The sequence below is a fragment of the Pseudochrobactrum saccharolyticum genome, assembly GCF_008801715.1.
Taxonomy (GTDB): Bacteria; Pseudomonadota; Alphaproteobacteria; order Rhizobiales; family Rhizobiaceae; genus Pseudochrobactrum; species Pseudochrobactrum saccharolyticum.
The window spans coordinates 55,054-167,589 of the sequence record NZ_VZPG01000003.1 but is presented as its reverse complement, the minus strand read 5'-3'; the positions used below and the strand labels follow the sequence as shown (position 1 = coordinate 167,589).

General features: G+C 50.4%; 125 protein-coding genes, 1 tRNA gene, 1 pseudogene and 2 riboswitches (1 of these 129 only partly in view). Of the genes and pseudogenes, 55 read left to right on the top strand and 72 right to left on the bottom strand.

What is annotated here, in order from left to right; genetic code table 11:
• On the bottom strand, positions 1-418 hold the 5' portion of the coding sequence (locus tag F7P81_RS10950; protein ID WP_116088440.1) for a tyrosine-type recombinase/integrase. 779 nt of this gene lie to the left of the window's left edge; the window shows 418 of its 1,197 coding nt (coding positions 1-418); its start codon is at positions 416-418; the stop codon falls past the left edge of the window.
• Positions 419-643: 225 nt separating this feature from the next.
• Here F7P81_RS10950 and F7P81_RS10945 point away from each other — a divergent pair, with 225 nt between their 5' ends.
• Genes F7P81_RS10945 through F7P81_RS17100 form a run of 3 tightly spaced genes read left to right on the top strand, consistent with a single transcriptional unit; the run spans position 644 to position 2,330 of the window.
• On the top strand, positions 644-1,918 hold the full coding sequence (locus tag F7P81_RS10945) for a Y-family DNA polymerase (RefSeq protein WP_151159530.1): 1,275 nt from the start codon (positions 644-646) through the stop codon (positions 1,916-1,918).
• A complete protein-coding gene (locus F7P81_RS10940) occupies positions 1,918-2,172 on the top strand; it encodes a hypothetical protein (RefSeq protein WP_075656814.1) in 255 nt (84 codons plus the stop codon). The genes F7P81_RS10945 and F7P81_RS10940 overlap by 1 nt, the downstream gene beginning before the upstream one ends.
• Positions 2,169-2,330: a hypothetical protein gene (locus F7P81_RS17100; protein ID WP_170265255.1), complete on the top strand. Its 162-nt coding sequence runs from the start codon at positions 2,169-2,171 to the stop codon at positions 2,328-2,330. Before F7P81_RS10940 ends, F7P81_RS17100 begins: the two co-directional genes overlap by 4 nt.
• 44 nt (positions 2,331-2,374) lie before the next feature.
• Here F7P81_RS17100 and F7P81_RS10935 read toward each other — a convergent pair whose 3' ends face one another.
• Positions 2,375-3,340, bottom strand: coding sequence for a DUF808 domain-containing protein (locus F7P81_RS10935; protein ID WP_151159529.1), 966 nt, complete (start codon positions 3,338-3,340; stop codon positions 2,375-2,377).
• A gap of 324 nt (positions 3,341-3,664) precedes the next feature.
• Between F7P81_RS10935 and F7P81_RS10930 the strand changes: the two genes are divergently transcribed.
• The 4 genes from F7P81_RS10930 to F7P81_RS10915 all read left to right on the top strand — a co-directional run bounded on the left by F7P81_RS10930 (position 3,665) and on the right by F7P81_RS10915 (position 6,202).
• The gene (locus F7P81_RS10930) at positions 3,665-3,889 is read left to right on the top strand and encodes a cold-shock protein (RefSeq protein ID WP_075656816.1); all 225 of its coding nucleotides are present in this window, start codon (positions 3,665-3,667) and stop codon (positions 3,887-3,889) included.
• A gap of 292 nt (positions 3,890-4,181) precedes the next feature.
• Entirely contained in the window at positions 4,182-5,408 is a 1,227-nt protein-coding gene (locus F7P81_RS10925; RefSeq protein ID WP_116088438.1) for an NAD(P)/FAD-dependent oxidoreductase, read from the top strand.
• 98 nt (positions 5,409-5,506) lie between these two features.
• Positions 5,507-5,818, top strand: a complete 312-nt coding sequence (locus tag F7P81_RS10920; RefSeq protein WP_151159528.1) for a plasmid stabilization protein — start codon at positions 5,507-5,509, stop codon at positions 5,816-5,818.
• Positions 5,819-5,977: 159 nt separating this feature from the next.
• On the top strand, positions 5,978-6,202 hold the full coding sequence (locus tag F7P81_RS10915) for a hypothetical protein (protein ID WP_022709368.1): 225 nt from the start codon (positions 5,978-5,980) through the stop codon (positions 6,200-6,202).
• 67 nt (positions 6,203-6,269) lie between these two features.
• Here the strand turns inward: F7P81_RS10915 and F7P81_RS10910 are convergent, their stop codons facing one another.
• From F7P81_RS10910 to F7P81_RS10900, 3 genes are all read right to left on the bottom strand, one after another.
• The gene (locus tag F7P81_RS10910; protein WP_022709367.1) at positions 6,270-6,743 is read right to left on the bottom strand and encodes a YciE/YciF ferroxidase family protein; all 474 of its coding nucleotides are present in this window, start codon (positions 6,741-6,743) and stop codon (positions 6,270-6,272) included.
• 160 nt (positions 6,744-6,903) lie between these two features.
• Complete coding sequence (locus tag F7P81_RS10905) at positions 6,904-7,482, bottom strand: general stress protein (protein WP_151159527.1); 579 nt, start codon at positions 7,480-7,482, stop codon at positions 6,904-6,906.
• A gap of 39 nt (positions 7,483-7,521) precedes the next feature.
• Complete coding sequence (locus F7P81_RS10900; protein WP_028233360.1) at positions 7,522-7,860, bottom strand: hypothetical protein; 339 nt, start codon at positions 7,858-7,860, stop codon at positions 7,522-7,524.
• 115 nt (positions 7,861-7,975) lie between these two features.
• On the opposite strand from F7P81_RS10900, the gene F7P81_RS10895 reads away from it, so the two are divergent.
• Both F7P81_RS10895 and F7P81_RS10890 read left to right on the top strand, forming a co-directional pair.
• Positions 7,976-8,350, top strand: a complete 375-nt coding sequence (locus tag F7P81_RS10895) for a low affinity iron permease family protein (RefSeq protein ID WP_151159526.1) — start codon at positions 7,976-7,978, stop codon at positions 8,348-8,350.
• A gap of 70 nt (positions 8,351-8,420) precedes the next feature.
• Positions 8,421-9,017: a PRC-barrel domain-containing protein gene (locus F7P81_RS10890; RefSeq protein WP_151159525.1), complete on the top strand. Its 597-nt coding sequence runs from the start codon at positions 8,421-8,423 to the stop codon at positions 9,015-9,017.
• 259 nt (positions 9,018-9,276) lie between these two features.
• On the opposite strand, the gene F7P81_RS10885 is transcribed toward F7P81_RS10890, so the two are convergent.
• Positions 9,277-10,245, bottom strand: a complete 969-nt coding sequence (locus F7P81_RS10885) for an SDR family oxidoreductase (protein WP_151159524.1) — start codon at positions 10,243-10,245, stop codon at positions 9,277-9,279.
• A gap of 363 nt (positions 10,246-10,608) precedes the next feature.
• On the opposite strand from F7P81_RS10885, the gene F7P81_RS10880 reads away from it, so the two are divergent.
• From F7P81_RS10880 to F7P81_RS10855, 6 genes are all read left to right on the top strand, one after another.
• Complete coding sequence (locus tag F7P81_RS10880; protein WP_151159523.1) at positions 10,609-10,812, top strand: CsbD family protein; 204 nt, start codon at positions 10,609-10,611, stop codon at positions 10,810-10,812.
• Positions 10,813-10,908: 96 nt separating this feature from the next.
• Positions 10,909-11,454: an SOS response-associated peptidase family protein gene (locus F7P81_RS10875; RefSeq protein WP_151159522.1), complete on the top strand. Its 546-nt coding sequence runs from the start codon at positions 10,909-10,911 to the stop codon at positions 11,452-11,454.
• A gap of 126 nt (positions 11,455-11,580) precedes the next feature.
• Positions 11,581-12,435 carry a trehalose-phosphatase gene (gene otsB, locus F7P81_RS10870; RefSeq protein ID WP_151159521.1) on the top strand — a complete coding sequence of 285 codons (855 nt, stop codon included), beginning with the start codon at positions 11,581-11,583 and terminating at the stop codon, positions 12,433-12,435.
• A 19-nt stretch (positions 12,436-12,454) separates the two neighbouring features.
• Positions 12,455-13,834 carry an alpha,alpha-trehalose-phosphate synthase (UDP-forming) gene (gene otsA, locus F7P81_RS10865; RefSeq protein WP_151159520.1) on the top strand — a complete coding sequence of 460 codons (1,380 nt, stop codon included), beginning with the start codon at positions 12,455-12,457 and terminating at the stop codon, positions 13,832-13,834.
• Positions 13,835-14,004: 170 nt separating this feature from the next.
• Entirely contained in the window at positions 14,005-14,193 is a 189-nt protein-coding gene (locus F7P81_RS10860) for a hypothetical protein (protein ID WP_022709810.1), read from the top strand.
• 62 nt (positions 14,194-14,255) lie between these two features.
• Entirely contained in the window at positions 14,256-14,465 is a 210-nt protein-coding gene (locus F7P81_RS10855) for a CsbD family protein (RefSeq protein WP_116088433.1), read from the top strand.
• Positions 14,466-14,559: 94 nt separating this feature from the next.
• On the opposite strand, the gene F7P81_RS10850 is transcribed toward F7P81_RS10855, so the two are convergent.
• The 3 genes from F7P81_RS10850 to F7P81_RS17095 all read right to left on the bottom strand — a co-directional run bounded on the left by F7P81_RS10850 (position 14,560) and on the right by F7P81_RS17095 (position 16,533).
• Positions 14,560-15,660: a PAS domain-containing sensor histidine kinase gene (locus F7P81_RS10850; protein ID WP_238481519.1), complete on the bottom strand. Its 1,101-nt coding sequence runs from the start codon at positions 15,658-15,660 to the stop codon at positions 14,560-14,562.
• A 116-nt stretch (positions 15,661-15,776) separates the two neighbouring features.
• Positions 15,777-16,328, bottom strand: a complete 552-nt coding sequence (locus F7P81_RS10845; RefSeq protein WP_116088542.1) for a sigma-70 family RNA polymerase sigma factor — start codon at positions 16,326-16,328, stop codon at positions 15,777-15,779.
• 34 nt (positions 16,329-16,362) lie between these two features.
• Complete coding sequence (locus tag F7P81_RS17095; RefSeq protein ID WP_170265253.1) at positions 16,363-16,533, bottom strand: NepR family anti-sigma factor; 171 nt, start codon at positions 16,531-16,533, stop codon at positions 16,363-16,365.
• Between the two features lie 257 nt (positions 16,534-16,790).
• On the opposite strand from F7P81_RS17095, the gene F7P81_RS10840 reads away from it, so the two are divergent.
• Positions 16,791-17,426 (top strand): SOS response-associated peptidase, encoded by a 636-nt coding sequence (locus F7P81_RS10840; protein ID WP_151159519.1) that lies wholly within the window; start codon positions 16,791-16,793, stop codon positions 17,424-17,426.
• 25 nt (positions 17,427-17,451) lie between these two features.
• Positions 17,452-17,619, top strand: a complete 168-nt coding sequence (locus F7P81_RS17090) for a hypothetical protein (protein ID WP_170265252.1) — start codon at positions 17,452-17,454, stop codon at positions 17,617-17,619.
• A gap of 24 nt (positions 17,620-17,643) precedes the next feature.
• Here the strand turns inward: F7P81_RS17090 and F7P81_RS10835 are convergent, their stop codons facing one another.
• From F7P81_RS10835 to F7P81_RS17085, 5 genes are all read right to left on the bottom strand, one after another.
• Complete coding sequence (locus F7P81_RS10835; protein ID WP_151159518.1) at positions 17,644-17,961, bottom strand: hypothetical protein; 318 nt, start codon at positions 17,959-17,961, stop codon at positions 17,644-17,646.
• Between the two features lie 102 nt (positions 17,962-18,063).
• On the bottom strand, positions 18,064-18,318 hold the full coding sequence (locus F7P81_RS10830) for a hypothetical protein (protein ID WP_083647139.1): 255 nt from the start codon (positions 18,316-18,318) through the stop codon (positions 18,064-18,066).
• Entirely contained in the window at positions 18,315-19,067 is a 753-nt protein-coding gene (locus F7P81_RS10825; RefSeq protein WP_075656828.1) for a glycoside hydrolase family 108 protein, read from the bottom strand. Before F7P81_RS10825 ends, F7P81_RS10830 begins: the two co-directional genes overlap by 4 nt.
• Positions 19,068-19,112: 45 nt before the next feature.
• The gene (locus tag F7P81_RS17225; protein ID WP_272491729.1) at positions 19,113-19,247 is read right to left on the bottom strand and encodes a hypothetical protein; all 135 of its coding nucleotides are present in this window, start codon (positions 19,245-19,247) and stop codon (positions 19,113-19,115) included.
• Positions 19,248-19,308: 61 nt separating this feature from the next.
• The gene (locus tag F7P81_RS17085; protein WP_170265251.1) at positions 19,309-19,485 is read right to left on the bottom strand and encodes a hypothetical protein; all 177 of its coding nucleotides are present in this window, start codon (positions 19,483-19,485) and stop codon (positions 19,309-19,311) included.
• Between the two features lie 133 nt (positions 19,486-19,618).
• Here F7P81_RS17085 and F7P81_RS10820 point away from each other — a divergent pair, with 133 nt between their 5' ends.
• Positions 19,619-19,921, top strand: a complete 303-nt coding sequence (locus F7P81_RS10820; RefSeq protein WP_075656829.1) for a DUF982 domain-containing protein — start codon at positions 19,619-19,621, stop codon at positions 19,919-19,921.
• 88 nt (positions 19,922-20,009) lie between these two features.
• Here F7P81_RS10820 and F7P81_RS10815 read toward each other — a convergent pair whose 3' ends face one another.
• From F7P81_RS10815 to F7P81_RS10665, 31 genes are all read right to left on the bottom strand, one after another.
• Positions 20,010-21,062 (bottom strand): phage late control D family protein, encoded by a 1,053-nt coding sequence (locus tag F7P81_RS10815; protein ID WP_151159517.1) that lies wholly within the window; start codon positions 21,060-21,062, stop codon positions 20,010-20,012.
• 3 nt (positions 21,063-21,065) lie between these two features.
• Positions 21,066-21,305: a tail protein X gene (locus F7P81_RS10810; protein WP_151159516.1), complete on the bottom strand. Its 240-nt coding sequence runs from the start codon at positions 21,303-21,305 to the stop codon at positions 21,066-21,068.
• Complete coding sequence (locus F7P81_RS10805) at positions 21,302-21,724, bottom strand: phage tail protein (RefSeq protein ID WP_116088426.1); 423 nt, start codon at positions 21,722-21,724, stop codon at positions 21,302-21,304. Before F7P81_RS10805 ends, F7P81_RS10810 begins: the two co-directional genes overlap by 4 nt.
• Positions 21,724-23,994: a phage tail tape measure protein gene (locus F7P81_RS10800; RefSeq protein WP_151159515.1), complete on the bottom strand. Its 2,271-nt coding sequence runs from the start codon at positions 23,992-23,994 to the stop codon at positions 21,724-21,726. The genes F7P81_RS10805 and F7P81_RS10800 overlap by 1 nt, the downstream gene beginning before the upstream one ends.
• 116 nt (positions 23,995-24,110) lie before the next feature.
• Positions 24,111-24,515, bottom strand: a complete 405-nt coding sequence (locus F7P81_RS10795; protein WP_151159514.1) for a phage tail assembly protein — start codon at positions 24,513-24,515, stop codon at positions 24,111-24,113.
• Between the two features lie 54 nt (positions 24,516-24,569).
• Complete coding sequence (locus F7P81_RS10790) at positions 24,570-25,106, bottom strand: phage major tail tube protein (RefSeq protein WP_151159513.1); 537 nt, start codon at positions 25,104-25,106, stop codon at positions 24,570-24,572.
• A 63-nt stretch (positions 25,107-25,169) separates the two neighbouring features.
• Positions 25,170-26,414: a phage tail sheath protein gene (locus F7P81_RS10785; protein ID WP_151159512.1), complete on the bottom strand. Its 1,245-nt coding sequence runs from the start codon at positions 26,412-26,414 to the stop codon at positions 25,170-25,172.
• Between the two features lie 134 nt (positions 26,415-26,548).
• Positions 26,549-26,992 carry a hypothetical protein gene (locus F7P81_RS10780; RefSeq protein ID WP_151159511.1) on the bottom strand — a complete coding sequence of 148 codons (444 nt, stop codon included), beginning with the start codon at positions 26,990-26,992 and terminating at the stop codon, positions 26,549-26,551.
• A 10-nt stretch (positions 26,993-27,002) separates the two neighbouring features.
• A complete protein-coding gene (locus tag F7P81_RS10775; RefSeq protein ID WP_151159510.1) occupies positions 27,003-28,451 on the bottom strand; it encodes a hypothetical protein in 1,449 nt (482 codons plus the stop codon).
• A gap of 3 nt (positions 28,452-28,454) precedes the next feature.
• The gene (locus F7P81_RS10770) at positions 28,455-31,745 is read right to left on the bottom strand and encodes a DUF4815 domain-containing protein (RefSeq protein WP_151159509.1); all 3,291 of its coding nucleotides are present in this window, start codon (positions 31,743-31,745) and stop codon (positions 28,455-28,457) included.
• 8 nt (positions 31,746-31,753) lie between these two features.
• A complete protein-coding gene (locus F7P81_RS10765) occupies positions 31,754-32,272 on the bottom strand; it encodes a hypothetical protein (protein WP_151159508.1) in 519 nt (172 codons plus the stop codon).
• Positions 32,272-33,075 carry a phage tail protein gene (locus F7P81_RS10760; RefSeq protein ID WP_151159507.1) on the bottom strand — a complete coding sequence of 268 codons (804 nt, stop codon included), beginning with the start codon at positions 33,073-33,075 and terminating at the stop codon, positions 32,272-32,274. The genes F7P81_RS10765 and F7P81_RS10760 overlap by 1 nt, the downstream gene beginning before the upstream one ends.
• The gene (locus tag F7P81_RS10755) at positions 33,075-33,920 is read right to left on the bottom strand and encodes a baseplate assembly protein (RefSeq protein ID WP_151159506.1); all 846 of its coding nucleotides are present in this window, start codon (positions 33,918-33,920) and stop codon (positions 33,075-33,077) included. Before F7P81_RS10755 ends, F7P81_RS10760 begins: the two co-directional genes overlap by 1 nt.
• Positions 33,917-34,324 (bottom strand): GPW/gp25 family protein, encoded by a 408-nt coding sequence (locus F7P81_RS10750; protein WP_151159505.1) that lies wholly within the window; start codon positions 34,322-34,324, stop codon positions 33,917-33,919. Before F7P81_RS10750 ends, F7P81_RS10755 begins: the two co-directional genes overlap by 4 nt.
• Entirely contained in the window at positions 34,282-34,539 is a 258-nt protein-coding gene (locus F7P81_RS10745) for a hypothetical protein (protein WP_151159504.1), read from the bottom strand. The genes F7P81_RS10750 and F7P81_RS10745 overlap by 43 nt, the downstream gene beginning before the upstream one ends.
• 10 nt (positions 34,540-34,549) lie before the next feature.
• Positions 34,550-34,813: a PAAR domain-containing protein gene (locus tag F7P81_RS17270; RefSeq protein ID WP_151159503.1), complete on the bottom strand. Its 264-nt coding sequence runs from the start codon at positions 34,811-34,813 to the stop codon at positions 34,550-34,552.
• Positions 34,814-34,816: 3 nt separating this feature from the next.
• The gene (locus F7P81_RS10735) at positions 34,817-35,305 is read right to left on the bottom strand and encodes a phage baseplate assembly protein V (RefSeq protein WP_151159502.1); all 489 of its coding nucleotides are present in this window, start codon (positions 35,303-35,305) and stop codon (positions 34,817-34,819) included.
• Positions 35,295-36,101, bottom strand: a complete 807-nt coding sequence (locus F7P81_RS10730; protein WP_151159501.1) for a hypothetical protein — start codon at positions 36,099-36,101, stop codon at positions 35,295-35,297. The genes F7P81_RS10735 and F7P81_RS10730 overlap by 11 nt, the downstream gene beginning before the upstream one ends.
• Positions 36,098-36,511 (bottom strand): hypothetical protein, encoded by a 414-nt coding sequence (locus F7P81_RS10725; RefSeq protein WP_151159500.1) that lies wholly within the window; start codon positions 36,509-36,511, stop codon positions 36,098-36,100. The genes F7P81_RS10730 and F7P81_RS10725 overlap by 4 nt, the downstream gene beginning before the upstream one ends.
• Before the next feature lie 5 nt (positions 36,512-36,516).
• A complete protein-coding gene (locus F7P81_RS10720) occupies positions 36,517-37,536 on the bottom strand; it encodes a major capsid protein (protein WP_151159499.1) in 1,020 nt (339 codons plus the stop codon).
• Positions 37,537-37,581: 45 nt separating this feature from the next.
• Positions 37,582-38,241 (bottom strand): head decoration protein, encoded by a 660-nt coding sequence (locus F7P81_RS10715; protein WP_151159498.1) that lies wholly within the window; start codon positions 38,239-38,241, stop codon positions 37,582-37,584.
• Between the two features lie 67 nt (positions 38,242-38,308).
• The gene (locus tag F7P81_RS10710; RefSeq protein ID WP_170265249.1) at positions 38,309-39,535 is read right to left on the bottom strand and encodes a S49 family peptidase; all 1,227 of its coding nucleotides are present in this window, start codon (positions 39,533-39,535) and stop codon (positions 38,309-38,311) included.
• A gap of 16 nt (positions 39,536-39,551) precedes the next feature.
• Positions 39,552-39,848, bottom strand: a complete 297-nt coding sequence (locus tag F7P81_RS10705) for a hypothetical protein (protein ID WP_151159496.1) — start codon at positions 39,846-39,848, stop codon at positions 39,552-39,554.
• Complete coding sequence (locus F7P81_RS10700; RefSeq protein WP_151159495.1) at positions 39,845-41,440, bottom strand: phage portal protein; 1,596 nt, start codon at positions 41,438-41,440, stop codon at positions 39,845-39,847. Before F7P81_RS10700 ends, F7P81_RS10705 begins: the two co-directional genes overlap by 4 nt.
• 2 nt (positions 41,441-41,442) lie before the next feature.
• Positions 41,443-43,464 carry a terminase gpA endonuclease subunit gene (locus F7P81_RS10695; protein ID WP_238481515.1) on the bottom strand — a complete coding sequence of 674 codons (2,022 nt, stop codon included), beginning with the start codon at positions 43,462-43,464 and terminating at the stop codon, positions 41,443-41,445.
• Positions 43,364-43,903: a terminase small subunit gene (locus tag F7P81_RS10690; RefSeq protein ID WP_151159494.1), complete on the bottom strand. Its 540-nt coding sequence runs from the start codon at positions 43,901-43,903 to the stop codon at positions 43,364-43,366. The genes F7P81_RS10695 and F7P81_RS10690 overlap by 101 nt, the downstream gene beginning before the upstream one ends.
• Before the next feature lie 238 nt (positions 43,904-44,141).
• On the bottom strand, positions 44,142-44,678 hold the full coding sequence (locus F7P81_RS10685; protein WP_151159493.1) for a hypothetical protein: 537 nt from the start codon (positions 44,676-44,678) through the stop codon (positions 44,142-44,144).
• 393 nt (positions 44,679-45,071) lie between these two features.
• Entirely contained in the window at positions 45,072-45,608 is a 537-nt protein-coding gene (locus tag F7P81_RS10680) for a lipocalin family protein (protein ID WP_151159492.1), read from the bottom strand.
• 84 nt (positions 45,609-45,692) lie between these two features.
• Positions 45,693-46,313: a hypothetical protein gene (locus F7P81_RS10675; protein WP_151159491.1), complete on the bottom strand. Its 621-nt coding sequence runs from the start codon at positions 46,311-46,313 to the stop codon at positions 45,693-45,695.
• Positions 46,285-46,701 carry a hypothetical protein gene (locus F7P81_RS10670; protein ID WP_151159490.1) on the bottom strand — a complete coding sequence of 139 codons (417 nt, stop codon included), beginning with the start codon at positions 46,699-46,701 and terminating at the stop codon, positions 46,285-46,287. The genes F7P81_RS10675 and F7P81_RS10670 overlap by 29 nt, the downstream gene beginning before the upstream one ends.
• A 9-nt stretch (positions 46,702-46,710) precedes the next feature.
• Entirely contained in the window at positions 46,711-48,153 is a 1,443-nt protein-coding gene (locus F7P81_RS10665) for a DnaB-like helicase C-terminal domain-containing protein (RefSeq protein ID WP_151159489.1), read from the bottom strand.
• A 68-nt stretch (positions 48,154-48,221) separates the two neighbouring features.
• Between F7P81_RS10665 and F7P81_RS10660 the strand changes: the two genes are divergently transcribed.
• A complete protein-coding gene (locus F7P81_RS10660) occupies positions 48,222-48,908 on the top strand; it encodes a hypothetical protein (protein WP_151159488.1) in 687 nt (228 codons plus the stop codon).
• A 5-nt stretch (positions 48,909-48,913) separates the two neighbouring features.
• On the opposite strand, the gene F7P81_RS10655 is transcribed toward F7P81_RS10660, so the two are convergent.
• The 5 genes from F7P81_RS10655 to F7P81_RS10635 all read right to left on the bottom strand — a co-directional run bounded on the left by F7P81_RS10655 (position 48,914) and on the right by F7P81_RS10635 (position 51,435).
• A complete protein-coding gene (locus F7P81_RS10655; RefSeq protein WP_151159487.1) occupies positions 48,914-49,579 on the bottom strand; it encodes a hypothetical protein in 666 nt (221 codons plus the stop codon).
• A complete protein-coding gene (locus F7P81_RS10650; protein ID WP_022711607.1) occupies positions 49,579-49,857 on the bottom strand; it encodes a hypothetical protein in 279 nt (92 codons plus the stop codon). The genes F7P81_RS10655 and F7P81_RS10650 overlap by 1 nt, the downstream gene beginning before the upstream one ends.
• A 107-nt stretch (positions 49,858-49,964) precedes the next feature.
• Complete coding sequence (locus F7P81_RS10645; RefSeq protein WP_151159486.1) at positions 49,965-50,495, bottom strand: hypothetical protein; 531 nt, start codon at positions 50,493-50,495, stop codon at positions 49,965-49,967.
• On the bottom strand, positions 50,492-50,878 hold the full coding sequence (locus tag F7P81_RS10640; RefSeq protein WP_151159485.1) for a hypothetical protein: 387 nt from the start codon (positions 50,876-50,878) through the stop codon (positions 50,492-50,494). The genes F7P81_RS10645 and F7P81_RS10640 overlap by 4 nt, the downstream gene beginning before the upstream one ends.
• A gap of 359 nt (positions 50,879-51,237) precedes the next feature.
• The gene (locus F7P81_RS10635) at positions 51,238-51,435 is read right to left on the bottom strand and encodes a transcriptional regulator (RefSeq protein WP_151159484.1); all 198 of its coding nucleotides are present in this window, start codon (positions 51,433-51,435) and stop codon (positions 51,238-51,240) included.
• A 25-nt stretch (positions 51,436-51,460) separates the two neighbouring features.
• Between F7P81_RS10635 and F7P81_RS10630 the strand changes: the two genes are divergently transcribed.
• Positions 51,461-52,330, top strand: a complete 870-nt coding sequence (locus tag F7P81_RS10630; RefSeq protein WP_246176100.1) for a S24 family peptidase — start codon at positions 51,461-51,463, stop codon at positions 52,328-52,330.
• A 17-nt stretch (positions 52,331-52,347) separates the two neighbouring features.
• Complete coding sequence (locus F7P81_RS10625; protein ID WP_151159483.1) at positions 52,348-53,271, top strand: DUF2806 domain-containing protein; 924 nt, start codon at positions 52,348-52,350, stop codon at positions 53,269-53,271.
• Here the strand turns inward: F7P81_RS10625 and F7P81_RS17080 are convergent.
• Positions 53,265-53,438, bottom strand: a complete 174-nt coding sequence (locus tag F7P81_RS17080; protein WP_170265248.1) for a hypothetical protein — start codon at positions 53,436-53,438, stop codon at positions 53,265-53,267. The two genes, F7P81_RS10625 and F7P81_RS17080, sit on opposite strands and share 7 nt — an antisense overlap.
• A 438-nt stretch (positions 53,439-53,876) precedes the next feature.
• Here F7P81_RS17080 and F7P81_RS10620 point away from each other — a divergent pair, with 438 nt between their 5' ends.
• From F7P81_RS10620 to F7P81_RS10605, 4 genes are read left to right on the top strand one after another with little or no spacing between them, the layout of a single operon-like run.
• Positions 53,877-54,224 carry a hypothetical protein gene (locus F7P81_RS10620; protein ID WP_151159482.1) on the top strand — a complete coding sequence of 116 codons (348 nt, stop codon included), beginning with the start codon at positions 53,877-53,879 and terminating at the stop codon, positions 54,222-54,224.
• A gap of 10 nt (positions 54,225-54,234) precedes the next feature.
• Positions 54,235-54,447: a hypothetical protein gene (locus tag F7P81_RS10615; RefSeq protein WP_022711604.1), complete on the top strand. Its 213-nt coding sequence runs from the start codon at positions 54,235-54,237 to the stop codon at positions 54,445-54,447.
• Entirely contained in the window at positions 54,447-55,577 is a 1,131-nt protein-coding gene (locus tag F7P81_RS10610) for a PD-(D/E)XK nuclease-like domain-containing protein (RefSeq protein ID WP_151159481.1), read from the top strand. The genes F7P81_RS10615 and F7P81_RS10610 overlap by 1 nt, the downstream gene beginning before the upstream one ends.
• Before the next feature lie 2 nt (positions 55,578-55,579).
• The gene (locus tag F7P81_RS10605) at positions 55,580-56,578 is read left to right on the top strand and encodes a recombinase RecT (RefSeq protein ID WP_151159480.1); all 999 of its coding nucleotides are present in this window, start codon (positions 55,580-55,582) and stop codon (positions 56,576-56,578) included.
• Positions 56,579-56,586: 8 nt separating this feature from the next.
• On the opposite strand, the gene F7P81_RS17075 is transcribed toward F7P81_RS10605, so the two are convergent.
• Positions 56,587-56,763: a hypothetical protein gene (locus tag F7P81_RS17075; protein WP_022711601.1), complete on the bottom strand. Its 177-nt coding sequence runs from the start codon at positions 56,761-56,763 to the stop codon at positions 56,587-56,589.
• Between the two features lie 68 nt (positions 56,764-56,831).
• On the opposite strand from F7P81_RS17075, the gene F7P81_RS10600 reads away from it, so the two are divergent.
• From F7P81_RS10600 to F7P81_RS10590, 3 genes are read left to right on the top strand one after another with little or no spacing between them, the layout of a single operon-like run.
• Positions 56,832-57,206: an HNH endonuclease gene (locus F7P81_RS10600; RefSeq protein ID WP_151159479.1), complete on the top strand. Its 375-nt coding sequence runs from the start codon at positions 56,832-56,834 to the stop codon at positions 57,204-57,206.
• The gene (locus F7P81_RS10595; RefSeq protein ID WP_151159478.1) at positions 57,203-57,652 is read left to right on the top strand and encodes a hypothetical protein; all 450 of its coding nucleotides are present in this window, start codon (positions 57,203-57,205) and stop codon (positions 57,650-57,652) included. Before F7P81_RS10600 ends, F7P81_RS10595 begins: the two co-directional genes overlap by 4 nt.
• A complete protein-coding gene (locus tag F7P81_RS10590) occupies positions 57,649-57,837 on the top strand; it encodes a helix-turn-helix transcriptional regulator (protein WP_084664835.1) in 189 nt (62 codons plus the stop codon). The genes F7P81_RS10595 and F7P81_RS10590 overlap by 4 nt, the downstream gene beginning before the upstream one ends.
• Positions 57,838-58,058: 221 nt before the next feature.
• On the opposite strand, the gene F7P81_RS10585 is transcribed toward F7P81_RS10590, so the two are convergent.
• Positions 58,059-58,134, bottom strand: a tRNA-Phe gene (locus F7P81_RS10585).
• Positions 58,135-58,598: 464 nt separating this feature from the next.
• A riboswitch (glycine riboswitch) is annotated at positions 58,599-58,684 on the top strand.
• A gap of 147 nt (positions 58,685-58,831) precedes the next feature.
• Here F7P81_RS10585 and gcvT point away from each other — a divergent pair.
• The 4 genes from gcvT to F7P81_RS10565 all read left to right on the top strand — a co-directional run bounded on the left by gcvT (position 58,832) and on the right by F7P81_RS10565 (position 64,777).
• Positions 58,832-59,947 carry a glycine cleavage system aminomethyltransferase GcvT gene (gene gcvT, locus F7P81_RS10580; RefSeq protein WP_151159477.1) on the top strand — a complete coding sequence of 372 codons (1,116 nt, stop codon included), beginning with the start codon at positions 58,832-58,834 and terminating at the stop codon, positions 59,945-59,947.
• A gap of 4 nt (positions 59,948-59,951) precedes the next feature.
• Positions 59,952-60,320 (top strand): glycine cleavage system protein GcvH, encoded by a 369-nt coding sequence (gcvH, locus tag F7P81_RS10575; RefSeq protein ID WP_075656842.1) that lies wholly within the window; start codon positions 59,952-59,954, stop codon positions 60,318-60,320.
• A gap of 3 nt (positions 60,321-60,323) precedes the next feature.
• Positions 60,324-63,128, top strand: a complete 2,805-nt coding sequence (gene gcvP, locus F7P81_RS10570; protein WP_151159476.1) for an aminomethyl-transferring glycine dehydrogenase — start codon at positions 60,324-60,326, stop codon at positions 63,126-63,128.
• 257 nt (positions 63,129-63,385) lie between these two features.
• A complete protein-coding gene (locus F7P81_RS10565; protein ID WP_151159475.1) occupies positions 63,386-64,777 on the top strand; it encodes an amino acid permease in 1,392 nt (463 codons plus the stop codon).
• 37 nt (positions 64,778-64,814) lie between these two features.
• Here the strand turns inward: F7P81_RS10565 and F7P81_RS10560 are convergent, their stop codons facing one another.
• Both F7P81_RS10560 and F7P81_RS10555 read right to left on the bottom strand, forming a co-directional pair.
• Positions 64,815-65,516 carry an LrgB family protein gene (locus tag F7P81_RS10560; RefSeq protein WP_151159474.1) on the bottom strand — a complete coding sequence of 234 codons (702 nt, stop codon included), beginning with the start codon at positions 65,514-65,516 and terminating at the stop codon, positions 64,815-64,817.
• An 8-nt stretch (positions 65,517-65,524) separates the two neighbouring features.
• A complete protein-coding gene (locus F7P81_RS10555) occupies positions 65,525-65,944 on the bottom strand; it encodes a CidA/LrgA family protein (RefSeq protein WP_151159473.1) in 420 nt (139 codons plus the stop codon).
• Between the two features lie 106 nt (positions 65,945-66,050).
• On the opposite strand from F7P81_RS10555, the gene F7P81_RS10550 reads away from it, so the two are divergent.
• The 7 genes from F7P81_RS10550 (at position 66,051) to F7P81_RS10520 (ending at position 75,385) form a co-directional block, all read left to right on the top strand.
• Entirely contained in the window at positions 66,051-66,932 is an 882-nt protein-coding gene (locus F7P81_RS10550; RefSeq protein ID WP_151159472.1) for a LysR family transcriptional regulator, read from the top strand.
• 194 nt (positions 66,933-67,126) lie between these two features.
• Positions 67,127-68,305 (top strand): acyl-CoA dehydrogenase, encoded by a 1,179-nt coding sequence (locus F7P81_RS10545; RefSeq protein WP_370637861.1) that lies wholly within the window; start codon positions 67,127-67,129, stop codon positions 68,303-68,305.
• 92 nt (positions 68,306-68,397) lie between these two features.
• Positions 68,398-69,543 (top strand): CaiB/BaiF CoA transferase family protein, encoded by a 1,146-nt coding sequence (locus F7P81_RS10540; protein WP_374828083.1) that lies wholly within the window; start codon positions 68,398-68,400, stop codon positions 69,541-69,543.
• 465 nt (positions 69,544-70,008) lie between these two features.
• Positions 70,009-71,601 carry a peptide ABC transporter substrate-binding protein gene (locus F7P81_RS10535; protein ID WP_151159470.1) on the top strand — a complete coding sequence of 531 codons (1,593 nt, stop codon included), beginning with the start codon at positions 70,009-70,011 and terminating at the stop codon, positions 71,599-71,601.
• Positions 71,602-71,711: 110 nt separating this feature from the next.
• Positions 71,712-72,635 carry an ABC transporter permease subunit gene (locus tag F7P81_RS10530; protein WP_022711586.1) on the top strand — a complete coding sequence of 308 codons (924 nt, stop codon included), beginning with the start codon at positions 71,712-71,714 and terminating at the stop codon, positions 72,633-72,635.
• A gap of 13 nt (positions 72,636-72,648) precedes the next feature.
• Entirely contained in the window at positions 72,649-73,779 is a 1,131-nt protein-coding gene (locus F7P81_RS10525; RefSeq protein WP_374828090.1) for an ABC transporter permease, read from the top strand.
• 1 nt (position 73,780) lies between these two features.
• Complete coding sequence (locus tag F7P81_RS10520; protein WP_151159468.1) at positions 73,781-75,385, top strand: ABC transporter ATP-binding protein; 1,605 nt, start codon at positions 73,781-73,783, stop codon at positions 75,383-75,385.
• 39 nt (positions 75,386-75,424) lie between these two features.
• On the opposite strand, the gene F7P81_RS10515 is transcribed toward F7P81_RS10520, so the two are convergent.
• Positions 75,425-76,816 (bottom strand): FAD-binding oxidoreductase, encoded by a 1,392-nt coding sequence (locus tag F7P81_RS10515; protein WP_151159467.1) that lies wholly within the window; start codon positions 76,814-76,816, stop codon positions 75,425-75,427.
• Between the two features lie 167 nt (positions 76,817-76,983).
• On the opposite strand from F7P81_RS10515, the gene F7P81_RS10510 reads away from it, so the two are divergent.
• Complete coding sequence (locus F7P81_RS10510) at positions 76,984-78,498, top strand: hypothetical protein (RefSeq protein WP_151159466.1); 1,515 nt, start codon at positions 76,984-76,986, stop codon at positions 78,496-78,498.
• Positions 78,499-78,551: 53 nt separating this feature from the next.
• Here F7P81_RS10510 and F7P81_RS10505 read toward each other — a convergent pair whose 3' ends face one another.
• Positions 78,552-82,049: an AAA family ATPase gene (locus F7P81_RS10505; protein WP_151159465.1), complete on the bottom strand. Its 3,498-nt coding sequence runs from the start codon at positions 82,047-82,049 to the stop codon at positions 78,552-78,554.
• Positions 82,049-83,350: a metallophosphoesterase family protein gene (locus F7P81_RS10500; RefSeq protein WP_151159464.1), complete on the bottom strand. Its 1,302-nt coding sequence runs from the start codon at positions 83,348-83,350 to the stop codon at positions 82,049-82,051. Before F7P81_RS10500 ends, F7P81_RS10505 begins: the two co-directional genes overlap by 1 nt.
• Positions 83,351-83,568: 218 nt before the next feature.
• Between F7P81_RS10500 and F7P81_RS10495 the strand changes: the two genes are divergently transcribed.
• The 5 genes from F7P81_RS10495 (at position 83,569) to F7P81_RS10475 (ending at position 86,849) form a co-directional block, all read left to right on the top strand.
• A complete protein-coding gene (locus F7P81_RS10495; protein ID WP_151159463.1) occupies positions 83,569-84,633 on the top strand; it encodes a Tim44 domain-containing protein in 1,065 nt (354 codons plus the stop codon).
• 140 nt (positions 84,634-84,773) lie between these two features.
• The gene (locus F7P81_RS10490; protein WP_151159462.1) at positions 84,774-85,652 is read left to right on the top strand and encodes an MBL fold metallo-hydrolase; all 879 of its coding nucleotides are present in this window, start codon (positions 84,774-84,776) and stop codon (positions 85,650-85,652) included.
• A 2-nt stretch (positions 85,653-85,654) separates the two neighbouring features.
• Entirely contained in the window at positions 85,655-85,996 is a 342-nt protein-coding gene (locus F7P81_RS10485; RefSeq protein ID WP_075656854.1) for an ArsR/SmtB family transcription factor, read from the top strand.
• Positions 85,997-86,000: 4 nt separating this feature from the next.
• The gene (locus tag F7P81_RS10480) at positions 86,001-86,426 is read left to right on the top strand and encodes a YeeE/YedE family protein (RefSeq protein ID WP_151159461.1); all 426 of its coding nucleotides are present in this window, start codon (positions 86,001-86,003) and stop codon (positions 86,424-86,426) included.
• A gap of 12 nt (positions 86,427-86,438) precedes the next feature.
• Positions 86,439-86,849 carry a DUF6691 family protein gene (locus F7P81_RS10475; protein ID WP_075656856.1) on the top strand — a complete coding sequence of 137 codons (411 nt, stop codon included), beginning with the start codon at positions 86,439-86,441 and terminating at the stop codon, positions 86,847-86,849.
• Positions 86,850-86,918: 69 nt separating this feature from the next.
• On the opposite strand, the gene thiD is transcribed toward F7P81_RS10475, so the two are convergent.
• The 10 genes and pseudogenes from thiD to F7P81_RS10430 all read right to left on the bottom strand — a co-directional run bounded on the left by thiD (position 86,919) and on the right by F7P81_RS10430 (position 96,487).
• On the bottom strand, positions 86,919-87,758 hold the full coding sequence (thiD, locus tag F7P81_RS10470) for a bifunctional hydroxymethylpyrimidine kinase/phosphomethylpyrimidine kinase (RefSeq protein WP_151159460.1): 840 nt from the start codon (positions 87,756-87,758) through the stop codon (positions 86,919-86,921).
• A gap of 3 nt (positions 87,759-87,761) precedes the next feature.
• On the bottom strand, positions 87,762-88,406 hold the full coding sequence (gene thiE, locus F7P81_RS10465) for a thiamine phosphate synthase (RefSeq protein WP_151159459.1): 645 nt from the start codon (positions 88,404-88,406) through the stop codon (positions 87,762-87,764).
• Positions 88,393-89,205, bottom strand: coding sequence for a hydroxyethylthiazole kinase (thiM, locus tag F7P81_RS10460; protein ID WP_246176099.1), 813 nt, complete (start codon positions 89,203-89,205; stop codon positions 88,393-88,395). The genes thiE and thiM overlap by 14 nt, the downstream gene beginning before the upstream one ends.
• A 63-nt stretch (positions 89,206-89,268) precedes the next feature.
• A riboswitch (TPP riboswitch) is annotated at positions 89,269-89,364 on the bottom strand.
• Positions 89,365-89,410: 46 nt separating this feature from the next.
• Positions 89,411-90,694 carry a glycerate kinase type-2 family protein gene (locus F7P81_RS17210; protein WP_246176115.1) on the bottom strand — a complete coding sequence of 428 codons (1,284 nt, stop codon included), beginning with the start codon at positions 90,692-90,694 and terminating at the stop codon, positions 89,411-89,413.
• Between the two features lie 180 nt (positions 90,695-90,874).
• A pseudogene (locus F7P81_RS17205) lies at positions 90,875-91,468 on the bottom strand (NAD(P)-dependent oxidoreductase); the annotation flags it as partial.
• 425 nt (positions 91,469-91,893) lie between these two features.
• Positions 91,894-92,484, bottom strand: a complete 591-nt coding sequence (locus F7P81_RS10450) for an RES family NAD+ phosphorylase (RefSeq protein WP_151159457.1) — start codon at positions 92,482-92,484, stop codon at positions 91,894-91,896.
• Complete coding sequence (locus tag F7P81_RS10445; RefSeq protein ID WP_151159456.1) at positions 92,481-93,044, bottom strand: hypothetical protein; 564 nt, start codon at positions 93,042-93,044, stop codon at positions 92,481-92,483. Before F7P81_RS10445 ends, F7P81_RS10450 begins: the two co-directional genes overlap by 4 nt.
• Before the next feature lie 83 nt (positions 93,045-93,127).
• Positions 93,128-94,369 carry an NAD(P)/FAD-dependent oxidoreductase gene (locus F7P81_RS10440; protein ID WP_151159455.1) on the bottom strand — a complete coding sequence of 414 codons (1,242 nt, stop codon included), beginning with the start codon at positions 94,367-94,369 and terminating at the stop codon, positions 93,128-93,130.
• A gap of 142 nt (positions 94,370-94,511) precedes the next feature.
• Entirely contained in the window at positions 94,512-95,273 is a 762-nt protein-coding gene (locus tag F7P81_RS10435) for an ABC transporter substrate-binding protein (protein WP_151159454.1), read from the bottom strand.
• Between the two features lie 140 nt (positions 95,274-95,413).
• Positions 95,414-96,487, bottom strand: coding sequence for a saccharopine dehydrogenase family protein (locus tag F7P81_RS10430; protein WP_022711567.1), 1,074 nt, complete (start codon positions 96,485-96,487; stop codon positions 95,414-95,416).
• A 214-nt stretch (positions 96,488-96,701) separates the two neighbouring features.
• Here F7P81_RS10430 and F7P81_RS10425 point away from each other — a divergent pair, with 214 nt between their 5' ends.
• From F7P81_RS10425 to F7P81_RS10410, 4 genes are all read left to right on the top strand, one after another.
• Positions 96,702-97,130, top strand: a complete 429-nt coding sequence (locus F7P81_RS10425; RefSeq protein WP_022711566.1) for an Lrp/AsnC family transcriptional regulator — start codon at positions 96,702-96,704, stop codon at positions 97,128-97,130.
• A 177-nt stretch (positions 97,131-97,307) separates the two neighbouring features.
• Complete coding sequence (locus tag F7P81_RS10420) at positions 97,308-98,555, top strand: hypothetical protein (protein WP_151159453.1); 1,248 nt, start codon at positions 97,308-97,310, stop codon at positions 98,553-98,555.
• On the top strand, positions 98,542-99,189 hold the full coding sequence (locus F7P81_RS10415; RefSeq protein WP_151159452.1) for a hypothetical protein: 648 nt from the start codon (positions 98,542-98,544) through the stop codon (positions 99,187-99,189). The genes F7P81_RS10420 and F7P81_RS10415 overlap by 14 nt, the downstream gene beginning before the upstream one ends.
• Positions 99,190-99,482: 293 nt before the next feature.
• Positions 99,483-99,629 carry a DUF1127 domain-containing protein gene (locus F7P81_RS10410; protein ID WP_075656864.1) on the top strand — a complete coding sequence of 49 codons (147 nt, stop codon included), beginning with the start codon at positions 99,483-99,485 and terminating at the stop codon, positions 99,627-99,629.
• A gap of 165 nt (positions 99,630-99,794) precedes the next feature.
• Here the strand turns inward: F7P81_RS10410 and F7P81_RS10405 are convergent, their stop codons facing one another.
• The 3 genes from F7P81_RS10405 to dsbD all read right to left on the bottom strand — a co-directional run bounded on the left by F7P81_RS10405 (position 99,795) and on the right by dsbD (position 102,877).
• Positions 99,795-100,232, bottom strand: a complete 438-nt coding sequence (locus F7P81_RS10405; protein ID WP_151159451.1) for a DsrE family protein — start codon at positions 100,230-100,232, stop codon at positions 99,795-99,797.
• Between the two features lie 79 nt (positions 100,233-100,311).
• Positions 100,312-100,944, bottom strand: coding sequence for a DsbA family protein (locus tag F7P81_RS10400; protein ID WP_151159450.1), 633 nt, complete (start codon positions 100,942-100,944; stop codon positions 100,312-100,314).
• Between the two features lie 43 nt (positions 100,945-100,987).
• Positions 100,988-102,877, bottom strand: a complete 1,890-nt coding sequence (gene dsbD, locus F7P81_RS10395; RefSeq protein ID WP_151159449.1) for a protein-disulfide reductase DsbD — start codon at positions 102,875-102,877, stop codon at positions 100,988-100,990.
• A gap of 350 nt (positions 102,878-103,227) precedes the next feature.
• Between dsbD and F7P81_RS10390 the strand changes: the two genes are divergently transcribed.
• From F7P81_RS10390 to F7P81_RS10375, 4 genes are all read left to right on the top strand, one after another.
• Positions 103,228-103,887 (top strand): response regulator, encoded by a 660-nt coding sequence (locus F7P81_RS10390; protein WP_022711559.1) that lies wholly within the window; start codon positions 103,228-103,230, stop codon positions 103,885-103,887.
• Positions 103,887-105,212 (top strand): sensor histidine kinase N-terminal domain-containing protein, encoded by a 1,326-nt coding sequence (locus F7P81_RS10385; RefSeq protein WP_151159448.1) that lies wholly within the window; start codon positions 103,887-103,889, stop codon positions 105,210-105,212. Before F7P81_RS10390 ends, F7P81_RS10385 begins: the two co-directional genes overlap by 1 nt.
• 130 nt (positions 105,213-105,342) lie before the next feature.
• Positions 105,343-106,590, top strand: a complete 1,248-nt coding sequence (locus F7P81_RS10380) for an O-antigen ligase family protein (RefSeq protein WP_151159447.1) — start codon at positions 105,343-105,345, stop codon at positions 106,588-106,590.
• A gap of 335 nt (positions 106,591-106,925) precedes the next feature.
• Positions 106,926-108,614: a thiamine pyrophosphate-binding protein gene (locus tag F7P81_RS10375; RefSeq protein WP_151159446.1), complete on the top strand. Its 1,689-nt coding sequence runs from the start codon at positions 106,926-106,928 to the stop codon at positions 108,612-108,614.
• A 105-nt stretch (positions 108,615-108,719) separates the two neighbouring features.
• On the opposite strand, the gene F7P81_RS10370 is transcribed toward F7P81_RS10375, so the two are convergent.
• Positions 108,720-110,756 carry an NADH:flavin oxidoreductase gene (locus F7P81_RS10370; RefSeq protein WP_151159445.1) on the bottom strand — a complete coding sequence of 679 codons (2,037 nt, stop codon included), beginning with the start codon at positions 110,754-110,756 and terminating at the stop codon, positions 108,720-108,722.
• A 152-nt stretch (positions 110,757-110,908) separates the two neighbouring features.
• Here F7P81_RS10370 and F7P81_RS10365 point away from each other — a divergent pair, with 152 nt between their 5' ends.
• Both F7P81_RS10365 and F7P81_RS10360 read left to right on the top strand, forming a co-directional pair.
• Positions 110,909-111,547: a TetR/AcrR family transcriptional regulator gene (locus F7P81_RS10365; protein WP_075656872.1), complete on the top strand. Its 639-nt coding sequence runs from the start codon at positions 110,909-110,911 to the stop codon at positions 111,545-111,547.
• 109 nt (positions 111,548-111,656) lie between these two features.
• A complete protein-coding gene (locus tag F7P81_RS10360) occupies positions 111,657-112,259 on the top strand; it encodes an IMPACT family protein (RefSeq protein ID WP_151159444.1) in 603 nt (200 codons plus the stop codon).
• The last annotated feature ends 277 nt before the right edge of the window (positions 112,260-112,536 follow it).

Sequence of the window (112,536 nt, the reverse complement as noted above, 5' to 3'; positions counted from 1 at the left end):
ACAACAATGAGCCGAGGCTCACCAATATCTTTCGAACCATTGCAGGAGAACGACCCTCATCACGCAATCTATCTTCGAATGCGCGTACCGCAGCGATATTTAATTTCGAAAGTTTGGTAGCGCCGATAAATGGAGAAATATGCAGATTTACATGCTGCGCATACTGATTAGCCGTAGAGCGCTCAAGCCCGCGCGCATCAACTGCAGACAGCCATAATTCGCCAGCCTTCTGAACAGTAACACTTTCAGATTCAGCAACGTGCGTACCATGACGAACCTCACCACGAACGGTCAAAAGGAAGTCATCGGCATCCTTTTTCCGAGTGAATTGCTTAAACCTCCGCTTGCCTTCACCGTCGCGGTACTCGGCAAGCCAGGCGTTCTTCCCGGATGGTAATGTTCGTTTTCGTAAAGCCATGGTTACACGCTATTTGACACGCAGAATGTATGCAACAGAAGGCGCCTATCAATTCGAATATGGGACGCTTAAACAGACGTTACTCCCGTAATTCACAACGTCTATTAGCTGTTTAGAATCTGTCTTGACTCTTCTTAAGATTGAGAACATTTGTAGAACAGAATTGAATTTTTAAAAACTTACCGACCTTTTGCGCACTCGTTTGCGCCACGGATTTGTTGTGCCATGCGTAAGCCAGAAACAATTGAACGTCTCTACCTCGACTTTGACGGCTTTTTTGCGAGTGTAGAACAGCAATGCGATAAGCGCCTGCGTGGTCGGCCTGTTGGCGTTGTGCCATTCGAAGGCACAGATCGTACGGCCGTAATCGCCTGTTCAAAAGAAGCGAAAGCCTATGGCGTCAAAAACGTCATGAAGATTAAGGATGCCAAAGCACTCTGTCCGGACCTGATTTTGGTCGGGCAGAAACCAGACCTGTATCGCCGCGCCCATAACGCCCTGCTCTGCGAGATTGAAACGGTTATCCCGATTGATACGGCTAAGAGCATTGATGAGTTAACCTGCATTTTGGATGAGCGCGGGCGGAGAGATCCGGAAGGCTTGGCACTTCAGATCAAGCAGAGAATTGGACAGAATATCGGGCCATACATCACAAGTTCAATCGGCTTCGCAGCCAACCGGCAGCTGGCAAAGATGGCCTGTAAAGCTGGTAAGGACGCCAGCAAGAAGGTTGGTCAGTATGGCAATGGTTTAGCAATCTGGCACCCGCATATGATGCCGGAGCCGCTGTTTAAGGTGAAGTTGGAAGATGTTCCGGGCGTTGGCCACAGCATGAAAATGCGGCTTGCTCATAGTCAAGTGATCACAACTGAGCAGCTCTACAATCTGCAGCCAAAACATATGCGCAAAATCTGGCGAAGTGTGAATGGTGAACGGCTGTGGATGGCGCTGCACGGCTACGACATTCAGGCCATGTCGCAGAAGCGTGGCATGTATGGCCATGCTCGTGTATTGCCGCCGGAGAGCCGTAGTATCAACGGAGCCTATGAGATTGCCCGTTTGCTCTTGGTCAAGGCTGGCAGGCGATTGCGGCGCGAGGAATACTATGCCAGCGGCTTGTGGCTCTGGATGGCAATTGATGGCGGCTCATGGTTCCGCACGATCAAAATGCCGACCGTGAATGATGAGCAAGCCATTATGACGGCGCATACAGCGCTTTGGGAATGCGCACGGAGAGAACTGCCGAGACGCACAACCATTTTCCGTGTCGGTGTTACCCTGATGGATTTGAGCGAGGCCAATGCCCGTCAGCTGGATATCTTCAACAATGATGATGCGATGCGGCAGAAATGGGAAAGAGCCAATGGCGCTATGGATGCGCTCAATTCCAAATATTCCAGCACGATTGTTCACATGGGTGAATGGAAGCCGCCAGCGGGTGGCCATGTCGGCGGTAAGATCAGTTATGTGCGCATCCCCTCTGCGGAGGACTTCTACTAATGGGCAACTGGAAAACAAACTACAGGGTCAGTGATTTATCTGACACTCAAAAGCTGGAAATGATCTGCAAGAAATGCAGCAGGCTTGTTTACATTAATAAGGCCACAATCTGCACAGCCAAAGGCCGTGAACAGCTCTACCTGGATGAGATTGAGAAACGCGCACGATGCAAGGCACGGGGCTGCAAAGGTCAGATGCGTATGGCCATGGTTCGGCTGGATGAGATGTCCGGCTTCACCGGAGGGCTGGCATGAGCGACGATATCAAATTCCGCACATCCAAAGGTATTTATATCCATTATTGCTTACATAAAGGGTGCAAGAACTGGGGAGCCTACGGCTTCAAAGGTCGCTTCGGCACAGAGTGGTTTTGTTTCGAGCATAAGGACGATGGATTATACATGCCGAAATGAACCAACGGTTCAATCCTGTATCTTAAACAAATTTATGGAAATGCTCATTGATTTGTTTTGTTCATCACTAAGTTCCAAGTCGGAAAGAATATTTTTCCGACAACAGGGATTAAAAGTGAACCAAGTATAAAGCCGAATATACCATCGGAAAATGCAGTCACTAACCAGTTAGCCACAGCAGCAAAGGCTTCTGAAACCTTGCTTGATGCTAATGTCGCCAGATACTCTATGAATCCATTCGGCTGATGCATCCCCAATTCATGCATTCCGTGAATGAAAATATTCCCACCGACCCAAAGCATCGCTGCGGTGCCGATTACGGTCAGTAGCCACAATAATTTGGGAACAGAACGAACCGTCCAATGACCAAAAGCACGCGTCCAAGACAATCTGCCTTTTTTGGCTAGAAGCACACCAAAGTCATCAAGTTTAACGATTACAGCGACGACTCCATACACAAGCAGTGTTACCATAAGACCAACCAAGCATAATGTTACTAACTCAATCCATAAAGATCGGGATTCAATCATTGAGAGAGCTAACGTCATAATCTCGGCAGATAATATGAAATCCGTCTTCACTGCGCCTGAGACACGACTTTCTTCAAGCGCTGTAGGATCCTGAACTTCATCAGTCTCACCGCCTTCGTGGGAATTTGAGGGAATTAGCTTATGCCAGATTTTTTCTGCGCCTTCGTAGCAAAGATACGCACCGCCAATCATTAGAAGCCCAGTCACTGCAACCGGAAAATAATAATCCAATGCTAATAAGCCCGGTATGAGAAAGGCCTTATTTCGCAAACTCCCCATAGCTATTCGTGCGATCATAGGAAGTTCGCGAGCCGCAGTTATTCCGACAACATAATTTGGCGTTACTGCAGCATCATCAATAATAACACCAAGGGTTTTTGTGCCGGCACGCGTTGCATTGGCAGCAATATCATCGACAGAAGCTGCAGCTACCTTCGCGATGGCAGCCACATCATCTAAAAGCGCCAGCAAACCACTCATATCATCATCTCCAATGGAATAAATAAGAGTAGTTCACCGATAAAAATAAACAAGATTAGGAGTAGTTGATAAAGAGGGATTTACCGGCGGCGTTAGCACATGATCGTTCCAGCAACTACCGAATCAACAAACAACCAAAAGTAGATTTTTATAAAATAAAAACCAAAGGTTGACACAGGACAGCTAAGTACCTATATTTTTGATATCGATATTTGCTTGTTTAGCTTTGCTTTTAGCGCACACTATGCGCCTCTGACGAACCTTCCTTCAAAAAATCGCTATCACTTTCACGGCGTTCATACGCTGTGGTTTTCTATTATTGCTATGAAAGGGTTCGTTATGGCCACTGGCACAGTTAAATGGTTTAATTCTACAAAAGGCTTCGGCTTCATTCAGCCTGATGAAGGCAGCGCAGATGTGTTCGTTCACATTTCAGCTGTTGAGCGTGCTGGCATGCGTGAACTCGCAGAAGGCCAGAAAATCGGTTACGACTTAGAGCGTGATAACCGTTCCGGCAAAATGTCAGCCACCAATCTTCAGGCTGTATAATTTGGTATAACTCGACTTTGACCACGGATGTACTGGCACAGTTGAAAACATTACCGCGAGAGGTCAGACATTTTGTCTGGCCTTTTTTATTGACCCATATTTTTCTTTATCGTCGATCAAAAACTTCAACGATAATCAGGATGAGTGAAATCGCCAGCATATCCTTAACACTCACAGAATGCCGAGCATTGGCAGTTCTGCGTATTCCATTTGTTCAAATCTCCTAAGGTTATGTTGAACCATTTCACTTTTGAAAAGTTAGCCTTGTGATTGACTCACAAAGGATCTGGATATGAAAAAGACGGGTGTAACAGTTGAGAAAAAACTCCGAGTATCGCTGCCTTACTGGCAGACTACACCCCATATATCTGTAAGAACGAGAAAAACAGCTTCAACACGTAACTTTGATATCATTATTGTTGGTGCGGGAATTAGCGGTGCATTGGTTGCCGAAGCACTAACCGGTCATAAGCGTAAAATTGCCATCATGGATAAAAGAACACCTGTGCATGGGAGTACTATGGCCAGTACTGCTATGTTGCAGCATGAAATTGATCTGCCTCTCCACAAAATGGTCCAGCACACCGGAACACTCCAGGCAGAAACAATATGGCAACGCTCTGTAAATGCCGTCAGCGATTTACATAAACTTATCAAAAAACATGGAATTCACTGTCAGATGCAGCACAAATCTGCGCTGTATTTGGCGGGTGATAAATACGGAAAACGTGCCCTACTGACAGAGACCAAAGCTCGTAACTCTGCCCAGATTGATGCCAGATATCTGGATCAAAAATCTCTAAAAACCGAATTCAATATCAACCGCACTGCAGGAATTGTAAGCACATACTCTGCATCTGCAAATCCGGCTCAAATGACAGCTGGCTTACTAAAGCTCGTTCAAAAACACGGAGCAGAAATCATACAAGATATTGAGATAACTGACTTTGTATCTTTAAATGACCAAGTGATACTGGCAACTTCTGCAGGCGAAATTTATTCAGCAAAGTTCGTAATCTTTTGTACTGGGTACGAATTTTTACAATCGCTAAAAAACAAAAATCATCAAATTATTTCGACCTGGGCTTTAGCAAGCCGGAAAAATATAAGATTACCGCATTGGCTGAATGATTTTTTAGTCTGGGAAGGTTCAGATCCATACTTATATTTCCGCACCGGTTATGACGGCCGCCTAATTGCTGGCGGTGAGGACACGGAAAGCCCGGAAGCATACAAAGATCCTCAATTATTAGCTGAGAAAACAAACACTATTGCGGAAAAAATCAGCACTCTTTTGAATATAAATATTGGGACGCCGGCATTTCGTTGGGCCGCTGCCTTTGGAGATACCAAACTTGGTATACCGATGATCGGTGAAGTGCCTGATCATAAAAACGTATTTGCAGTTATGGGATATGGAGGCAACGGCATAACTTTTAGCAAGATAGCTGCAGATATAATCTCCGCCAAATTAAAGGGACAATCAGATCCCGTCGAGAATTTATTCAAATTTCGTTGAGCCAAAGTTCCTAAATATGGAACATCTCCAATTCTATACCGTTGACCAACATATCAGTGTGAACCTGGTATTCACTCAAATGGTAGAAAGGAGCAATCATGCCCCGTGGCGATAAATCTAAGTATACAGACAAACAGAAGAGAAAAGCACAACACATCGCTGAAAGTTATGAGAAAAAAGGTATCCCTGAAGATGAAGCCGAAAGCCGCGCATGGGCAACCGTAAATAAAGATGATGGAGGCGGTAAAATGCCCGGCGGCTCTGGAAGAGGCAAGAAAACCGATCACCCCGCCTCGAAAGAAGGTGGCAAAAAGGGTGGTGAGGTAGCCGCATCAAGGAGGGCGAGCGAACGATCCGCTTCGGCAAAAAAAGCAGCTCAAACGCGTAAAAGGAATAAAGAGACTAAGTAATTTATAAGCGTATGCAAAACGCAAAATTTGCTTGGTTTTATATTTATTAGCCTTTTATGGTTTTTTATCCATCTGGTCATATCTCTTCACAAATCTTGATATGACAATTTCATCCGCTGCAATCAATCTATCTTGATGATTATGAGCGGGATAAGAAAAATGCCTTTTAAAAAAGCTGATATCGTTGGTGCCTATACACCAGAGCAATTACATATGCTGCAACAAGCCTATGATGAGGTTTGCAATATTCTTGGCCGGTGTCCTACATCCGATGAGAACAAGGATGTTTTGGCAAGAGCCGTGATAAATATTTATAAAAGCGGAGAAAAAGACCCGCAGAATATTGCAAAATTAATTTCCGAAATTGAAGAGTATCTATTCTAAAATTTATTCCAAACTATATGAGAACATCGAATAATTCCGATGTTCTCATATTTGCATATATCATTCGTTACGGCTTATTGATTGAGGAGATAGCCAAGTTAGTTAGTTTATTATTAGTGGCTTTTTCCTGATCCAAAATTTCACTAAGTAAGGTATGGGCTTCCTCATGACCTAATTGCTTGGCCCATTCCCGCAAGGACCCATAACGGGAAATCTCATAATGCTCGACAGCCTGACATGCTGCCAACAATCCGGCATTTAAGGCTGTTCCTGAAGCCTCTTTTATCAACCCATCAGTCTCTTTAATAAGACCTTCTATAGCATCGCACTTTTCGCCCTCCGCGGATTTACCGATAGACTTGAAAACCTTTTTCAAAGTCTCGATCTGACCTTTGGTTTCCTCCAAGTGCTTCTCTGCCGCTTCTTTGAGTTTAGCATCCTGTGCAGCCTTAGCTACATTAGGCAAAGCTTTAACTATTGCATTCTCTGCATAGTAAACATCTTTTAGGGTATGCAGAAAAATATCAGCTAGAGTTTTCATCTTGTCTCCTCCTGTTAATTGAGTACAACGATATGAAGAGATTTAAGTTCCGAGCATCAATTTAGCGATTCAGAAAAAAATATTTTTCTGAATAATCATACATTTAACTAAAATTTCTCGGAAAAAATTAAAGGCAGATTACTCTGCCTTTAATAATTATTTATCGATAACGTAATCTCTCCGCATCGATTTCATCCACACTATATGGTCGTGCATCCGGGTCAAAACGCTCCCAGCCCTCTTCAGTATATCTGCGACGGCGTTCTTCCAGATTGACCATGTTTGCACGCGTCAGAATTTGCTGCGCGATACCATATTTTTCATCTGCTACATGGGCACTTACCAAGGTACCACCTCGACGCACACCCTCTGCATACATTTGCGCATCGTCATCGGATACACCTGCTTCCGCCAGAGCTCCAACCAAACCGCCAGCAGCAGCACCAACTACCGCACCTCCAGCCGCGCCAGCGGCTGTCGCAGCCAACCAGCCCGCAGCAACCACTGGTCCAACACCCGGAATTGCCAACAGCCCCAGCCCCGCCAGCAAGCCACCCGCGCCACCTACTGCCGCACCAATACCTGCACCTACTCCAGCTCCTTCAGCGGCTCCGGATTCTTTGTTCGCGTCATGAGTGACGATGCTGATATCATCTGAAGGGATACCTGCTGCTTCCAAATCACGAACGGCCTGTTTGGCGGTTGAGTAGTCATCAAATAGCGCTGTAATATTTTTCATAATCTTCTCCCTTTTATATAAAGCAATTCGATTGTGATATTATGGATTGGCTGTTGTGACGTTACCCTGATAATCCATAAGAACATTCACACTCGCACCGGCTTTCTGAGCTGTTGCATGCCAAATGCCGTCAGTATCCAGATTTTGCATTTTGACTTCAGTAAATCCGGCAGATTCAATTTTTTCTTTTGCTTGATCTTCTGTGAAGCTGTTCTCACCTTTGACCGGTGCCGCAGGATTGGTTGAATCCGGCGTGACAATTGCTGGTGTCTTAGTAGTGTCAGTCTGCGTGCTTTGTGGATTAGCCCCTGATTGAGCAAACGCACTTGCAGTCATAAAAATACACGCAGATGTCAAAGTGATCAGTTTGAGTTTCATCATATAACCTCCTGTTGATATTTTATTAACGAGGAGGAAATCTGATTGTTCCAAAATTCAGTATCAATGAATGGATAACATAATGTAATAAATGAAAATAATATGGGAGATTGAAATGGGTAAATATTTCTCTGATCTAAGCGAGGAAGTATCCAAAATTACTGGGCACTATGGCTCATTTTTAATAGCGATTACATTTATAATTATATGGTCACTATCAGGTCCGTTCTTTAATTATTCTGATACATGGCAATTAATTGTAAACACAACTACAACAATAATAACTTTCTTAATGGTTTTTCTTATTCAAAACTCACAAAATAGAGACTCATGCGCTCTTCACACAAAGGTTGATGAGTTGATTGACGCGCTAAAAAATGCCGATGAAAGGGTCATTGGAATTGAGCATCTACCATTAGAGGAACTCAAAAACTTAAGAGATAAAATCGAACATCATGCAGCTCTAAAAAGCCAAGCTGAAAGAAACTGAAATTATATTTTGGAACTATTCCGCCGCTCGAATGTTAGCAAATTATAACATACGTGCAAAGGAGATATTTATGTTGAGAGCTAAACTTCTGGCAACGTCGTGTGCCTTGTTTATTGGTAGTGCGGCCTATGCTCAGACTAGCGACACCACGACCACGCCAACTGCGCCAATGGAGCAGCAGCTTCAAACCACCGTTAAAACGCAGAACATGTTCGGAAATCAACCTTCGGATACAGCTGCTGAAACCAATAAGGTTGGCTTTTTGGAAGCAAAGCCAGGGCAGCTTCTTGTCTCATCATTCATCGGACAATCCGTTTATGATAGCTCGGAAAATGGCGCACAGTCTGTCGGTAAATTGAATGACCTTATTACGAGTCCCGAAGGTCAGATTGAAGCTGCTGTAATCGGTGTTGGTGGTTTTTTGGGTGTAGGTGAAAAAGATGTAGCGGTAAGCCCAGATCAATTACAGCTTGCTATGCGTAGCGATGGTAAGAAATGGCTAGTCATTAAAACAACCAAAGAAGAGCTGAATGCTGCGCCGACTTTCGACCGTTCATCGCTTTTCCCAGAAGGTGTAGCTGATCCCGCAGCTACAAACAAAGAGAGCCCAACGGAAATGCCGGCATCCCCCGCTCCGGCTACTCCGCAAACCAATACCACGCCATAACGCACACATATTTATGATGACTGTCCGGGTTGGTACCGGGCAGTCATCAATGCATGAAGGAGCTATGCACTATGAAATATGGCTACCTGATTTTAATAGTGGTGCTGTTGATGCTTTTAGTATGGGTAGTAAACAAACCCAGCAAACCAACTGTAGGCACTCAGGAAGCGCCTCACTCATTACAAACGACTCCGGAGAATTAGCCGTTTATTTTATGAAGTTAAGGGCCTTGGCGCGTCAGCCCAAGGCCATTATTTTATCAATATCCACCTATTACAGGTAAAATCTCTCCCGTTATGTAGCTCGCTGTTTGCTCAGAAGCTAAAAACACATAAGCGGGTGCAAGTTCTTCCGGCTGCGCGGGTCTTTTCATTGGGGTGTCAGCACCAAACTCAGCAACATCAGCAGCCTCTTTATCGGCAGGATTGAGCGGGGTCCATACAGGCCCGGGAGCTACCGCATTCACCCGAATGCCGTCTGATAGCAAATTAGCGGCTAGTGCACGGGTAAAGGCGTGAATACCACCTTTGGTCATTGAATAATCAACGAGCTTCTTGCTTCCCCTCAATCCTGTGACGGAACCGGTATTAACAATCGCCGCTCCTTTTTTCAAAAAAGGCAATGCAGCTTTTGTCATATTATAATAACCATACAAGTTGGTCTGTATTGTCTCATCGAAATGCTCCGGCAACAAATCCTGAAAGCGGTTAGCATGTAATTGAAAAGCTGCGTTATTAACCAGGACATCAAGCCTGCCAAAGGTTTTTACAGCATCGGAAACAGCTTTTTCACAAAATTCCAGATCCCGCACATCTCCCTGAATTAAGAGGCATTCACGCCCCTCTTTCTCGATCATTTGCTTTGTAAGCTCGGCGTCTTTTTTCTCCTCGAGATATAAAACTACAATGGTTGCACCTTCACGCGCATATAAAACTGCCACGGCTCTCCCAATGCCGGAATCTCCACCTGTAATAAGTGCTACCTTATCCTGTAGTTTTCCTGATCCTGAGTAGTACGGCGCATCGTACATGGGCTCGGGTTTCAAAACTGCTTCAGACCCTGGCTTAGCTATATTTTGCTTCGGAAAAGGTGGAACCGGATATTCACGTGCACCAGTTTCAGACTCGTATGAATGTTTCGTTTTCTTATCGGAAACCTGCGCTTGCAGCTTCCTTTGTCGGGAGGCAGTAATTTTTGCTTTATTTGAGTTTTTTGAAGATTGTGACACGGCTCTCTCCCATAAAATAATTATGTGAACGATAGCCGGATGGGATAGAAACTCGTCTGCCATTTCGTTGGCCACAATGAGAAACCGAAAAAATCAAAGTGTTTTTCATTACCATCATGTTCGGTTGACACGGCCACCGCTCATAAAAGGAATGTTACAGGGCTATCTTGGTTCCGAAATTAATTTAAAGCGCCAATATTACAGACCAGCACCCTGTTTGTGGGCAGCAACTACATCAATTCGAAAACTCCAGCACTTAGTAGACGATGTTAAATATGTAAATTTTATCAGCTTTTATTGAACCATTCTCGTTGTGCTTCGTTAGTTCATTGTATCAAAACCATTAAACGAAGGAGAATCCTGATGGATTGGAACAGAGTTGAAGGGAATTGGAAGCAGATCAAAGGTAAGATCAAAGAGCAGTGGGGAAAGCTGACTGACGATGATCTGGATCAAGTAAACGGACGCCGTGAACAGCTTGAAGGAAAAATTCAAGAGCGGTACGGAATTGAAAAAGATCGTGTCAAAGAAGACATTGATGATTGGTACAACCGACAGACGTGGTAACCCGCAAAAGCTCCCGTCAGGGAGCTTTTTCATTTATGCCGCAGCTTTTGCTCCTGCATCGCAACATATCATCAAACATCTCTGAGAGGAGGAGTTATGTCTGATATTTATGCTACCCGGTTCACTCCTGCAGATTTAAAAATGTCTGTAGGCTTTTATATTGATCTGACAGACGGAAGGTCCTTTAACGAAGTTATTTATCCGGATTTTCCTGCCCCTGTTTTGCGTAATAATTTAGATGGTCCTGAACTCGGAATTAGTCGCTGGGGCATGCCCTCTCCCGACAAAGCCGTAAAACACAAAAATGATAAAGGGATCACACACATCCGGCACAGTAACGCAGCTCACTGGCAGGAATGGCAGACTGTTGCTCATCGCTGCCTGATACCGGCCATAGCCTTTGGCATACAAACACATAAGTCCACCCCTTTATCCGGCAATAATGCCCGATGGCTGTCACTACACACGACCGGAAACCTACTGTTCTTTGCCGGCATATGGACAGAATGGGTTGGCACCCGCGACCCGCAAGAGGGTGAGAAAAGCCATAGTTTTTTTTGCTTTTCTTACGACAGAGGCATCCTCTCTCAGAGATCAAGACACTCCCGTTTCGCTACCGGTTATACTGACCAACACAGATGAGCTGGATGTCTGGATGACGGCTCCTTGGGACACTGCCAAGCAGCTCCATCGTCCTTTGGATGAGCAAAAACTGATCTATTTATAAAATTGGTCGCTGTTTCTTTTTCAGTAAAGGTAACACAGACAATGAGTACTACCCTAACAAGGGAAAACATTGAATACAATCAAGGTTTAATCCCTGAGTTAAGCCATTTGAAAAATGATAAAGGCTCACTATCAAAGCATGCATTTTTCTTTGACTTAGACGGAACGCTGCTGGATATCGCCGCAGCACCGGATAAAATACAACTTCCGCAACAATTATATGACATTCTATCTCACTTGCACTGGCATCTTGACGGCGCATTAGCTCTCATAACAGGACGTCCGGTCAGCTTTGTTGATACAATATTTCCCTCCCATAGCTTTGAAATTGCAGGCCTGCATGGCGCTCAAATTCGTAACAGCGACGGGAGTATAAGAGGGCTTAAAATCGACGATAGTTTTCGCACAGCGAAACGCTATATCGAAGATACGCTTACTGATTATCCGGATATAAAAGTGGAAGATAAAGAAGTCGCTCTGGCGTTGCATTATCGAAGCAATCCCCGCCTGCAGAAAACGACCACGGATATAATCAATAAAGCAGCTTCAATAACAGACGAGAACTGGACTGTGCAACATGGAAAAATGGTTGCTGAATTACGGCCTGCCGGTTCTGACAAGGGTTCAGCTTTAGATCACTTCATGGCTAAACCGGCTTTCCAGTCTCGCATACCAATCGCTTTTGGTGATGATTTAACCGATGAAGCTATGTTTGCTGCAGCGCACAAATATTCAGGCGCATCTGTGAAAATCGGCGCATCACTCCAACAAAGTTGTGCAATGAGCCTTATATCGTCGCCTTCCGCGCTCAGAAACTGGCTCACCGAAGTCATTGCAGCACAAGGAACCCTGAGAGTTCCCGACCCCGCCATCAATCATCCTACAAATAAAGTATAAACAGTCAGGAGCCATTAAAATGGGAAAACTAATTATCATATCGAACCGGGTTTCTTTGCCGGATAAACATGGGAATGCGCCGGCCGGAGGTCTTGCTGTTGCTCTGCAAGCTGCACTGGAGGAAAAGGGCGGCCTCTGGATGGGCTGGTCCGGGAAGGTAATATCCGATAACCTACAGCAACCTCAGCTAAACATTCAAAAACACGATAATATTGAATATGCGCTGTTGGATTTAGCCAGCACCGATGTTGATGAGTATTATGCCGGTTTCGCTAACCGTATGCTATGGCCTCTGTGTCATTACCGGCTGGATCTCATTGATTATGAGCGAAAAGATATGGCTGGTTATTTCCGCGTCAATCGTCTTTTTGCTGAACAGTTACAATCACTTATTCAGCCTGATGATATTATTTGGGTTCACGACTACCATCTCATCCCTCTGGCTGCGGAACTACGCCGTTTAGGTGTTAAAAACAGGATCGGTTTTTTCCTCCATATCCCTTGGCCTTCGGCAGATATCGTCTTCACACTCCCTGTTCATGAAACCATTATGCGGGGGTTAGTGTCCTATGATTTGATTGGCTTTCAAACAGATTATGACCTTGAAAACTTCACCGGCTGCATCTCGCGGGAAAATATTGCTATTCCCTTAGGCGAAAACCGGTTCAAAACCGGCAGTCATGAATTTAAAGTCGGGAAATTCGGGATTGGTATTGAAACAGATAAATTCACTGACACTGCCCAACGGTCAGAAAAGAGTGCCCTCGTCCGGCGTATGCGCGAAAGCATGACAGGACGAGACCTCATTATCGGGGTCGACCGTCTTGATTATTCAAAGGGAATAACAAACCGAATAGAAGCATTTGAGCATTTCGTACAGAACAATCCCGAGTATAAAAGCAAAGTAACTTTTCTGCAGGTGACACCAAAGTCCCGTTCAGAAGTACCGGAATATGCTGAGATGCAAAGTATGGTGGCTGAATATGCCGGTCGCGTCAATGGCGCACTTGCTGCTGTAGATTGGACGCCTATCCGTTACATTACCCGCTCATTAAATCGCAATATTCTCGCAGGCCTGTATCGTCACGCAAAGGTCGGATTAGTAACACCGCTTCGGGATGGTATGAATTTGGTTGCGAAAGAATATGTTGCAGCACAAGATAAAAACGACCCTGGTGTATTAGTGCTTTCTCGATTTGCAGGCGCATCACGCGAACTGGACGGCGCTCTGCTGGTCAACCCTTACGACAAAGAGTCCGTTTCGCAGGCTATTCGTCATGCATTGAACATGTCCCAGAATGAACGACAATATCGTTATTCTTCTATGATTAAGCACCTGCAGGAAAATGATATCAATCATTGGTGTGCGAATTATCTTGGCGAATTGCGATGTGCATAGGCTGAGCCCTTCGTTATTTACATGTTCCACATATGCGTTCAACTTAGGCTATTGAAGCAATATTATACCACAGAACGCTTCAAAATAGCAGTTTCCGATTTTCTTTTTTGGGAACAGAACCCTCCTTCCGTTAGTTAACCAATCAAAGGTTCTAACCGAAGGAGTGTCCCATGAAAGAAATTCCACCGCAAAAAGCTCGGCAGGGTCAAAAAGGCCGGCCTGTTCTCATCGTCTTAATCTCAAGCATGATTATTGTTGCTTTGGTTTGGTTCGGCGCAGAAATTTATGGAAGCTATATTTCTGAAAGTGAGAGCATCATGGATTCAAATACAACCAATGAACATAGCATGCCCGATTAAAATTTCGGAAGGAGCCATATGCCTTGTTCAGCACATGTTACAAAAGAGCTTGGGAGAGATGAATGGACTGGAATGAAATCAAAGCGGACTGGCGGCGTTATAAAGTAAACATCCGTGAACAATGGGGCAACATAACATCTGAGGAACTAGACGAAATAGCTGGCGAACAGAATGCTTTGGAGCATAAAATACAACAGCGCTACAATCTAACACCTGAACAGGTAAGAGAGCAGATCAATGAATGGTATAGGAAATTATCCCGAAATACATAAAATCTCAAAAGTTATGATGTTCACACCTCATGAGATGTGAATACCAGATAACTGAGACCTGACTGAGATCATTCTCTTCTCCGTTAATGCCCGACTATCGTGTCAAACGGCTTCCAGAGCTGTATAGCCTACCTTCTTCTTGGATTTGTTGGAATGGCGCGGTAAAGACGGCATGCAAACCATCTTCATTATAATAAACATTTGAAGCGCCAATCCCCATAAGCCCCATTTTAATTAAACGTGAGCCAAAACCTTTTGTAGTCGGAACTTTGACTATCGGCCCATTTCGCTCACGCCACTCTAAAATTAATGTGGAAGTATCACCTTCATTGCTGACTCTCCAATTAACTAATATGGAGCCATCAGGGACTGATAAAGCACCGTATTTGATAGCATTCGTAGTCAGTTCATTTATTAGTAGTGAAGTTGACATTACACCTTTAGGACCGATCAGAATTTGAGGCCCTTCTAAAACTATTTTGCTTTTACTAGCTAAAGATTCAAAAACCGACGTGATAACTTGCTCAATTGTTCCATTAGAGGTGCCGCCCAAGCGTAAAATTTCATGTCCTTTTGCTAAAGCGTGAAGCCTTCGTGAAAACACTGGAACCGCCTCTTTTAAATCAGCTTTACGAAATGTTTGATTTACTAGCGCTTGAACCACACTGAATGTATTTTTAATTCTGTGGGATAATTCAGCATTAATGACGACGGCGTTCTGAACAGCTTCGACTTTTTCCGTCATTTCAATGACGGTATCAATCATGCCCAAAACACGCCCCGTTTCATCAATGATCGGGCTATAACAAAATGTAAAATAGCATTTTTCTGGATAACCGTGACGATTAATAACTAACGGGAAATCTTCGATAAATGTCGCCTTACCCTGATAGGCATCAAGTATCATTGGCTCAATATTTGGCCAAGCTTCACTCCATATATCTCTGAAAGATTGTCCCATGCAATTTTGCTTGGCACCAAGGATATTTCTGAATGCATCGTTATAGAGGGTTGTATACTCTTCACCCCAGACAATGGCTTTTGGGAAGCGTGATGCGAGCATAAGCTGGACAGTCGTCTTTAACTGCACTGGCCATTTTTCAGGATCACCGAGTGGTGTTTTCGACCAATCAAAAGCCCTTATTTCATCCGCTGATATTCCAACCTCAGATAAAAAGTATTGAACATTATTCAAAGGAATCACCAAAAGGCTTAAGAGGCAGTTGCATAACTTGCTTTTAAGCATCAACTGATACGAATGTCTCTTAAAAACACTGCAGGGCGACTTTAATATTATTTTTTAAGGAGTCCTTATACAAAACTCCTAAGAGCTACATGAGCGGACGATAAATCCGGGCCAAAATGTCCGAGGCTCTCGATCTCAAGTAACTCTTGTAATCGTGACCTTGCTCTTGAAACACGACTTTTTATGGTTCCGATTGCACAATCACAGATTTCAGCGGCCTCTTCATAAGAAAAACCTGATGCGCCTATTAAGATGATCGCCTCACGCTGATCGTCAGGGAGTAGATCAAGCGCTTTTCGAAAATCCTTTAAATCCAGTGAACCATATTGAGCGGGATGTATTGCCATGGCGTTACTATAAGTGCCTTCACTATCTTGCACTTCACGTCCACGCTTCCTCATCTGGCTATAAAACTCATTGCGCAGTATTGTGACAAGCCAAGCTTTAATGTTCGTGCCAACTTCAAAGGAATCTTGTTTTGCCCACGCCTTTAAAATTGTATCCTGTACCAAATCATCAGCCTTATCCGCATTTCTAATAAGAGATCTTGCAAAAGCGCGCAAATCCGGCAGCGACTCTATTAGGCTCTTTTTAAAACACGACGGATTGTCACTCATAGTTAAACATCTCCCAGCAATACCACTTAAATCTTTATTTAGATTTTTCTGCTTTATCCAATTCATTTAGTAACTTCATTAAGTTCTCAGGTATTTCCTCATCTCTTAGAGAGTTGTATAGTGACCGCAACTTTGTTCCTATGCCTTGATCTGGGCTGAAAGCTGCAGTCTCCCATATTTTTAGCTTTTTTGATTTATTTTCCATGATAGTTCTTTTCAATAATCTTTATGCACTCTGATTTTCCTGCGATTCTGTGATGACCATGCTTTGGTGTTCGTGTAAGTAAATGCATTCGCAAGCGTTGGGTTCCTGTTTTTTTAAAAATTACAGAACAATCAAATTATGCAAAACGAACCTCATCAGCGCGTTTCACAACCTTAATCTATCATTTGATGTGCCGTTGATATTCGCGATTTGAACCAAAAGTACGTTTCTGCGTTTCTAAAGAAGCGGAGGGTGAAATGTGCAATATCTATAATATTAAAATGCATAGTGCTCAGCTGAAGCAGGCCGTCGGGTCATATATTGATCTAACAAACGGCGCATCATTTGATGAAAATATCTACCCTGATTATCCGGCGCCAATATTGCGCAACAATCTGGATGGACCAGAGTTAGCATTAAGCAGATGGGGCATGCCAACCCCACAAATGTATGTCAAAGGCGCAGCTGACAAAGGTATTACCAATGTGCGCAATATCTCGTCACGTCATTGGCAGCAATGGCTGACCATTGCAAATCGGTGCCTTATTCCGGCGACATCATTCAGCGAGTATGCACAGGAGCCTGCCCCGAAGACAGGAAAGAAGCCGCTGCACTGGTTTGCAATTGATGAAACGGAACCACTGTTTTTCTTCGCAGGCATCTGGACAGAATGGATTGGTGTTAGAAAGCCATCAGAGGGCAAGCAAAATCACACCCTGTTTGCATTCCTGACCAGTGAACCGAATTCAGTCGTCGCCCCTATCCACCCAAAAGCTATGCCAGTCATTCTGACTGAGCTGGAAGAATTCAATATGTGGATGACAGCGCCATGGGAAATTGCAAAAGAGCTGCAAAGACCCTTGAGTGAATATAAGCTAAAAATACTCAATTAGGTGAATGATATTAAAGGAATAAATTATGACCGATGATAAAAATACTACACCTTTAACTGAAGATGAGGACGTCAAATTTTTAGCTGAAAATACTGACGTCTCCCCTTTACAAGCGAAAGAGCTCATTAAAAAATTTGGGCGAGATAGAAAAACGCTGCTGAAGGAAGCATTAAAATTCAAAGCAGAAGGTTAAACTTACGACCTGCTATACCTGTACCTATTGTTTTTTAATCCACCTGCTGATGAGCTCAAAAATAGCATCGCTTATCCACATTGCGCAGATGCCAACAAGAAATGCTCCAGCATGAATTGTCACATTGGTACCATCATCGGGCGGTAGTGGGAAATGAATAGCATTGAGATAGTGAACTAGCGGGCTGGTGAGATAGCCAGCCGCGAGGGCACCACATACAGGTGATGCTACAGCCTCACGAAAGGTATAGTTTTGGTGTGATAAAGCGCGAAGTACTCCGCCAGCGAACCCTGCAATAACAACCGACGCCTTAAGCCCATATGAAGTTAATGGATCCTCCATTACCAGCACCCCGCTTTCTTCCCATAGGCGTTGTGACCGGCAATGCTTTTGCCTGCATTCATGTCATTGCCCGGCAGATAAACCGCCGTTTCCGGTTTAAGGTTAATCTTCTGCCAGCCTGCGCAATTGCTCGCACTCGTCGCGCACCCCGCCAAGCTCACGGCAAAGGCTGTAGCTGTCCATGTTCCCAACTTCCTCATTAATCCCTGCCCTGTTCTGATTTGCTTGTGTGACGGCCTGTGCAACTTTGAGTGCTGCATCCTGCTTGCCGTCATGTTGTCCGAGCGCATAAAAAAAGAGGCCTGAAACTGCCCCTCCGATGACCGCACCTGTGATGTGTTGAAGACTGATCCTCATGCCGCCTGATCCTGCATGCGCTTAATAAGGAAATATGCACCTGTAGCGAACGCTCCAACCATGATGATTGCAAGCGCCCACTGGATCGGCCCCGATCCGGAAGCCATGCCGCCAAGACCGGATAAAAGACCGCCAATCGATGCCCACGCCTCTGGTTTTTTTAAGGTTTCTGTGAGAGATTGGTCTTTGGGGTTGGCCTTGGCTGAAGCAGTATACGCGTCAGTAATTGTCACTTTGCCTTTGACGAGCTGACGTGCTTGCGCTTCCACGCTCACCACCCGCTCGCGCCAGCCCCTACCGAACACCGGCCATGCTTTCAACGTCCGCATGAACCGAAGACGCTCAGCAGCATAAGCGCCGATCAGATCGCCCTTATAAGCTTTAACCGCAGCGACAGTCTGGCCGCCGACAATGCCGTCCGCAGTCACACCAACCACGCGCTGCAGCGATTTAACCGCCTGTGCGGGACCGCTGTTCACACCATAATCAAATGCCATAAAATCAATACCAACCGGAAGCAGATCGCCGCCGGATTGCACCCAATAAGAGCGCCGGTAAATCACGATAGCTTCTTCTTTGGTCAGTGTTTTCACTTCCGCAGGCGTAACACTTTGTACGCCGCGGTGTGCTGCCAACGTCCTATGTGTTATGCCGTACTTTGTAGCGCCGCCCGGGTCTTTCGGATTATTCACATATCCGCCCTCATGACCAAAGATCAAGTCAAGCGCGGTCGTTAAGGTCTCACGCATAGCGTTCCTTCCTAAAAGAAAAACCCCGCATAAGCGGGGTATGATTTATTCTTTTGATGTCAGTTGTTTTTTGTTGCGTCGCTTACGCATTTGCCATGTCAAAAAGACAATCATCACAACTGTTATTGTAGTTAATGCGACTGCACCATTATAGATAGAAATATACTCATAAACTTTCATAATCTGCCTCCTGTATTGTAAACTGGCGGAGGCTAGGAAAGTTCCGATCAGGTTTCTTATGTTATTTTTTATCCTTATCGCGCCAGCAATTTTTTCGCATTTGCCACATAGAAAACACCAACATAAAAACAGCGATCACTAATATTGAAATTAATAAATAATATACTGAGATATACTCTTGGCCATCCATTTTACTTCCTCCTATTAATACAACAGAGGCAAAGGAAGAATGTTCCATGGTCAACAGCCGCATTGAAACTGATTAAACCAAGGCAGGTATATCGCTCTATCAAGATCTGTCTTGAAAAAATGATTTCTATCACTAAATCGAAACCGTCATCCCAACTCTTCGTTCAGAATAGGAGGTTTCTGTGAGCGACCGTTTGTTTGACAAACCAGTTTACATTAAAAAAGGACGTTATCTAACATTAGAACTTACCAACGTTTACGATGCACTTATGTTCTTACATGAATGGCCCGAAGACGATCGCGACCTCATTTATGAAACTGCCTGGAAGGCATGTTGTGATGCCTATGACGGGGTAAAACCAGTAATAGCGGCACGAAACGCGATAAAGGGATTCGCCAGTAAACGTGACATACTAGATATACCTAATCCTCCAATTCCTTGGTCGGCTTCTGCACTTTCAAATAACGACCAATTACGAGTTTAGTTGTTCAGCATTAAGCCCGAAACGATGCATTCGGGCTTAATGTTATTGCTAGAGGCTGTAAGAATATTCTTTATTAAAGAGATATTGATTAGCCAGAGGTTTTCCGTTTATCCTTGCCGGCATCCCCACTAGGTTGCTTTAGATCAATACGCGTTATCCAACCTGTATTGCGGGAAAAATCATGTTGGACGGTTTCAGTTCGATATGTCCCATCGATACCTGGACGAGCGCCAGTAAGAACTACCGTTCCCTCTGGCTGTGCTTCCGAATTGCCGTCAATCGTGATCGACCCATCACCCTTGCCGCGCTCGCTGTCGGCCTTCCGGCTCTCGGAATTGCGCTTCGCCTCGTCCGCGTCTCCGGCCGGATACCGGCTCGTAAATTCGGCATTGGCTTTTTCGTCCTCGATCTCGACTTCCTCGGTTTTCCACGTCCCTGTTTTTTTATCGTACCATCGTGTTCTAGCCTTCGAGTAACGAGGGCGACCGGTCACGGGTGCGATATCCCACGAGATAAGATTTTCGCCGTAAACAGCCTGAACAACGGCAAGCTGCTGGCCTCCGGCCGAGCGCCCGCCGTTTCGTTTCGCGAGGATTGCAACGTCATTCGAAATCTTGAATGTCGCGCCGATCTCGTGGGCGACCCGCTCTCCGAAATGGATAAAGCTCTCGCCTTGCATCGCCCAATAAGGGCGGATGATAGATTTCAGTTCTTCATCGACGCGGACGTTTTCAATCCCGCCGAGCTTTGCTGCCTCCGAGAATACATCGCCGAGGTTCTTACCGTCCCAATGCTTTTGCTGTTGCTGCTTTGCCTTGCCCTGCGCGTCAAATCCCTTTCCGGAGATTGAGAGCACACGACCGGCAGAGCGGGAGCCGGAGGAGCGGACTTCATCGACGACGCCGCGAAAGACCACGGCGGCACCGGCGTCATTTGAGCCGAGGGAAACGCTCAGAATTGCCCCCTCGCTTGGCAAAAGGATCGCGCCCTCTCCATCATCAAGCTCAATCCGTATCGTGTCGCTCGACACCCCCGCCTTATCTGTAATGCTTAGATTTATCAGACGGGGGAGGAGCGCGCTTGAAATATCCTGCCCGTCAACCATGACGATACAGGTCGTCTTGCGAACCGTTGTATTCATGGATCAATCCCAAAGATGGACGACGTTTCGCTCTTTGTTTTTCAATTCAGGAGCGTCAATCGGGAAGCGAATAGAGGTTCCGACCGGAATAATCGGGCCGATATCGGCAAGGCCGGAGTTCATATCGAGGACGCGCTCGACAAAACCCATGCTTTGCCGCTTGAACCGACGCCAGACCAGCAGGGAAAGGGTAATTGCCTCACCCTTTACGACGACGGTTTCCGTGTTGCCGGTGTAAATCATCCGAGCATTCCTATCACTGTTGCAAAGAAGTCGGCATCCTGCGGCGCATCTGCGCGCCGCAGAGATATGTCAACGTCGATCACTTGCCCGACGCCCTTCGCATCGAGGTAGGAGCTTTCAGCCCCAACGCTCGTCACCACGAACCATCCGAGAGGAACACCGTCGCCACGCATGAGATATTGGGGCATACCGCTTCTGCGGATTGTATGAAGTTGCTCTAATGATCCAAGGCCACCGAGCTTGGCAGGGAATAATTTTACTGAGATCGTAAAATTCTCAGCCGCTTCTCCAACAAATTCGAGCGGCGGACGTCGACCCATTATTGGTTTTTCGACATATTCACCGCCGCTCTCGCTACTTGTTGCAGTCGGGTTGAACGGCCAGACCTCGAATTTTAAGGCTCCGAAATTCATAAGCATTATTCAACTCCTGTATCCGCATGGACGCCTGAAATTGCCGACATATCCATTTTTGGCCGTATGGTCGGGCTTATCGTGGTCGAGAGGATCGCTTGAAGTTCTCGCGCGAGAGCAACGGCTTTCGCCCTTGCCTCGGCCGCTTGAACATCAAAAGCCGCGTTGAACGCCCCCATTGTCTCGTTTGCTGCCGAAGCACCGCCCGCCGCGTCGCCTTGCGGCGTCATGTCATTAATTTGCTGGTCGAGCATTGTCCGCTCTGCCTGCAAATTCTCGCGCTCCATGTTTGGCATGTCGCGCATAGACGGGTGAGTATTCTTTTCGATCTGCGAGAGGCGAGTATCAATCGCGGCCTGTCGAGCCTGCCATTCGGCAAGATCATGGGCGCGACCTTCCTCAGGTGATACTTGCGGGGCGACGCGTTCGCTTGCGCCGATCTTTGACGGGTCGATGCCCGTCTTTTCTTTCATCCACGCATCAATTCCGCTCGTAAGCCCCCATAGATTGCCCTCTGGGTCTATAGCACCGAGTATTTCGTTAATCGTGTACGCTGTACCAACGACGCCTGCTCCCTTGATGACTTTACCAAAAAGAGAGGTTCCCTTTGTTGCTGCACCGGCAACCGTAGCGCTTGCCGCAGCCGTGCCCGCAGCGCCCGCTGCTGTCGCGCCCGTAACACCCATTGTTGCAGCGGCAACAGCAAGCGCTCCACGCCCGAACTTGGTGGCGAGCATCATCAGCGAGACAAGCGACAGGAAGAATGAGATCACGCCGCCGCCGATGATAGCAATCGGGCCGAGAGCGGCCATAATCATGATCGCATACGTCCCGAACTCTAGCAGTTTAGGATTGCTCTCAGATAGAGATTTTAACCCGTCTGCCGCCCACTTGATAGCCTCCGAGGCGGTCTTGAGAACGCCGCTTTCACCAAGCATTACGAACAGGTTTTCGATTGATGCAGTGAACGCCGCCCAATCTCCGACGATACCTTTCATCATGATTTTAGCCATGCGGTCGGTCGCGCCTTTAGCTCCATTCTCAACATCAGACAGAGCTTTATCGAGATCGCCAGCGAGGAGCGTAATCAAGCGCGAACCCTGCCGAGCGTCGAAGACGCGAGCGATATCGCCGAGGTCGGCACCCTTCTCGCGAAGGGTACGGATAAACCCGAAGAAATCGACCTCGGAGCCTGCGGCCGTCAAAGCCTCAGTAATCGTTTCGGCGAGCTTCGACTTATCCATAACGGAGCCGTCGCCGCCGATAACGTTCGTCAGCTTCTCGGTAAGTTTGCTCAATGATTTTTTGAGCGAAGGGTCATTGAGAACCTGCTCAATCTGCTTTGCGTATGAAGTCGCATCAATACCGTCCACAGCGAGCGAGGAGACAATATCTTGTGCGCTGATCTGACGTCCGCCTTTTACAAAGTCGTTGACGTTGATGTTCAAACGCTCAAGAGCGGCGAGCATTGGTTTTGTCGGGCGAACCATACGAACGAGAGCGGATCGCATTGCGACACCGGCCTCACTCGCACGGATACCATTTCGCGCCATAACCATTGACGCGGCGGATACTTCCTCAATGGACATACCCGCAGCCGCAGCCATAGGGCCGACATACTTGAAGGTTTCGCCCATCATGCGCACGTCGGTATTCGAGTTTGACGCGGCATAGGCGAGAGCGTCGTTTACGCGGGTCAGGCTTTCCGAAGCCTGCTCAACCGTCTTCATAGGCAGACGCATCGCTGTCAGGACGTTCGTAGCAATATCCGCGCTTTCTTTAATTTCAATGTCACCGGCCAGCGCGAGATTAAGCATTCCTTTCATGGAACCCATAATCTGTTCGTACTTAAAACCGGCGCGGCCGAGTTCAAAAGTGCCCTTCATGATCTCGGAGTTTGTCGCGGGGAAAAGCTCGTTTAGCTCTTTCGCGTAACTCTGGATCGATTTGCGCTGCACGTCGGTTACGTTGGTGACGGCCTGCAAGGCGTTCGACGTTTTCTCAAAGTCATAAACCGAGCGGGCACCGAAGAACGTGAGGAAACTAGCGGGCATAGAAAGCCCGCTAGTCATATTATTAAAGTTCCGGCGAAGGCGATCCGTAGCCTTACCAACGTCCGTCACCATCGTATTAATCGCGCCGCCGATAGCGAGACGGCGTGCGTTCGTGCTATCGACCGCCGTCCCGATCCCGCGGATCGAATTCGCGGCCGCACGCGCCGGAGCCGTAACGGCATCGATCAAGCGGACGGTAAGGATTGAGGTAAGGTTAGCCATTTAGATACGCCTCTGCGGAATTTTCGAAGCTGTTTCGAGCCAATCAACAAGTTCTTTGATCGGCAGATCGAGAAAGAAACTTAGGGGCGTGTTGGTGTTTGCAGCAGCAAGCGCGATTACGCGTCGCCAGTCTCCACTGTCCCACGCCCCGGAGCTTCCCCCGTGTTGAGTGCCTTCCCTGCAATGTCTTGCAGGTCTGTAACATCCAGCTCTGCGGCTGCCTCGCCAAGGCCAGCCAAGCGACTGGCAATATCAACCATTGCAGAGAAAACGGCGCTCGTCGGCGGGGTCATTTTCGCCGCGATAGCCTCAAGATCTGTTCCCGTTCCGGACAGCTTTGCAGCCGCTTCGGCGAGGACGTACTCTTGCGAGGCTTTCGCGTTAGACGAATAGAACTTCATCAGTTCCGCAACCTGATCGCCAATGGCAACCATGTCCCCGCCATTCGGACGACGGATCGTGACGGAGGAGATCGTCGCCCCGTTCACCGTAATAGGATACTTGAGATCGTGCTTATTCATTTTCTTGCCCTGAAAATGCCCGCCTTTGCGGCGGACTTATGGAGATATAAACGATTAACTGCCGTTGCTGATCCGAAGAATGTTGTTGAAATCCGGATCGGGATCGACACCACCTAGGCGGAGCGTGTTGGTGAAGAAATCCCAATAGAGTTCTTCGGAGCCATCAAAGAAAAGTTCATAGTGCAGAACTTCATTGATCGCGTATTCGTGCCCCATCGTTTCGCCGCGCGTAAACGCATCCGGCGCAACACGGGAAAGACGCCCTTCCATAATTGCTTTCGCTTCAAGAGCCTTGCCATTCTTTTTATTGCGAATAACACCATACGCGGTGAAGTTTTTCCGGATCGTGCTGCCGAGGCCGAACGAGCGCAGGAGCGGCATATCCCAACCCTTCAGCTTGAAGGTCGGTTCGAGCTTTTCAACGCCGACCCCAAATTCGACGGAAACTTTGCCGCCGCCCGGATTGTGATCAACAAGTGTTTCCTGCAAATCTGGAAGCTTTAATTCTTCCAGCGTCAAAAACTTTGAGTTCTGGGGATCGTGGTCGCCAACGAAAAGGTTCGCCGCTTCCATAATATAGATATTTGACATGACGATTTTTCCCTAAAAATCGAGAAACGTTAACGGTGGCGCTAGACCACCGCACGAACCTGATTAAGCGTCGAGGCTGGTGAGCAGGTCGTCGAGGAGCGCATCGAGCGCAGGGCGATAACGCGCTGACTGGATACCGAGATAGCGCAGGACTGGCGGCTCCTCCGCCTGAAAGGCGACGGTAAACCGGCCCAGGCGCAGTTGCTCAGGACTATTGGTGGCGCGCGTGAAATTCACACGGAAGCCGAGGAGATCGCCCGTTGCTTGGATATCGCGAAGCCCGCCTTTCATGGTGGCGAGAATGTCCTCAATTGTCCCACGGTCAATATTGCGACGGCCGAGGAAAAAGCGGAGGGTCTTGATAAACATCAGATGAATGTAATCGCGGCCTCGCACCTGATTATAGAACTGCCAAAGCGTATCTTCGGAACAAGTGTCCGTACCGACATAGAGGAACCCGCCGTCAGCAAGGGCGCCATCGGTGCTCTCGCCCCGTACGATAATGCCGATGTTTTTCGACAAAAGCTGTTGCCCTTCGGTCGCGCCGTCAAGGATCGAGAATTCAAGCGGACGGGACGGGCCGACAATACCGTAAACCGGCTGGTTCGCCCACGAATGGAACGGACGGCCCTGAAACTCATGGTCGCGGCGCACCGCAATACCAATGATTGCTGGGGATGCCGGGACGGTAACAACATCGCCGACGTCATCAATAACCTTAGCCGCAACATCGACAGGGATTATGCGCTTCGACTGGATTGTCGCACGCCATGCGCTCGCCGCAGTTTCGTCCGTTGCGGGACCGTCAACCACAGCCACAGCAAGCAGGCGGTCAAGCAAAGTCGGAAGGCCTGCAATAATCACATTTGCATCCGCCGAAGACGCAAGTTGAGATGTATATCCGGGCACGCAGATAAGACGAGGCGTAATGCCAAGCTCCGCACCTGCATTGAGCAGTGCATACATACCGGTGCGGGCGTTGATATCGCCAAGCAGGTTGACGATTGTTTCGTCCGGAGTAGCGCCCTCAGTTACGCGAACGCCGACAATTGTCGCCGCCGCCTGAAACTGACCAAGCTGCTGATTAATGAGCTTTACCGCATTGTAACCGGTGCCTGTTTTGCCCATCTTTGCGAGCTTTGCATCGTCAGACGAGTAAAAAAGAACCGGCTCATTAAGCGGAAACTCAGTCGCATCGGCGGCCGGTGCAGTAAACACAAGGCCGACAATCGACATATTCGTAACAATCGCCGGGCGCGGCTCGTTATCCATTTGGGTAATCGACAAGCCGAAGACTGGATCGCTCATTCCTCTTCTCCTGTTGAGGCGGGAACCCCGCCGAGCAATAAAAAAGGCGCGCCGAAGCGTGCCTTTCTGCTATGTTTGAATAATAAAAAACCGCCTCAAGGGCGGTGTGTTCAGTGACTTGTGATCATTGTTGGCTATGTCAGAGCCAAGCCTTGCCGCCACATTTCATCAATTTCCAGATCGCTGATATTGATGTCAGGGTCTGAGGCAAGAAACGGGAACATAGGATCCAATCGGGAAAACTGCGTTACACTGCGAAACTTATTCCGTACCGTCACTCTCTGGAGCAGGTCAGAAATATTGCGGTCAATCGCAGATTCGATTTTGTCACGCAGTCCTGGGCGGCTATCGATAATCGTATCGAAACGCCATTTTTCAAGTGGCGGCATCAGGGCGCGCTGCTCTTTGGGTGTCAGAGGTATTTCCGGCTCAACCGGATCAATCGTCCAGCTATTAGTGTCCGGATGATAGGTTGATTTCTCTGGTGGCCGTGCCGGAACAACAATGTCGTCTTCGTTCACCGGGGTGCCCGTAGCTGACGTATAAACACCGTCTGTCGGATTATAGAAAATTTTCATATCGTATCCCTTAGGCAACACGCAGAAACACTATGCGTTCGGAAGTTCGTCCCCAACCTGCGTTCACTCTAAACCGTCCCATAGTGGTGTAGGCCACTGTAAGGCTTGACCGAACGTGAGGATCATTTTTATCTACAGGAACACCCGCCTGATCCGCCCCGCCAATCATCTGCGCCCAAGTTTCCCATCCCCAATCATGTTGCCCCTCCAAATTGCGTGGGCGTCTTCGGTTATCTGTTGAGCCACCATCAGTTTTTGAAACGCAGAAGGCTAAGCATTTAGTCCAAGGCGCGACAGTTTCTCGCCATGGCCAATCCTCATTATTGAAGACGGCAAAGCCGATTTCGACCGAAGTGTTTCCCCAAGTTTTTTTATTGATGAAGTCAAAAAGAGAAGTGGTTCCCGTAAGGTTCCAAGCACTCCCAACGACGTTTCCATCTACACCTAAATAAGCCGCTCCAGCATTTAATGCCCCACCCGCACGAACCGATCCATTTGGAAAAACTTTTAAAAGATCACGTTCCCATGAACCCGTTGCGGGGTTCATCTTACTGAGTGACAGCGACCCGTCAGAAAGGAGGATAAATTCCTGAGTGCTTGCCACATCTCCGGAGAACCCAAACCCGAGGAGGTTTCGGTTTGCTGCACTATTACCATTCATGAGGGTTAGCGCGTTGCCAAAAGCGCGGCCGGTATAGTTTGGATTATGTTTATCCAACTTAGCCGCTACCTGAGCGGGAGTGGCGGCTCCAACATCGTCCGCAGTGAGGTTAATCACCGGGCCAGTTAAACCATTCACTGACAAAACCCCATCCGCTGGGGTCAGTATTTCCTGCCAGTTGGCTAAAACTGTAGCTGGCTCCAAACGTAGGATGAACGTCTTGTTCAAATCCGGACGGACAGCAATATCGCCACGTTCAGCAACCAAGGCCAGCATGGAGGCTTGCGAATTGACAACGAACGTCTCAGATATGGCCACCGGTGGTAGCTGAGATGAAGGAATTTTACCCCCAGCATCAAGAGTTGCCACACCGTTTGGAACACCTCGGTCAATGGTGCCGAGAGCATCAATATTTTGGCGTGCCCTTGATTTTTGGGCAAGGGTAAAAGCCTGAGCAGCATCAACACGCACTCTTAGTGCGAGGGCATCAGCCGTATTGTTAGCCAGTGACTGAATGCTTTGATCAATGACAGATTGCTGAGCGGTTTGTGACGCCTCAATTTCGCTCTTCACCTGATCTGTGGTGATGGCATCCGTAATGCCATAACCGCTTAGCGTGGTTGGTCTGTCAGTTATATCCGCAAAGGAATGCTTATGGCTTAGATAAGCATCCTCAAAGGCCTTGAACCGGCTGTCGATGGCTCCGAATGTGGACGCCACCTTCATCATCTCAACGATCTGTAACCCGTATGGGTTTGGGATATCCCAATGATAATTTGGCGTCTTCTCATTTGCCATATTTTACACCTTTGAAAGCAACATGCGCATGCTTTTGATTTCCGGCCGAGCCGCTGGCGTGCCGGTGATTACGACCTTTGTTTGCGCATCAAGGTTGTTTGCCGGATAGGAAGCGCGGATATAAGTTTGCTCAACCACACCGTCGCCCAAGGGCGTTGCACTGGATACATTGACCTGAACATAACTGTCCGGAACACCGATGCTGACCTGTGCGCCCGATCCTGCTGGCAGGAACGCATCGAATGTCACCAACACTTTATTGGTGTCCGTGGCATCAATAGCGCGGGTGTAATAGTCAGCCGTTGGCTGTAATTCCCCTTCCACAATCTGAACATCAGGGAACAGGAACGGGGTTACATGCTCTGATCCACGAAGTACGGCTTCCACCATAATATCTTCGTTCTGGATGTAATCCGCGAACTGGTGAATTTGTGATGGGGCAGAGGTGATGATCTCATTACGCGCTGAACGGGTCAGGCGGATAAGAACTTCAGCTTCCGGATCAGGAATTTCAACGCCGGCACGAACGATCATGTCTGACATTTTTAAAGTTTTGAAACTGCCGATAGGGATCACCCGCTCGACCGGATCAAACTTGCAGGCCAACATGTCAAACCAAAGGTCTGCCTCGTTGTGAACAGTCCATGTCGATGCATTGGAGGATGACAACAGCACGCCAACCGTGAACGGCTGACCGGTGATCACCTCGTCCGTGTCGATATCGATCTTGCCGATTTCCGCTGTATAGAGCGAATGCTCAGCATCATCTGTCAGGACAACAAATGCATATTCACGACCGGCTTCCAGATAAACCGGAAAACGGAAGCGCGCGACAAACTGTTCACCCTCAGTCAGATCAGTCGCAGGAACAAAAGCCTCGGCGAGTACAATAGAAGTCGGCATGCCCACTTCACATGTTCTGATCTGCACGAGAACAGCATTGGTATTTGATCCTTTCTTTGCACACCACAAACGGATCGCAGAGAGGCACCGTGCATTTACGAGGGTAAATGTCTGTGCCAGAGGATCGCGACCTTCACCACGGCCACCACCATCGCCACCCCGTTCGCTGACGTTATTGACGTTGGTGATGTTGTTAATCACCGTGTTGTTGATCACCGGCTGCGGCATGGTCTTGGATGAAGTCTCCAAGGCCGATGCAAGCCGGTATTCTTCAATGGTTATCTCGCCGCGGCCAACATAAGTGCAGGATGCGCGTGTATTCGCAGACCCTTCAAAGAATACCGTCTTTGAACCTGAGGGCACATTTGCAGGGATAGCGAATATCCCTGAAATAACACCATCTGCGTTTGCCGGAGCGTAGGCAGTAACCGGAAGTGCAATACCGTCGAACTCCAGAGCAGTCAGCTTTTCATTTTCAATGAATCCTTCCAGTCTGAAATTAACATCGCGCTGACGAACAAACTCTGCCTGCACGATACGCTCACCGATTTTCTCAACGCGCTGCTCCAGAGAAATTCCTGAGATATATTCACCCTCAGGGGCTTCAAAGGATTGCGTTTGCGGTGAAGTCCAGCCCGTCTGCCGATCCGTAAAAATATCGGTCGAAGGCTCGACGCTTGCACGACCGGGCATTCGTGTGAATGTCTGATACGGGTTGATCTTCTTTGAGCTGCTACGACGTGGCTGTGTGATGATCGGGTATTCCGTGTAAGCAAGACATCGGATGCCGACAAACGACGGGAACTCATGCAGCCGTGGTATAATCGGCATCGTCATTTTCCCACCGAACACCGCTGCTGTTTGCGGAATACCCTGATCCCGCATCGCATCATTACGGAGCGGATCAACAAACAGGCCGCGTTTTGCGCCGACATCACGGCCAGTGACGTCATTCTTGAGACGCTCCTGAGCAACCAGATCATAAAGATCAACGATTGCTGTGCGCATGTCCGTGATCTCATCATATGGCACGTTACGTACACCTGAGGCTTGAACAGCTGGCGGACGCCCCCAATCGTTATGGAGACGTGCCAGTTCGATCATGCTTTCCGGAATAACTGGCCGACGCGGACGGGATACAGCCGACACACCTTTGATATAGACTGGTGCGCCTGCCATATCGAGGCAGAGGGCATCAATGCGGGGCAGTTTGTAGGCATAGTCCAGCAGAACATTGGTACCGTTCGCCGCGCCCGTCACTGTGACTGTGTCACGGGTAACAGCGTCCGGCTGAATGTTTTCATTGTAACGGTATTTTACCGTGTAATTTGAACCGGGGGACGGCTCGGCGCCGTTCGGTGACCAGTCGATCTGGCCTTGCGACAGTATCCAGCTGGCCGGTGATGTATAAACAGTGCCACCCTGTTTGATTTCAAGAATGGCTGTGACTGACGGATGCTGCAGAGGATCAACCGCACCCGAGAAAGGGCCATGAAGAACCGTTTCCGTGGTTTCCTTTTCCACCACAACACGGCGGACACTTTCAATCGGTGTTTTGGAAACCTTGAAAATCTGCGTTCCGCCAGTCGCCGCTGTGAACGGATGCGGCTCGGCATCTACATTGCGCAGATCAGGCTCTTCAGTGACCTCAACCCGCATTGACTGCTGGCGTACGATCCGGCGACCGCTGACATAAGCCACACCTTCGGCAATGGATAGCACTTGCTTGCCTGCACCATTCAAACCTACAGCTGTCACATCAAAACCGGTATTCACAAAAGAGCCATTGCTCTCACGCGAATACTTTTCCAAACTTTTGTAGATTTCAGACTGATCAGTATTGGTTTCCACTGTCAGAATTTTACCGTCCCGCACCTGAAATACTGACTGCAAAGGGCGTGGGTCAGTTTCGAGCGAGTGACCCCACGTCAGAATGATCTCAACGCGTGCAGCACCTTCTTCCATAAAGGCTTCAGTACCGGGTACAGAGCCTTTCAAGCTGCTGTCTTCGATATCGGTTACAAGGTTTTCCTGTGACCGGACACCAATTACCAATTCACCGGTGTTGGGCAGTATGAAGACAGCCTCATCAACATCATGTACGAGACCACGCATATAGATCGGGCAAGCAGGAAGACGGACACGAATATGGTGTGAGTCCGGTTCATCCACAATTGGATATTGGCCGTCCATGATACGGCCGTCTTGAATGATGTAATCACCGACACGACGCACCTGATCCAGCGCGCGCGACTGCATTTCATTAATGTCAGTTGACTGAAGATAGATGCCCTGATGATCTCGCCCAAGATCTGGAAACGCAATAGCGTGCTGTCGCCGGCTACGGTCATGTCGATCACCATAGCCAGGGCGCTTGATAATGCTGTTCATGTCGCCTCTCAGACGGTTATGACGAATGTCAGGGATTGGCTGATAGACCCGTCACGCACAATAGGCTGAAAACGGTCGACCTGAATCATTGTGCCAATATTGGTGATCTCGGTGTTAGGCATAAACATTTGCCCCTCTGGCACACCGGCAGCGAAAGCGGTGCCTATCATGATGCCTGCTTCGCGAAGCGTTGTTCCTACAGCATCGGATAAATCCAACTGGAAACGCACGAATACATGCGCTGTGGGGTCAACGCTTTTGCTGTAAGCAGCACCGTCCGCCATAATAATGGTACCGGCCGGATCAGGCTTGACATAATATTTCTCACGCAGTCGGGTTACGCCCACCTGAGCAACCAAACCGGTTTGCGCAGACATCTCGGCATCTAACTGCATTTGTTCTTCGGCATTTGCCGGAGGAGGCAGGTTATCCCATGCCGCATCACCCTGACCAACGGCCAGAAACATGACACTGTCGTACAAAGCGCGTGCGAGAAACACACGTCCGTTTTGCGTAAATACAGGCATTATTGGCCTCTTTGAACTATAAGTGATGGTTTGCCGAATGGCTGATTATTGAACGGCGCATTGCGGAATGGAGTGGTCGCCTGATTGTTTAGATCAATATGGCGCGCTGATCCGCTGAGCAGTATTGCCCCTTGCTGTCTCATCGGCATTCCGAGAACTACCGGACGGATCATGCTGATATGCTGAGTGCGTTTAACTACGCCGCCGTCAAGCAGAGCAAATACAGGCTGACGCCTGTTTACTCGGAGTGACAGCACAGGCTCAGCATTCGAACGCTTGATACCGGACCAATTGTTCAAGCCTGCATCGCCATTCAGTCGGTGCTTATTGAGACGAAATGCCCGAACATCATAACCGGCAGTAAGACGCGCAAATTCTGATCGAAGCGGTTTCGATGCTTTGACAAGATGCGTGATTGGCGTAACAAAATCGGTATTACGCACCTCAAATGGTAAGTGAATCTGAAACCACCACCATTTGCTTGCTTTGGCGGGGAACTCTTCAATATCCCCGTCATGATTGATCCAGCCCAGCGCCTTGTGAATTGCAGCAGGTGTACCGATTAATCGCTGCCATTTGATCCCGTCACTAATCACAGTACGCAGGTCAGGAAGATATTCGGCAATTTCTGAGAGGCCGTATTCAGCGACAAGATAAGGTATCACCCTATCAATCGGGTGAAACTTCAACCCGCGCAACTCCACAATGCCGGGAGAAATTTCCGGAGAACGATCAAGTGCATCCGAAAATGACTTCTCTAAGAAAGTCATATTGCTCGGTAACAATGCGAATCGCTCTTTCATCAGTAATCGCGCCCCATGTAATTGAGTTTGATACTACCAATTGCAATCGCGGTACCGGCAGCAGCAACAAGCGGGACTGTCGGGGAAACCATTTCTATACGCTGTACGCCGGACAGATGAAGGCGTGCCTCGATCCAAGACGGGGTTAGATCAAAACCAATTGCAGTCTCAATACTCCAAGCCTTACGCAAAGCAGTTTCAAGCGGGGCTAGATCAGTTAACGGAGCCGACGGGAGTAACCAAACATTGGCTTCAATTTCCGTCGTACTTGTAACCGCTGCCTCAACAATTACTGTATCGTTGAGTGGGCGTACATCATCACTCATGACAATGTCCCGCACAGCGTCGAGCATTGCAGCATCCGGAATGCCGTCGTTTTCGTGCGAGAGAATTGCAACATGAATGATCGGCCAAAATTCTTCACGGAAAACAGCAACATCACGGATGCGCACGTCTGCCCGACGAGCTGCAGCCTTATACCAATTAGCTCCGCCTGCTGGTGATCGCGCCTGAATATTGAGAACGGTGCGGCTTCGCAACGCTTCATCACCCTCACCCCCCAATCGGACAACATCGTAAAATGCTGCAAGGTGCTCAAGGTCTGACCCTGTAGCAAACGCCAGCAGATTGGCCTTAGCCGCATCATTGATCCGCGCTCTTAGGAGTATTTCCCTGTAACTGCCAACTTGAAGTAACTTGTTAGCAAGTGAGCTTTCCAGAACGAGTGTCGGCTCAATAGTTGGGAATAAACGAATTAGTTCCTCTTGCATTTCAGCAAGACTTTGCTCGAATGAGATTGTTTCAATTACATCTGGCGATGAATAGCTATCAAGATTGATGGTCATATCAATACCAACCCTCGGCCAGCGGCGCCGCTTATTGTTAAATGTTTTGGACTGCCGGAAGTGAAGTTACCGATCAACGCCAAGGGGCGGTAATCGCCTTCAATACGAACGTGGAATTCACCGCTTCGGCTTACAGAAATTGGCGTGATTTTGGTAACCTTGTAACGTGGTTCCCATTGTTCAATTGCAGAAGTGACCGCAGCAAAAAAAGTAACGATTGTATCCGTTGTAAGATTTTCACCCATGAGCTTCGGTACTACAGAGCCATACCATTCACGCATGATACGTTCTCCAAAGAAGGTGGTAAGAAAGTCACCTATACATTGTTCAACGTGTTCCCAGCCGAAGATCAGCTCTCCAGTTACTCGGTTAAGGTCGACGCCGAGGGCTGCATTTTGTTCCATGCCGGTTTCTCCGAGGTTTCTCCCGCTTTACGCCGCTTGATCTTTTCCTCTTGACCCGCACCGACAGCAGTATCATCTGGCGCGAGAACGAGAGTTCCGAGCGCCAATTCGTAAGCCGCCTGATTGTCCGATAGCTCAATCCTGCCGCTGTCCGGCTTGCGCTGGCCTGCCACATAGCGACCGGCGCGTTCGGTAATGAGATAGGTCTTTTTCATAGCTGCCTCTCTATGGGATGCGAAAGAATGATCGCCCTGTCGTTACGTGCCCGCACGTTGCAAGGTGGCCTTCCCGACAAACGGGGATGCCGCCGACGCGGAACGAGGGCGTTCCCTCTGCCATGATAGGGCTGTCGTGCGGCGGGAAGCCGTGCCCCGCAACACTGTCGCCTTTGACCGCGACCGGCTGGCCGTTCACGCGAAACCACGGCACTTGCAAGCCGAGTTGCGTCCCTCCGGCAGCATCGACACCGACGAGCGCAATTCCCGGCATGATTTACCCCAGTGAAAAATCAAAGTCAGATGCAACGGCGCGAAGGCCGTTGCCCGATAGTTCAAAAGTCGTTCCGTCACACTCGATCAGGAGGCGCGGAACTTTGACGACAATTTCGTCACCGCGCACCGCAACGGTCGCAGAGCCGAAGGTCATGACATTTTCGTCGCCCTTATCACTCGGAGATTTGTTCGCGTCGCTCCACGTCATAGGCAGCGCCAGACCTTGGCGGAAATCGCCCGATCCGTTCAGCACCGTCATTTGCTGCCCCCTTGATGGGGGAGCGTGAACCTTCAAAGCGCCTGCTACTTGAGCATACGGGATCGGAGGAGAGAGAAACGGCTCGTCGTCCGTCCCCCCAATGCGGAGACGGACGGTTCCGCCTTGCGGGTCAACCTCGTGAACAGTGCCCTGCGAAACCATCCCGTCGAAACGACGCTCGATCTCAGACGTTCGCCGGAGAAGGTCGGCGAGGAATTGGTCAAGCCTCATTCTCCGGCACCTCAAGTTCACCTGCCCGTTGCTCGGCAATCGTAAAGCCATCGGTAAGGTCAACGGCAGCGAGCTGGACAATTTCGTCAATCTTCACCGGCTTGGTTCCCATGATAACGGCAACGTCGTCGGCAACTCCGAGGTGACCGCGAGCGATTTGCCACGGCAAATAATCGCCGCCCGTTATCTCGGCTTCGATCAGCTTTGCGACGCCCGCATAATCGGCGTCGGCCTTCATAGCAATTAAGACCTTATCCCACGCGCTGCCTACACAAGGGGATTCACCCGGCGTCGGTTCTTCAACGTGGTCAAGTGAATAAATATACTGCCGCGCGGCGTACCGAACGCCGTTTTCATCGTCCGCTCCGCGGCGGCTTGAAATCGAGTGAACGTTCGTAACCAGTGTGCGCCAAATGTCACCCCAATACCCGCCGTCTGCGGAAAGGGCTTTCGCAATCTGCCAGCCGATCAGGCCGACCGTCGCCTCAAGCCCTGCGTCGCTTGACGGGATAGTTATAACTTCCGTTGTGTCGCCGTTCTCAACTTCGACCGTTACCTTTTGCGTGACGGCAATTTCGATCACAAGCTCAAGCTTATGATTGCCCGCGCGCAAGCCCTTTCCCGTTATGTCGATATTGTCGTCGTCAGTGGTGACGATAATCACCGGTTTGCTCTCTTTGCTTGCAACGAGGTTGACCGGATTAATCTTGCTGTCGAAAACACGATCCTCGGCGAACGTCCGGCCTTGAAGGGCGCGGATTGTAGCGAAGCGAACGGCGAGGGCTGTGAGGCTCATCGGTTACCATCCAGAACAAGAGAGATGACGATATCGCCACGGTCGGAGCTTTCCGGCGCGCGGGATAACTTGTAAGGCGGCTCATTCGGCCGCTGTATCATTCGAACGCGATCACCCTCCCGAAGCTCATACGGGATCGCTGCGAACACTTCGGGGCACAGCCATATGGCCGCATCCCTCTGCGAAAAGCGTGCGGTCGTGTTGATCTTCGATCCTTGCCGGGATCCGTCGAGAATGTCCGTCTTCGGCGTGAGCGCGACGACAGCGTAAACTCTAACGATTATGCGGGACGGGTCGGAAAGCTCGTCGGAAAAGTCGCCCTGTTTAAGCGGCTCTATCTGTACGACCTCACCAAACTCGCGTTGCACCGCCTTGAAGGCGGTGCGTACTGCGAGACTGTTCAACCGCATGGCACTTACTTCTTGCCAAGCATAAGAACCTTAGGACGTGTGCAGTATTGCAGGGCGTTCATCTGGGTATCGAGATGAATACCCTTATCGTTCGGCATTTTATACTGCTTGGTATAAAGGCGCTGACCGATTGTGTTCACAGTGTCAATGTAATCGGCAGGTGCGAACGCGGTTTTGAACAGCCCCGGAACACCGGTCGGGAAGAAATTCGCTTTGTCGCTTTCGATGAAGGTTTTCCCATCGATTACGCCGCCGCGATAGTTTTCCCAGACAATGCCGCCAAATTCAAAGATACCATAGCTTGAGCGGTTCGGGCCGATATAGCCCTCGCGCAGAATTTGAGCTTCCGACCAGCCTTTGAAAGTTTCGCGGACCTCCGGATGCGAGAGCAGAGCATCAAAGAAATTGTCACCGACAAAGGCATGAATACCGTTAAACGGAACGCCGCCCAGAATGTCGGACATTTTGCGGACGACTGCCGCGCATTTCTTGCGGAGTTCACCGTCAACAGGATTTGAGGCACCGAGAGCGAAATCGATCTCGTTTCCCTGCGTAACGCCGAACTCGGTAAAGAGGTTGAGCGTTGAACCGTCGGCATAGGTGACGATACCCTTTACCGCGCCGAGGCGGGCATGTTCTTCGGTCACAGCGAAGTTGATGACGTGGGTCTGCTGGCGCTGGCCGACTTTCATCATGACGGTTTCAAGCTGGCGCTCGGTTCCAAAGGCGCGAACGCCCTGAACTTCTTCCGCATAAACCGCATCGTTGATTTCGAAATGCGGGATAATCAGGGAGCGCATATCGCGCTTCTCTTTGCCGATTGTCGTACCCGGCGCACCGCGCGGTGTCGGCGGTACGATGGTCAGAATATCGCCCTTCTTTTCAATGGCGATTGTCGTCGTATCGACGCCGCTGGCGGTGAAAAGACCCATTTCGCCAATGCGACCTGGCTTGTATTTCAGTTCGTTGATTGCGTCGGTCAGATTGGTAACCGAAAACGCATCGTTATTGAAAATGTCCAACATCTGCGAAATCTCCAAAATTATTAAGTTATGTCGAGACGTTGGGCGTCAGCGAACGAGAATGCCAACGGAGGCGAGATCGGCAGTTGCCGCTGCCTTCTGCTCGGCGGTTACGTCTTCAGGCCATGCGATGCACTGGCCGTTAACTTCGGCGTCACGGAAGATTGCAGCGATCTTAACGGTTTCACTCGCACCGGTAACGGCCGGATAAATCGCGATAGCAGCCGCCTTTTCGCTGCCGTCCTGACCGTCAGGATCATACGCGACCGCGTGGTAATCGCCGGGGGTTTCAACACCGACCGCGATTTTAAAGCTGTCACCGGCCACAAACGCCGCTGTCCCCGCAGTGATCGTGAACTTGATTTCTTTGTTGAACGCTGCACCGACCGTGGCGTTGCCGAGGCTTGCGCCTGACGGGCTTTCAATCGCGAAAACAGTCGCGGAGGTAGCGGTCGCCGTATAGGTGCCGTTCTTCGCTTTCGAAGATACCGCAGGAGAGGCCATAGCAAGGGTACCGTCGCCTGTATTGCCGGAAGCGGCAACAACGGAGGTCGTTACGCCGCCGGCCTGCGCGAGCAGAGCCAAGACCGTACCGGCTTCGATATTCTGGCTTGCGCCGATGGTTACGCCTTCACGGGAGCGCTGGCTGTTAGCCTCGCTCAAAATAAATTCTCCCGCGTGGCGCGGTTCGTTGAACACTTTAGACATTGTTCAAATTCTCCAATGAGAGGGTTCAATCGCTGCGGATCGCGTGCGCCCGAAGGCGCTCTGGCGATCACATGCTTGCGTTAAGTTTGTCTGTGACTTTGCCCCACGACGCTTTTGTCTTTTCGACAGGGGGCTGAGGCTGGTCGGTCTTCGGGTCGAACGTGACAAGACCGCTCGGAGCTTCGCTTGAGCGCTGACCTGTCGGCTGCGGCTGCTTCTGTTCGCTTTCCGGTGCCTGCTCGGTTGTCGAGGCAGACAGGCCAGCGAGAGCGCCTTTCACAACATCAGCCGACAAGTCGGTCGTAAATGCGAGGTGCATTGCCGAAGCTTCGCGCCCTTTTGCTTCCGGCAAATTCAAAATCGCCTGAATACGGGTACGTTCCGCCGTTGCACCGATCTTCTCGCCTTCCTTGCGCGCGGCATCAATCTCTTCATTATTCATTTTTGCAATCCTCTTGCTGTTTGGTGGCGTTGGGCCGCGCCCTGCCAGTTGTGCGACAACCGCCTCGAATGTGCCGATGCGATCTGCCATCCCAGCCGCGACGGCGGCCGATCCGATAAGCACGTCGCCGCCGCCAAACTTGGCGATCACGTCGTCGGGCTTCACGCGACGGCCTTGAGCGACCGTCGCGATAAATACGTCTGCGAGTGCATCAATCGTGTTTTGAATACGAGCTCTGCCCTCGTCACTCGAAAGGTCTGTCCTCTTGCTGGGCGATTGCGAGGAGATAAATTCGCGCCGACCCGCTTCCGCATCTTTCTTACTCGTGTCCTGAAAGGCAGCACGGACGCCGATAGAGCCAAGGATCGCTGTGTCGGCGATCACGATCTCCGTTGCCTGTGATGCAAGCCAGTAGCCGGCCGAAGCCGCAGACCCGCCGACATAAGCGACAATCGGCTTGATTGCTTTGCCTGCGCGGATTGCCTTCGCCAGTTCATCAACGCCGGTCACTTCACCGCCCGGCGTATCGAAATTGAGAACAATCGACCGGTACGACGGGTTATCGAGGGCGGCTTGCAGATCACGCGCCATAATGTCGTAAGAGGTCGCACCCGAAATCGACGTGAAGATATTCGCGCGGCGGAAAAGAGGGCCGCGCGCTTCGATGATTGCGACCGTGCCCCGCTCCTGCAGGCGCTCGGCCGTCGGTACGTGCTTCGACCGATACGCCTCAAGTGCTTCGATTGAGACATTGTGTTCCCGGGCAGCGACGGAGAGAACGAGTTCCAGCCCTTCGGCTGTGATCGCCCACGGCTCCGCAAGCGCCGCCTGTAAGGCACGCGTTTCAGGCATAGAATCTTCCTTTAGGTTAGTACCGGCGCGAGCCGCCTCGGATCGCAAAGCGCCGATTAACGGGCGGCAATCCTTGCAGTTTGCGGCACTCATCCTCGGCGTCCTGAAACTCTCGACGGAGGATCAAAAGGTTTCCTTGCAGGATGGACGTTTGTACCTCCTGCTCGTTATCGCCATGCCGGAAGCGGACGCGCTGCGCAGAGCCGCCCGCAAGCCGGTCATAGTAAGCGTCTTTCAACGCTCTCGCGCGTTCACATGGGTTATCCCAATTAACCGCAACCTCGTCAGGGTGACCGATTACGTCGTCCGTCATTTCGTTTCGTCCTCCGTAATCAGTTTGTCGCCTACAGGGTCAGGCGTCATTGTATCGCCCTCCGGTAGGTAGAGAGTGGCACGTTTCTTGGCTTCACGGGAGCGCTGTTCATAAACATCCTCCCAATCGACGCCGAGATCGTTGCAAATCATTTCGTCGGACATGACGCCCATACGTTTGTAAACCTCGTGAGCCTTTGCGGCTTTGAGGTCATCGGCCTGCGGTCGGGCAGGCCCGCGCCAGTCAGCCGAACAGGCTGCGGAGCGGTTCGCAATGAACCCCATCAAACCGTTAGGGAACGGGATATTCCCCGCCTCTATCTCCTCCTCAAGCCATGCCTCGTAAACGTGTTGAAGAAAGCGGCCGCAGATATTTTTACGGCGCGCGAGAACAAGAGGCCATTTCTCGGCAGTCGCCATGCGCACGGACGAGTAAGTCGCACCGGTGTAATCACCGGTCAGCGTTTCGACCGTCATGCCGAGGCAGGTCGCAATCTCACGGAGGAGGAACTTGCTGAAAGCCTCATAGGTATCGTTCGGATGCTCCGACCGGTTCATCGTCAGCTTCTCGCCGGGGAACAAGTGAGCAATGCGCCCGCCTGATCCGAGGTCAATTTTAGTCTGCTGATACCAAGCTTGTTTAAAGCCGAACAGCGTCTCGGCCTGTGAGCCTGCACTCGCGTCCTGTTCGTTTTGATCTTGCAAAGCGTTCAAGAGAGCTTCGGTCGGTGCCTCGCTTTCGATTGTCGCGGCAAAGACAGCCTGAATAAGCGCGGCCGTCAGCGTCGCGTCGGCAAGTTGATCATACTGGCGAAGAACGCGCAGAACAGGAGCAAGCGGCGTAATACCCCGAACCTGTCCCGGCGAGCCTTCGAAGACATGCACAACCTGCGGCCGCCCTGCGCCGTCGCGTGCTGCAATATCGATCTGCTCACGAAAAACACTGTCTCTTGTAAAGCGATACGAAAGCGGGAACCCGAAATCGTCTGTCCGAATACCCTGATACATTCGGGTCATGGCGTCCGTATCTTGAACAAGACGGTGCGGCAAAACGAGTTGAACCTTTGTTCGCGTTGTCGAAACGTCGCGTCGGATCGACGGGAGGAGACTAACAGCCTCGCCATAGGCGAAAGCGGTTTTGAGAACCATCCCTGTGAGCTGCCCCATCGAGTGCTTTCCGGCTGCGTCGCACTCAACCGGATTTTCAGACCAGAGTATCCAGCGGCGTTCGACTTTACTAATCCATTCCTCTGTTTGTTTTTCATCCCATCCGAGGACAGTATGATCCGGTGTCGGGTTGAGGCGCAGGCCGGTGCCGATGGTACTCGCAACAGCCTGATTAACCGCTCCGGCAATCCAGCCGGAATTTTGCAGTGCGTCGATCGCGCGGGCGGCAGCTTCGATATAGGCAGAAAGCACATCTTCGCGGGTATCTCGAAGAGCAGGACGCCACGCGAAGAGCGCAGCAGCCCCGCCGCTGCCAGGCGACCGGAAATACTGCGCGGAGTGCTGCGGGGAAGACGCCGGAAGGTTATGCCCCGCGCCTCCAACGGCATTTCGTAAGATATCAGAAGCGCGAGAGAGTAAACCCATTGTCACAACCCATTAAATCCAGCAGCAAGCCGGGCAATACGGTCGAATTTCGACTCTGCCTCCGCTTTTGGCGCGCCGTTTGCATCAGGAACTGAGATTTTTGGCTCAGTTTTGTCGTCGTCCTTTCGACGCGAACCGGGACTAATCCGATGCGCGTTTAGTTGGTAGCCAGCCGCCGCCGCCAATGCCTCGCAGTCAAGATAATGGTTCTCGCGGGAACGCTGAACCCAGACCGGAGCACCAGTCGGCGAGGTTGTTCGAGCTTCACTTACGATCTGTTGGCAGTAATCATCCGCCGTTTCCCCATGAAGATACCAAGCTCCGAGAGAGGCCTCGCCGTCTTCCCTGATATGCGGGTACCGCAGGCGCTCATGAACCCAACTTTTCCAGTGATCAGTATCGAGCAAGTGCAGGGTAAGACCGTATTTAGAGGTCTTACCGTCGGCCTTTACTTCGATCTTTGACTGAATAATCGGACGTGTTTGTGTCCTCCGCCCTTTCGTCGGGAATACGAACCGAGGGAAACGCCGTGCGAACGAGTAAACACGATGTTCAGGCACGGCAAATTTCTTGCCCGGGCGGAAACCACTATCCACGAACACAAGACGGATCTGCAGACCATCAATCGGCTGCGTAATGAGATCGGCCAGATCATCCCATACTTCTTGTTGAGAGGTATCTCCCCACAGGTCACCGCTATCGATCAGCCAAGAGGTGGCACGCGCGCCCCACGCTCGGATAACGAACGGGAGGCGGTTTTTCTGAACATCAATACCAGCCGTTAAGAACAGGGCTTGATCCGGAAGGGTTCGGGGAAGGTACGGTGCTTTAAGCTTTGCAACTTCCTGCCACTCTGGAACATCACCACCGCCCGGCGTATAAACCTCACCGAAACCGGCGTTGACAGCAGTCTGAACCTTGTCGGTTTCACCCGATGCGAGTGCTTTTAGATACGTTTCCGCCCTCTCTCCGAAAGAAACGAAAGGTGAAGCGAGGCCGGATACCCAGAACGATAGCGTCGTCGTATCGGGAGGATCGCCGAGTACGCTCCCGTCCACATTAACTGTTTGCCCCGGCGCAACATAAATGCCCTCGGCGTTCATGGCCTCTTTGTGGACTTCCTCGATAACGCACCCGTTACGAGGACATTCGATAAAGGCTTCGCGACGCGCCTGTGCGGGCGTCGCGGTTTTCGGCCATGATAAGCACTTGAACCGAGGAACAAACCATTCGCGACAATGCGGGCAGCGCCATGTCCAATGATGCCGCGTGCCCTCCTGCCAAAGTCGCCAGATCGGCGAGGTTACATCCTCAGGGGCAACAACCCCCCAAAATTCAAGGCCGCTTTCGTGATCCATCTCAGTTTCGACCATCCCCTGCGACGGCGTTGAAGTTATGCCAGTCATGAAGTCCGCATATGTAATACCGCGAGCTTCGACAAGACCGAGTGGGTCGCCTTGTCCTTTAATGTTCGAGAGCATTTCGTCGTATTCATCGACCAGTGCCAAACCGGCAGGGTCGGATTTAAGAGCCGTTGAAGAACCGGCATGAGCCAGGCGAACGGTAACACCCGCGACACGCTTCAAGGTCTTTTTCATACGCTTACCGCGCGCCAGCTTGCGCTTGAGTTTCGGAGCCTCGTCAAAAAGCCCCATCAGGCGCGGCTCAAACTGGTCAGTGAGGAATTCACGCGACGGACCCACGTAAAGAATAGGAACTGGCCGCGTATCACAGCGGTAACCGATTACGTCAAGGATCGTCTCGGTCTTGCCGCTCTGCGCACCGGTGACAAGGACGTTCCGGGTATAACGGTTATCATCAAACCCCCGCGCATAAGGGACAATGTAAGGTGTAAGTAAAGGGTCACGTTGACCCGGCTTTCCGGAGGTCGGTGGGTAAACTCGGTTATCCGCCCCCCATTTGTCAGGAGTCGTTTTCTCCGTCGGCTCCCAAAGGATCGCTGCCAGATCGTAAAGCCTCACCCGCTTCTCTGAACTTGCCTTGTGATCGAGCAAACGCCCCATTTAATCCCTTCTCAATCTCCGCGCGCAATTTCACATCGCGCGTTACCGCTGCGGGGATGCCGGTAAGTTCTGCGCGTAGTGTTGCAAAAACATTTGAGACGATGGCTTCAACGTCTTCCATATCGACGAGACGACCTTCCTCTTTCCCGATCCGGAGTTCGACCTCTCTTTGCCGTGCGGCCTTAAGGCCGCTGTCGGCCGCTACTTTAGACGACCTCCGTTCCTCGTCTTTAAGGGAGCGGACATAACCTTGAACTACAGCAACCAGTGGGTACTTTCCCTTTATTGCCTCGGGGATATAACCATTCGCCGATAGCTGACGAAGCCATTGAGATGTAATACCCAACAGTGAAGATGCCCCACTCGTTGATAGCATTTCTTCACCCGTAAGGTCGATGATTGCGGACGAGGTCGAAGTTGTTGTGGCCTTTTTTGCCATTTCGATTTTCCTCAAAATGCAAAGCAAACTCCGATTTTCCAAATTTGGAAAACGCTCATATTCAGGGGTGCAGCGTGACCGCACAGCTTGCCTATGGGGTAAGGTACCTTTTCTTTGCCCCTTGACGTTGCAATGCAGAGGCGCACAGAGCGGCGGAAGCAAACTAATGACTTTGATGAAGCTCGTTACACCTTGCTCGTCTGCGGCCCTCTATGTGACTTTCCCACTGGCGCATCGCCTACCACTTGAACAGGCGTATGAGCTCGTGCTCGACGCGCTTCATGGTAAACCCGTCGACTTGCTTCCACTTAGCTACGGTTGGATCTTTGGTGATCTCTCTCGCAATGTTGGGACCGAACAGCGGTTCGACTGGCCCGCGTTCTGGACTGGTACGTTTATAAACCTTGCCATCATAAGCAGGCACGATGAATGTGGATTTGAAAACTCGGCGCTGTTTCCAAGGCGCAGCGCTTACGCCTTTCTTACCTTGCTTTGCTGCAAAGAGGTTGAGGTTCATCTCATTACCAGTCGCTTCAAGGGAGTAAGAAAGTTTATTCGGGTTAGCCCGTTTTGTTTCAACGGCCTTATTAATTAAGCCGTATTTAATTCCTGTCTGGCTGACGAGGGAACGCTTGACCTGTGTCCGCGCCATGTCGCCGCCTCGGTTAAGAGCATTTGCAAATATACGTCTAGTTTTTCCCTCACCTGCGACGTTCAGGGCTTTGCCAAACTTTTCATAAATGTCGTCCTTTGTGATGACGATATCACCGGACATAGTTATTCACGCCTCTCATCTTTGGACAATAAAAAACCCCCGACAGGGGGGGTAAACTGTCAGGGTTCGTTTAATGCTGTCATAGCTCATAAAAACCGAGCATGATAATCATTATCATTCATTTCGATGCCGTCAATATAACCAGTTAAACTTATGATTTTACTCAATTATATTTAAATTTATTAGTATAAATTAAGGCAATAAAAAAGGCCGGGGCAACTCTGCACCGACCTTCCTACTCACCATTTAATTACCAGTGCCAGTACATCCGTGGTCAAAGGTTTAAATTGATGAAGACGTTTGTGAGCGCTGTGAGAAACGCGCTGCATAGCAACGTCTATGAAACCTACATAGATAGCGATTGTGTTCTAAACAAGGATACAAACGATTTTTTTAATTCTGCTGTACCCAGTTAAGTTTGTCAGGGGTAACTCCTACCTCTGATGCAACCTTAATTGCTCGCTCCTTCAACTCCTTAGGAACCTCTGCTGTGCGTGATAGAACCCAAAAATATTTTGGACTTGAACCAACAATAATTGCCCAACGATAATCTTCATCAAGCGCCACAATGTTATAGCCACCATAAAATGGGCCAAAGAACGAGACTTTAAGAGCGCCTTCATATTTATCGCGCACGAATTCAGCCGTTCCCGATGCATGCTTATATCTACCAGAATTTTCATCAAAACCGCTGTTAAGCACATTCACTGTGCCATCACCATTAAGCGTGTATTCAGCGGTTGTTTTAATCAGACCTTTTTCAAATCTGTTATCAACGCGCGCGACTTCAAACCACTTACCTAGATATCGATCAAGCTCGAAACCAGTAACCGGGGATACATTTTCGGGAATTTCAGGGTGAGTAGCTTTAAACAGCTTGTATCCTGCGAACAAACCCACTGCGGCCAATAATAGCTTTTTTGCGCTCATAACAAACTCCTGTCAGTTATAAAATGAACGCATCTAACTGGGTGTAGTTCCTTTAGCTGCAAACGAAAAACAAAAAGGCAGCCTTTAAGCTGCCTCTTGCATTTCCGGATTATGGCTTGGTTTTGCCCCTTCACTCATCCAATGCATGACTGTTGCCATCTTACCTAAATCTATACCTGATTTTGGCAGCATTGGCGACACCCTTGACCAGTCAGGACATTGTAAGGATTGGGTTTTTTTCCAAATGATCGCGGCTAAATCAATTATCTGAGCATCTAAGCGTCGCTCTGCAGTCCTACGAACACGACCCGTTTTTTCGCAGAATGACCGGAATGACCCCACCTTTTTCGGCGCCGCCATACACATGGCATACTGTGAAAGGATCAATCGGCGCTCGATATCGTGCACATACTCCGGCACCCAATAATATAACACTTCCTCAGCTCTGCTAATTGCCTTGCTGGATGGCACATATCTTATATTGCTTCCGTTGTTTCCATAACCCAAAGAATGCCCGCCGATAGTTTCATCCTGATATGTAGGCCAGAATGTCCGAACTGCAGATGGCCGGATCATACCAACATTCAAATGCAGCATCGTGTCTGCCGCTTCAATGATCCGTGCACGAACCACAAATGATAGCTCCATAATGAGTGCAGCGTTTTCATTCAGCTGATTAAAGGTCAAGGCGGATTTCTGGCTCATCAAGTATGACCTCCAATTGCTTGTAAATTAAAGTTCTCAATGTCGGCCGGACTGGCCAAGGCCGTCGCGCTACAGCTTCACCGCGCAAAACACCTAGTGGAATCTGATCAAAGGCATCAAGCGCGTCGCCGGCTCGTTCCGCCCAATCTGGGCGCTGGATAAGCACATCAGAGATTGCCCCGATGGTTTCCGACCATAGTTCATCACGGTTATTGTTGGTCTGCCGGATACACCGCAAAACAAAGATCAGGTGACCATCACCATAGCTGTTACGGATTTCATGCATTGTACCTCTGGCGTGGCTCTGTGCTGCAGCTCGGCGTCGGTAGATCGGCACCAGCTTAATACCCAGACCGTCCAGAAGTGTATCAAGTTTCCCTTTTGCCATACACCACCATCAGAACATTGCATCGAAAGAGGCTTGCGCGGTTTCTTCATGCGGAGAGCGAAACACTGTGTATTCCGCATCGAACAGAATTTGAGCATCCTGATTGGGTTCACCACGGCGGCGCTTATGGTTGATTACAGCTGCTTTGCCACGACTGGCATCATATTTCCGGACTAACTCGTCGCGGCGTTCCTGATGCGTCTCCTGCGGGATCAGCTCTTTGTAGAGAGGTTCTGGCCGGTAAAGAGAAAACCACACATCAAGGTTTTGCTTCACACCGCCACCGCCATAGGCATCACCCATCATCGGGCGGATATTCCCCTTAGCTTTCCACCGGCCTTTCCATTCTTCATTACGCTGGATCAAGATAACGATTGCCACATCAAGCGACTTTGCCAGTGCTTTAAGTCCACGGTACAAAGCATTCACACGCTCAGCGAACAATTCATTCGATTTGCCCGGAAGATTGATCATCTTGGCATGGTCGATAATCACAAGATCCAGACCGGCAGAGCGCTTCATTGCTTCCATCTTGATACGAATGTCAGACAGGGTGCAGTCTGAGAACGCAACGATATCAAACGGCAGATTCATGGACTTCAAAAGCTCAGCTTCAATGCTGCCCTGCTCTTTCGTGTTCAGAGAATAGGAATCCAACCGGCCGAGACTGATCCGACTTGCCTGTGCTGCGGCTTGCAATGCCGCCTCCTCATCCGTAATTTCAATGGAGAAGAAGGCGGACTTGAAGCCAGCTGTTGCCGCATGCCGGCACTGTTGCAGGCTAAAGCTGGTTTTGCCGCCACCACTATCAGACATGAAGCCAATCAGGTTGCCGCGGCGAATTTCACCGGCCACTTGTGTAATCTCAGGCAGGAACCACGGTATCAGCGTGTTCTGTTCAAGACTGGCCTTTGCAACCCGTTCAATAGCTTTCGGGAGCAACACGCCGTATTTCATGGAACCGGCGCGTTCATCGCCCTCACGGGAGATTTCAGTCAAGCGATCTGCCGCTCCTGCAATCAGTTTTGCAGGGCTGGTATCGATCGGCATAGATACTGTCTGATCAATCAATGACTGTGCCAGCATATAAATCTGGCGGCGTGACCAGACTTCAAGAATGCCCCGCCCCCAGTCATAGACACTCATATTGCCAACGGCCTCACCTGCAAGCCGCACAAGGTACTGGTACAGGTTCAGATCATCACTGATTTTCAATTCGGCATTGATATAAGGCTTGAGCGTCACCGGATTAGCAGTGCGCCCCTCGCTGATCATCTTTGCTGCTTTAGCGTAAACATCGGCATGGTATTCATTAGAGAAATGCTGAGGTTTCAGGAACTCACCAACGCGAAAATAAGATGAATTATCCAAAAAAATACTGCCCAGCAGATACTGCTCATGCTCAATGGCATCCGGCAACTTTGGTTCAATGTTTGACTGGTGATAGGTCATGCCACTGCCCTCGCCAAACCATTTGTGATTGTGCTACTCAATCCCGTATCATTAGCGGGGACGTGGAAATGTTTCGCGGCAAAGAAAGCATTTTTGTAACTATTATCTGTGCCGCGGGCATGGGAATGTTTGTAGCCCTTTGGCTGCTCGATTTTGCTGTCGTACGTATCGATGCATGCGAAGAAAGTGAAAGCCGCGGACTTTGCCTCCGCGGTTGGATAAGCGCTCTCAGCGGATGGGCGGCAGCAATAGGTGCTCTTATCGCTGCCGGACTGACTATTGCAAAATTGCGTGAACAAATTGCTGATCAAAAGCGACAAACAGACTTCATTATTGGTGATAGTTTGCCAATAATAGAGTGGGCACAAAATCAGGACCACTTCGCCATCAGGATTAAAAATTATAATCGCCACCGCGTTCAACTTGTCGAAATTGAGAACAAATCCGCATTTGTCATTGGCCTCTGGCTGCATGTATGCGATCCACAAGACTCCTTTCAAGCTCGGCCGTATAAGCAGAGCATTGGACTTAACGAAAAACTTGACGTGCGACGGATCATGAGCCCCATCATCATGGGAGGATATGAAGGAAATGGAGCAGCCATCCCAGTCATTAATATCCGAATGGATCCGGTTAAGGTTGCTCACATTAAACAGGCTCGAAACGAATTTGCTTGTCAAATCACAGTTCAGGTTCAAGACAACACTCAAACTAAACATAGTCTCGTTATTAAAGGTTCTGGAACTTCCATGTAGCCCTGTCATGCCGCTGCCCTCATATTGAGCATCTTAAATGTCTGCGTATTTGAGGCTGCAAAGGCGATGCCCACCGCTTCCGCAGCATCCGCAGTCTTCACATCAATGCGCAGCGCTCTCGCTCTCTCAATTGCTGGCGTTTTCCAATCGTTCTGCCACTTTCCGCCTTGAGGGTGGCGCTTTATTTTGATGAACTTTTTAGGCGGCTTAAATCCGCTACCGTAATAAGCTTTATGCCAAGTCTGCGGGGCAATCGTCTCAAAAGGAATGCGATACGCTGCCACGATAGCGATAACCGCTCCGGTATAGGTTGGTAGCAACATTTGGTTGGAATTCACTGTAGAGGTAGCAGCATCACCATCGATAAGGTCGTTGTTGTATTTCTCAAACTGCATGATGTTTGGGAGCGGACGCTCTATCGCTACATAATCAAGTGGCTTACGACGGCGGACTTTCGTAAAATATTTGCGGCCATCTTCATCAACACGCTCTTCATCAACATATTCATGGAGCTCAGCAATCAACTGCGTTGCCAGAGAGGCGGCCTTTTCATCAGATGATTTACCCTCCGCTTTTATAACACCAGTCTTTACAGTGGATAGCGATGCGTTCGTGTCTAACCATGCAAATCCGGTCTGCGTTGCCACATCAAGCCCAAGAATAAGCGCCATCACTTAGCCTCCACGATTGAAATAAGAGAATAGATTTCCGCGCCATCCTCAGATCGGGTAATCTTCAAACCCTCAGCTTTAAGCTGCTGGTTCACGCGGATCAGACTATTTTGGAACTGGACATAAGCGCCGACCGGCTGTGATTTCGGATTATCAAAACCGCAAGCATGCATGATGTTGCCACGGGCAATCCAACTGCCTGAATTTGCGCGCATGTAGACGCGCAGGCGATAATCACGAGTCTCATTATCTTGCTGTAAGGCTGGCGCGGTTGTCATGATTTACCCAATTATCCAGAGATATAATGGAGCTACGATCAGAGCAGCGGCCACGAAATAACAGGCCGCCGCCAACATGATCAGCTCAGCAACAGAAGGCTGCTCTTTCACGCCGCCGCCTGATCCGGAAAGTCCGGATCGGCATCTTCGTCAGATTCCGAATTGATTTTTTCCATGGCAGACTGGAGATTATCGCGCATAAATTTCTGCCCCTTGTCCCAACCACGCAGCCATGCCGCATCTTCATCAGAACCGGCATCGTATGGGCTTTTCGGGTCTTTGCCTGCAAGGCCAGCCAGTTCGCCCTCACCTTCTATCCGTTCGATTGCTGGTGCACGGTCACGCAGCAAATCCGACTGAAAGCCGGGAACAAGATTAAGCCATGTCAGGATAGTGCCCTGATTGAGATAGCGATCCGTCACTGTGGCTTTGTCGTCGGCATTCAGTGCTTTGATTGCAAAGTCTAGATCACCAAGAACAACGCCTTCGGACTGAGCAATTTTACCATCTTCTTTTTTGGCCTTGTTCACTTCTGCCAGTTTCGCATTGTGAACCATACGTTTACGCATGTGATTGAAGAATATTGCCTTTTCTTCATTCTCTGTCAGTTGGGAATTATGTCCTGTTTTTGATGTCATGCTTTTGCGTCCTTTTTTGCTTTAAAGAGTGCAGCCAAAGTCTCAGCCTCGCTCTCAATATCCTCCAGAGAAACATGCGGATTAATCGCTTTCTCGACTGCGATTTCATGCTGCAGCCGTCTCAGTTGTTCTTCACAAACATCGACATACGCCGCCCTGATACGAGCAAAGAGACCGGCATCAACCGTCTTTGCTCTGCCTATTCGGATGTTGTTCAGCGACCAGAAAGAAATCCCGTAACGGCTACCAATGCGCCGCATAGCGTTTTCTTGATCACCCCAACCTCTCGTTTCTTTTGCAACTATCTTCCGGACGTACCGGTTCGCTAAATCGGCGCTACACATAACTTCATGCACCTTCTGCTTACTTTCTGTGCACCACATGCTCGAAATCCCTTGCTACGTTGATCTCGGGAAACACCGGATTGTCCGGAAGTGTCAGAAAGGAACCGAATGAAATGAAAGCACCGTCAAAACGATTGATTCACACGTTGCCGGTGCAACTCGAACTACCGCTGTCAGGTGACACTACGCTCCGGACTTGCGGGATTTACTGGTGGGAAAAAGGAGACGGTAATCGCCTGAAACCCGCCAATTCTAATGACCCGTTCGCACTGGATGATAATTATTCAGACCAGTTTTGAGGGACTACTCTGTGGGGCTGGCGCGATGGGAGGAGTTGTCGCGCCAGCCCTTTTCCATGTCAGTTAAGCGGGGGAAGCAAATTAGACATGGAATCTGTGTTAAGCGGCTGCACAACCAAATATATCCGGCCGAAGATCATGACGGCTAACACCCGTAATTTTCTCGACTTCAATGGTTCTATCAGCGGGAACGCGCTTCCATTGCGAAACGGCCTGCGGAGTTATCCCACCAAGAGCCTTCGCTAATGCCGTTGAGCCGCCAGCCTTTTGTTTCGCAAATTCACAAATCTGTTCCATACATATATGAAAGCATTTCTTTCATATGATTGCAAGCATTTCTTTCGATGAAAGTTATTCTTTCGAAAGGCATAGTCTCCAGATGAAAGAAGAACACTTAGATTCCACCGCGATAGGTCAGCGCATCAAAGCTCTACGAAGTGAAAGTTTAGGACTTTCACAGGAAGCTTTTGCGCGCCTCTTAGGCGTAACAAGAGGCGCAGTTGGCAACTGGGAACTCGGCAAAGGTATCAAGTTCGAAAACATTCAAAAAATGGCAGTCATTCTCAATCAACCAGTAGAGTGGATTGCTACAGGACGCGGCCAATTGCCGAGCAATAGTTCCAAGGCAGAGCCTTCAGAGGACAAACCATCCAAGCCTCGCCTCGTCTCCAGCTTTGACCCAGATGATGATGTGCAGTCCGGTAACGGCTATACCCGTGAACACTGGAAACCGCACACCTCGGGCGCGATACCTGAGCTTGATGTAAAGCTCGGTGCTGGAAATGGTACGATTGGTGAAGTAATAAATCTGCCTGTTGGCGATAACAGTGTATCCGGCCACAAGGTGATCCGCGAATGGCTTATTCCGGTTGATTACCTACAGGATGAAATCAAAGCATCACCGCGCCACAGCACCATTATGGAAGTGATCGGCGATTCAATGCAGCCGACATATCTGCCTGGCGATCGTGTAATTGTTGATCTGTCACAGGATACGATGAGCGCGGATACCGTCTATGCGATTAGCTATGACGATGAGCCACCGCAGATCAAGCGATTACAAAAGGTACCGTTCAGCGACCCGAAACAGGTGAAAATCATTTCGGATAATCCAATCCTTGAAACCTTTTCAGTTGAGCTGGATAAACTGACGATAATTGGGCGCATTTGTGGACATATCGCACGGAAGTAACAAAGGATAACCGAGCAATGGCTAACGATCTCGAACCAACTGAAAACAAATGGTATCATGTCCTCGCTAATTTTGATTACTTAAAAATCCCAGGTGCGGTTCGAGCTATATCTCAACTTGTTACTGGCGCTGCCGATGTGGGTAGCGCTTTTCTTGATGCAGGCAAGGCCAAAGGGGAGCAGTTATCACAAAGCATCCGCGACACTACAGAAGCTCGGTCTAAAACACTCGCCGCATATACAGATGCTGCAGTAAAAGTGGGTATTAATGACCCGAAATTAATAGAGAGAACTTTAGATTATACCGCGATAAAAGGTATTCGAGAGCAGTCAAACCGAGAAAAGGTAGCGCAAGAAACCCTGCTACTTCTCGAAGATCAAACAGTCCCAGATAACACTCCTCCGCCAGAAGACGACTGGATGAATATTTTTGTCGATTATGCGAGCAAGGCGACCAGTGAAAGAATGCAAAAGCATTGGGCTGCTATACTCGCAGGAGAGATAAAAAAGCCCGGCAGTTTTTCGTTCTCCACATTACAAATCATGTCAATGATGGATACAAATTTTGCTAAGTTAATTGAAAAAATTAGCGGATGGGTAGTAGAGGGTACTTACATACCAAAATTACAAGCCAACAACAGAGGGGAACCATATGATGATTTATTCAGATTATCATCTCTTGGTATAATCTCCTCTGGGCATTCATATTTTTACGGCCTGTACCCAAACCTTGAAGTTTCACCAGTTGTAATTAAACCCAATAATACTGTTATTGTTGGGAAGATAGTCAAGGAATTGCACATTTCCTGCTGGCTACTAACCCCCTCTGGGAAAGAAGTATTTTCTTTGGCCACTAAAAAAAGAGACGATCAATTTATTCAAGACTTTATGGGAGAGGTAATTTCCAAGTCAGTGAGCGAAATTCAGATCATCAATCAATAGTCTCGCTCAACGGTACGCCTTAAAATTTTATTTATTTCCTCTGCTGCAATTACTAAGTCTAGCTCTTTAATTGCAGCAGCAGAGTATGCAATTTTCTCAACATTGCGACAAATCATATACAATCTATAAGCTCTATAAATTTTATAGGCAGTATCCATTAAACTCATTCGCTAGTTCCTTTTACATTAAAACACTTAAGCTATTGTTTTTCTTAGTTATGAAGGATGGTGAGGTAAGGGTTCGAGCTAAAGACCCCCCTACCCCCAGAAAGACAAAAGTCCTCCCAGAGGTAGGGGAATCTGTAGCATGTCCTGAAGGCCGGAGCCGGTAATGGGACAGATGCTAGAACGCCTCTCAGCAGTTCGTCCTCTGTTTCTGGCAGCACCGTAGGACTTTCGACCCCCGCGCTTGTGGCTGCACCAGCAAAGGAAATTGCACCCTCGTCGCCACTTTCATTGAAAGCATCAAAGGCATACCTCTCGTCCGAATTGAAAGCAATACTTTCTTTTCACTTGCATGAAAATGAAAGTTATGCTTTCATAACCCTATCAACAGCACGAAGAAGCCCACAGGCTGATCTGCTTTTCACGATGGGGTTTTATGAAATGAACAAGATTGCTCTGAATGCCGCCGAGCGCATCATGCTCAAAGTCCCGACATTCTCCGGTTACGAATATGCCGATCCCCGTCTGATCAATGGCGCAACCTATGCGGACGTTATCAAGGCGGCTGGTGACTACGATGCCATTGAGATTTACCGGTTCGACGAGCAGACAATGCGCGTGTCTGACATTACCGATGAAGTGTCTTTGCATTTCATTGGCGATGTTCTGGACAACCCACCGTTGTGGCTTCGCCATTCCGTCAGCTTCGGGAACATCGTTGCAGCTGAGCGCCGTTCAAACCGTGAATTTGCAGCCCATGAGCGCTCATTCGCTCAAGTAGCTCTGTGAGGTGGTGACTATGACCGCACCAATCATGGATCGCGTCTGGGACGCCTATTGGGATCAGGGCAACACCAAACTTGCACTGGAGCGCGTTGTCGAGGTTGTTCAGGAAGATTCCAAGCAGGCTCTGATTACCGCTCATGTCGAAATCGAACGCCTGACGCAGCTCTGCGCTGAACTTGAAGCCGAATTGCAAGCCGCAGATTCGCGCCGATTGGAGGCCGCGTGATGGATATCAAGATTGATTGTGACGAGTTTCAGTCGATTAGTGACCTGTCTGTCAAGGTCGTGCAGAAAGCCGCTGATAAAGCAGGCTTCATTGAGCATCCGGATGGAATTTACTTTGGCATGTCCGATGCCGTGTATCATACAGATAAAGCACTTGGTTCAACCGGTCTGAAAAAGCTTGTCGGCAATGCGCCTGACTTCTGGTGGGAAAGCTGGATGAATCCGGCACGTGAAGAAAACGACGATACGCCTGCTAAAATCTTCGGCCGGCAGTTGCACCTATGTGTTTTGGAAGGTCGAGATAAGTTTATTGCTAAATACGCACCAGAACCAATCTCTGACAATTATCAGGGCTGCTTGAAAACTGCCGATGATCTGCGCGATTTTCTATCTAAAAAAAAGGCATCCAAATCAGGCTCAAAAGCAGAGTTAATAGCTCGAGCCAAACAATTTCCTGACTGCCCTGCGATATTTGATGAAGTACTCATTCTCGCACAAAAATCCGGCAAAGAGCTTATCAAGTTTAAGGACTATGCAAAAATCCTTGCTGCATCGGCTTTCATCAAGGCGAACACAACACTGTCCAATGCCTTTGAAGGTGGTCAGCCCGAAGTGTCCGTATTCTGGACTGCTGACGGTGTACGGTTCAAAGCGCGGTTTGACTATCTCAAGCTGAATGCGATTACCGACCTGAAATCCATTGCCAATCGCACCGACAAGGAATTCACCAAAGCCTGCTGCGATGCTGTTGCGAGTTATGATTACATCATTTCCGCAGAGCATTACACCGAAGGCCGCCGCCAGCTTAAACGCCTACTGAATGAAGGTCGCGTGTTCGGCTCCTATGATCCGGAATGGCTGGCGAAGGTCGCGGCAAATGAGGTTTTCGCATTCGTCTTTGTCTTTTGGCAGAAAGACGGCGCTCCTATCTCGCACGGCATCAAGCTCTCCCCTGGCAATCCGCTGTTCAGTTATGCACGAAGCATGATCGCGCAGGCGGTCGATAATTACCGCACCTATCTGGCCGAATTCGGCACTGAAACAGCATGGGTGCCGTCCACTCCACTTGAAGAATTAGACGAAACTGACCTGCCGGTTTGGTACCAGCAGCGCCTTATGACGGGATCGTAATTATGAACCAGATCGTACCAGCACAAAAACGCTCCCTCGTGGATAGCATGGCATCCCGTTACGACATGGAGCCTACAGAGTTCGTTTCAGCTATCAAAGCAACGGTAATCAAAGGTGATTGCTCAAACGAGCAATTTGCAGCCTTCCTGATGGTCGCCAAGGAATACAAGCTCAATCCTCTCACCAAAGAGATTTATGCCTTTCCTGATCGCGGCGGCATTCAGCCTATCGTTTCGATTGACGGCTGGATGAACCTGATCAATTCGCACCCGCAATTCGACGGCATGGAGTTTCAGGACAGCAACGGCGATGATGGGAAACTGTACTCAGTTGAATGCCGCATTTACCGCAAAGACCGTGCACGACCGGTATCCGTAATCGAATACATGTCTGAATGCTTCCGCCAAACTGATCCGTGGAAGAAATGGCCTAACCGTATGCTTCGCCATAAAGCTGCAATTCAGGCTGCCCGTTATGCATTTGGCTTTTCGGGCATCATGGAGCCAGACGAATATGACCGGATGAAAGATGTATCCCCGCCGGTCAAAACAGTGATTGCAGACCCGCTGTCGGACGAACCAATCGCCACAGCAGAAACAGCTACTGTTGATGGTGAAATACTCAATGAAACAACAGAACAAGAAATACCGGCAGATACTCCCCTGTCCGATGCCGGTACAGAGGGTGGTGAGCAGTCCCCATCAGCCACCACCCTCGACAATTCCAGCGTAATTGATCATTTAACCGATCAGGACAAGGCTTCACTGCGGGAGCTGATTACTCGCTTAAAGGCCGCCGTCGGTGATGACCCGGCTGTAATCGGCATGACATGCAACGCTTTTCTAGCAGGCGGATATCCTCTTTCTGAGTATGCCAATCAGAAAGCGGGAACAATCGCCATGCACTTTAAAGCAGTGTGCAAGCAAGAAATGGAAGTTGCGGATGCGATCAAGCATGCCTGTGGCATCGCCCAGATTGATGAAACCGAGGTGATGCTATGAGCAAACACCTACTTCTTCGTCGGGGCATCAAGGGCATTCACCGCTTCTTTCAGTCGCTTCTCAACCTTTGGTCCTTTGGGAGGAATTTGCCCCTCCTTATTCAAAGTACTATTTGCAGGCTCTTCCACGGTCTCAATATTCAGAATCGTAGTTTTGTTCTTACCAGTAGTTTTTGGGTGTGTCATAAATTTGCTCCTTCTCAAAAACTCAACCCACAAAAGACAAATACGTTCCAATTTTTGTGGTGTTAAAAATGACGAAGCGCATAGAATTCACCCGCAAGATCAAAGGACTGATCAAAGCCCGTGCAGACGGCAAATGTGAAAATTGCTCGGCCAAACTAAAAGCCGGTGAAGGCGAAGTCGATCACATTTTACCTTGTGCTCTTGGTGGCGAGGCAACAGTTGCCAATGGTCGCCTGCTCTGCCGTGTCTGCCATCTTGAAAAGACGGCTGACGATATTCGGCGCATCAGAAAATCTGATCGGCAGCGTGACAAGGCCAGCGGCGCTCTACGAGCAAAGTCTGCACTGGCAGGCCGGAAGCAACCAAGGCCAGCACTCACAAAAATCGTTCAGAAGCGTCGCTCACTATACGAGCCAATCCAGCCACAGGAGCGCATGCAATGACAGATAGTTTAATGTTTACTGCTGCCCATCAGCTCCCGATCAAGCTTATTAAGCAAATCAACCATACCGTCGGCGGCGTCTCTATCAAGACCAACCTGCAGAGAGCCATCTACCATGGTTATGAATCCGGTAGCTCTATCAATAATAGCCCAAGTACCATTCACATCTTGCTTCATATCATATCGGCTTTCAGACACAGGAAGCACCTCAAAAATAAGAATCCTACAGCGCAATCATTATCAGATTCGGCTATTGGGGGGCACAGCCGTATGACAAGGGATGAGCTGATTGTTCAGATAGGGCTATTGAAGGCTGAAGACAAACAAGAGCAATCCAAAATTGCAACCCCTGAACCCAATATCATCCGGCTAAGGCGGGAAATCCGAGAGTTGAAGCGCCAAGTTTTCAACGCCACACCACTCGTACCGGAAGGAGGGAAGGATTGACTGAAAATCTATCAAACGACATTTTAATTGGCGCAAAGTCGATTAGTAAGTTCAGCGGCTTTCCTGAGCGAACAATTTATCATCTATGTGCGAAGGGCTCATTCCCCCACTTTAAAGCCGGTGACTTACTCTGCGCGCGAAAATCCACAATTATTAACTGGATTGCTCAACAAGAAGCAGTGTGATTCATGTCAACCAAAATAGCTGACCCGACAAAATAACAAAGCCGCCATGATAGGCGGCTTTAACGCTTCAATATGTTGCATCCGTGTTGCATGGAGTAATTTGTAACATGTTGAAAACCCTAGAAATGCGCGTTTTGGCATGTAACACAATGCAACACGTAAACAGTACGATCATCGTTATTGTTATTGCTATAATTATTTGATTTTGTTGGATTTTTAAGTGGTGCCCGGAGACGGATTTGAACCGCCGACACGCGGATTTTCAATCCGCTGCTCTACCAACTGAGCTATCCGGGCATCCCTGCAAGCCTGTCTGGCCAGCGTGACGGTGTTGGTGTCCGTCTGATGTGAGCGCTTTATAGCATTAAATTTTTGCCTGTCCAGCACCCTGAACAGAAATTATGCAGCGAACCGGCAATTATTTTCAAAAAGCCCGATTTTCCTTGATTTTTAAAGGATATTTTCTTTTGAAAACTCCCGCACTCAACTCAAAATCACACAAATCCGCTGCTTGGCAGATGAAAAACAGATGTGAATCACCCGAATCCACCTGTTGAAAATTCTCGCCCGTTGTTTTGACAGTGCAGAAAATTCCATACGTCTTATATTGTGCATTCTGTGTCGCTGCCAAAACCGCGTTTTCAAAAGACGCGACATTCAATCACTGCGCAAAGAGCCGCATTATAATAATTCCAGATGACTTCACCAGCCAGCTGCGATAAAAGGCACGCATGTCGAGGAGAGGATCATATCCTGATTCCTGTTTGTCTGCGGGAGAGTGCCGGTAACGGCCACCGAAGGGGAAATCGCCCGAAATCTCTCAGGTACCAAGAACCGCAGAAAAGCAAGGCAACTCTGGAAAGTCGGGGGAAACCCCGCGCCGAAGGTGTAAGTAAGCCTCAACAGGCTTGCGAGTCTCTCAGGCTTCCGACAGAGGGGTACATCATGGCTTTCCGCTTTTGCGGAAGGCGGACGTGTGTCTCTGGAGTGAAAAATGGGCGATACATCTTCTTTAAAAACGCTTCCGCTGGAAGAATTACATATTGCATCCGGTGCCCGTTTCGGCGGCTTTGCCGGTTGGAACATGCCGCTGACTTATCCGCTTGGCGTGATGAAAGAGCATGTTCATACACGTGAACAGGCTGGTCTGTTCGACATCTCACATATGAAACTCATTGAAGTTTCAGGCAGCGATGCTGCCGCTTTGTTTGCAAAGCTGTGCCCGATTGATGTCACCAAACTCAATGAAGGCCAGTCGAAATATACATTCCTGATGAATAATGACGCAGGCATCATTGATGACCTGATCGTAACCCGTCTGGGTGACGAACGTTTCATGATTGTTGCCAATGCCGGTAATGCCGATATTGATATTGCGCATTTCCAGAAAGCAGCAAGCGCGCTGAACTGCACTGTTACGCCGCTTGACCGCGTATTGCTGGCCATTCAGGGCCCGCAGGCCGCTGATGTTATGAAAAGCCTCGCATCTGATCTTGGTTTCAGCGTTAACGAGCTGAAATTCATGCATGGTTTTGAGCCTAAGCAGGGCTGGTTCGTTACCCGCTCCGGTTATACCGGTGAAGACGGTTTTGAAATTGCCGCACCGCTCAGCGATGCACAGGCACTGGCGAAATCTCTGCTGGGCGATTCCCGCGTTGCATGGATCGGCCTTGCCGCCCGCGACAGCCTGCGTCTCGAAGCCGGTCTCTGCCTGCATGGTCAGGACATCACTGAAACCATTGATCCGGTTTCTGCCGGTCTGACATGGGCAATCACCAAAGCTGTGCGCGAAACCGCCGCCTTCCCTGCCGCCGCTAAAGTTCTGGAACTGATTGCTAACGGCCCTGAAAAGCGCCGCGTTGGCATCAAGCCTGAAGGCCGTCAGCCGGTTCGCGCCGGTACCAAACTGTTTGATGAAGCCGGCAGCGAAGTCGGTGAAATCACCTCCGGCGGCTTCGGCCCTTCAGCCGGTTTCCCTGTTGCCATGGGTTATGTCAGAGCCGATCTGAAAGAACCGGGCACACGTCTTTTTGCGGAAGTCCGCGGCAATAAAGTGCCTGTAGACGTCCATACACTTCCATTTACCCAACCTCGCTATCACAAAGGATAATCGCATGCCTAAAATCTTTTTTACCGAAGATCATGAATGGCTCAGCGTTGAAGGCGACATTGCAACTGTCGGCATCACCAACCACGCTCAGGAACAGCTCGGCGACCTCGTTTTCGTAGAACTGCCTGAAGTTGAACGCGTTGTGGAAAAAGGCGAAGCCATTGTTGTGGTTGAGTCTGTGAAAGCTGCGTCCGATGTGTATGCACCGCTTAACGGTGAAGTCATTGAAATCAACGAAGAACTCAATGGCAATCCAGCGCTCGTCAACAGCGCGGCAGAAGGCGAAGGCTGGCTGTGGAAGATGAAAATCTCCGATGCAGGTCAGCTCGAAGGTCTGCTCGACGCTGCCGGTTATCAGGCACTGGTTGGCTAAATCATGGCATCATCATCTCTTCCGTTTGTAGAGCGCCATATCGGCCCTCGCGCCAGTGAACAGCAGGAAATGCTGTCGGCGCTTGGTCTGCCGTCGCTGGACGCCCTCATCAGTCAGGCAGTGCCGCAGTCAATTCGTCTTGACCGCGCACTCAACCTGCCTGCTCCGCTTGATGAAGCCGCAGCTCTGAGTGAACTGTCCGGCATTATGGGGCGCAACGTAGTTGCCAAAAGCTTCTACGGTGCGGGCTATCACGGCACCCATGTGCCGCCGGTCATTCAGCGTAACCTGTTCGAAAATCCGGCATGGTACACAGCCTATACACCGTATCAGGCTGAAATCAGTCAGGGTCGCCTTGAGCTACTGTTCAACTTCCAGACACTGGTGACAGAACTGACCGGCCTGCCGGTTGCCTGTGCATCGCTGCTGGATGAAGCAACTGCTGTTGCTGAAGCTGTCGGCATTGCCTATCGCCATCACCGTGAAAAACGTCCGAAAATGGTGATTGCCGGTGAATTGCACCCGCAGACACTGGATGTTCTGAACACCCGTGCGGAACCGCATGGCATGATCATTGAAGTTGGCGGCGAAGTGGATACCACAACCGCTGCGGTGATCATCCCTTGGCCGGATACACGCGGCGTTTACGGTGATTTCACCCGTATTATCGCCAGCGCCAAACAGACCGGTGCTCTGGTTGTGGCCGTTGCCGATCCTCTGGCGCTGACCATCACGCAGTCTCCGGGCTCATGGGGTGCCGATATTGCTGTCGGTTCAATGCAACGCTACGGCGTGCCAATGGGCAATGGTGGTCCTCACGCTGCTTATCTCGGCGTGAAAGAAAACCTCACCCGTATCATTCCGGGCCGTATTGTCGGTCAGTCGCTCGATGCGCATGGCCGTCCGGCCTATCGTCTGGCACTGCAGACCCGCGAACAGCATATTCGCCGCGATAAAGCGACATCGAATATCTGTACCGCTCAGGCACTGCTGGCCAATATGGCTGCATCTTATGCAATTTGGCACGGCCCGAAAGGCCTGCAGGCTATTGCTGATGCCGTTCATGCGATCACTGCCCGCTTTGCAGCCTCACTGAAAGCTGCCGGTTTTGAACTGGCCGGTGAACAGCTGTTTGATACAGTGACTGTAACTGTTAAAGGCAAAGCTCAGGATTATGCAGACAAGGCTCTGGCAGGCGACCGCCTGATCCGCGTCATTGATGCTGATACTGTGTCTGTCACTTTCGATGAAACCTCGCTGGAAGATGATTATCTGGTTCTGGTTGCATTGTTTGGTGCAAAGCCTGTTGAAAAAGCAACCCGTCTGTTGCCTGATGCGCCGCGTGACGAACATTTCCTGACACAGGCTGCATTCCACAGCTATCGTTCAGAAACCGAAATGATGCGTTTCCTGCGCAAGCTGGCAGACAAAGATCTGGCGCTTGACCGTGCGATGATCCCGCTCGGCTCCTGCACCATGAAGCTGAATGCTGCTGCTGAAATGATGCCGGTCTCATGGCCGACCGTCGGTGGTCTGCATCCTTTTGCACCACAGGCGCATCTGGAAGGCTACAAGGTTCTGACCGACAATCTCGAAGCATGGCTTTGCGAAGTGACCGGTTTTGACGCTGTATCTCTGCAGCCGAATGCCGGTAGTCAGGGCGAATATGCTGGTCTTCTGGCAATCCGCCGCTATCACCGCGCCAATGGCGATGAGAACCGCAATATCTGCCTTATCCCGTCTTCCGCACACGGTACCAATCCGGCCAGTGCGCAGATGGCAGGCATGAAAGTGGTTGTCGTTAACTGTCTTGAAGACGGTGACATTGATGTGGCCGATCTGAAAGCCAAGGCAGAACAGTATCGCGATACACTGTCGGCGCTGATGATCACCTATCCGTCCACACACGGTGTGTTTGAAGAAACCATCCGTGAAATCTGCACAATCATTCACGCGAATGGTGGTCAGGTTTACTTCGACGGTGCGAACCTCAATGCACTCGTTGGTCTGGCACGTCCGGCCGATATCGGTGCTGACGTTTGCCACATGAACCTGCATAAAACTTTCTGCATTCCGCATGGCGGCGGCGGCCCGGGCATCGGCCCGATCGGCGTTGGCGCACATCTGGCACCATTCCTGCCAGGTCACGTGAACGCAGGCAGCGACAATGCGGTTTCCGCTGCACCATTCGGCAGTGCGTCTATCCTCGTTATCACATGGATGTATATCCGTATGATGGGCGGCGCCGGTTTGAAAAATGCAACGGAAGTGGCCATTCTCAATGCCAACTACATTGCTGAGCGCCTGAAGGATCATTATCCGATCCTTTATACCGGTGCGAACAATCGCGTTGCGCATGAGTGCATCGTTGACACCCGCGTGTTGAAAGACAAAGCCGGTGTGACCGTTGAAGATGTTGCCAAGCGTCTGATCGATTACGGTTTCCACGCCCCGACCATGTCATGGCCGGTTGCCGGTACGCTGATGGTTGAACCGACCGAATCCGAATCCAAGGCTGAAGTGGATCGTCTTTGCGACGCTATGATCTCCATCGCCAAGGAAGCGGCTAAGGTCGAAGCCGGTGAGTGGCCGCAGGATGACAATCCGCTGGCCAATGCACCGCACACCGTTGCAGACACCATGCTCGACGACTGGAAACATCCGTATTCCCGTAAGGAAGCAGCCTTCCCTGCGAAAAATATGGATCCGGCTTCCAAATATTGGGCTCCGGTATCGCGCATCGACAACGTAGGCGGCGACCGCAATCTGGTTTGCTCCTGCCCGCCGATGGATGCTTATACAGACTAAAACAATCAGAAAGGCCCTGATGAAAATCAGGGCTTTTTCTTTTGTCCGACAAACCACGGCACCGCCTTATGCGACATTAGTCTAACCTCATGCAAATTTTACTTCCCCTCTTAAAGCGGGGGGAGTAAGCGCTCAGGGTGTTTGCCGGTGCTGTGGAATCATCCTGCACCGACGAAGCATGCAGAAAACTAACCAGTGTATTTTCTTGGATTTCAGGAGGGAAAATCCGCTGGCAGATGAATTGTGAGGCATACTGAATGGATACTGCATCGGGGCACCCGCATTCCCAAGAGGAAGAGCCGCATCTTGCCCGTAATCTCAAAAACCGCCATTTGCAGCTGATCGCCATCGGCGGTGCTATTGGTACCGGCCTTTTCATGGGCTCGGGCAAAACAATTTCGCTCGCAGGCCCGTCAATCCTGCTGGTCTATGCGATTATCGGCTTCATGCTGTTTTTCGTAATGCGCGCTTTGGGCGAGCTGTTACTGTCCAATCTGAATTACCGTTCCTTCGCCGACTTTGCCGGTGATTATCTCGGATCATGGGCGCAGTTTTTTACCGGCTGGACCTATTGGCTGTGCTGGATTGTTACCGGTATTGCCGATGTGGTCGCCGTTGCCGGTTATATGTCATTCTGGTTCCCTGAGCTGGCCTTGTGGATTCCCGCACTCGGCCTGATCGTCGTACTGGTTGCACTGAATTTGCCGAATGTACGCAATTTCGGTGAAATCGAATTCTGGTTCGCGCTGATTAAGATTGTTGCCATTGTTGCGCTGATTATTACCGGCGTTGTCATGCTCAGTTCCGGCTATGTGTCACCAAACGGTACTGCGGCTTCCATTACCCATTTGTGGGATCAGGGCGGCTTCTTCCCGAATGGCTTCTTCGGTTTTGTTGCCGGTTTCCAGATCGCGGTTTTCGCTTTTGTCGGTATTGAGCTTGTTGGTACCGCCGCTGCTGAAACCGAAAATCCGGAGCGCAATCTGCCAAAGGCGATCAACTCGATCCCTGTGCGTATTGTGCTGTTCTATCTCGGTTCGCTCTTTGTAATTATGACTGTGATGCCTTGGAACCAAGTTGACCCGTCGAGCAGTCCGTTTGTCGCCATGTTCTCGCTCGCAGGCCTCGGCATTGCCGCGCATGTGGTGAATTTCGTGGTACTGACCTCTGCAGCTTCCAGCGCCAATTCCGGTATTTACTCGACATCGCGTATGATTTTTGGTCTGGCAAGCTATGCTCTGGCACCAAAAACACTGGGCAAGCTGAACCACCGTCATGTGCCGGTCAATGCGCTGTTCTTCTCCTGCACATTCCTGCTCGCAGGTGTTGTGCTGCTTTACGCAGGACAGAGCATTATTGAAGCTTTCACCATTGTGACCACGATTTCAGCACTGCTGTTTATCTTTGTCTGGTCGATCATTCTAGCATCTTATGTGCAATATCGCCGTAAGCGCCCTGATCTCCATGCGAAATCAAACTTCAAGATGCCGGGCGGTTATGCAGCCATCATTATGGTGTTTGCGTTTTTTGCCTTCATTCTCTGGGCTTTGGCGCAGCAGGCTGACACGGCACAGGCACTGCTGATTACACCGGTATGGTTTGTCCTGCTCGGCGTGATTTATTTCTTCATGCGTAAGAAAAGCGCATAAAGACTGAAAAGGCCACTCGTCAGAGTGGCCTTTTTTATTACAACAAAATCCAGCGTATCAGCGGTGCGGCAAAGACATTGACCAGACCGACCAGCACCATCACCAGACCGGCGATCGTGCCTTCTTCCTTACCCAGTTGCTGGGCTTTGGCCACACCTGCACCATGCGCGCCCATGCCGAACAGAGCACCCCGGGCAAGGCCGGATTTCAATGGCAGAAAACGCAGGATTGTATCGCCGAGTGCTGCACCGATGACGCCGGTCACCACCACAAACAAAGCCGTCAGATTAGGGATACCGCCAATATCTTCCGACAAAGCCATGGCAAAAGGCGAAGTCACAGAACGCGGGATCAGACTGAGCCGCAGACTGCCATCAAGACTGAGCAGCGAAGCCAGCCCCCATGCCGAGAGAATGGCAACAGAACTGCCGACCAGCACACCAAACAACAGAACCGGCCAATATTGCCGGATGACTGCCCGTTGTTCATAAATCGGCACCGCAAAAGCAACGGTTGCAGGGCCGAGCAACATCACCAGCCAGTGTGTTGCGCTATTATATTCCGCATAGCTGGTGCGCATCAGCAGCACCGCCGCAATCAGCAAAACCGGTGCGGCAATGAGCGGTGAAAACCATACACGCGGCCAGCGACGGTAAAGCTTTTTCGCCAGCAGATAGAACAGGATCGTTGCCGCAGACCACAGCACCATCATTCCGAGTGCGGGGGTGAGATAGTCCATGATCCCGCTCATGATGAATGTCTCATCTTTTGCAAATAGCGGCTCAGACGCAAACCCGCTTCAACCGCCAATGCGGTGGAGATCATAACAATGACCGTGCCCAGCAAAATAACCGCGAGAATTTTCAGACCCAGCAGACCGAAAAACTCATGGTGATCGAGTACGGCAAGAACTGCAGGGATAAAGAACAGCAGCATTTCTGCCAGATACCATTGCGCACCACGGCGCACGGTCAGCAGGTTCATACCGCCGGTCATCAAAAGTATGAATAACAGGAACAAGCCGATGACACTGCCCGGCACAGGCAGATGCGTTATTCTGGCGATACCCTCCCCCAAAGCCCAGAAACCGGCGATCAAAGCGATCTGGCCGATCCGGCTGTTTTGTACCCAATGGCGGACTCCTCCCGACATTTGAGCTGGAGACATTTTATGGCACTCTTTTCATGCAAATTAATTTTCCCCTTTATACGCCAACCCAATTCATGATAAAAATGAATTGATTGAATAGAAATAAGTCCCAGATGGAATAGTAATGGAACTGCGTACATTACGGATATTCGCCGAGGTTGTCCGCCAAGGCGGTTTCACACAGGCTGCCAAGACTGTTTTCCTCACGCAATCAGCTGTCAGCAAAGCCGTGCGTCAGCTTGAAGACGAACTTGGCGTGACCCTGCTCGACCGTAACGGTCATAAATCAGTGATGACCGATGCAGGAGAAGTAGTATTCCAACGCGCTCTGCGTATACTGGCAGAACAGGATGATCTGAAAACCGAACTGGCAGAATTACAGGGGCTGACCAAGGGCATGCTGCGGCTCGGATTACCGCCAATCGGCAGTGACGCGCTGTTCGCACCGATGTTTGCGATTTACCGTCGTCTTTATCCCGGTATTGATATTCATCTTGTTGAACATGGCAGTAAAAAACTCGAAGATATGGTGCGCGACGGCGAAGTGGATCTTGGTGCCTCCCTCTTGCCTGCGCCTGATGAATTTGACTGGCAGAATGTCCGCAAAGAGCCGATTGATGTGCTGATCCCCGCTTCGCACCCGCTGGCCGATCAGCCCATTATTGCCTTGAAACAATTACAGGATATGCCGTTTATCCTGTTTGACAGTGCCTTTGCACTCAATCCGATTATTCTGAATGCCTGTCGCAGTCAGGGCTTCACGCCGTCCATTGCCGCACGCTCCAGCCAGATTAATTTCATCATCGAGCTGGTTTATGCAGGGCTTGGTATCGGCTTTCTCCCGCGTCTGATTGCCGAACAACGGGTGCGCGACGGTGTCCGCCATATTACCCTCACCGAGCCGGATCTTTCATGGGACATGGCGTGGGTCTGGCGGCGCGGCGCTTATCTGCCTCATGCGGCGCGTGCATGGCTGGAACTGGCAGCGCGTTTTCAGCACGGATAAGGGCTGACAGGCATTATTGTCAGGAAATTCAGGCTCGTTTCTCCCGAACAGCCTGATAAAACCGCACATATCCAAGCTGGGCATTGCCGAGTTGATGCGCAGAATTCATGACTAAAGTGCAAATAAGGGTTTGCAGTTTTGGGGTAGTCGTCTGAGAATGAGCCAAATTTTTCGGGAGATAGTAAATGAGTGACATGACAAAATTTTCATGGAGCGATCCGTTCCTGCTCGATGATCAGTTGTCTGATGATGAACGCATGATCCGCGATTCCGCTGCGGCTTTTGCCAAGAGCGAACTGCTGCCGCGCATTGAAGAAGCCTATCTTGAAGAAGCTGTGCAGCCTGAACTGTTCCGTCTGATGGGTCAGGCCGGTCTGCTCGGTGTGACATTGCCGGAAAAATACGGCGCGGCGGAAGCCAATTATGTTTCCTATGGTCTTGTTGCCCGTGAAGTAGAGCGCATTGACTCCGGCTATCGTTCGATGATGAGCGTGCAGTCCTCACTCGTGATCTACCCGATTTTTGCCTATGGTTCGGAAGAGCAGAAAGACAAATATCTGCCGGGTCTGGTGTCCGGCGAGCTGATCGGCTGCTTTGGCCTGACCGAGCCTGATGCCGGTTCTGATCCTGCAGGCATGAAAACCCGCGCGGAAAAAACCGCGACCGGCTACAAGCTGCACGGCTCGAAAATGTGGATTTCCAACTCCCCGATCGCCGATGTGTTCGTCGTCTGGGCGAAATCCGTTGCCCATGACAATCAGATCCGCGGTTTTGTGCTTGAAAAAGGCATGAAAGGTCTGAGCGCGCCGAAAATCGGCGGCAAGCTTTCCCTGCGTGCTTCCGTCACCGGTGAAATCGTGATGGACGGCGTGGAAGTCGGCGAAGATGCGCTGCTGCCAAATGTTTCCGGTCTTAAAGGTCCGTTCGGCTGCCTCAACCGCGCCCGCTATGGTATTTCCTGGGGTGTTCTCGGTGCGGCAGAAGATTGCTGGCACCGTGCGCTGCAATATGGCCTGGATCGCAAGCAGTTTAACCGCCCGCTGGCGCAGACACAGCTTTTCCAGAAAAAGCTGGCTGACATGCAGACAGAAATCACGCTCGGCCTTCAGGGCTCGCTGCGCGTTGGCCGTCTGATGGATGACCATAAATTTGCACCGGAAATGATTTCGCTGATGAAGCGCAACAATTGCGGTAAAGCGCTCGACATCGCCCGTCAGGCTCGCGACATGCATGGCGGCAACGGTATTCAGATCGAATATCACGTGATGCGTCATTCGCAGAATCTGGAAACAGTGAATACCTATGAAGGTACCCATGACGTTCACGCGCTGATCCTCGGCCGTGCGCAGACCGGTCTTCAGGCATTCTTTTAATAACTGATAATCGCCCGCTTCCCTCCGTATGGCGCTGATTTTTCAGCGGCATAGCTGATGGAAGCGGGTTTTTCATATCCGGAGCAAATCTGATGCAGGCGCCGTTGGAAGGCATTAAAGTCGTTGAACTGGCACGTATTCTTGCAGGGCCGTGGATCGGTCAGACATTGGCGGATCTCGGTGCCGATGTCATTAAAGTAGAAAGCCCTGAGGGTGATGATACCCGCAAATGGGGTCCGCCTTATATTGACGACGGTGCGGAACAGTCAGCCGCCTATTATCATGCCTGCAATCGCGGTAAACGCTCGATCACCTGCGATTTTCGTGAAGATGCAGGGCGTGAAACCGTTCTCAAACTCATCAAAGATGCCGATATTGTCATCGAGAATTTCAAACTCGGCGGCCTAAAAAAATACGGCCTTGATTATGAAACCCTGAAGGAAATCAATTCGCGTCTGATCTATTGCTCCGTCACCGGTTTCGGTCATGACGGGCCTTATGCAGCGCGTGCCGGTTATGATTTCATGATTCAGGGCATGAGCGGCATTATGGATATTACCGGCGACCCGAAAGGCGAGCCGCAGAAAATCGGCGTGGCATTGGTCGATATTATCACCGGTCTTTACGGTGTCATCGGTATTCAGTCAGCGCTGCTGCATCGTCAGGTAACAGGTCTCGGTCAGCATATTGATATGTCGCTGTTTGATTGCATGACCGGCGTTCTCGCCAATCAGGCAATGAATTTCCTCGCTTCCGGCATAGCGCCGAAACGTCTCGGCAATGCGCATCCGAATATTGCGCCTTATCAGACATTGCCGGTGAAAGACGGCTATTTCATCATCGCCTGCGGTAATGACGGCCAATTCGCCAAACTGGCAGGTTTGCTGGAGCTGTCGGAACTGGCTGAGGATGAGAAATTCCGCACCAATGCGGCTCGCGTACAAAACCGTGATGAACTGACAGCTCAGCTTGAAGCAAAAACATCTGTATGGTTGCGCGATGATCTGTTGGCCGCACTGGAAAATCTCGCTGTACCAGCAGGGCCGATCAATACCATTGCCGATGTGTTCAGTGATCCGCAATTCATCGCCCGTCAGATGCGGGTGGATAATCAGGGGGTTCCGGGACTGCGCACGCCGCTGAAATTCTCCAATGCAGAGCTGAAAACCGGCCTGCGTTCCCCGCGTTTAGGTGAGCATACAGAGGAAATTCTGGCAGAATTGAACGCTCAAAAATAGTCAAAAACAGTATTTCAGAAGGCCGCTTTCAGCGGCCTTTTTATTGGCTGATCGTATGATAAATCAGATGCCGACATATTGCTGTTACAAAACTGACTCGTGATTTGGCTGATTTGCCTTCAGAATGAAGGTCTTGCCCGCTAAAATGGCGGGGTTTTTATCCACATAAAGGCAATTTTTTTTCATCAGCCATATTTATTGTATTTTACTTAAATTATCAGTGTTGATAAAATATTTTATCCCATTGAATAATATGATTTTCTGGCAATTTGTTTTAGTTTCGTTCTTTGTAATAAAATTTTAGAATTAGCCAATAATATTGCTAGAAATAACAAAGTTTCTCTTTTGTTTTAAAATAATCTCCTTCGACTAAAGGCGCACGGCTGAGAACTTAAAATAGATGTTTGACTCTGCCTGAAAAACTCATACTAGAATCCGTCTCAGTACTTTAACAGGGAGGGTTATATGTATCGTAAAATTTTGCTCGCAGGTGTCTGCGCACTCACACTGACCGGCGCTTTTGCCGGTGTGGCATCTGCCGAAGTCGTTCTGAACCGTGGTAACGACACAGATCCGGCAACATTGGATCATCACCGCACATCCACCGTTTCCGAAGGCCGCATCATGGCCGATCTCTATGACGGTCTTGTCCGTCAGAGCGCCAAAGGCGAAGCTGTTGCTGCCACCGCCAAGTCCTGGGATATTTCCGAAGACGGTCTGGTTTACACATTCCACCTGCGTGACGATGCCAAATGGTCGAATGGCGATCCGGTAACTGCCGGTGATTTCCTGTTCACATTCCGCCGCATTATGGATCCTAAAACTGCTGCCGGTTATGCCAGCATGCTGTTCCCGATTAAAAACGCTGAAGATGTGGTTGGTGGTAAGAAACCACTTGAAGATCTGGGCGTTGAAGCGGTCGATGATCTGACCCTCAAAATTACGCTGAAAGGCCCGACACCGTATTTCCTTGAGCTGCTGACCCATCAGACCGGTCTGCCGATGAACAAGAAAAGCGTTGAAGAAAACGGTGATAAATTCACAACGCCGGGCAAAATGGTCACCAATGGTGCTTATCAGCTGGTCAGCTTTACACCAAACGACAAAATCGTCATGAAGAAGAATCCGAACTTCTATGACGCCGATCAGGTCAAGATCGATGTTGTGAACTGGATTCCTTTCGAAGACCGCGCCAGCTGCATGCGTCGCTTTGAAGCCAAAGAAGTGCAGGTCTGCTCCGACGTTCCGTCCGAACAGATGGACTATGTGAAGAGCAAACTGGCTAAAGAATTCCGTATTGCCCCTTATCTCGGCTCCTATTATCTGCCGGTTAAAGGTAAAGTTGCCGACAGTAAACTGAAAGACCCGCGTGTTCGTGAAGCCATCTCCATGGCGATTGACCGTGAATTCATGGCAGAACAGGTCTGGCAGGGCACAATGCTTCCGGCCTATTCCGTGGTTCCTCCGGGCATTGCCAATTATGTTGAAGGCGGTGTGAAGGCTGAATATGCCGACAAAGACATGCTGGAACGTGAAGATAAAGCTAAAGAGCTTTTGAAAGAAGCCGGTGTTGAGCCGGGCAGCTTGTCAATCGAACTGCTCTATAACACATCCGAGAACCACAAGAACACAATGGCCGCGATTGCGGATATGCTGAGCAATATCGGCATCAAAGCCACGCTCAATGAAACCGAAGGCGCTACCTATTTCAACTTCCTGCGTGAAGATGGTCCTTTTGACATCGCCCGCGCAGGCTGGATCGGCGATTATAATGATCCGCAGAACTTCCTGTTCCTGACCCAGAGTGACGTCAGCTTTAACTATTCCAAGTGGAAGAACAAAGACTACGATGCTCTAATGGCTAAAGCTGAAGCCACAACAGATCTTAAAGCCCGCGCGGAAATTCTTGCCGATGCGGAACGTCTGTTGCTCAAAGAAACAGCCGTTATTCCGGTGCTGTATTATTCATCACGCGCTCTGGTCTCCGAAAATATCGAAGGCTGGTATGACAATCTGATGGATGCACATGCAACCCGCTGGCTGTCGCTCAAACAGTAAGTATTTTTACTGGCAGGCTGCATATTCACCTATGCAGCCTGTTGCATATCAAACTATTTTAATTTTGCCGCAGCCATTATTTTTATGAAGGCTGCAGTCAGGAAAATTATATGTTGAGCTATACGCTGCGGCGGCTGGCCAGCGCGATCCCGACGATATTTATTATCATCACGCTGACCTTCTTCATGATCCGGCTTGTTCCGGGCGGCCCGTTTGATCTTGAGCGCCCGATTGATCCGCTGATCCTCGAAAACCTGAAAAAAGCCTATAATATGGATGCGCCTTTATGGCAGCAATATCTGATTTATTTAGGCAATCTGCTTCAGGGTGATCTGGGCCCGAGCTTTGCCCGCCGTGACTTTACGGTCAATGATCTGTTCGCTTCCGGCCTGCCGGTTTCCATCATGCTCGGTGGTCTGGCTCTCACACTTGCAGCCATTCTCGGCACATTGCTCGGCGCGCTTGCCGCCTTGCGCCAGAATTCATGGCTGGATTATACCATTGTTGCCGTTGCAACATTCGGCATCACCACCCCCAATTTCGTTGTCGCACCGCTGCTCAGCCTGTTCTTCGGCGTTATTCTCGGCTGGGTGCCTGCCGGTGGCTGGTCTTCCGCCAATTTCACCTATTGGATTTTGCCGATCACCACACTGGCGCTACCGCAAGTGGCGGTGATTGCCCGCTTAGTGCGCGGCTCAACCATTGAAGCCCTGCGTGCCAACCATGTGCGCACCGCCCGTGCCTATGGTCTGCCTGCCCGCATTGTCGTCGGCGTTCATGCATTGCGTGCCGCTCTTCTGCCTGCTGTCTCCTATCTGGGGCCGACAGCTGCAGCTTTGCTCACCGGTTCGGTCGTTGTGGAAACCATTTTCGGTATTCCGGGTATCGGTCGCTATTTCGTACAAGGCGCATTGGGGCGCGACTATACATTGGTGATGGGCACTGTTGTCGTCATCTCGGTCTTTGTCGTGCTGTTCAACCTCGTTGTTGACCTGATCTATGCTTATCTTGATCCGCGGGTGCGCTATGACTGATATCTCAACAAATATGCCGTCTCACGGCGCACCGGAAGGCAACACAGCTGTTGCCGGCCGTTCCCTCTGGCAGGATGCATGGATCAGACTTCGCCGTAACCACGCCGCTGTTGCCAGTGCCGTTGTGCTGATTTTCCTGTCGCTCGTCGGTATTTTCGGGCCGATGGTCAGCCCGCATCCATATGAAAAAATCTATCCGCAATTTGTGCGCGTGGCACCAAGCCTTGAAGCCTATCCGCGTGCGGATACGATTATTCCCGGCCTTGAGCGGGAAATGGCACGTGCACGCCTGAAAGGCGGAGAACCGGAGCTTGCCGGTTCGAAACTCACTATTGACGTGACCTCAAGTGCAGGACGTGAACTGGATCAGCGCGTTCTGCGTTATTTTGAGCGTTCCGATCTGTTCAGCAATCCGAGCCTTGAACTGGCAGCCGACAAGCTGAGCGGCAAGCTCTCGCTGGATGTGGCACGTAATTACTTCTTCTTCGGCACCGATAATCTCGGCCGCGATATGATGACCCGTACCTTTATCGGTGTACGTATCTCATTGGCAATCGGTCTGCTGGCTTCCGTTATGGCGCTTGTTCTCGGCGTCAGTTATGGAGCTATTTCCGGTTATCTCGGCGGTCGTGCTGACAATATCATGATGCGTATTGTCGATATTCTCTATTCTCTGCCCTTCATCTTCTTCGTCATTCTGATGCTGGTGTTTTTCGGGCGGTCGATTATCATCATCTTCATTGCCATCGGTGCAACGGAATGGCTGGATATGGCACGAATTGTGCGCGGTCAGACCCTGAGCCTCAAACGGCAGGAATTTGTGCAGGCGGCAGAAGCGCTCGGTGCAACACGACGCGGTATTATTACCCGTCATATTATTCCGAACGCGCTGGGGCCGGTGATTGTTTTCGTTACCCTGCTGGTACCGAAAGCCATTCTGCTTGAAAGCTTGCTGTCCTTCCTCGGTCTTGGTGTTCAGGACCCGATGACATCGCTCGGCCTGCTGATCTCTGAAGGGGCGCAGAATATGCGCGGCGCTTCATGGCAGCTGATTTTCCCTGCGGTCACCCTGACACTCATTCTCTTTGCGCTGAACTTCCTGGGCGACGGCCTGCGTGACAGCCTTGATCCGAAGGACCGTTAAGATGACAGCAGAAACAGTCTTATCTGTACGCGACCTGCGCGTAACATTTGAAACCAATGACGGGCCGGTTCATGCGGTACGCGGTATCAGCCTTGATGTGAAATCCGGCGAGACCGTCGCAATCGTCGGTGAATCCGGTTCCGGCAAAAGCCAGACAACCATGGCGATCATGGGGTTGCTATCGTCGAATGGTAAAGCGACCGGTCAGGCGCTTTATCGCGGTCAGGATCTGGTCGGCATGTCCGACAAAGAGCTGAATAAAATCCGTGGTGCCAAAATCACCATGATTTTTCAGGAACCGATGACCTCGCTTGATCCGCTTTATAAAATCGGCGACCAGCTGGCCGAGCCTTTGCGTTTCCATCGCGGGATGAGCAAAGCGCAGGCACGTCCGCGCATTCTGGAATTGCTGAAACTGGTCGGCATTCCCGAACCGGAACGTCGTATCGACAGCTATCCTTATGAATTATCCGGCGGTCAGCGCCAACGTGTGATGATCGCGATGGCATTGGCGAATGATCCGGATATTCTGATAGCCGATGAGCCGACAACGGCGCTGGATGTGACCATTCAGGCGCAAATTCTGGAGCTGCTGGCCGATTTGCAGAAGCGCCTCGGCATGGCCATCGTTTTCATTACCCATGATCTGGGTATTGTGAAACGTTTTGCCGATCAGGTTTGTGTCATGCGCTCCGGTGAAGTGGTTGAAAGCGGTGCAACGGAGAAAATTTTCTCTTCTCCTGAGCATGCCTATACCAAGATGCTGCTGGATGCAGAGCCGGAAGGCACCAAAGCCGCACCACCCGCAACTGCACCTTTGCTGATTGAGGCAGATGATGTGTCTGTCACTTTCAATCTGGCAAAAGGCTGGTTGAAACCGCAGACGGTTCTGCGCGCGGTGGATGGTATTTCGCTCAACCTCAAACAGGGGCAGACCATCGGCATTGTGGGGGAATCCGGTTCGGGTAAATCTACGCTTGGCCGTGCTATTCTGCGCCTGCTGAAATCAGACGGGCGTATTGCCTATCTCGGCAAAGAGCTACCGACAGACCCGCAGGAAATGCGCCCGAAACGGCGCGAATTACAGCTGGTATTTCAGGATCCGTTCGGCTCGCTCAGCCCGCGTATGACTGTCGGGCGGATCATCACCGAAGGGCTGCTGATCCATGAGCCGGAACTGTCCGCCAAAGAGCGGGATATCCGTGCCGGTGAAGCACTGAAAGAGGTTGGTCTTGAGCCTTCAATGCGCAACCGCTATCCGCATGAATTTTCCGGCGGCCAGCGTCAGCGTATTGCGATTGCCCGTACCATGATCCTGAAACCGAAAGTCATTGTGCTGGATGAACCGACCAGTGCGCTTGACCGCTCGGTGCAAAAACAGGTGGTAACGTTGCTGCGTGATTTGCAGGAAAAATACGGCCTGTCCTATCTGTTCATCAGCCATGATCTGGCAGTGGTGCGTGCGCTTTCCGATTATATTCTGGTAATGAAAACCGGAAAGGTTGTCGAAGAAGGCCAGACCGAGCAGATTTTCGATGCACCGCGCGAGGATTATACCAAAGCACTGATGCAGGCTTCCATGAGCGAAAAACGCTTCGGAGCGTAAAGATCAAAAGGCCGGAATTTATGTTCCGGCCTTTTATTTTTAATCCAGCACTTTACCGGGATTAAGAATATTATGCGGATCAAGCGCCGCTTTCAGTGTTTTCAGAGTCTGCAATTCGGCAGCGCTGCGGCTGTAATGAAGCCACGGTTTTTTATGCAGGCCGATACCATGTTCCGCTGAAACCGAGCCTTTAAATGTGCGGATAATGTCATAGACAATATCTTCAACCGCACGGTCATCTTCGGTAAAATCCGTGTATTTCGTAATATCAATATGGAAATTACAATCACCGACATGGCCGAAAAACAGGCTGGTCATGCCCGGATAGCGGTTCTGCAATGCTGCCTGAATAGCATCTACCGCTGCACCAATCTGTGTTTGCGGGACTGACACGTCAAAACCGATGCACGGGCCTTCATGGGTCATGATTTCCGCAATGGCATCGCGCATTGTCCAGAATTCTTCGGCCTCACGATGGGATTGAGCAATGGCAGCATCGGCAATCCAACCCTCTTCCAAGGCATGTTCCAGAACCGACTGGAACAAATCCGCTTCCGCATCCGGTTCAGCGCCCTGCATATCCATCAACACATAAAGCGGATAGCTGCCATCAAGCGGTGCGCGGGCATATTTCGCAGCCATGTTGTAATATTCGCCCCACATGGCTTCAAAAGCACTGACGCGGCCGGAAAGACGCTTTTGCGCATAATTCAGCAAATTCAGGGCATTCTCAAAATTCTCAAGCGCAACGACTGCGGCATTGGCACCGCCAATCCCCGGACGCAGACGCAGCACGGCACGGGTCACAACGCCCATTGTGCCTTCCGCACCGATAAACAGATGCTTCATATCCAGCGCCGCATTGTTTTTCGGCATTTCATTCATCATGCTGAGAATTGTGCCGTCTGCCAGCACCGCTTCCAGACCCAGCACCAGATCACGGGTCATGCCATAGCGGATCACACGATTGCCGCCCGCATTGGTGGAAATATTGCCGCCGATCTGGCAGGAACCGCGCGCGCCCAGATCCAGCGCAAAATTCATGCCTGCATTGCGCGCTGCATCCTGAATATTCTGCAAAATGGCACCGGCCTCGACAATCATCGTTCCGGCCTGCGCATTGATGGTCTCAATGCGGTTCATATTGCGCAGCGACAGAAGCACACAATCCTGTACCGGCACCGCGCCGCCGGCAAGGCCGGTCAGTCCGCCCTGCGGTACAACAGCGACACGGTATTCATTGCAGAGCTTGAGAATTTCAGAAACAGTTTGTGTATCCCGAGGCAGAACCAGAGCCAGCGGTGTGCCGCCTTGTTCATCGCTCCAGTCACTCAGATGCGAAATATCAAGATCAGAACCGGTTTGAATGTCTTTACCGAGAAGTCCGGATAGTTTTTCCAGCAGTAACTGCCGGACAGAAGCGCTTTGCATTTCATTCCCCTTGATTTGTGAGATTATGTTTATTGGAATTGGTTCTGAATTGTTATAGGGATTTACAAAATTATTACGCTTCAGGTCGTTCTGTTTTTTAATAAGTTCGGCAGCAATCATCCTGCGGTCAAAATTAATATTGTCCGTTCTTTTTACTGAGGTTTCTCATGCCATTGAATATGTCCCGCTCTGTTTTTGCCAAAACTTTCGTTCTGACTGCTGTGATCGCGCCGCTTTGGGCTGGCACTGCACTGGCATGGACAGGTGATGATGTTGCAAAGCGTCTGCAGGCTCTGCTCAAAGAACAGATGGTGGAACTGACATTCTCCAAAGCAGAAACCGACGGCAAAAATGTCATTCTGCATGATGCAAAAGCACAGATTGCTATGCCTAAAACTTCGACTGACGAAACAGAAGAAGTGGAAAAGGACGAGAAAGACAACGCCCCTGTTAATCTCGGCAAGATTACGCTGAGCAATATTACCGAGGGCGAAGGCGATGTTTATCTCGTTGAAAAAGCCGCATTTGATGATGTTAAAATCGTTGAAGACAACAGCGTTTTCACCACCTCAGATATCCGCTTCAACAATGTCAAACTGACCAAGGACCCGAAAGTCGATCTGCTCGGCCGTATGCAATATGCCGAGAGCTTTCATCTCGGTGCCATCAGTGTCACGGTCGAAGGCAAGCCGGTTTTTGAACTGAACGGCGTACATTTCGCACAGGAACCTTTCAGCAAAGAAAAAGCCAGCAATTATAGCTGGGGCATTGAGGCGCTGAAGGTTGATCTTGAAGAAGCGAACCGCATTGATCAGGAAAAGAAGAAAAAAGAAGCCGCTGAGTTTCAGAAATCTGTAGAAGAAGCCACGAAGGCGGCAGAAGAAGCTGCGCAGGAAGCAGCAGATGCCGCAAAAGCGACCACCGAAAGTGCTGCACCGGCAACCGATGATGCCGCCCCTGCTGACAAGGCTGATGCTGCGGTTGCAGCCGATGCGAATACAGATATTGCCACAAACAATACTGACGAGACGGTTGAAGACAGCGGCGACGCGGAAGAACTAGCAGAAGATACCAGTGACCTGGACATGGACGCAATCCGTGCGCTCGGACTGGAAAAACTTCACCTGACCATGGATGGCAAAGGCACCTGGTCACCTTATAGCGGCGAATATACTGTCGATCAGATGACCATTAGCGGTCAGAATATCGGTACTTATAATTATAAGCTCGCAATGGGCGGTTATAATCTAAAATTCATCAAAGCTGTGCAGGATCTGCTGACCAGTGTGATGGAAGACGGCGGCGACAATACTTCCATGCAGATTGCAGCTGTGGGCATGTTGCAGAACCTGTCCATCAGCAATATGGAATTGCGTTACGATGATGCTAATTTCTTCGGCAAAGTGCTGGACTATCAAGCAAAAGAACGCGGTATTACCCGTGAAGCTCTCGTGCAGGAAATGAAAGACCAGCTGCAGATCGGCGTTGCTTATTTTGAAAATGAGCCGCTCGTTGTTGAGGCCGCTCAGGCCATGGGCGAATATCTGGATGCGCCGAAATCAATCAGCTTTAAAATCCAGCCGGAAAATCCGGTGACCTTCGGTATTCTGACTGCGGTTGGTATGGCTGAGCCGAAAAAACTCTGGTCAGTGCTGGGCGTCAAAGTCGAAGCCAATAAATAAAAGCAAAAAGCCTGCATCTCCGGATGCAGGCTTTTTTATATCTTCATTTTGTATCAGAGCTGATGCAGACGCACATCCGGATACACATCCTGCGCAATGTCACATAAATGCTGGTGATGGGTCAGATAAATCACCTGCCCCTGACCGGCCATTTGTGTGAACAGCCGGAAAGTTTCCCGCGCACGATCATCGTCAAATGTTTCCATAATATCATCGGCGATAAACGGCATCGGACGGCGCGACACAAATTCATAATAACCGGCGATACGCAAAGCCAGATAAAGCTGAAACCGTGTGCCCTTAGACAATTGATCCGCCGTTTTTGAACTGCCATCAGCAGCCACTGCAATCAGAATTTCACTGTCCTTATCGGTCTGTGTTGTCAGCTGGAGATAACTGCCCTGACTGATCGCGGCAAAGGCCTCTGATGCCTGCGCCATCATGGATGAGCGATGCTGATCGCGATAAAGGCGCAAAGCCTGCTCCGCCGCGCTGATACCAAAACGCAGACGCAAATATTGTTTCGATTTCTCTTCAATCTCCAGCAATAAGGTACGGCGCTGTTCATCCAGCTTTGCAGCACTGTCATCACCGGCCTGTGCCTCACACAAAAGCTGCTCAGCCTGCATTTTCAGGCGATATTGTTCCTGTTTATGCCGGTCCTGTGCCTCATCCTGTTCACGCAGACCCAGCAATTGTTCTTTGAGCTCAGCACTGTCGGCTTGCGCCAGTACGTCTTCAGCTTCTGCCGGATTTGCCAGTTTCAGCAAATGGATAATCGTTTGCTCTTCATCCGTCAGCACTTGCTCCAGCTGCGTTTTTTTAGCACCGGCCTGAATTTTAAAACCGGCATCTTCCAGCGTATCCGCCTGCAATTGCGTGAGCATTGCCTGCTTTCTGGCATTCAGCTCACTGGCTTTCTGGTTCAATTGCAGCCTGTGCTGTTCCGCTTCCGCCAGACGACCTTGCAGCTCTTGCAGTTTTTTGTGTTCTTCTTCTGCTTTACGAATGCGCTGTGCGCTATGCAGAGCCAGCTCGGCGACCGGGATCCCTACGCCCGCTGAAGTCTGCACAGGCAGACCAAGACGCTTCGCCAAAGCTTCCGTCTCACGGCGATAGGCTGCCTGATCGTCGTGCATCGCATGGATACGCTGCGCCAGATCATGACTGCGCTCAAGTGCCGGAGCCAGTTCTGCCATCAGGTTCAGAATTTCGCGCACCTCATCCAGCGCCGGAACTGCATCCGCCTGCCCCAGCCATGTGGCCTGACAAGTGCTTGCCCAGTCTTTCTGCCACTGCGCATCCTGTGTCTGAATCTCGTCGGCATCTTTATGACGACGGTGCAATTCCTGCTCCCGCTCCGCCAGTTCAGCTTGCAAACCGGCATAAAGCTGAAAACTCTCATGCAGCACCGTTGCCTGCGTTTGAAGTGCACGCAAATCAGTTTCCGCAACAGCCACGCCGACCTGTTGTAGTGCCGTAGTCAGATCAGTTTCCGCTTGCCTGATCTGTACCAGCTTTTCATCACGTGACCGGCAGGCGCGCAACCAAAGCTGACGTTTTTGTAGTAAAGCTTCACGCTTCTCCATCCAACGCAATAAACTGCCCGCTGTTAGGTTCTCTTTGCAGACCGGTACAAGCTGTTGCTGCCATATAGCGAGACGCGCTTCCACCGCCTGCAATTCCGCCTGCGCCGCGGCACCGGAATTTTGAAGATGGAGGTTCTGTGCCTCAAGCACAGCAAGCCGTTCCCGCAATTGCATGGCGCGGGCAAATTCCGCCGCTTGTGTCAGCCTGTTATGCACGGCCTGATCGTCTTGCGTCAGATATTGCTCAAACGCATCTGCACTTTCACTGCTCAGGCTTTTACGATGCTGCTGCCATGCGGCATTGCGATTTTGGCGCAGCTCTGCTGCCTGTTCCTGCGTAATCACCAGACTATTTTGCTGTACTGCTTGTAATTGCGCGCGCAATTGCACCATTTCATCGATGTTTTGAGCCTGATTATCCTGTGCCTGTTGCCAGCGGTTGTGCAGAACCTGCATCTCCCGCCCTGCGGCTTCCACTTCCGCCACATCCGGCACCGCCAAGGCGGCAAGTAGTTTCAGATCAGTCTCAAAATCATGTTGACGATAAGGCAGTGCCTGCCAGATTTCATGCAGTTGCGCTTCTTCTTCCCGTGCAGCCTGATCGGCCAGTCGCAAAGAATTGCTCAAATCCTCACTGCGCAAACGGTTCAGCATATCATGCAGGTAGCGCATTGATGCAGGATCGCAATGTGCCTGCGTGATGCCGCTTTGCTTCAACTTATCCTGCGCAAGTTTCAGCCGCTCTTCCGCAGCAGCCAATTCCTTGCCAGTCATTTGCAAAGCTGCCGTAATACCGGAGCGCTGCTCAATCAGGCTGCGCAATGCCGTTTCTGTCTGAATATTGATAAGCAATGCGCGGGGATCAGTTTTGATATCCCGTCCCAGACGGATCAGCAACGCCTCAATTTTATGTTGCTCAGCATGTAACGCAGCTTCCCGCTCCGGCAGATCCTTTTCTGCTGTCACAAATCGTGCCTGTAATGCCTGTAACTGTCCGGCAGTGCCGGCGAGGTTCAGCGCATTTTCATCAGGATGGATTTCCGCAATTTCCCGTTCCAGCCGCGCTATCTCTGCTGCCTGATTTTCAACACGAACGCGCAGTTCCGCATCATCGATCATCAATCGTGGCTGCTCATCGGCAAAACCGGCAGGCACCGCCGGAATATCTGCAAAAGCAGTCAGTTCTTCACGCAGGCGATGCAGCCGGTGATAATGCGGCAGCGCATTGAGCATAGCCTCAATCTCTGCAATGCGGCCTCTTATCTGCCCATGCGCAGTCAGCGCCTGCTGATATTCCGCCTCGGCCTGCCGGAAACTGTCACTCAATTTGCCATAGCTTTGTGCCGAGCTTTTCGCATCCAGCTCGGCCTTCGCGGTTTCAAGCTCTTTCAATTGTGCATTGAGATCAACCAGCCCGCCTGTACGCGCACCGGAACGATAGAACTGATCAGCGCGGCTGCGCAGCAAATTGAGATTCTGGCTGATGCCCGCAAGACCGGCACTGGCCGAAAACAGCAATTCACCAAGATTACCCTTGCTGGCAAGGATCGCATCACCGCCTTCTTCCAATGTGTCATCGTCCAGCGAGAACATCATGCGATAGGCATTACGATCAATATCGCCTAATTCGTCGGAAATCAGTGTTTCCGGCAAAACGCGGCCAGCCGGATCACTCAGACTGTTATTGCGCGCTTTGGTGCGCACAAGTTCCTGCGTTGCGCCCTGCAATTGCAGGGAAGCGCCGATTTTCATCGCTGAATATGAATGCAGAAAATCATAGCGGCTCTTATGTTCAATACCGAAGAGCAGATCGAGCAGCGCCGAAAATGTGGTTGATTTTCCCGCTTCATTCGGCCCGTAAATAATATGCAAATCAGGTTTGCCCTGATCTGCCGCACCAAAATCCAGCACATGATCGGTAAAGCGGCCATAGCGGGTGAGATCCAGACGATTAATCCGCATTATGCCTGTTCCTCTGCCTGTGCGTCCGCACTCAATTCTGCCAGCACATCCTCACTGCCTTTTTGCAATAAATCAGCAATCAGAGCCTGTGCCTGTGCTTCATCGCCGCCGAAAACATTGCGCATCTCAGCTGGCAATCTTCTCACCAGAGCATCCATCTGCTCTGCAAGACCGCTTTGGAAATGTTTAGAGGCGGCCAGCTCATCGGCAATCAATCTGCCCAGTTCCAGCAGCGGATCAACGGTCAGAGCACCTTCGCTTTTCTGTATTTTGCGTGGCGGAGTGCATTCAAGCTCGAGCTTTTCAATCCAGCAGTCGCCAATTTGCGCTGCCCTGTCCTCGGCCTCAGTCAGCAGCAGATCATGGTCACGGCGCATCTGCCATGCCAGAAGTGTCGTGCCAGTCAGATGCAGACGGGCGACGAGCTGTTCGCTTGCAGTCGCTTCGCGCTTAGCTTCCAGCGCCTCATGCACTACCGCAATCACAGCACGCCAATCCTCGCAAGCCGAGACATCAACACTCACCCGTTCAAATTGCGCGATTGATGTCAGCCGCTCTTCTGTCTGCACAGTGCCATCATCAGTCACCGTCACAAGCGTTACGGATTTCGCACCGGCCTCATTAATATCACGTCCTTGCGGATTACCCGCCATTACTACCGTGCTGTTATAATGACTAGTCGGTGCATAGACCGTGCGCTTATGAATATGACCAAGCGCCCAATAATGAAAACCATGCGATTGCAGATCATTAACGCTGACCGGCGCATAAAGATCATGCCCTTCGGCACCATTGAGGCTGGTATGCATCAGCCCGATATTCACCGCTCCGCTAACCGGCAATCCGTAATGAGGCAACAGGCTGTCCGGCGCATGGGGTTTGGCAAAACTCAAACCGTGAATAACCACCGGCTGAGAATGATCCGGCGCTGAAACAGTTATCGCGCGGGCTTTGCGGTCAAAAATCTGCACCCGCTCCGGCAGGGTCAGCTCTTTGGTAATTTTCGACAGCGCATCGTGATTGCCGCGAATGATGAAAACATCAATCCCCGCCTGATCCAGACGGCGCAGCTGTTCTGCCAGAAAACGTGCAGTTTTCATCGAAGTCTGGTCGCCGTCATAAAGATCACCGGCAATCAGCAGTGCATTCACGCGTTCACTCAACGCCAGATCGATAATGCGTTCAAAAGCACGTCGGGTCGCATTGCCGATCAGCACCGCGAGTTCCTGATTGCGCAAAGCCAGTGAGCGCAGCGGTGAATCCAGATGGATATCCGCCGCGTGAATAAAGCGATAGGTCAAATCAGCTCCTGAAAAGTCAGGTTAAAGTCTTTGCGATGACTATGCGACGGGCCGGTTACAAAAATCAATGCAGCGCCGCATTTTAAAAGTGCATAGCTGCCTATGTTCACCTGACTGAATAAATTCTTGTAAATCATAGGATTTTCTTATGGCAAACACTTACAATTGAAAAATCCCGTTCCTATATGCAGCCAAAGCACTTTTTTCAGGAGACACATATGTTGCGTGCCACCTCACGTTTAAGTCAGTTCACAGTCGCATTGGGACTGGCGCTCGTTGTATCGCTTTCGGCGATGGATATTGCCGATGCCAGACGTGCGGGTGGTGGCAGCAGCTTCGGCAGCCGCGGCAGCAAGACCTATCAGGCACCTGCACCAACGCAGACTGCACCAAATACTGCTGCGCCGATTGAACGTTCCATGACTCCGAATACCGGTGCGCAGACCCGCCCTGCACAGGGTGCGGCGGCTGCCAATGCAGCAAAGCCTGGTTTCTTCAATAATTTCGGCCGCTCCATGCTGGGCGGCCTGCTGGTCGGCGGTCTGATCGGTATGCTGCTGGGCAATGGTCTGGGCGGTATGGCCGGTTTCCTCGGCCTGATCCTGCAGGTTGCCCTGTTCGCAGGTCTGGCCATGCTGGCCATGCGCTTCTTCGCCAACCGCAATAAACCTGCAACAGCTGCTGCCGGTGCCGGTAATGCTGCTGGAGCAAATCGTGTTAATCCGATGCAGAATCTGGGTGCGCAGTTTGGTAAGCGCGATGACAACACACATGCACGGTCTTCAACCTCTGTGCCATCAGCCGGATTTGGCGCCAATACAAGTTCGGGTGCAGCTGCAAGCATGATGCAGCCTGCTGTAGAAGAAAAGCCTCTGACTGTTTCACAGGAAGATCTGGAGCATTTTGAAAAAATGCTGACCGAAGTCCAGACTGCCTATGGTCAGGAAAATTACGGCACACTGCGTCAGCTGACAACACCGGAAGCCATGTCTTATCTGGCGGAAGAACTTGGCGAGAACGCTACCAACGGCCTGCGCAACCATGTCAGCGATGTGAAATTGCTGCAGGGTGATGTGTCGGAAGGCTGGAGCGAAGAAGGCAAGGATTACGCCACCGTTGCCATTCGTTATGAAAGCATCGACTATCTTGCAGACCGCAATACCGGCGAACTGGCTGAAGGCGAAAGCATGGAGATTTCGGAAAGCACTGAAGTCTGGACATTTGTCCGTCCTGCCAATGGCCGCATAGAAGAGTGGAAACTTTCCGCAATTCAGGCTGCATAAGGCCAGATTTATAAACTAAAAAAAGCCGCTCTGAACTTCAGGGCGGCTTTTTTATTACCTTTAAATATTTAGATTTTAATGATTGCATTTTTTTGCAATCAAATATATTTAATGAAATAGATAATGAAAGCAGGTAAAAAATGCAGAAACCAGACATTGCCGCATTTTACGATCAGCGTACCGGCTCGGTTCAATATGTTGTTGCCGATCCTGAAACACTGGACTGCGTGATTATTGATCCCGTGCTGGAATATGATGAGAAATCCGGCCAGACTGCCACCAATCATGCTGATGAGATGCTGGACTATATTGCACGCCGCAGCTACCGGCTGGTGCGTATTCTCGACACGCATCCCCATGCCGATCACCTTTCTGCCGCCCATTACCTGCACACCCGCACCGGCGCACCGACTGCTATCGGCGCTGAAGTCAGACAAGTGCAGAAAATCTGGTGCGAAATCTATAACTGGCCGGATCTGGCCTGTGACGGTTCGCAATGGGATCATCTGTTTGAAGATGGCGAGACATTTAAAGTCGGCAATCTCGATGCCCGTGTGATCCATTCCCCCGGCCATACTCTGGCTTCGGTCACTTATGTGATCGGCGATGCCGCTTTCATCCATGATACATTGTTCATGCCCGATGGCGGTACAGCGCGTGCCGATTTCCCCGGCGGCAATGCCACAGCATTGTGGAACAGCATTCAGACCATTCTGCAATTACCAGAAGATACGCGCCTGTTTACCGGTCATGATTACCGGCCGAACGGCCGCGAAGCCCGTTGGGAATCCCGCATTGGTGAACAATTGCAGGATAATATTCATCTCAGCCGCTACCGTGATGAGGCGAGTTTCGTGACCGCCCGTCAGGCACGGGATGCAACTTTGCCGATCCCCAAACTGATGCTCCATGCCTTGCAGGTGAATATTCGCGGCGGACGTTTGCCGGAGCCTGAAGATAACGGACAGCGCTATATCAAAATCCCGCTCGGGCGTTTTGACGGCGCGCCGTGGGAGTGAACATGTCTGATATTATACCAACTGAAGTCACAGCACCTGACGCCAATGAGCTGCGTGCACGGGTGACCGAGGCTTCCGCCTTTCTGAAAAAAATGTCCAATCCTGATCGTTTGCAGGTGACCTGCGCTTTGGTTGAGGGTGAACTGTCTGTGCGCCAGCTTGAAGATATGCTCGGCATCCGCCAGCCCGGCCTGTCGCAGCAGCTGGCAGAATTGCGCGCTGCCGGACTGATCAGCGCCCGTAAAGAAGGCAAAGCCGTGTTCTATTCTCTGGCCGATGAGCGGGTGAAAATCTTCATCGCCACCATGCACCAGTTGTTTTGTGCACCGGATATAAGGACATAACATCATGGAAAATTTTACCCCATGGCCTGCTCTTGGCGGCGGATTGCTGATCGGGCTTTCTGCGGTCTTGCTGATGTTGTTTGAAGGCCGGATTGCCGGTATCAGCGGTATTGTCAGCAGGCTTTTCCCGCCCTATAGCGACAATCGTTTTTTATCCCGTGCCGGTTTTGTGCTGGGATTACTGGCCGCACCTTTTCTCTATCTGCTTTTCACCCGTGCACTGCCAACAATCACAGTCTCATCCGATCCGGTCTTGATGATGAGCGCCGGTCTGCTGGTTGGTTTTGGCGCGGTCTTGGGCAGCGGTTGCACCTCCGGCCACGGTGTATGCGGTATTTCCCGTCTCTCGCCCCGCTCCCTGCTGGCGACAACATTGTTTATGGCAGCCGGTTTCATCACCGTCTTCATCATGCGCCATCTCGTCAGTTAAAGGAGGTCGATCATGTCATTTCTGATTAATCTTGTTATCGGTCTGATCTTCGGGCTGGGGCTGGTGATTTCCGGTCTGGCCAATCCTGAGAAAGTGCTGAATTTTCTCGATATTACCGGTAATTGGGATCCGTCACTGGCTCTGGTGATGGGTGCGGCAGTAGTCACAACTTTCATCGGCTATCGCGTGGTTTTTGCCCGTCAGAAACCGCTCTGCGCCGTAGATTTTGATGTGCCTGCAAATCGTAAAGCCGACAAATCCCTGATGACAGGGGCAATCCTGTTCGGCATCGGCTGGGGGCTTGGCGGTATTTGTCCGGGGCCTGCGATTACCACGGTGGGCTTAGCCGCAACCGGTACATTGATCTTTGTACCGGCGATGGTCATCGGCATGCTGATAGCCCGTAAAGTGAAGGCTTCCTGATTTCTCAGGAAACCTTCAGTCGTCAGCTATTTTAAAGTGTCAGAGCGACCTTTGTGAGCCAAATATGGCTCACGGCGCTCTGATTTGATCAATCGAATGGAACACAGGACCGTGGCCGACTGATCGGCCATTTCCGTCTTTCATGCCGACTTCAAGCTGATGCGCAGCACCAATCGCCCGCAACAGATAGGCTTTGGCCTCGCGCACTGCATCCGGCAATATATTGCCTTTCGCCAGTTCCGCCGCCAAAGCGCTGGAGAGCGTGCAGCCAGTGCCGTGGGTATCCGGCGTTTCAATTCGCGCGGCCACAAACCATTCTGTATGTGTGTTGCTCAGCAAAAGATCAGGGCAGAATTCACCTGCCATATGCCCGCCCTTCATCAGCACGGCTTTGCAACCTTTAGCCAGCAAAGCACGACCTTGGCGTTCCATGTCCTCACGGTTTTCCGCGACCGGTTGTCCGAGCAATGCTGCCGCTTCCGGCAGGTTCGGTGTCAGCAAAGTTGCCAGCGGTAGCAATTTCTGCCTCAGACTTTCCACCGCCTGCGGGTCGAGCAATGCTGCGCCGCCTTTGGCAATCATCACCGGATCGAGCACAATCTGCAAATCCGGTTGTTTGACAAGCTGCTCCTGCAAAACTTGCGCCACGCGGTCAGAAATTTGCGCATTGACGATCATGCCGATCTTAACCGCATCGACCCGCACATCACTGAAAATCATCGTCAATTGCTGGGCGACAAAATCTGCCGGTACGGGAAAAACACCGGAAACGCCTTGCGTGTTTTGCGCGGTCAGTGCTGTCAACGCCGCCATGCCGTAAGTACCACGGGCAGCAAAGGTTTTCAGATCAGCCTGAATACCGGCACCGCCGGACGGATCGGAACCGGCGAGAGAAAGAACATTTTTCATGACTTAGCCCTTTGCTCCACGGAAATGAGCAATCGCCGCATTGAAGGCACGGGCTTCTTGCTCAGGACTCTCCTGACCGCAAATTGCAGACACCACAGCCAGACCATCAATACCGGTCGCCAGCACATCCTCCACATGCGGCAGTTTAATGCCTCCGATTGCCACAGCTGGCAGGCCGTTTTGCGAGTAAACCCGTTTCAACCCGTCAAAATCGATGGAAGGCGCGCAGTTCTTTTTGGTAGCGGTCGGGAAAACTGGGCCGATGCCGAGATAATCCACCACAGCACTATCCGCTTTGGTGGCCATTTCAGCGGTCTGCACCGACAGACCAAGGATCATATCCGCCCCGATCTTTGCCCGCACCTGTTCCGGTGAGCCGTCATGCTGACCGATATGCAAACCATCGGCACCAACAGCAATGGCAACGTCAATATTATCATTGATAATCAGCTTGGCATTGGTGCCTTCAAGCGCCGCTTTCAATGCTTTGGCAGTTTCAAGCATCTCCTGCTGGCTGGCGTCTTTATCGCGCAACTGCACCATTGTGGCACCGCCGCGCACTGCTGCGATTGCGGTTTTCACCATACCCAAACTGCCGCAAAGCTCGCGGTCGAGAACGAGATAGAGCGACAGATCAAACTGTTTCATAGAATTGTACCTTTGCCTGAGACTGGAATTGTGCGGGAGAGAGCGCATATAGCGCATCGATAAAATCTATCTGGAAGCTGGCAGGGCCTTTTGCCTGCAAGGCCGCCTGCTCTCCGGCCACAGCATACATAGCCAGAGCTGCGGCAGAGGCCTCGAGAGCAGAGGTCCTATGCGCGGCGACAAAAGCACCGGTCAGGCAGGTGAGTGCACAGCCCAAAGCTGTGACTTGCGGCATCAGTGGCGAGCCGCCGTCAATGCGCAGAGTTGTCTGACCATCGGTCACAAGATCATAAGCGCCGGTCACTGCGACCGTACATTGATGCTCCCGCGCCATTTTTTGAGCCGCATGATGCGCAGCGCCAGCATCATCGCCGCTGTCTGCACCCTGTCCGCGCGCGGAAAAGCCCGCAAGCGTCAGAATTTCCGATGCATTACCGCGAATAATTGTTGGTTTCAGTGCCAGCAGTTTTTGAGCAGCATCGCGGCGGAAAGTTGAGGCAAAATGCGCAACGGGGTCAAAAACCCACGGAATATTATGCGCATTGGCAGCCGTGATTGCAGCAATCATCCCTTGCACCCAGAGCGGCGAGAGTGTGCCGATATTGATTGTGACCGCGCCGCATAATTTTGCAAACTCCCCCGCTTCTTCCTGCGCATGCAGCATAGCCGGAGATGCACCGGCAGCCAGAACCACATTGGCAGCCGTATTCATCGCCACAAAATTTGTGATGCATTGTATGAGGGGTTTGCGTTGTCGCATGGTTTCCAGCATCACGCCGAAATCCGGTAGATCTTTCATATCAGCCCTCCGCAACGGTGAGGGTCTGACGCGGGGTGCCGTTATCGTCGCTGTTGCGAAAAGCCGCCCTTTGATCTGACTCCCTCCGCCGGCATTATCCGGTTCAGGTTCAAAGGGTACTTCTCAGCCGGTATGATCCGGGCGCCCCTGTCTCTCATCGTCATTATGGCAGAGCCGGATGCGGCTGTCCACCGATTGAGCAAGCTCAGCTGATTAATATGGCACGGAAATCATTGACATTTGTGCCGGTCGGCCCCGTCACAAACAGATCACTGCTTGCATTGAACGCACTCCAGCTGTCATGGCCTGCGAGAAACTGTTTCGCATCAAGACCAAGCTCCGTCATGCGCTGAATTGTGTTGCCGTCAACAAAAGCACCGGCATTATTCTCCGAACCGTCAATGCCGTCCGTATCCGCAGCTAAAGCGTGAATATTAGCGTGGCCAGCAATATTCAGCGCCAGTGCCAGCATAAATTCACTGTTGCGCCCGCCTTTGCCTGCCTTTGAACCGGAGCCAAGCGTTACCGTTGTTTCACCGCCGGAAAGCAGAAGAAGCGGCTGGCCGGAGGTGCGGTTGCGCGCCTGATATTGAACCATTGCCCCATGCATCAGCGCAATGTCTTTCGCCTCACCTTCAATCGCATCCGAGAGAATGAGCGTTTCAACGCCCTGCTCCTCAGCCAGTTTTGCAGCCGCCTTCAGGGATTGCGCGGCGCTGGCGATAATATGATGACTGTGACGCGCAAACACGGCATTATCAGGCTGCGGCGCATCGGCTGCACCACTTTGCAAATGCACTATCACCTTTTCCGGCAGTTGCATCTTGTAATGTTCAATATATTTCAGCGCATCATGACGCGTTGCACGGTCGGCAATTGTCGGCCCTGAAGCGATCAGCGCCGGATCATCACCCGGAATGTCCGAGACAATCAGGCTGACCATACGGGCAGATCCTGCCAAGGTAGCAAGCCTGCCACCTTTGATCGTAGAGACATGCTTACGGATAGCATTCATCACGCTGATCGGCGCACCACTGGCAAGCAAAGCGGCATTGACCGCCTGCTCATCGGCCAGTGTCAGCCCCTCCGGTGGCGCTGGCAGTAAAGCCGAGCCGCCGCCGCAGATCAATGCCACCACCAGATCGTCTTCATGCAAGTCTTTCAACGCAGCTTTCAACTGTTTTGCTGCTTCCAGTCCGGCTGCATCCGGCACCGGATGCGCAGCTTCCAGCACTTTGATAAACCGGCATTCCGCGCCATAGCCATAACGGGTAACGACCACACCCTGTGGCGCAGGGTTACCGGCCTCAAGCCATAAAGTCTCAAAAGCCTGCGCCATTTGTGCGGCGCCCTTACCGGCACCGATCACAACCGTTTTGCCCTTTGGTACTGGCGGCAAATAGGGTTTGAGACAATGCAGCGGATCAGCCGCCTTAACTGCTGTTTCAAACAGGGATTTGAGAAATTTCCGCTCCTGCCCCTGTTTCAGTTTAATCTGTGTCCGTCCGATGCCCTGCGGCAACTGACTGCCACCGTCACTGTAACCGGCAGGGATCGCGCCAACTGCATTGATGACACGGCGCTCGGTAATCGCTGCAAAAATCTGATCAACGGCCTGTTTTGCCCCCGTCAGACGTGACGGATGATCAGTATCTGCCGCCGCATGAGGCAGCAACAACATGGCTTTCGGATATTTTTTAGCTAATGGCACATAAGGCGCTAATGGTCCTGACAGAGTACCATCTTTTTCAAACAGGTCGGCATCCACTGCAACATTGCGGATATGACCGCTCTGCATCAGCGGTTCAAGCCCTGCAACATCCACCAGCTCGCCGCGATCGTAATTGATGACCATCGCGCCTTGTGCCATTACCGACAGAACATCATGACCGACAAGCCCCTGATTGCTGTAGCGCCCTGTCTCCTTGTTCAGCGCACCAAGCCCCAGATGCACACTCAATACATCAGCATTTTGTGCGGCCTCTTGCGGTGTCGCCGCATAAGTATAACCTTGGCTTTCAATCCATGAGCGATGATGTTCCCGCGCATAGATCACCACATCCATAGCAAAGGCTTTGGCCAATTTTGCCACTTCCATGCCGATATTACCGCTGCCGAGAATGGCAAATTTACGCCCTTCAAGACCAGTGCTTGGAAAACGCGCCAGATCGCGGCCGGTATCAAATTTTCCTTCCAGCACCTGCGCATAAAGTGTTTCCGTATCGAGATCGGGACGAAACTGTAACAGCGCTTTCAGCACCATCTGCGCGGTGATACGGCTATTAATACCCGGTGTATTCATCAAAGGCGCTGTGCCGGAAGCCCATGATTGCGATTGCATATTACCGGTGCCTGCACCGATGCGCACCCCGCCCTCGACGAACTGGCATTGCTGCGGAATACGAGTGGCGGCTGCGATCACCGCATCATATTGCCCCTGCCCAGCAACGGCGTTGAGGTCATCTTCCGAGCTTAGATCAGGACAATAGAAGAAATGGAGCTTACCGGCTGTGAGTGCCGAGACTGCATTCAAACCCTGATCATGAAAGACCCCGCCTTTTTCTTCAATATAATGGCGGATTTCATGCCATTGATGCTTCCCTTGCGCATCAAGACGCAACTCCAGATGATCCGTGATCAGGATTTTGGCAGTTTTGTCCGGCATGATTTCAGTTCCCTTATAATTATTCAGTACGGGGCAATACCCAGATTATAGTGATTGGCAATTTGCCAGAACCAATCTGCATCAAGATCAGTCTGTCGCTCGGCAATACTGATATGCTCAGCACAATGATCGAACAGCGCATAACAAAGCTGCTCGTCATCATGGCGGGCATAATAGGCAATCCCGTCAAAATTTTCCGGATGATTATGCAGTGCTTGTGACCAGTTTTGCGCGGTATCATATGGCAAACCGCTATGCAGAACCTCTGCCGTTGCACCAACTACAGCAAGTCCGCGCCCTGCAAGTTTGGCCAGCTTTAACGGAACCGTCAGCTCCAGCACCACATGCGCTTTCTTCTGTAAAAGCATTAAATCAATCAGGCTGCGACCGGGTTCACGTAAGAATGTTTCAGCAAAAGCGCCTTCCCGTGCAGCGGCTGTATAAAGCACACCATAGGACGCATCCGGTGCATTCAGCCTGCCCATATCGGAGCGGTCGAAATAGACGGGTTCAAAAGCAGCTGTATAAAAACGATATAATTTGCTTCCCGCAGCCAGAGTGATCAGCTCAGGCTGTCGGGAAGCCAGATTGTGTGGTGGTTGCGGCCCGCTCACGCGCCTTGCAGACCATTGAGCCGTGCTGCTTCCAGCACCGCATCTGTTTCACCGCGATGCAGCAGCTCAATCGGCTTTTTGCCGTTGAGACGTTCATCCGGCCTGCTCAGAAAATTCAGCAAAAACCACGGATTAGCGCTGCCAAGTGCCTGACGCACAGCTTTCAGTCCGGCAACAATACTGCCGTCATTAAGAAACTGGATCGTCGGATAGGCACGGCGGTTGCCAGGCCCCGGAACTGCGAGCAATGAACCATCCTGCACGCGTTTATCCACGGCCTGACGGGAAATACCCTGCAATAACAGGCGCACCTGCTCCAGCGTATAGGCGCCACCTGCCTCGCGCAGATCCTGCTGGGCGATTTCAACACCACGCAGCAAAGCCAGAGCGCGTGCATCCGGCTGATAGGCCTCTTTGGCAACAGCCGTTGCAGCAGTTTTATGGACAGGCTGACGTTTAGCAATGGCACGCGCATTTGTATTGCCGCGCGGCTTTGCCTTTGCTGCAGGGGACTGCCGTGCTTTCTCAGCCTTCGGTGTATTCTGCGTTGTCTGTACCATTTTCATCTCCTGAACTTAAAGATGATACTGCACAGACTGGTTGTCAAGCTTGCTATTATTGTCGAAGTTGACAAAGTTGCATCTTACATGAAGCGACTTGCAGAATATGGCTCTGCCGGAATGAATGGTTTCTCTCCCGTCATCAGCTCTGCCAGCAACCGGCCGGATGCAGGCCCCAGCGTCAAACCATGATGAGCATGACCAAAATTCATCCACAAGCCCGGCTTGTTTGGCACCTGACCGATAACCGGACGCATATCCGGCATACAAGGGCGCAGACCCAGCCATGGCTGTGCCTCAACCGGTTTGCCCAATGACGGCAATACTTTACGCGCACGTTTTTCTGCCCGATCGAGCAGGATACGATTGGCCGGTGCATCCGGCGCTGCAAATTCAATGCCGGTTGTCAGACGCATGCCCTGACGCATCGGTGCCAGCACATAGCCACCTTCCACTTCGACCACAGGATGATTGAGTACTGCACCATCATCAAGCGAGAAATGCAGATGCGTGCCGCGTTTGACTGCCATCGGCAGTTTCATTCCGGCCTTGTCATAGATGAGATGGGACTGAGGTCCGAGCGCGGCCACAACATTACGTGCGGTCACAGGTTCGCTTGCGCGTACCGACCAGCCATCACTGTTCTGCTGCAAGGTCGAAGCATCGCCATGTAGGAACACGCCGCCGCGTTGTGTGAAGAGTGAGGCATAGGCTTTGACCAGAGCCGAAGGATCATTCACGGTTTTCGGGTCGAGCCAATGAACGGCACCGGCAATATTGCGCATGGATGGTTCCGCTGCTGCAAAACCGGTGCTGTTGAGCACTTTATAATTCAGACCGAAGCGATCCAGCGACGGCAGTGTTTTCACAAAAGCATCAAAAGCCTGTTCACTGCAAAACGCTTCCAGCCAGCCTTTGTCCTGCACCAAATTCTGGCAACCGGCCTGACCAATCAGGAAATCATGTTCGGTCACACTGGCTTCCACAAGCGGCAGCATGGCTTTTGTTGCTTTTGCCAGACCGTCCGCGGAAGAATGACGCCAGAACTGAAACAGCCATGGTGCCAGTTTTGGCATATAGGCCAGATCATAACGCACATCCGTACGATTATTCAGACCATATTTAATCAGATTGGCGAGCCCGCGCGGAAATGAGTAAGGAATAACGCTGGAGCGCTCAATCAGACCGGCATTGCCATAACTCGTCCCCTCACCCGGATCTTTTTTGTCGATCAGACAAACGGAATGGCCGCGTGCCTGCAAGTGAAGCGCAGTGCTGACACCGATAATGCCTGCACCCAGAATGATTGTATCGAATTTACGCATGTTATGGCCGGAGAATACGGGTCATGACTACAGGCAGAAAAATTCCGGCCGGCAGTTTGCCACGAAGGACTGAAATTACAGGATTAAGACAATGAGCGCGCAAAGTTGCGCGCTCATCAAACGGTTTTAACAGCCGTTGTGATCAATAAATATCGAAGTCGAAATACTTCTTCATGATCTTGTCATAGGTGCCGTTCTTGCGGATACCGTCAATCGCCGCATTAAACTGGGCTTTCAGATCATCATTGCCCTGTTTCAAAGCAATACCGGTTTCTGTCTGTGTGCCCGGCACGTCCTCAAGAATATGGCAGCAGCTTCCGGCTTCCGTCTTCAGCCAGTCAACGACAGGAAATTTGTCGGAGATCATTGCATCCAGACGACCGGTCTTCAGATCCGCATTGGCTTCGTCGGCGCTCACATAAAGTTTGACCTCAGCACCGGCTTTAGCCAGCACATCTTCCGCATAAATCGCCTGTGTTGTGCCGCCCTGCGCACCGATTGTTTTGCCGGAGAAGCTTTCCGGTTTCACATCTTTAATCGGGCTGTCTTTCGGCACAGCAATCGCCAGAGGCGTGGAGTAATATTTATTGGTGAAGTCGATCTGTTTCTTGCGCTCTTCGGTAATGCTCATCGATGCGATAACCGCATCAAATTTGCCCGCCTGCAAGCCCGGAATCATACCGTCCCAATCATTGGCAACGAGGGTGCATTTGGCTTTCATTTCCTCGCAAAGAGCATTGGCAATATCAACGTCAAAGCCCTTCAGCGAACCGTCAGCATCAACAAAGTTGAACGGAGGATAAGCACCTTCTGTGGCAATACGGATTTCTTTCCATTCTTTTGCGCCCGCCGATGTCGCAATAGCAGCCAGTACCATACCTGCAAATAAAACTGATCTACGCATAGTTCCCTCATTATGTCGTGAAAATCATTCTCCGAGGGCAGCTAAACAGAAAAACGGGGCAAAGGAAAGCCCTTGCCCCGTTTCTCATTTCATCAAGATATTCTGAATACGCATCATGTAGATACGTATTCATCCCGCTATTAAGCGTAAACTTTACCGAAGCGGTTTGCGAGGAACTTATCCAGCGCAATATCTTCCTGCTTCATGAAGCCCTGTGCAGGGATGCTGCCATCAGCAAGCATATCAACAACAGCGCAGATAGCGGAAGCAGTGGTAACCTGAATACCGGTCATTTCCAGACCATCCTGAGTCTGGTTGTAAACCTTATTCGCATAAGTTTCCTGAGTCAGACGACCGTCTTTGTAGCCGGTTACGGTTACGAAGATAACGATAACGTCCTGCTGGGTGCCCGGAACTGCAGTTTCAAGAATGTCCTTGAATACATCGCGGCGATGACGCAGGCCGAGGTCGTTCAGCAGGGTCTTGAAGATGTCGCAATGGCCAGGGTAACGGATGGTGCGGTAGTTCAGGGTGCGGACTTTGCCTTCAAGGGTTTCAGCCAGAGTGCCGAGACCGCCGGAAGTGTTGAAAGCTTCGTACTGAACGCCTTCGAGCGAGAATTCTTCGCGCTCTTCCATAGCAGGAACCAGTGTCAGCTTGCCGTTGACGATGGCTTCACATGGTTCGATATATTCGTTGATAACGCCGTCCGTGCTCCATGTCAGGTTATAGGTGATGGAGTTGGTCGGGAACTGTGGCAGAGCGCCGACGCGCATGCCGATGGATTCCAGCTTGTCGAATTTCTTGGCCAGATCGTAAGCAACGATCGAAATAAAGCCAGGAGCCAGACCGCACTGTGGAATGAAAGCGGTTTTAGCGGTTTTAGCCAGTTCTTTAACGTGACGTGTGCTTGCAACGTCTTCGGTCAGGTCGAGATAGTGAACGCCTGCTTTTGCAGCTGCATCAGCAATACGGATTGTCATCTGGTAAGGCGCAGCGCTGAGAACAGCAAATTTACCGGCCAGAACGGCTGCCAGAGCGGCTTCATCAGCAATATCAACAACTTTAGTTGTGATGTTCTTTTTGCCGGCAAGCGCTTTCAGCTGCTCTTCCGCACGGTCTGTTACCGTTACATTATAATCACCGGTGTTACCCAGAAGCTGTGCAATTGTTACACCGATCTTACCGGCACCAACGACGACGACGTCTTTCATGACTGACCCTTTATTATATTGCCTGAGTGCCACTGCCTGTGCCTGCGCAACAAGGAAAATGTAACACTTTAATAATACTGTATTATTTCCCGAGGACTTGATTCAGCCTCAGGAAATGATGGCATAGAGTCGCAGAATTTTCGTCAAAAAGAAGTATCTAAAATGACGGAATGACGCTATATATTTGAACGAAGTGACGCTAGCGAGGTTCAAAATGACGACGAAAGCCGATATGGCCCTGATTGCTCTTTTACGCGAGAATGCCCGCGCATCGACAGCAACACTTGCCAGACGGCTCGGCGTTTCCCGTACAACGGTTCAGAGCCGTATCGACCGGCTGGAAAAACGCGGCATCATTACCGGCTATACTGTTAAACTGTCTTCAGAACATGAAAGCCATCTGGTGCGTGCGCATGTGCTGGTTACAGCCCTGCCGAAATTTTCACCAAAGGTTGAAGTCGGTCTCAAAACCATGATGTCCGTGCGATCTGTTCATTCGATCAGCGGCAATTTTGATATGATCGTTATTGTTGAAGCGCCATCAATCGGCGAACTCGACAGTGTGCTCGATCAGATCGGCGCACTGGAAGGTGTTGAACGCACCATGTCGTCTATTATTCTCTCCACCCGTATCGAGCGGTGAATTTTAAAGAGATTATCATTAGTAAATAATATACGAATGTAATGTTCTTTGGATATTAATATTCAATTATTCTAAAGTTATTTACTAAAATAATAAAACTATAAATATTGCTGTCATTTTTATTCCCGTGAGTTATGTAGCACTACATAATCTTTAGGCATGGCCACGGGGGTAGTTTTGCTTAAAACCTATAAGAAAGCTTCTCAGCTTGCCAGTGCAGGTATTTTGCTCTTCTCGGCAATCACTTTCACATATTCCAATCAGTTTGCAGCGCTCAAACTCGCTTTGAACTGGTGGGATCCTTTTGCAATTTCTCATTACAGATTGTCTGCCCTGACAACGGAACAATTCGCCTTTGAAGTTCAGACTGCGCTGGATGAGGATGATATTGCGGAAGCGCAAAATCTTGTCGCCTTGGCAACAGATTACGGGCACACACTCCCGCCAGAACTGATAGAGAAAACCGAGGAAGGTTATCTGGCGGCAACCTACCGCTACACATCCGGTTTTGTGAACGGGTTTGCCTATGGCGAAGTCAATTCAGTGCAAACACTGATCGGCAGCCTCGCATCTGATTATGTTGGATATGGCGACTTAAGAGACATTAAGACCGAAGGCACTAAGTTCATAGCAGGTGAAAGCTATGATGCAATCACCTTAGGCATCGCCACAGTAGGACTATCCAGTTCAGTTGTAACGTGGAGTGCTAAAGTTGCGACCGTGAACCCAGCCAATGCTCCCGTTACTGTTCCTGTTATACTAGCTGCGGCTCAAGTCGATAAAGGCGCTTCATTAATAAAGGGCGCATACAAGACCCGAAAACTGTCGCGTCCGCTCATTGAAAAAATAACAGGCATTTCTTCCAAGCTCATCAATAAGCCTGCATTAACAAAGGCTTTAACAAGCCCGGAGCCTTTATACAAAATTCCGTCGCTATCAAAGATGACGAGTGCCGCTAAAAATATTGACTATAAGAAACTGTTTAAAGGTGATTTCACAGATTCAGAAACCCTTTTGCATGAAGCGAGCCCACTTGATCTCGCAGCATTGGGAAAAAGATTTGATGGCGTCATCAATACAAAAGCCGTTAAAGAATTGGATGACCTTACTTCCGCATCCGGAAAACTACTATCCAGTGCAGGTGTCAGTACCTCTATGCGGGCACTGGCATATGCAGATGATGCAAAGGACTTGCGAAAATTCGCCAAATTGTCGGATAAATTTGCCGAGAAAACCTCATCCGTCATCAAATTGCTTGGCAAAAACGCCATCAGATTAGGCAAATTGCTATATTTAGTTATCTCTGTGCTGATCTCCGTTGCGATTTGGATCGCATGGGCAATCTGGCTGGTTTATTCCCTGTCGAAATCTACGTATCGTCTTATCAACCGCAAGAAACAACGAGCGGCCCATGAAACGCTCTGAACCATTAAAACTATCTATGCTGGCAGCAGGTGTTGGCGGCGCAGCTATTGCAGGTTTCGGATTCGCTGCGGGCCGCGACTTATATAAAGGTACCAAAAACAGTGCGGGCTTGCTTCTTTTATTAGCGGCCGCCTTTGTCTGCCCCTTTATTGGCGGACGAGGTCTTGTCAGAGGTCACAATCGCGGGTTTTTCGGAACTCTTTTCCTGACATTAATTGGCAACCTTCTCCTGATTGCCATTAGCATTGCCGCATGGTCAGTTATTATATTCTATTTGATCTCCGTTACATCGACTGAAGCAAACACACATTCCTTGACTGGCGCCATTTTTCTTGGTGCTAGCGCAACCTTGCTAATGACAGCAACCGGTATTTTAGTCGGCTTATTCCAGCGACCAAAGCGCCTTAAAATCTTTGCCGTCGTATGTGCAAATGAAGACTTTATGCAAAAGCAAGGTTTTAAGGAAACGGGTGGCAGCGACATTACACATTACGATCAAAACGGAAACGCTTTGCGCTTTCTGGAGGTTCATCCGGCAAAGATCGTCTTTATGGCTGTAGGAAGACGCGGGAAAAGAGCGTTTATTGATCTCGACAGTGATGGCCCCATGGTCGCCTATTCAGGCATTCAGTAGCGCATTTACACAGATGTTTCCCGCCAGCCCTGCATAGCTATGCGCGTCTTTCCAAGAAAAAGCAGGTCTTATCCGAATTTCAGGGGGATTGTGGCCGCTTCAGGGCTGCGCTGAGCGCTTTTGCGGCAAGTTTTTCACTTAAAATGATGATTATGACAATTTAATGCCTGACGGAGCGTTTTCCCAATCCGAATAAGCAACGCAGCTATGCAAATTTGTCTCTGCTCATTTCAGATCATTAGGGCTATATACAACTCAACAAACAACGACATAAAATTTTCTAGGTGAGAAACATGAACCTGATCCGCTCTTACAACAACTGGCGCCGTTACCGCAGCACAGTGAACGAACTGAACCGCCTCTCAACTCGCGAACTGAACGATCTCGGCATCCTGCCTGCAGAAATTCCGTTTGTAGCTCGCAAGGCAGCTCAGCGCTAATAAGAATTACAGAGATATCAAACCTGAGCCTCCCTCCTCCTCCCAACTCAGGTTTGATCGAAGACCGGTCTCCCTCCTCCCAACCGGTCATTCATTGTAACGCCCGATGCTCCTCCCAGCGTCGGGCGTTTACTTTTTCGGCAACCAGTTTTTGGTCTTCAACACTCAAAGATGGATATAGGCAAAGCCCTGTATTTGCAGATATGCAAGTTCTGCAACGCCGCTTGGCACCACGTCATCTTCTGAAAGACGATACAGGTTTTTAATCTCGAGATTACGCGCGCGCATTGTATTGGCGCAGGCCAGAAACCGAACGCCCTGTTCGCATAAATTATCAAAACGCTTTTTCAGAATATCGTCGGCTTCCGCAATCTGAAACAAATCCAGACCCGCGCCGTGGCAAACCACACGGATGGTAAAAGCCAGTTTTGATTCACATCCTGCAGATAATGCCTGCACATGATTGGTCAGGGATGTGAGCAATGCCGCCATATAGGCTTTTGTCTCAGGCGGTGCTGCATTTATATAAGCACCATTATTATGATAAACGACCCGCTGTTCGCCGGACTTGCTATAGCGATTATGGGTCAGCGGATCATTCATTATAAAACTCCGGTCAGAGAACGGCGACTTTCGAGCCGCTCGCACTTACAGGTAATATTGGCATTACCGCTCTGGCTTGTTATTTCGCCGCCTTCTCGCGAGCACGGGCATCAGCCACCGCCATTTTGAAACCGTTATAATCCAGTGCCATCGCCCGGAACGGGCCGATCAGATGCGTTGGCGTGCCTTCAACGCCGATTGATTCCGCCTGCGACATGACACGCTTCAGCTGCGCAGTGATTTTACCGTTGTTTTTGTTCAGATCAGCCTGCAATTGCTGCATATCAATGCCGGAGGCTTTAACCGCATCAAGCATCGCCTTTTTAGACACTTTGCCGCCCGGAATGGACATCAGTGCTTTATGAACGACTTCATATTTTCCCTGATATTGCGCTGCCAGTGCCAGCTGGGAACCATAGACTGACGATTCCGTCAGGATCGGCCATTCTTTATAGACAAGACGGATATTTCCATCTTCCTTAACGATACGCGCCAGATCAACACCGGATTTTTTGCAGTAAATGCAGTTATAATCGGTGAAAACGACAATGGTCAGATCGCCTTTCGGATTGCCGCCGGCAGGCGCTTCCGGATCATAGAGAATCCCGTTGACATCAACCTCCTGCGCAAAAGCACTTTGCTGGCTGTTCAGCAGATAAGCAGTGCTCAGCGCAATACCGGATGAGAGTTGAAGGAACTGGCGGCGTTGCATATGGTTCTCCTGCAATGCAATAGGTAAATAAGGTTGGCGCGGCTCAGAGGCCGAGCGCCTGAAGACGATTGTCCAGCTTGTCCGGCGTCAATTCGCCAATGATGCGATTTTGCGTCTGTTCTTTGGCTGTTTGTGCTTCAAGGAACATCAGCGTTGGCGGCCCGACAACATTAAAACGCTGCATCAGATCACGGCTGGCATCATTATAATCGGTGATATCCGCTTTAATCAGTGTGAGATTACCCAGACGTCCCGCATATTCCGGCTTCTTCATCACTTTTTCATTGCTCTTACAGGTCGTGCACCAGTCTGCGGTGAAGTCCACCAGCACCGGCTTACCTGTCGCAATTGCCTGATTGAGCACCTGATCATATTCAGCTGAAGTTTTTACAATTCTGACCGGCTGGGCTGTAGCAGTCTGTGCAATCTGTTGGGTGCTGCCCTGTAAAAAGCCCAATGGTTGCCACGGATCCGTTGAACCGCCTGCAAAACCGACCATCAGTAAGGTGCCATAAATCAGAGCGGCAATACCGGTAGTTTTTTCAAGGCGCATCCATGCGGTGCTTTTAGCGTTCAGGCGGTCAAACACACCGAGGAAAACACCGCAAGCCAGTGCCGTGAGCGCCAGCAACAACATTGCATTTTCGTCGGAAAGCAAGCGCAGGATCATGTAGATCGCCAGTCCCAGAAAGACGACACCGAAAATCTGTTTGATTGTATTGAGCCACGGGCCGGATTTCGGCAGATATTTTGCGCCAAATGTACCAAAAACAATCAGCGGTACCCCCATGCCCAGTCCCAGAGCGAACAGAGCAGAGGCACCGCGTACGGCATCACCGGTCTGCGCAACATAGAGCAATGCAGCGGCAAGCGGCGGGGTCACACAAGGCCCGACAATCAGCGCGGAACCAAAACCAAGCACCAAAGCGCCGCTGATCGCACCGCCTTTACCGGATGTGTTGCGGCTGAAGAAATTTGTCCAGCCTTGCGGTAGTTGCAATTCATAATAGCCGAACATCGACAAAGCGAGCGCGACAAACACCAATGCCATAAACCCAAGCGCATAGGGTGTTTGCAATGCGGCCTGCAAATTATAACCCGACCAGGATGCGGCAAAGCCAAGCACGGCATAGGCTGCAGCCATCGCCACCACATAAGCCGATGACAAGACAAAGCCGCGGCCGGATGACAGTTTTTCACCGGATTTTGCCAGCATTCCCGACAGGATCGGAATCATCGGGAAAACGCAGGGCGTCAGTGCCAGTAACAGACCAAAGCCAAAAAATCCGGCCAGCATGAAAGCGAAATTGGAGCCAAGCCATGCCGTCACTTCTTCCGTGCTGACATCGGTGAGGCTTGCAATCAATCCGGTTTCAGCCGGTGCTGCGGGTTCCTGTGCAGGCGCAGTATCATCGGTCAGTGATAAATCTGGGGCAGCAAGTTCCGTTTGTGACAGACCTCCCAGACCCAGCGCCACTTTGGAAAGCTCCAGTGTTTGCAGATCAAGCGAGCGTGTTACCGGCGGATAGCAGATACTGTCTTCCTCACATCCCTGCCAGCGCACCAGAACATGCCCCTCTTTCGGCAGCGCATTTTCAGGCACCTGTGCAAAAGCACGGTTATACAAGACTTCGGTACGGCCGAAATTCATATCATCCTTGATGACACCTTCACTGACATCGGCAGGAAGTACTGTACCGTCCGGTTTTTCGACCTGTATCTTGTCGCGATACATGTAGATTTTAGGCGCAATATTCCATTGAAATTGCAGCGCGTTTTTCTCATCGCGCGTGACACTCAATTGCATAACTTCTTCAGCGCTGCGCATGGTTTGCGCAACAGCCTGAATACCGGTCACAGGTGTAAAAGCAGCAGATAATACAATGCTGAAAAAGAGCAGACTGAAAAGCTGTCGGTAAAAATGTCGGATCATATTATCCTGCGAAAACTAAAGCATGTCGCAGCTAAATGAGTTCATTTAGCGTTCGCGAACATGCGACAATTGAAAGAACCTAGAGCGAGTGCCATGAATGCCATTAAACTCAACACGCTGTAGAATCTTGTATGCGATACCCTAATAAGACGCCCGAATATCACACAGATAGGCGGATGCCTGTTATAATGTCCATACTATCTTATGACCTTAAGTCAGCCTTAAGGCAGAAAAGCCAGTCTTACAGATAATAGACCGCAAAAGTTAAGCGGAACAATATTGATAGTTAAAGTGCGTTCCTAAGCGGGCCTGAAAGAGGGCCCGAAAGCGAGAATGTTCCGGAGAATAAGATGCGTGTTTTGGTAGTAGAAGATGATCCGGTTTTGTCCAACGGCCTGAAGGTCGGGCTGGGTCTGACCGGCGCAACCGTGGATCAGGTTGCTACCTGTGCAGATGCGCTGGCCGCATTGGCATGCTCACGCTTTGACGCGATTGTGCTGGATCTGATGCTGCCGGACGGTTCCGGCCTTGATGTTTTGAAGAAAATACGCGCTGATAAAGATCAGACACCGGTTTTATTGCTGACAGCGCTGGATGAAACCGCAGACCGAATTACGGGTCTGGATAGCGGTGCTGATGATTATATGGGCAAACCGTTTGATCTCGATGAACTGGCAGCGCGGGTCAGAGCCATCGCCCGCCGCGGTGCCGGACGCGCCCGCGCAGTCATGATTGCCGGTCATGTAGAGCTTGATCCTTCCAGCCTCAATGCAAAAGTGAAAGGCGAACGGGTTCCGCTGTCACGCAGGGAGTTTGCCGTATTGGCTGCTTTAATGGAAAGACCCGGAATTATCCGCTCCAAGAGTGATATTGAAGAAAGGCTCTATGGCTGGCAGGAAGAAGTGGAAAGCAATACTGTTGAAGTGCATATCCATAATCTGCGCAATAAAGTCGGGCGGGATGCCATTGAAACCGTGCGCGGCCTCGGCTACCGGATGCGGGTAACATAATGACTTCTCTGCATAAAAGACTGTTTATTATCCTCGTCACAGCCACAGGCATTATCTGGGCCTGTGCTGTTGCATGGACCTATTTTAACAGCCGCAATGAGTTGGAAAAAGTACTCGACACACGTCTGCAGGAAGCCGCACGCATGGTGCATTCGCTGCTGGGCAATGCTTCCACCGGCATGAACACAACCAAAGCCATCAGCCTGCCACATGAGCATGGCAGCTATGAACGCTATCTTTCCTGTCAGATCTGGTCACTGGACGGCGAACTCGTCGGCAGTTCAACCGGCGCACCGGACATTAAAATAGCAGGCAACAGCACCGGCTTTTCCGATGAGGTGGTTGAGGGTGAATTATGGCGTGTCTATACAATCGTTGATCCTGCAAAAGGCGTAAGAATTATCGTTGCAGACCGGTTGGCTTTGCGTGACCGCCTTGTCAGCGATCTGGTTAAAGGGCTTCTCGCTCCGGTTATTCTGATCCTGCCGCTGCTTGGTTTCCTGATCTGGGTCAGTCTCGGCCGTGGCCTGCGGCCATTGCATGAACTGGCGGATAAAGTCCGGCAAAAAGATGCGGATGATATGCGGCCGTTGCAAGCGGCGAATATTCCTTCCGAAGTACGGCCATTGGCCGATGCACTGAACGGGCTGTTTATCAAAGTGGAAGCCGCACGGCGCCATGAGCGGGAAGTAACGGCTTTTGCCGCCCATGAATTGCGCACTCCCCTCGCCGGCTTGAAAACACAGGCACAAATTGCACTTGCGGCAGCCGATCCGGCAATTAAAGAAGGCGCATTACAGCAAATTTTGTTGTCCGTAGACCGGACAACCCGTCTTGTCCGCCAATTGCTGGCTTTGGCCAAGCTGGATGCCGATGCCTCTCCCGTGATGAGTGAGAAGGTCAATCTCGGTCAGCTGGCTGAGGAAATCATTGCTCAAAATCCGGTCAGCGGACGAAAAGTCGAAAACCGCATTGATCCGGCTCTTTATGAACAGGTGATACAGACAGACCGGCATAATCTCACACTGATGCTGCGCAATATTTATGAAAATGCGACGCATTATTCACCGCAGAACGAAACTATCAGCTGGGAAAGCCTGCCAACCGGCAGCGGCATTGTCGTCAAAGATTGCGGGCCCGGTGTGGCGGAGGAAGAAATCCCGTTGCTGACCACACGTTTTTATCGCGGCAGCAATAAGAGCCAGACCGGCACCGGACTGGGGCTGACCATTGTGGAAACGGCCGCCAAACGTGTCGGTGTGCTTTTCAACTTGCGAAACCGGACAGATCGTATGGGTATGGAAGCCGAGCTGCGCTGGATATAGTTTCAGTCAAAAATCAGACATAATTTCAAGATTATAGAAGTTTAAATACATAAGTGCTAGAATGAAATAAGTTCAGAATGAAATATATTAGTGCTATTTAAATAGATAATGATTTTGAAAGGAAAAATTAGTGAACCGGACAGGTAAGACGCTCCTGTTTGTACTGATTTTTCTTTTGTTCTGGGTCACGCTGACACCTTTTATGGATTTACGTGATCCGTCGGTGCTGCTCGCACAGGAACAGGGCAATGCGCTCCAGCAGCTTGTGTCTTTGTCACTGTTCTTTATCTCTGCGCTTTATTTGCTGGCAAATTGGCAAATTGCCCTCAAAATGCTGTCGCCATTGCTGATTATCCTGCTGTTCTGGCAGTTCATTACAGTCTTCACGTCTGATTATTCCGGTATATCCTTCCGCCGTTATGTCTACAGTATAACGGTGATTGTGACCGCAATGGCTTGGGTCATTCTGCCTGAAAACCAGCAGCATTTTCAGCGCATGTTGAAATATCTAAGCCTGTTCATTCTGGGATTGTCTTATTTCGGCGTGATATTCATGCCGGAAGTCTCCATTCATAATGAAGCTGAGGTGCTGGAACTGATTAATGCCGGCTCTTGGCGCGGGCATTTTTCTCATAAGAATATTGCAGGACCTGCGATGATCGTACTGATCATCTATAATCTGTATCTGCTGCGCAGAGATGATTATCTGATACCGGCTCTGAATATTGTTCTGGCCACGATTTTCCTGATTTTTTCAAACAATAAAACCTCCATCGGTCTGATTGTTATCGCTCTTCTCGTGGCTGAGATCATTCGTTTTGTGCGATTGCTGCCGCTGCAATATCTCGCTGCGATCATACCTGTCGGGCTGATGCTGCTGCTCACGGTCGGCACGGTTGTGAGCCTGCCTGTGCAGGATTTTGTTACAGGCCTGATCTCGGATCCGACATTTACAGGGCGCACCGAAATTTGGAAATTCGCGCTGGAGCAATTGCGTGCGCATCCGTGGGTCGGTTTCGGCTTTGATACATTCTGGAATATGTCCCATTTGATCAATGGCGGCTATGAGATAGAGACCTGGGCATCAAGAGCCGGTCATGCGCATAACGGTTATATTAACCTGATGATGACAACAGGGCTGATCGGCATCACGCTTTTCATTGTCTGGATGCTGTTCTGTCCGCTTCTGGATTATCATCGCTCCCAGAAATCCGGCAATGATCCGGCACTCGCAGTCATGTATCTGCGCATTTGGGTCTTTATGATGCTCTATGCCTCTCTGGAATCGCCGTTCTTTGCCCCGCGCGGACAGGTCTGGTTTTCACTGCTGGCCGCGGTTTTTGCCCTGCGCCTTCATGCACGCGTCAAAGCCCGTTAAATCGCTAAATTTCCGCTTCATCCGTCATTTTGCAACCGCTCTCCGGCCAAATGATGAATAAGCAGCACAATGTGATTACTATTCATCACAAATGATTGTGCTTGTTGTTGACTAAGCTCAATTTTCAAACTGTATTTCTGTGATCTTATATCCGTGGGAGACGGATTAGGAGCATGCTGCGAAAAACCGGAACATGGTTATTCGGCACCGGCATGCAAAACAAAACCGGAGCACGCTATGCTCCGGACGGCAGTTAACCGCAAACAAGGTTATCCGGGGGGATACCGGTGCGGTTACAGTCACTGCAGGCGAACATTATTGAGGAAATGTCGGCTATGAATCATAAAAATAATCACCGGACAGGCGGAGAGATCCTGATTGATGCTTTGCGCATCAATGGCGTGGACAGAGCTTTCTGCGTACCGGGTGAAAGCTATCTGGCGGCTCTGGATGCATTGCATGATGCAAAAGAGGATATTGAGCTGATTGTCTGCCGTCAGGAGGGCGGTGCGACTTATATGGCGGAAGCCTATGGCAAGCTCACCGGCAAGCCGGGGATTGCTTTTGTCACCCGCGGACCGGGTGCAACCAACGCATCTGTGGGCGTGCATACGGCATTTCAGGATTCCACCCCGATGATCCTGTTTATCGGACAGGTTGCCAGCGATCAGGTTGAGCGCGAAGCCTTTCAGGAAGTGGATTATCGCCGCATGTTCGGCCAGATGGCCAAATGGGTGGTGCAGATTGATGATGTTGCCCGTATTCCGGAACTGGTATCTCAGGCATTTCATCGCGCAGTGAATGGTCGTCCGGGCCCTGTTGTTGTGGCACTGCCGGAAGATATGCTGACCGCCCATGCCAGTGTTGCTGACGTGCCGGCACATAAAAAGGTCGAAATCTCTGCCGGTGCAGAGCAATTGCAAGAACTGGCTGATCTGCTGAAACAAGCAGAGCGTCCTGTGGTTATGCTCGGCGGCAGCGGCTGGAATAAACAGGCTGTGGCTGATGCGGAAGCCTTCTGCGTTGCGAATAATCTGCCTGTTGCCACATCATTCCGCTGTCAGGATCTCTATAATAATGCGCTGGCTAACTATGCCGGCGAGCTTGGCACATCCGCAAGCCCGAAACTGCTGCAAAGCATTAAAGACAGTGATTTGCTGCTGGTCATCGGCGCGCGGATCGGGGAAATGACCAGTGCCGGCTATACAATGGTCAATATTCCGGTGCCAAACCAGAAGCTGATCCATGTGCATAGCGGCTCGGAAGAACTGGGACGCGTCTATTACCCTACCCTGCCGATCAATGCGACAATGGCTGCTTTTGCCAAGCAGTTGCGCGGTCTTGGCAAGATCGGTTCTGATAAATGGGCATCCTGGACAGCCGAACTGAACAAGAATTACAACGACAATCTGCAACATGCGCCAATTCCGGGTGATGTGCAGATGGGCGAAATCATGCAGTGGATGCGTGCAAATCTGCCTGAAGATACGATTATGACCACCGGTGCCGGTAACTACACTGCATGGCCGCATCGTTTTTATCAGTACAAGACCTTCCGCACCCAGCTCGGCGCAACCAACGGTTCCATGGGCTATGGTGTACCGGCAGCGATTGCTGCCAAACTGACCGACCGTGACCGCACTGTCATTGCTTTTGCCGGTGACGGCTGCTTCCTGATGAATGGTCAGGAACTGGCAACAGCGATGCAATATGATGCCCGCGTCGTGTTCATCGTTGTTAATAACGGCATGTATGGCACCATCCGTATGCATCAGGAACGCACCTATCCGGGTCGTGTTTCCGGCACCGGTCTCGCTAATCCGGATTTTGCAGCGCTGGCACAAGCTTATGGCCTGCATGGTGAAACAGTTGCGGCAACGGATGAATTTGCACCGGCTTTTGAACGTTGCGTAGCTTCAGGCAAACCTGCACTGATTGAAATTCGTATCGATCAGGAAGCGATTACACCGAAAATGAGCCTGAGCGCGATGCGTGAGCAGGCTCTGGCTGCTCAAAAAGGCTGATCTGTCTTTATCCGGCTTAATAATTACCCCCTCCCCTTCTGACCGGAAGGGGAGGGGGTAATTTTTTAAGGGCATCTTTTATCAAAGCCCTCCCCTGTTTAAGGGCTAGATATCTTTCATCAGACGCAGCGCATCATAAATCGCTGCATGGGTATTTCGTGCAGCGACAGCATCGCCGATACGATAAAGCTGATAGCGGCCGCTCTCGTTTTTATTAACCTGCTGCGCCTGTCCGGCGATCAGATCATCATAATTGACCGCACCGAGATTTCTGGACTGCGGTTTAAGTTCAAAATACAGATCATCCAGCGGTCTTGTGCCGTGATTAATCACGATCTGGTCGTGGTCCTGTTGTTTGTCTACACCGCCATAATCACTGCCGATATGCGCAGTGAGGCTGTTGCCGTTTCGGGTGACTTTATCAAGACGATAGGTCACGGTGAAAGTTACCCCGTCTTTCTGCAGGCTGCGCATATAGGGCACAAGGTTCATCGCCATGATTTCCGGTGCGAAACTCCGATCCGGGGTCATGACTTCAACTTTTGCTCCTGCTTTTGCCAGCACTTCTGCCGCCTGCAGAGCTGCATGGTCACCCGCATCATCAAAAATCAGCACATTGCTGCCCGCTTTGACATCACCGGAGAGAATGTCCCATGCGGAAACAACGAGATCGTTGCCCTCGGGAAGCATTTCAACATGCGGCATACCACCGGTGGCAATAATCACGACATCAGGGCTTTCAGCCTCAATTTCCGCCTGCTCTGCCCATGTATTGAAACGGAATTGCACGCCAAAGCGTTCGCATTGTGCCATACGCCAGTCGATAATGCTGATCATCTCACGACGGCGCGGTGATTGTGCGGTGAGACGGATCTGCCCGCCTGCCCTGTCCGCGGCTTCAAAAACCACGACTTCATGGCCGCGTTCACCGGCAACGCGGGCGGCTTCCATACCGGCTGGCCCTGCACCGACAATCACAACCTTCTTTTTTACCGGTGCTTTGCTGATCGTGTGCGGCATGGTCAGTTCACGCCCTGTCGCCGGATTATGAATGCAATAGGCGGCACCGCCCTGATAAATCCGGTCGAGGCAATAATTCGCACCAACACAAGGGCGGATATCTTCTTCTCTTCCCTCAATAATTTTACGCACAATATGCGGATCGGTCATATGCGCGCGGGTCATTCCCACCATATCGAGCTTGCCGGAGGCAATGGCATGGCGGGCTGTTGCCACATCCGGTATCTTCGCCGCATGGAAAGTCGGAAAATTCGTAGCCGCGCGTATTTCACCGGCAAAATCCAGATGTGGTGAATTAGCCATGCCCTGAATAGGAATAAGGTCAGTCATTGCCGGATCAGTATCAATATGGCCGCGCACCACATTCAGGAAGTCAATCATGCCACTATCTTTAAGACGGCGGGAAATTTCGATCCCCTCCTCCTTATCATGGCCGCCTTCCATCATCTCATCGCCGGTATAGCGGATACCAACAATAAATTCCGGCCCCACCCGTTTGCGGATTTCTGCCAGCACATCAAAGGTAAAACGCAGACGATTATCCAGCGAACCGCCATAGGCATTGTCGAGATCATTGGTTACCGGTGACCAGAATTGCTGGATCAGATGGCCATAGGCCTGCAACTCTATCCCGTCGAGACCGGCCGCCTGCATACGCTCTGCCGCATCGCCAAAATCCTTGATAATCCGCTCAATGTCCCAGTCTTCGAGACGTTTCGGAAAAGCGCGGTGCGCCCCTTCCCGCTCGTGAGACGAGGTGACAGCTGGCAACCAGTCGCCTTTGTCCCAGCGGGTACGGCGGCCGAGATGGGTGAGCTGGATCATTACCGCTGCACCATATTCATGACATTCGTCTGCCAGCGCTTTCATCCACGGCACCACCTCGTCCTTATAGGCGAGCACATTATTGAAAACCGGCGGACTATCGCGCGAGACCGTTGCCGAACCGGCAGTCATGGTCAGCGCCACACCAGCCTTTGCACGCTCCACATGATAAGCGCGATAGGCATCTTTCGGCATGCCGTCTTCCGGATAAGCAGGCTCGTGGGATGTTGTAATAATACGGTTGCGAAGCCGCAGATGTTTAAGCTGATAAGGCTGTAAGAGCGGATCATTATTCATTGCATTCCCCTTTTTGAGGGAGCCTAATTAAAATGTACAATACTGTCAATTTTATATACAGCAGTGTACATTTTATCGCAGTCAGGTTAAGATGTACCCCGTCAGTGAACTTAAACATCTGAATTATAATAATAATTTTAAAAGGATTATATATGTCCGCAATTGATAATGACGGTGAGAGCGGCTGGCGTGGCTCAAAGGAACTCTGGCTGGATGCCGCCTATCAGGTATTATTGGAAAGCGGTATCGACAATGTCCGGATTCTGACACTGGCCAAAATGCTGAAATTATCACGCACCAGTTTCTACTGGTTCTTTAAAGATCGTGATGCATTGCTTGATGCGCTGTTACAGCTTTGGCAGGAAAAAAATACCACAGCCCTCCTCCGGCAGGCCGGTACAGATGCACAAAGCCTGAGCGAAGCCACCCTCAATTTGTTTGACTGCTGGCTTGACCGCACGGTCTTCGACAGCAGCTTCGAACATGCCGTACGCAGTTGGGGTGTACAGTCTCCTGCGGTTGCGCAGGCTTTAAATGAGGCTGACGCTACCCGTCTTGAAGCTATACGATCTATGTTTATCCGCCACGGTTGTGAGCCTCTGCTGGCAGATGTCCGTTCAAGAGCCCTCTATCTCACCCAGATCGGCTATATCAGCCTCAATACAAATGAGGATGTGACAACACGAATGCAGCGTGTGCCGTCTTATGTGGCAATATTTTCCGGCACCCTGCCCTCTGCCCGCGAGCTTGAGCAATTTCATCAGCGTCATTCCTACCGGCATCATTCGTGATACATTTGGTGCTGCGGACATTATCTGCTATCAGAACACTCACAATATTCATGCGCTTTAAAACAATGAATATTGTCAGACAGCATTCATCCGCAGAAATTGAGACGCCATGTTTACGCTAGCAAAACGAGAAGTTTTTGAGCAGGAAATCAAACGAAGCCGTTTTCTTGCCATTGCACTTCCCGTCGCTGATGAAGAAGCTGCCAAAGATTTTATCGCCCGTGAATCCTATAGTGATGCCAATCATAATTGTTGGGCGTGGCGTATGGGGCAAAATTATCGCTTCAATGATGATGGTGAGCCAAGCGGCACAGCGGGCAAACCGATCCTGCAAGCCATTGACGGATTGGAACTCGACAATGTTGTGGTGCTTGTCACCCGATGGTTTGGCGGAATATTGCTAGGCAGCGGCGGCCTGATCCGTGCCTATGGCGGCACTGCAGCCTTATGCCTGCGCGCTTCGGAACTGGTTGAGCTTATCCCGACCCAGACAAGTTTTATCCGTGCACATTTTTCTGAACTCGCTTTGATAAAAGCGCGCCTTGCTGGGGTCGAACATCTGACAATCGCATCGGAAGATTTTCATAATACCGGAGCGGATTTGCGGCTGGAAATTCCGTCACATCAAAAAGACGCTGTACTACGTATGCTCACAGATATAACGGCAGGCAGAATTCAGATTGCGGACAAGGCAGAAGATCTGAGTTTCTGAAAACGGCAAGCAGTGTTGACAGCTGTCAACCGGATCACGATCAGACACAGATTGATGAGCCTTGCAAACTCACACCATCATCACGCCAGTCCCACACAGAGCATCTCCGTACAGAGAGCGCACCGCCTACGCACTATCACCGGCTTCGGTTTTTGACTGCAAGAATGCGTTGCAGAGCAGTTAATATCCGTTAACTATAAATAATTTGACTTTCTCTGCAGGATTTTACACTCTTCTAACGAATAATTACAAAATTTTGCCGGTTTACCGTTACTCG

Coding starts and splice junctions, on each gene's coding strand:
- F7P81_RS10945 (WP_151159530.1), top strand. CDS start 644: ATGCGTAAGCCAGAAACAATTGAACGTCTCTACCTCGACTTTGACGGC.
- F7P81_RS10940 (WP_075656814.1), top strand. CDS start 1,918: ATGGGCAACTGGAAAACAAACTACAGGGTCAGTGATTTATCTGACACT.
- F7P81_RS17100 (WP_170265255.1), top strand. CDS start 2,169: ATGAGCGACGATATCAAATTCCGCACATCCAAAGGTATTTATATCCAT.
- F7P81_RS10935 (WP_151159529.1), bottom strand. CDS start 3,340: ATGAGTGGTTTGCTGGCGCTTTTAGATGATGTGGCTGCCATCGCGAAG.
- F7P81_RS10930 (WP_075656816.1), top strand. CDS start 3,665: ATGAAAGGGTTCGTTATGGCCACTGGCACAGTTAAATGGTTTAATTCT.
- F7P81_RS10925 (WP_116088438.1), top strand. CDS start 4,182: ATGAAAAAGACGGGTGTAACAGTTGAGAAAAAACTCCGAGTATCGCTG.
- F7P81_RS10920 (WP_151159528.1), top strand. CDS start 5,507: ATGCCCCGTGGCGATAAATCTAAGTATACAGACAAACAGAAGAGAAAA.
- F7P81_RS10915 (WP_022709368.1), top strand. CDS start 5,978: ATGCCTTTTAAAAAAGCTGATATCGTTGGTGCCTATACACCAGAGCAA.
- F7P81_RS10910 (WP_022709367.1), bottom strand. CDS start 6,743: ATGAAAACTCTAGCTGATATTTTTCTGCATACCCTAAAAGATGTTTAC.
- F7P81_RS10905 (WP_151159527.1), bottom strand. CDS start 7,482: ATGAAAAATATTACAGCGCTATTTGATGACTACTCAACCGCCAAACAG.
- F7P81_RS10900 (WP_028233360.1), bottom strand. CDS start 7,860: ATGAAACTCAAACTGATCACTTTGACATCTGCGTGTATTTTTATGACT.
- F7P81_RS10895 (WP_151159526.1), top strand. CDS start 7,976: ATGGGTAAATATTTCTCTGATCTAAGCGAGGAAGTATCCAAAATTACT.
- F7P81_RS10890 (WP_151159525.1), top strand. CDS start 8,421: ATGTTGAGAGCTAAACTTCTGGCAACGTCGTGTGCCTTGTTTATTGGT.
- F7P81_RS10880 (WP_151159523.1), top strand. CDS start 10,609: ATGGATTGGAACAGAGTTGAAGGGAATTGGAAGCAGATCAAAGGTAAG.
- F7P81_RS10875 (WP_151159522.1), top strand. CDS start 10,909: ATGTCTGATATTTATGCTACCCGGTTCACTCCTGCAGATTTAAAAATG.
- otsB (WP_151159521.1), top strand. CDS start 11,581: ATGAGTACTACCCTAACAAGGGAAAACATTGAATACAATCAAGGTTTA.
- otsA (WP_151159520.1), top strand. CDS start 12,455: ATGGGAAAACTAATTATCATATCGAACCGGGTTTCTTTGCCGGATAAA.
- F7P81_RS10860 (WP_022709810.1), top strand. CDS start 14,005: ATGAAAGAAATTCCACCGCAAAAAGCTCGGCAGGGTCAAAAAGGCCGG.
- F7P81_RS10855 (WP_116088433.1), top strand. CDS start 14,256: ATGGACTGGAATGAAATCAAAGCGGACTGGCGGCGTTATAAAGTAAAC.
- F7P81_RS10845 (WP_116088542.1), bottom strand. CDS start 16,328: ATGAGTGACAATCCGTCGTGTTTTAAAAAGAGCCTAATAGAGTCGCTG.
- F7P81_RS17095 (WP_170265253.1), bottom strand. CDS start 16,533: ATGGAAAATAAATCAAAAAAGCTAAAAATATGGGAGACTGCAGCTTTC.
- F7P81_RS10840 (WP_151159519.1), top strand. CDS start 16,791: ATGTGCAATATCTATAATATTAAAATGCATAGTGCTCAGCTGAAGCAG.
- F7P81_RS17090 (WP_170265252.1), top strand. CDS start 17,452: ATGACCGATGATAAAAATACTACACCTTTAACTGAAGATGAGGACGTC.
- F7P81_RS10835 (WP_151159518.1), bottom strand. CDS start 17,961: ATGGAGGATCCATTAACTTCATATGGGCTTAAGGCGTCGGTTGTTATT.
- F7P81_RS10830 (WP_083647139.1), bottom strand. CDS start 18,318: ATGAGGATCAGTCTTCAACACATCACAGGTGCGGTCATCGGAGGGGCA.
- F7P81_RS10825 (WP_075656828.1), bottom strand. CDS start 19,067: ATGCGTGAGACCTTAACGACCGCGCTTGACTTGATCTTTGGTCATGAG.
- F7P81_RS17225 (WP_272491729.1), bottom strand. CDS start 19,247: ATGAAAGTTTATGAGTATATTTCTATCTATAATGGTGCAGTCGCATTA.
- F7P81_RS17085 (WP_170265251.1), bottom strand. CDS start 19,485: ATGGAACATTCTTCCTTTGCCTCTGTTGTATTAATAGGAGGAAGTAAA.
- F7P81_RS10815 (WP_151159517.1), bottom strand. CDS start 21,062: ATGAATACAACGGTTCGCAAGACGACCTGTATCGTCATGGTTGACGGG.
- F7P81_RS10810 (WP_151159516.1), bottom strand. CDS start 21,305: ATGATTTACACCGGCAACACGGAAACCGTCGTCGTAAAGGGTGAGGCA.
- F7P81_RS10805 (WP_116088426.1), bottom strand. CDS start 21,724: ATGCTTATGAATTTCGGAGCCTTAAAATTCGAGGTCTGGCCGTTCAAC.
- F7P81_RS10800 (WP_151159515.1), bottom strand. CDS start 23,994: ATGGCTAACCTTACCTCAATCCTTACCGTCCGCTTGATCGATGCCGTT.
- F7P81_RS10795 (WP_151159514.1), bottom strand. CDS start 24,515: ATGAATAAGCACGATCTCAAGTATCCTATTACGGTGAACGGGGCGACG.
- F7P81_RS10790 (WP_151159513.1), bottom strand. CDS start 25,106: ATGTCAAATATCTATATTATGGAAGCGGCGAACCTTTTCGTTGGCGAC.
- F7P81_RS10785 (WP_151159512.1), bottom strand. CDS start 26,414: ATGAGCGATCCAGTCTTCGGCTTGTCGATTACCCAAATGGATAACGAG.
- F7P81_RS10780 (WP_151159511.1), bottom strand. CDS start 26,992: ATGAAAATTTTCTATAATCCGACAGACGGTGTTTATACGTCAGCTACG.
- F7P81_RS10775 (WP_151159510.1), bottom strand. CDS start 28,451: ATGGCAAATGAGAAGACGCCAAATTATCATTGGGATATCCCAAACCCA.
- F7P81_RS10770 (WP_151159509.1), bottom strand. CDS start 31,745: ATGAACAGCATTATCAAGCGCCCTGGCTATGGTGATCGACATGACCGT.
- F7P81_RS10765 (WP_151159508.1), bottom strand. CDS start 32,272: ATGCCTGTATTTACGCAAAACGGACGTGTGTTTCTCGCACGCGCTTTG.
- F7P81_RS10760 (WP_151159507.1), bottom strand. CDS start 33,075: ATGAAAGAGCGATTCGCATTGTTACCGAGCAATATGACTTTCTTAGAG.
- F7P81_RS10755 (WP_151159506.1), bottom strand. CDS start 33,920: ATGACCATCAATCTTGATAGCTATTCATCGCCAGATGTAATTGAAACA.
- F7P81_RS10750 (WP_151159505.1), bottom strand. CDS start 34,324: ATGGAACAAAATGCAGCCCTCGGCGTCGACCTTAACCGAGTAACTGGA.
- F7P81_RS10745 (WP_151159504.1), bottom strand. CDS start 34,539: ATGAAAAAGACCTATCTCATTACCGAACGCGCCGGTCGCTATGTGGCA.
- F7P81_RS17270 (WP_151159503.1), bottom strand. CDS start 34,813: ATGCCGGGAATTGCGCTCGTCGGTGTCGATGCTGCCGGAGGGACGCAA.
- F7P81_RS10735 (WP_151159502.1), bottom strand. CDS start 35,305: ATGAGGCTTGACCAATTCCTCGCCGACCTTCTCCGGCGAACGTCTGAG.
- F7P81_RS10730 (WP_151159501.1), bottom strand. CDS start 36,101: ATGAGCCTCACAGCCCTCGCCGTTCGCTTCGCTACAATCCGCGCCCTT.
- F7P81_RS10725 (WP_151159500.1), bottom strand. CDS start 36,511: ATGCGGTTGAACAGTCTCGCAGTACGCACCGCCTTCAAGGCGGTGCAA.
- F7P81_RS10720 (WP_151159499.1), bottom strand. CDS start 37,536: ATGTTGGACATTTTCAATAACGATGCGTTTTCGGTTACCAATCTGACC.
- F7P81_RS10715 (WP_151159498.1), bottom strand. CDS start 38,241: ATGTCTAAAGTGTTCAACGAACCGCGCCACGCGGGAGAATTTATTTTG.
- F7P81_RS10710 (WP_170265249.1), bottom strand. CDS start 39,535: ATGCCTGAAACGCGTGCCTTACAGGCGGCGCTTGCGGAGCCGTGGGCG.
- F7P81_RS10705 (WP_151159496.1), bottom strand. CDS start 39,848: ATGACGGACGACGTAATCGGTCACCCTGACGAGGTTGCGGTTAATTGG.
- F7P81_RS10700 (WP_151159495.1), bottom strand. CDS start 41,440: ATGGGTTTACTCTCTCGCGCTTCTGATATCTTACGAAATGCCGTTGGA.
- F7P81_RS10695 (WP_238481515.1), bottom strand. CDS start 43,464: ATGGGGCGTTTGCTCGATCACAAGGCAAGTTCAGAGAAGCGGGTGAGG.
- F7P81_RS10690 (WP_151159494.1), bottom strand. CDS start 43,903: ATGGCAAAAAAGGCCACAACAACTTCGACCTCGTCCGCAATCATCGAC.
- F7P81_RS10685 (WP_151159493.1), bottom strand. CDS start 44,678: ATGTCCGGTGATATCGTCATCACAAAGGACGACATTTATGAAAAGTTT.
- F7P81_RS10680 (WP_151159492.1), bottom strand. CDS start 45,608: ATGAGCGCAAAAAAGCTATTATTGGCCGCAGTGGGTTTGTTCGCAGGA.
- F7P81_RS10675 (WP_151159491.1), bottom strand. CDS start 46,313: ATGAGCCAGAAATCCGCCTTGACCTTTAATCAGCTGAATGAAAACGCT.
- F7P81_RS10670 (WP_151159490.1), bottom strand. CDS start 46,701: ATGGCAAAAGGGAAACTTGATACACTTCTGGACGGTCTGGGTATTAAG.
- F7P81_RS10665 (WP_151159489.1), bottom strand. CDS start 48,153: ATGACCTATCACCAGTCAAACATTGAACCAAAGTTGCCGGATGCCATT.
- F7P81_RS10660 (WP_151159488.1), top strand. CDS start 48,222: ATGTTTCGCGGCAAAGAAAGCATTTTTGTAACTATTATCTGTGCCGCG.
- F7P81_RS10655 (WP_151159487.1), bottom strand. CDS start 49,579: ATGGCGCTTATTCTTGGGCTTGATGTGGCAACGCAGACCGGATTTGCA.
- F7P81_RS10650 (WP_022711607.1), bottom strand. CDS start 49,857: ATGACAACCGCGCCAGCCTTACAGCAAGATAATGAGACTCGTGATTAT.
- F7P81_RS10645 (WP_151159486.1), bottom strand. CDS start 50,495: ATGACATCAAAAACAGGACATAATTCCCAACTGACAGAGAATGAAGAA.
- F7P81_RS10640 (WP_151159485.1), bottom strand. CDS start 50,878: ATGTGGTGCACAGAAAGTAAGCAGAAGGTGCATGAAGTTATGTGTAGC.
- F7P81_RS10635 (WP_151159484.1), bottom strand. CDS start 51,435: ATGGAACAGATTTGTGAATTTGCGAAACAAAAGGCTGGCGGCTCAACG.
- F7P81_RS10630 (WP_246176100.1), top strand. CDS start 51,461: ATGATTGCAAGCATTTCTTTCGATGAAAGTTATTCTTTCGAAAGGCAT.
- F7P81_RS10625 (WP_151159483.1), top strand. CDS start 52,348: ATGGCTAACGATCTCGAACCAACTGAAAACAAATGGTATCATGTCCTC.
- F7P81_RS17080 (WP_170265248.1), bottom strand. CDS start 53,438: ATGAGTTTAATGGATACTGCCTATAAAATTTATAGAGCTTATAGATTG.
- F7P81_RS10620 (WP_151159482.1), top strand. CDS start 53,877: ATGAACAAGATTGCTCTGAATGCCGCCGAGCGCATCATGCTCAAAGTC.
- F7P81_RS10615 (WP_022711604.1), top strand. CDS start 54,235: ATGACCGCACCAATCATGGATCGCGTCTGGGACGCCTATTGGGATCAG.
- F7P81_RS10610 (WP_151159481.1), top strand. CDS start 54,447: ATGGATATCAAGATTGATTGTGACGAGTTTCAGTCGATTAGTGACCTG.
- F7P81_RS10605 (WP_151159480.1), top strand. CDS start 55,580: ATGAACCAGATCGTACCAGCACAAAAACGCTCCCTCGTGGATAGCATG.
- F7P81_RS17075 (WP_022711601.1), bottom strand. CDS start 56,763: ATGACACACCCAAAAACTACTGGTAAGAACAAAACTACGATTCTGAAT.
- F7P81_RS10600 (WP_151159479.1), top strand. CDS start 56,832: ATGACGAAGCGCATAGAATTCACCCGCAAGATCAAAGGACTGATCAAA.
- F7P81_RS10595 (WP_151159478.1), top strand. CDS start 57,203: ATGACAGATAGTTTAATGTTTACTGCTGCCCATCAGCTCCCGATCAAG.
- gcvT (WP_151159477.1), top strand. CDS start 58,832: ATGGGCGATACATCTTCTTTAAAAACGCTTCCGCTGGAAGAATTACAT.
- gcvH (WP_075656842.1), top strand. CDS start 59,952: ATGCCTAAAATCTTTTTTACCGAAGATCATGAATGGCTCAGCGTTGAA.
- gcvP (WP_151159476.1), top strand. CDS start 60,324: ATGGCATCATCATCTCTTCCGTTTGTAGAGCGCCATATCGGCCCTCGC.
- F7P81_RS10565 (WP_151159475.1), top strand. CDS start 63,386: ATGGATACTGCATCGGGGCACCCGCATTCCCAAGAGGAAGAGCCGCAT.
- F7P81_RS10560 (WP_151159474.1), bottom strand. CDS start 65,516: ATGGACTATCTCACCCCCGCACTCGGAATGATGGTGCTGTGGTCTGCG.
- F7P81_RS10555 (WP_151159473.1), bottom strand. CDS start 65,944: ATGTCTCCAGCTCAAATGTCGGGAGGAGTCCGCCATTGGGTACAAAAC.
- F7P81_RS10550 (WP_151159472.1), top strand. CDS start 66,051: ATGGAACTGCGTACATTACGGATATTCGCCGAGGTTGTCCGCCAAGGC.
- F7P81_RS10545 (WP_370637861.1), top strand. CDS start 67,127: ATGACAAAATTTTCATGGAGCGATCCGTTCCTGCTCGATGATCAGTTG.
- F7P81_RS10540 (WP_374828083.1), top strand. CDS start 68,398: ATGCAGGCGCCGTTGGAAGGCATTAAAGTCGTTGAACTGGCACGTATT.
- F7P81_RS10535 (WP_151159470.1), top strand. CDS start 70,009: ATGTATCGTAAAATTTTGCTCGCAGGTGTCTGCGCACTCACACTGACC.
- F7P81_RS10530 (WP_022711586.1), top strand. CDS start 71,712: ATGTTGAGCTATACGCTGCGGCGGCTGGCCAGCGCGATCCCGACGATA.
- F7P81_RS10525 (WP_374828090.1), top strand. CDS start 72,649: ATGCCGTCTCACGGCGCACCGGAAGGCAACACAGCTGTTGCCGGCCGT.
- F7P81_RS10520 (WP_151159468.1), top strand. CDS start 73,781: ATGACAGCAGAAACAGTCTTATCTGTACGCGACCTGCGCGTAACATTT.
- F7P81_RS10515 (WP_151159467.1), bottom strand. CDS start 76,816: ATGCAAAGCGCTTCTGTCCGGCAGTTACTGCTGGAAAAACTATCCGGA.
- F7P81_RS10510 (WP_151159466.1), top strand. CDS start 76,984: ATGCCATTGAATATGTCCCGCTCTGTTTTTGCCAAAACTTTCGTTCTG.
- F7P81_RS10505 (WP_151159465.1), bottom strand. CDS start 82,049: ATGCGGATTAATCGTCTGGATCTCACCCGCTATGGCCGCTTTACCGAT.
- F7P81_RS10495 (WP_151159463.1), top strand. CDS start 83,569: ATGTTGCGTGCCACCTCACGTTTAAGTCAGTTCACAGTCGCATTGGGA.
- F7P81_RS10490 (WP_151159462.1), top strand. CDS start 84,774: ATGCAGAAACCAGACATTGCCGCATTTTACGATCAGCGTACCGGCTCG.
- F7P81_RS10485 (WP_075656854.1), top strand. CDS start 85,655: ATGTCTGATATTATACCAACTGAAGTCACAGCACCTGACGCCAATGAG.
- F7P81_RS10480 (WP_151159461.1), top strand. CDS start 86,001: ATGGAAAATTTTACCCCATGGCCTGCTCTTGGCGGCGGATTGCTGATC.
- F7P81_RS10475 (WP_075656856.1), top strand. CDS start 86,439: ATGTCATTTCTGATTAATCTTGTTATCGGTCTGATCTTCGGGCTGGGG.
- thiD (WP_151159460.1), bottom strand. CDS start 87,758: ATGAAAAATGTTCTTTCTCTCGCCGGTTCCGATCCGTCCGGCGGTGCC.
- thiE (WP_151159459.1), bottom strand. CDS start 88,406: ATGAAACAGTTTGATCTGTCGCTCTATCTCGTTCTCGACCGCGAGCTT.
- thiM (WP_246176099.1), bottom strand. CDS start 89,205: ATGAAAGATCTACCGGATTTCGGCGTGATGCTGGAAACCATGCGACAA.
- F7P81_RS10445 (WP_151159456.1), bottom strand. CDS start 93,044: ATGGTACAGACAACGCAGAATACACCGAAGGCTGAGAAAGCACGGCAG.
- F7P81_RS10440 (WP_151159455.1), bottom strand. CDS start 94,369: ATGCGTAAATTCGATACAATCATTCTGGGTGCAGGCATTATCGGTGTC.
- F7P81_RS10435 (WP_151159454.1), bottom strand. CDS start 95,273: ATGCGTAGATCAGTTTTATTTGCAGGTATGGTACTGGCTGCTATTGCG.
- F7P81_RS10430 (WP_022711567.1), bottom strand. CDS start 96,487: ATGAAAGACGTCGTCGTCGTTGGTGCCGGTAAGATCGGTGTAACAATT.
- F7P81_RS10425 (WP_022711566.1), top strand. CDS start 96,702: ATGACGACGAAAGCCGATATGGCCCTGATTGCTCTTTTACGCGAGAAT.
- F7P81_RS10415 (WP_151159452.1), top strand. CDS start 98,542: ATGAAACGCTCTGAACCATTAAAACTATCTATGCTGGCAGCAGGTGTT.
- F7P81_RS10410 (WP_075656864.1), top strand. CDS start 99,483: ATGAACCTGATCCGCTCTTACAACAACTGGCGCCGTTACCGCAGCACA.
- F7P81_RS10405 (WP_151159451.1), bottom strand. CDS start 100,232: ATGAATGATCCGCTGACCCATAATCGCTATAGCAAGTCCGGCGAACAG.
- F7P81_RS10400 (WP_151159450.1), bottom strand. CDS start 100,944: ATGCAACGCCGCCAGTTCCTTCAACTCTCATCCGGTATTGCGCTGAGC.
- dsbD (WP_151159449.1), bottom strand. CDS start 102,877: ATGATCCGACATTTTTACCGACAGCTTTTCAGTCTGCTCTTTTTCAGC.
- F7P81_RS10390 (WP_022711559.1), top strand. CDS start 103,228: ATGCGTGTTTTGGTAGTAGAAGATGATCCGGTTTTGTCCAACGGCCTG.
- F7P81_RS10385 (WP_151159448.1), top strand. CDS start 103,887: ATGACTTCTCTGCATAAAAGACTGTTTATTATCCTCGTCACAGCCACA.
- F7P81_RS10375 (WP_151159446.1), top strand. CDS start 106,926: ATGAATCATAAAAATAATCACCGGACAGGCGGAGAGATCCTGATTGAT.
- F7P81_RS10370 (WP_151159445.1), bottom strand. CDS start 110,756: ATGAATAATGATCCGCTCTTACAGCCTTATCAGCTTAAACATCTGCGG.
- F7P81_RS10365 (WP_075656872.1), top strand. CDS start 110,909: ATGTCCGCAATTGATAATGACGGTGAGAGCGGCTGGCGTGGCTCAAAG.
- F7P81_RS10360 (WP_151159444.1), top strand. CDS start 111,657: ATGTTTACGCTAGCAAAACGAGAAGTTTTTGAGCAGGAAATCAAACGA.